Annotated in this window: 97 protein-coding genes and 5 pseudogenes (1 of these 102 running past the window's edge); 51 read left to right on the top strand and 51 right to left on the bottom strand. The window is 61.4% G+C overall.

The genetic code is table 11. From position 1 onward, the window contains the following. Positions 1-615: pseudogene (tcmP, locus tag DN824_RS03640) on the top strand (three-Cys-motif partner protein TcmP) (its annotated part extends 189 nt beyond the left edge of the window); the annotation flags it as partial. A 57-nt stretch (positions 616-672) separates the two neighbouring features. After that, on the top strand, positions 673-1305 hold the full coding sequence (locus tag DN824_RS03635) for an HAD family hydrolase (protein WP_003292660.1): 633 nt from the start codon (positions 673-675) through the stop codon (positions 1303-1305). A gap of 86 nt (positions 1306-1391) precedes the next feature. Here the strand turns inward: DN824_RS03635 and DN824_RS03630 are convergent, their stop codons facing one another. Beyond that, entirely contained in the window at positions 1392-2282 is an 891-nt protein-coding gene (locus DN824_RS03630) for a cation efflux transmembrane domain-containing protein (protein ID WP_003292661.1), read from the bottom strand. Between the two features lie 92 nt (positions 2283-2374). On the opposite strand from DN824_RS03630, the gene cadR reads away from it, so the two are divergent. Further along, positions 2375-2779: a Cd(II)/Pb(II)-responsive transcriptional regulator gene (cadR, locus tag DN824_RS03625; protein WP_003292662.1), complete on the top strand. Its 405-nt coding sequence runs from the start codon at positions 2375-2377 to the stop codon at positions 2777-2779. A gap of 122 nt (positions 2780-2901) precedes the next feature. Here cadR and DN824_RS03620 read toward each other — a convergent pair whose 3' ends face one another. The 3 genes from DN824_RS03620 to DN824_RS03610 form a co-directional block, all read right to left on the bottom strand. Beyond that, complete coding sequence (locus tag DN824_RS03620) at positions 2902-4275, bottom strand: heavy metal sensor histidine kinase (RefSeq protein WP_003292663.1); 1374 nt, start codon at positions 4273-4275, stop codon at positions 2902-2904. Next, positions 4272-4946, bottom strand: a complete 675-nt coding sequence (locus tag DN824_RS03615) for a heavy metal response regulator transcription factor (protein WP_008569962.1) — start codon at positions 4944-4946, stop codon at positions 4272-4274. Before DN824_RS03615 ends, DN824_RS03620 begins: the two co-directional genes overlap by 4 nt. A 320-nt stretch (positions 4947-5266) precedes the next feature. Continuing rightward, entirely contained in the window at positions 5267-6586 is a 1320-nt protein-coding gene (locus DN824_RS03610) for an OprD family porin (RefSeq protein WP_014822255.1), read from the bottom strand. Between the two features lie 839 nt (positions 6587-7425). Between DN824_RS03610 and DN824_RS03605 the strand changes: the two genes are divergently transcribed. Genes DN824_RS03605 through DN824_RS03595 form a run of 3 tightly spaced genes read left to right on the top strand, consistent with a single transcriptional unit; the run spans position 7426 to position 13276 of the window. After that, positions 7426-8733, top strand: a complete 1308-nt coding sequence (locus tag DN824_RS03605; protein WP_008569960.1) for a TolC family protein — start codon at positions 7426-7428, stop codon at positions 8731-8733. An 8-nt stretch (positions 8734-8741) separates the two neighbouring features. Beyond that, positions 8742-10088: an efflux RND transporter periplasmic adaptor subunit gene (locus tag DN824_RS03600; protein WP_015275575.1), complete on the top strand. Its 1347-nt coding sequence runs from the start codon at positions 8742-8744 to the stop codon at positions 10086-10088. A 17-nt stretch (positions 10089-10105) separates the two neighbouring features. Further along, positions 10106-13276 carry a CusA/CzcA family heavy metal efflux RND transporter gene (locus tag DN824_RS03595; RefSeq protein ID WP_015275576.1) on the top strand — a complete coding sequence of 1057 codons (3171 nt, stop codon included), beginning with the start codon at positions 10106-10108 and terminating at the stop codon, positions 13274-13276. Positions 13277-13914: 638 nt separating this feature from the next. On the opposite strand, the gene DN824_RS03585 is transcribed toward DN824_RS03595, so the two are convergent. Further along, positions 13915-14244: a hypothetical protein gene (locus tag DN824_RS03585; RefSeq protein ID WP_241666545.1), complete on the bottom strand. Its 330-nt coding sequence runs from the start codon at positions 14242-14244 to the stop codon at positions 13915-13917. A 377-nt stretch (positions 14245-14621) separates the two neighbouring features. On the opposite strand from DN824_RS03585, the gene DN824_RS03580 reads away from it, so the two are divergent. Continuing rightward, on the top strand, positions 14622-15542 hold the full coding sequence (locus DN824_RS03580; RefSeq protein WP_008569956.1) for a cation diffusion facilitator family transporter: 921 nt from the start codon (positions 14622-14624) through the stop codon (positions 15540-15542). Between the two features lie 214 nt (positions 15543-15756). On the opposite strand, the gene DN824_RS03575 is transcribed toward DN824_RS03580, so the two are convergent. The 3 genes from DN824_RS03575 to DN824_RS03565 are packed head-to-tail and all read right to left on the bottom strand — an operon-like array spanning position 15757 to position 17334. Further along, positions 15757-16218 (bottom strand): methyltransferase family protein, encoded by a 462-nt coding sequence (locus DN824_RS03575; RefSeq protein ID WP_003292672.1) that lies wholly within the window; start codon positions 16216-16218, stop codon positions 15757-15759. 4 nt (positions 16219-16222) lie between these two features. After that, a complete protein-coding gene (locus tag DN824_RS03570) occupies positions 16223-16903 on the bottom strand; it encodes a DsbA family protein (protein ID WP_008569955.1) in 681 nt (226 codons plus the stop codon). After that, entirely contained in the window at positions 16900-17334 is a 435-nt protein-coding gene (locus DN824_RS03565; RefSeq protein ID WP_003292674.1) for a disulfide bond formation protein B, read from the bottom strand. Before DN824_RS03565 ends, DN824_RS03570 begins: the two co-directional genes overlap by 4 nt. A 209-nt stretch (positions 17335-17543) precedes the next feature. On the opposite strand from DN824_RS03565, the gene DN824_RS03560 reads away from it, so the two are divergent. Then, entirely contained in the window at positions 17544-18503 is a 960-nt protein-coding gene (locus DN824_RS03560) for an arsenic resistance protein (protein WP_003292675.1), read from the top strand. A gap of 25 nt (positions 18504-18528) precedes the next feature. Here DN824_RS03560 and tnpC read toward each other — a convergent pair whose 3' ends face one another. After that, a complete protein-coding gene (gene tnpC / locus DN824_RS03555) occupies positions 18529-18891 on the bottom strand; it encodes a Tn3 family transposase post-transcriptional regulator TnpC (protein WP_003292676.1) in 363 nt (120 codons plus the stop codon). Between the two features lie 236 nt (positions 18892-19127). On the opposite strand from tnpC, the gene DN824_RS03550 reads away from it, so the two are divergent. From DN824_RS03550 to DN824_RS03525, 6 genes and pseudogenes are all read left to right on the top strand, one after another. Continuing rightward, a complete protein-coding gene (locus DN824_RS03550; RefSeq protein ID WP_101153433.1) occupies positions 19128-19376 on the top strand; it encodes a hypothetical protein in 249 nt (82 codons plus the stop codon). A 478-nt stretch (positions 19377-19854) separates the two neighbouring features. Then, on the top strand, positions 19855-21513 hold the full coding sequence (locus DN824_RS03545) for an ATP-dependent nuclease (RefSeq protein ID WP_015275579.1): 1659 nt from the start codon (positions 19855-19857) through the stop codon (positions 21511-21513). Further along, the gene (locus DN824_RS03540) at positions 21506-22690 is read left to right on the top strand and encodes a UvrD-helicase domain-containing protein (protein WP_003292679.1); all 1185 of its coding nucleotides are present in this window, start codon (positions 21506-21508) and stop codon (positions 22688-22690) included. Before DN824_RS03545 ends, DN824_RS03540 begins: the two co-directional genes overlap by 8 nt. 73 nt (positions 22691-22763) lie before the next feature. Next, positions 22764-23042 (top strand): BPSL0761 family protein, encoded by a 279-nt coding sequence (locus DN824_RS03535; protein ID WP_015275580.1) that lies wholly within the window; start codon positions 22764-22766, stop codon positions 23040-23042. A gap of 212 nt (positions 23043-23254) precedes the next feature. After that, complete coding sequence (gene hrpB, locus DN824_RS03530) at positions 23255-25780, top strand: ATP-dependent helicase HrpB (RefSeq protein ID WP_003292681.1); 2526 nt, start codon at positions 23255-23257, stop codon at positions 25778-25780. 224 nt (positions 25781-26004) lie between these two features. Beyond that, positions 26005-26208 (top strand): annotated as a pseudogene (locus tag DN824_RS03525) (PDC sensor domain-containing protein); the annotation flags it as partial. A gap of 78 nt (positions 26209-26286) precedes the next feature. Here DN824_RS03525 and DN824_RS03520 read toward each other — a convergent pair. From DN824_RS03520 to DN824_RS03505, 4 genes are read right to left on the bottom strand one after another with little or no spacing between them, the layout of a single operon-like run. After that, complete coding sequence (locus tag DN824_RS03520; RefSeq protein ID WP_063613243.1) at positions 26287-27756, bottom strand: tyrosine-type recombinase/integrase; 1470 nt, start codon at positions 27754-27756, stop codon at positions 26287-26289. Continuing rightward, a complete protein-coding gene (locus DN824_RS03515; protein ID WP_015275582.1) occupies positions 27753-28361 on the bottom strand; it encodes a hypothetical protein in 609 nt (202 codons plus the stop codon). The genes DN824_RS03520 and DN824_RS03515 overlap by 4 nt, the downstream gene beginning before the upstream one ends. Next, positions 28362-30458: a phage integrase gene (locus DN824_RS03510; protein WP_015275583.1), complete on the bottom strand. Its 2097-nt coding sequence runs from the start codon at positions 30456-30458 to the stop codon at positions 28362-28364. It abuts the gene before it with no gap. Beyond that, the gene (locus DN824_RS03505) at positions 30448-32409 is read right to left on the bottom strand and encodes a hypothetical protein (protein ID WP_138407004.1); all 1962 of its coding nucleotides are present in this window, start codon (positions 32407-32409) and stop codon (positions 30448-30450) included. Before DN824_RS03505 ends, DN824_RS03510 begins: the two co-directional genes overlap by 11 nt. A gap of 402 nt (positions 32410-32811) precedes the next feature. Here DN824_RS03505 and hrpB (DN824_RS03500) point away from each other — a divergent pair. Beyond that, positions 32812-34935: pseudogene (hrpB, locus tag DN824_RS03500) on the top strand (ATP-dependent helicase HrpB); the annotation flags it as partial. Between the two features lie 15 nt (positions 34936-34950). Here hrpB (DN824_RS03500) and DN824_RS03495 read toward each other — a convergent pair. The 3 genes from DN824_RS03495 to DN824_RS03485 all read right to left on the bottom strand — a co-directional run bounded on the left by DN824_RS03495 (position 34951) and on the right by DN824_RS03485 (position 37167). Further along, entirely contained in the window at positions 34951-35982 is a 1032-nt protein-coding gene (locus DN824_RS03495; protein WP_138407003.1) for an endonuclease/exonuclease/phosphatase family protein, read from the bottom strand. 72 nt (positions 35983-36054) lie between these two features. After that, positions 36055-36456 (bottom strand): VOC family protein, encoded by a 402-nt coding sequence (locus tag DN824_RS03490; RefSeq protein WP_138407002.1) that lies wholly within the window; start codon positions 36454-36456, stop codon positions 36055-36057. Positions 36457-36489: 33 nt separating this feature from the next. Continuing rightward, positions 36490-37167 carry a DUF7847 domain-containing protein gene (locus DN824_RS03485; RefSeq protein ID WP_138407001.1) on the bottom strand — a complete coding sequence of 226 codons (678 nt, stop codon included), beginning with the start codon at positions 37165-37167 and terminating at the stop codon, positions 36490-36492. A 152-nt stretch (positions 37168-37319) separates the two neighbouring features. Between DN824_RS03485 and DN824_RS03480 the strand changes: the two genes are divergently transcribed. The 4 genes from DN824_RS03480 to DN824_RS03465 all read left to right on the top strand — a co-directional run bounded on the left by DN824_RS03480 (position 37320) and on the right by DN824_RS03465 (position 40929). Continuing rightward, positions 37320-37793 (top strand): LabA-like NYN domain-containing protein, encoded by a 474-nt coding sequence (locus tag DN824_RS03480; RefSeq protein ID WP_138407000.1) that lies wholly within the window; start codon positions 37320-37322, stop codon positions 37791-37793. Positions 37794-37907: 114 nt separating this feature from the next. Further along, positions 37908-38807, top strand: coding sequence for a drug/metabolite exporter YedA (yedA, locus tag DN824_RS03475; RefSeq protein WP_138406999.1), 900 nt, complete (start codon positions 37908-37910; stop codon positions 38805-38807). Positions 38808-38869: 62 nt separating this feature from the next. After that, on the top strand, positions 38870-40195 hold the full coding sequence (locus DN824_RS03470; protein ID WP_138406998.1) for an RNA helicase RhlE1: 1326 nt from the start codon (positions 38870-38872) through the stop codon (positions 40193-40195). Positions 40196-40464: 269 nt separating this feature from the next. Further along, positions 40465-40929, top strand: a complete 465-nt coding sequence (locus DN824_RS03465) for a hypothetical protein (protein ID WP_138406997.1) — start codon at positions 40465-40467, stop codon at positions 40927-40929. 251 nt (positions 40930-41180) lie between these two features. Here DN824_RS03465 and DN824_RS03460 read toward each other — a convergent pair whose 3' ends face one another. Next, positions 41181-41672 carry an Lrp/AsnC family transcriptional regulator gene (locus DN824_RS03460; RefSeq protein WP_138406996.1) on the bottom strand — a complete coding sequence of 164 codons (492 nt, stop codon included), beginning with the start codon at positions 41670-41672 and terminating at the stop codon, positions 41181-41183. Positions 41673-41801: 129 nt separating this feature from the next. Here DN824_RS03460 and DN824_RS03455 point away from each other — a divergent pair, with 129 nt between their 5' ends. Continuing rightward, positions 41802-42428 (top strand): LysE family translocator, encoded by a 627-nt coding sequence (locus tag DN824_RS03455; RefSeq protein WP_138406995.1) that lies wholly within the window; start codon positions 41802-41804, stop codon positions 42426-42428. Positions 42429-42476: 48 nt separating this feature from the next. On the opposite strand, the pseudogene DN824_RS03450 reads toward DN824_RS03455, so the two are convergent. After that, positions 42477-43099 (bottom strand): annotated as a pseudogene (locus DN824_RS03450) (LysE family translocator). Positions 43100-43266: 167 nt separating this feature from the next. Here DN824_RS03450 and DN824_RS03445 point away from each other — a divergent pair. Further along, on the top strand, positions 43267-46167 hold the full coding sequence (locus DN824_RS03445; protein ID WP_138406994.1) for a PAS domain-containing hybrid sensor histidine kinase/response regulator: 2901 nt from the start codon (positions 43267-43269) through the stop codon (positions 46165-46167). Positions 46168-46203: 36 nt separating this feature from the next. On the opposite strand, the gene DN824_RS22665 is transcribed toward DN824_RS03445, so the two are convergent. Further along, the gene (locus DN824_RS22665) at positions 46204-46443 is read right to left on the bottom strand and encodes an Atu4866 domain-containing protein (protein ID WP_282096999.1); all 240 of its coding nucleotides are present in this window, start codon (positions 46441-46443) and stop codon (positions 46204-46206) included. Positions 46444-46731: 288 nt separating this feature from the next. Then, the gene (gene rlmE / locus DN824_RS03435) at positions 46732-47352 is read right to left on the bottom strand and encodes a 23S rRNA (uridine(2552)-2'-O)-methyltransferase RlmE (RefSeq protein WP_138406992.1); all 621 of its coding nucleotides are present in this window, start codon (positions 47350-47352) and stop codon (positions 46732-46734) included. A gap of 261 nt (positions 47353-47613) precedes the next feature. Here rlmE and DN824_RS03430 point away from each other — a divergent pair, with 261 nt between their 5' ends. The 8 genes from DN824_RS03430 to DN824_RS03395 all read left to right on the top strand — a co-directional run bounded on the left by DN824_RS03430 (position 47614) and on the right by DN824_RS03395 (position 58705). Continuing rightward, complete coding sequence (locus tag DN824_RS03430) at positions 47614-49251, top strand: NAD(P)/FAD-dependent oxidoreductase (RefSeq protein ID WP_138406991.1); 1638 nt, start codon at positions 47614-47616, stop codon at positions 49249-49251. A 9-nt stretch (positions 49252-49260) separates the two neighbouring features. Further along, positions 49261-49989 carry a TrmH family RNA methyltransferase gene (locus DN824_RS03425; protein ID WP_138406990.1) on the top strand — a complete coding sequence of 243 codons (729 nt, stop codon included), beginning with the start codon at positions 49261-49263 and terminating at the stop codon, positions 49987-49989. 202 nt (positions 49990-50191) lie between these two features. Next, complete coding sequence (locus tag DN824_RS03420) at positions 50192-51526, top strand: lysine N(6)-hydroxylase/L-ornithine N(5)-oxygenase family protein (protein ID WP_138406989.1); 1335 nt, start codon at positions 50192-50194, stop codon at positions 51524-51526. Further along, a complete protein-coding gene (locus tag DN824_RS03415; protein ID WP_138406988.1) occupies positions 51523-52719 on the top strand; it encodes an MFS transporter in 1197 nt (398 codons plus the stop codon). The genes DN824_RS03420 and DN824_RS03415 overlap by 4 nt, the downstream gene beginning before the upstream one ends. Beyond that, a complete protein-coding gene (locus DN824_RS03410) occupies positions 52712-53287 on the top strand; it encodes a GNAT family N-acetyltransferase (protein ID WP_138406987.1) in 576 nt (191 codons plus the stop codon). The genes DN824_RS03415 and DN824_RS03410 overlap by 8 nt, the downstream gene beginning before the upstream one ends. Continuing rightward, complete coding sequence (locus tag DN824_RS03405) at positions 53284-55143, top strand: IucA/IucC family protein (RefSeq protein ID WP_282096992.1); 1860 nt, start codon at positions 53284-53286, stop codon at positions 55141-55143. Before DN824_RS03410 ends, DN824_RS03405 begins: the two co-directional genes overlap by 4 nt. Before the next feature lie 105 nt (positions 55144-55248). Beyond that, positions 55249-56418, top strand: coding sequence for an aromatic ring-hydroxylating oxygenase subunit alpha (locus DN824_RS03400; RefSeq protein ID WP_138406986.1), 1170 nt, complete (start codon positions 55249-55251; stop codon positions 56416-56418). A gap of 97 nt (positions 56419-56515) precedes the next feature. Next, positions 56516-58705, top strand: coding sequence for a TonB-dependent siderophore receptor (locus DN824_RS03395; protein ID WP_138406985.1), 2190 nt, complete (start codon positions 56516-56518; stop codon positions 58703-58705). 56 nt (positions 58706-58761) lie between these two features. Here the strand turns inward: DN824_RS03395 and DN824_RS03390 are convergent, their stop codons facing one another. The 5 genes from DN824_RS03390 to DN824_RS03370 all read right to left on the bottom strand — a co-directional run bounded on the left by DN824_RS03390 (position 58762) and on the right by DN824_RS03370 (position 63800). Further along, complete coding sequence (locus tag DN824_RS03390; RefSeq protein ID WP_138406984.1) at positions 58762-59643, bottom strand: ABC transporter substrate-binding protein; 882 nt, start codon at positions 59641-59643, stop codon at positions 58762-58764. Beyond that, positions 59640-61637 (bottom strand): Fe(3+)-hydroxamate ABC transporter permease FhuB, encoded by a 1998-nt coding sequence (gene fhuB, locus DN824_RS03385; RefSeq protein WP_138406983.1) that lies wholly within the window; start codon positions 61635-61637, stop codon positions 59640-59642. The genes DN824_RS03390 and fhuB overlap by 4 nt, the downstream gene beginning before the upstream one ends. 37 nt (positions 61638-61674) lie before the next feature. Further along, the gene (locus tag DN824_RS03380; RefSeq protein ID WP_138406982.1) at positions 61675-62424 is read right to left on the bottom strand and encodes a siderophore ferric iron reductase; all 750 of its coding nucleotides are present in this window, start codon (positions 62422-62424) and stop codon (positions 61675-61677) included. 363 nt (positions 62425-62787) lie between these two features. Then, a complete protein-coding gene (locus DN824_RS03375; RefSeq protein ID WP_138406981.1) occupies positions 62788-63375 on the bottom strand; it encodes a glutathione S-transferase family protein in 588 nt (195 codons plus the stop codon). After that, positions 63372-63800 carry a VOC family protein gene (locus DN824_RS03370; protein ID WP_138406980.1) on the bottom strand — a complete coding sequence of 143 codons (429 nt, stop codon included), beginning with the start codon at positions 63798-63800 and terminating at the stop codon, positions 63372-63374. The genes DN824_RS03375 and DN824_RS03370 overlap by 4 nt, the downstream gene beginning before the upstream one ends. 112 nt (positions 63801-63912) lie before the next feature. Here DN824_RS03370 and DN824_RS03365 point away from each other — a divergent pair, with 112 nt between their 5' ends. Continuing rightward, entirely contained in the window at positions 63913-64812 is a 900-nt protein-coding gene (locus DN824_RS03365) for a LysR family transcriptional regulator (protein ID WP_138406979.1), read from the top strand. A gap of 195 nt (positions 64813-65007) precedes the next feature. Next, entirely contained in the window at positions 65008-65952 is a 945-nt protein-coding gene (locus DN824_RS03360; protein ID WP_138406978.1) for a DMT family transporter, read from the top strand. A 133-nt stretch (positions 65953-66085) separates the two neighbouring features. Here DN824_RS03360 and DN824_RS03355 read toward each other — a convergent pair whose 3' ends face one another. Both DN824_RS03355 and DN824_RS03350 read right to left on the bottom strand, forming a co-directional pair. Next, complete coding sequence (locus DN824_RS03355) at positions 66086-68194, bottom strand: TonB-dependent receptor (RefSeq protein WP_138406977.1); 2109 nt, start codon at positions 68192-68194, stop codon at positions 66086-66088. Between the two features lie 170 nt (positions 68195-68364). Then, positions 68365-69279, bottom strand: coding sequence for a LysR family transcriptional regulator (locus DN824_RS03350; RefSeq protein WP_138406976.1), 915 nt, complete (start codon positions 69277-69279; stop codon positions 68365-68367). Between the two features lie 189 nt (positions 69280-69468). Here DN824_RS03350 and ycaC point away from each other — a divergent pair, with 189 nt between their 5' ends. The 8 genes from ycaC (at position 69469) to DN824_RS03310 (ending at position 78245) form a co-directional block, all read left to right on the top strand. Next, positions 69469-70083, top strand: coding sequence for an isochorismate family cysteine hydrolase YcaC (gene ycaC / locus DN824_RS03345; protein WP_138406975.1), 615 nt, complete (start codon positions 69469-69471; stop codon positions 70081-70083). Positions 70084-70335: 252 nt separating this feature from the next. After that, complete coding sequence (locus DN824_RS03340) at positions 70336-71643, top strand: S-type pyocin domain-containing protein (RefSeq protein WP_138406974.1); 1308 nt, start codon at positions 70336-70338, stop codon at positions 71641-71643. After that, positions 71640-71894: a bacteriocin immunity protein gene (locus DN824_RS03335; RefSeq protein WP_138406973.1), complete on the top strand. Its 255-nt coding sequence runs from the start codon at positions 71640-71642 to the stop codon at positions 71892-71894. Before DN824_RS03340 ends, DN824_RS03335 begins: the two co-directional genes overlap by 4 nt. Positions 71895-72426: 532 nt before the next feature. Further along, positions 72427-73269 carry an ion transporter gene (locus DN824_RS03330; protein WP_138406972.1) on the top strand — a complete coding sequence of 281 codons (843 nt, stop codon included), beginning with the start codon at positions 72427-72429 and terminating at the stop codon, positions 73267-73269. A gap of 180 nt (positions 73270-73449) precedes the next feature. Then, a complete protein-coding gene (locus DN824_RS03325) occupies positions 73450-73962 on the top strand; it encodes a sigma-70 family RNA polymerase sigma factor (RefSeq protein ID WP_138406971.1) in 513 nt (170 codons plus the stop codon). Continuing rightward, entirely contained in the window at positions 73959-74882 is a 924-nt protein-coding gene (locus DN824_RS03320; RefSeq protein ID WP_138406970.1) for a DUF4880 domain-containing protein, read from the top strand. The genes DN824_RS03325 and DN824_RS03320 overlap by 4 nt, the downstream gene beginning before the upstream one ends. A 136-nt stretch (positions 74883-75018) precedes the next feature. Continuing rightward, positions 75019-77394, top strand: coding sequence for a TonB-dependent siderophore receptor (locus tag DN824_RS03315; RefSeq protein ID WP_241666531.1), 2376 nt, complete (start codon positions 75019-75021; stop codon positions 77392-77394). A 5-nt stretch (positions 77395-77399) separates the two neighbouring features. Continuing rightward, entirely contained in the window at positions 77400-78245 is an 846-nt protein-coding gene (locus DN824_RS03310) for an alpha/beta hydrolase (RefSeq protein ID WP_241666528.1), read from the top strand. A 121-nt stretch (positions 78246-78366) separates the two neighbouring features. On the opposite strand, the gene DN824_RS03305 is transcribed toward DN824_RS03310, so the two are convergent. Then, a complete protein-coding gene (locus DN824_RS03305) occupies positions 78367-79251 on the bottom strand; it encodes an AraC family transcriptional regulator (protein ID WP_138406968.1) in 885 nt (294 codons plus the stop codon). 129 nt (positions 79252-79380) lie between these two features. On the opposite strand from DN824_RS03305, the gene DN824_RS03300 reads away from it, so the two are divergent. Further along, a complete protein-coding gene (locus DN824_RS03300) occupies positions 79381-79797 on the top strand; it encodes a putative quinol monooxygenase (protein ID WP_206666159.1) in 417 nt (138 codons plus the stop codon). Positions 79798-80005: 208 nt separating this feature from the next. On the opposite strand, the gene DN824_RS03295 is transcribed toward DN824_RS03300, so the two are convergent. Next, positions 80006-80932 (bottom strand): LysR family transcriptional regulator, encoded by a 927-nt coding sequence (locus DN824_RS03295; RefSeq protein ID WP_138406967.1) that lies wholly within the window; start codon positions 80930-80932, stop codon positions 80006-80008. 141 nt (positions 80933-81073) lie between these two features. Between DN824_RS03295 and DN824_RS03290 the strand changes: the two genes are divergently transcribed. Further along, positions 81074-81469: a RidA family protein gene (locus DN824_RS03290; protein ID WP_138406966.1), complete on the top strand. Its 396-nt coding sequence runs from the start codon at positions 81074-81076 to the stop codon at positions 81467-81469. A 91-nt stretch (positions 81470-81560) separates the two neighbouring features. On the opposite strand, the gene DN824_RS03285 is transcribed toward DN824_RS03290, so the two are convergent. Both DN824_RS03285 and DN824_RS03280 read right to left on the bottom strand, forming a co-directional pair. Further along, complete coding sequence (locus DN824_RS03285; protein WP_138406965.1) at positions 81561-82913, bottom strand: GntT/GntP/DsdX family permease; 1353 nt, start codon at positions 82911-82913, stop codon at positions 81561-81563. Positions 82914-82984: 71 nt separating this feature from the next. Continuing rightward, positions 82985-84739: an IlvD/Edd family dehydratase gene (locus tag DN824_RS03280; protein ID WP_138406964.1), complete on the bottom strand. Its 1755-nt coding sequence runs from the start codon at positions 84737-84739 to the stop codon at positions 82985-82987. Positions 84740-84895: 156 nt separating this feature from the next. Between DN824_RS03280 and DN824_RS03275 the strand changes: the two genes are divergently transcribed. After that, on the top strand, positions 84896-85591 hold the full coding sequence (locus tag DN824_RS03275; protein WP_206666158.1) for a GntR family transcriptional regulator: 696 nt from the start codon (positions 84896-84898) through the stop codon (positions 85589-85591). Between the two features lie 29 nt (positions 85592-85620). Here DN824_RS03275 and DN824_RS03270 read toward each other — a convergent pair whose 3' ends face one another. After that, positions 85621-86394 carry an AraC family transcriptional regulator gene (locus tag DN824_RS03270; protein ID WP_138407061.1) on the bottom strand — a complete coding sequence of 258 codons (774 nt, stop codon included), beginning with the start codon at positions 86392-86394 and terminating at the stop codon, positions 85621-85623. Between the two features lie 182 nt (positions 86395-86576). On the opposite strand from DN824_RS03270, the gene DN824_RS03265 reads away from it, so the two are divergent. After that, complete coding sequence (locus tag DN824_RS03265) at positions 86577-87788, top strand: MFS transporter (protein WP_138406963.1); 1212 nt, start codon at positions 86577-86579, stop codon at positions 87786-87788. Positions 87789-87795: 7 nt separating this feature from the next. On the opposite strand, the gene DN824_RS03260 is transcribed toward DN824_RS03265, so the two are convergent. Together DN824_RS03260 and DN824_RS03255 are read right to left on the bottom strand one after the other, a co-directional pair. After that, positions 87796-89028 carry a TIGR03862 family flavoprotein gene (locus DN824_RS03260; RefSeq protein ID WP_194150422.1) on the bottom strand — a complete coding sequence of 411 codons (1233 nt, stop codon included), beginning with the start codon at positions 89026-89028 and terminating at the stop codon, positions 87796-87798. A 58-nt stretch (positions 89029-89086) separates the two neighbouring features. Continuing rightward, positions 89087-90007: a histone deacetylase family protein gene (locus DN824_RS03255; RefSeq protein ID WP_138406961.1), complete on the bottom strand. Its 921-nt coding sequence runs from the start codon at positions 90005-90007 to the stop codon at positions 89087-89089. 68 nt (positions 90008-90075) lie between these two features. On the opposite strand from DN824_RS03255, the gene DN824_RS03250 reads away from it, so the two are divergent. Genes DN824_RS03250 through DN824_RS03235 form a run of 4 tightly spaced genes read left to right on the top strand, consistent with a single transcriptional unit; the run spans position 90076 to position 93706 of the window. Further along, a complete protein-coding gene (locus DN824_RS03250) occupies positions 90076-90633 on the top strand; it encodes a GNAT family N-acetyltransferase (RefSeq protein WP_138406960.1) in 558 nt (185 codons plus the stop codon). Then, positions 90630-92213, top strand: a complete 1584-nt coding sequence (locus DN824_RS03245; protein ID WP_138406959.1) for a SagB/ThcOx family dehydrogenase — start codon at positions 90630-90632, stop codon at positions 92211-92213. The genes DN824_RS03250 and DN824_RS03245 overlap by 4 nt, the downstream gene beginning before the upstream one ends. A 30-nt stretch (positions 92214-92243) precedes the next feature. After that, positions 92244-93113 (top strand): acyl-CoA thioesterase II, encoded by an 870-nt coding sequence (tesB, locus tag DN824_RS03240; protein WP_138406958.1) that lies wholly within the window; start codon positions 92244-92246, stop codon positions 93111-93113. Continuing rightward, a complete protein-coding gene (locus DN824_RS03235; protein WP_138406957.1) occupies positions 93110-93706 on the top strand; it encodes an HAD family hydrolase in 597 nt (198 codons plus the stop codon). The genes tesB and DN824_RS03235 overlap by 4 nt, the downstream gene beginning before the upstream one ends. A 7-nt stretch (positions 93707-93713) precedes the next feature. On the opposite strand, the gene ypfJ is transcribed toward DN824_RS03235, so the two are convergent. The 7 genes from ypfJ to DN824_RS03200 form a co-directional block, all read right to left on the bottom strand. Further along, complete coding sequence (gene ypfJ / locus DN824_RS03230; protein ID WP_138406956.1) at positions 93714-94568, bottom strand: KPN_02809 family neutral zinc metallopeptidase; 855 nt, start codon at positions 94566-94568, stop codon at positions 93714-93716. A gap of 488 nt (positions 94569-95056) precedes the next feature. After that, complete coding sequence (gene arsJ, locus DN824_RS03225) at positions 95057-96280, bottom strand: organoarsenical effux MFS transporter ArsJ (RefSeq protein ID WP_138406955.1); 1224 nt, start codon at positions 96278-96280, stop codon at positions 95057-95059. An 18-nt stretch (positions 96281-96298) separates the two neighbouring features. Then, positions 96299-97303: an ArsJ-associated glyceraldehyde-3-phosphate dehydrogenase gene (locus tag DN824_RS03220; protein WP_138406954.1), complete on the bottom strand. Its 1005-nt coding sequence runs from the start codon at positions 97301-97303 to the stop codon at positions 96299-96301. Between the two features lie 23 nt (positions 97304-97326). Beyond that, complete coding sequence (locus DN824_RS03215) at positions 97327-97827, bottom strand: cyclin-dependent kinase inhibitor 3 family protein (protein ID WP_084341529.1); 501 nt, start codon at positions 97825-97827, stop codon at positions 97327-97329. Between the two features lie 19 nt (positions 97828-97846). Continuing rightward, entirely contained in the window at positions 97847-98557 is a 711-nt protein-coding gene (gene arsH / locus DN824_RS03210) for an arsenical resistance protein ArsH (protein WP_003118379.1), read from the bottom strand. Positions 98558-98575: 18 nt separating this feature from the next. Next, positions 98576-99046 carry an arsenate reductase ArsC gene (locus DN824_RS03205; protein WP_138407060.1) on the bottom strand — a complete coding sequence of 157 codons (471 nt, stop codon included), beginning with the start codon at positions 99044-99046 and terminating at the stop codon, positions 98576-98578. 22 nt (positions 99047-99068) lie between these two features. Beyond that, on the bottom strand, positions 99069-99851 hold the full coding sequence (locus tag DN824_RS03200; RefSeq protein ID WP_028238019.1) for a metalloregulator ArsR/SmtB family transcription factor: 783 nt from the start codon (positions 99849-99851) through the stop codon (positions 99069-99071). 109 nt (positions 99852-99960) lie between these two features. On the opposite strand from DN824_RS03200, the gene arsB reads away from it, so the two are divergent. Both arsB and arsA read left to right on the top strand, forming a co-directional pair. Continuing rightward, entirely contained in the window at positions 99961-101040 is a 1080-nt protein-coding gene (arsB, locus tag DN824_RS03195; protein ID WP_174236466.1) for an ACR3 family arsenite efflux transporter, read from the top strand. A gap of 9 nt (positions 101041-101049) precedes the next feature. After that, complete coding sequence (gene arsA / locus DN824_RS03190; protein ID WP_138406952.1) at positions 101050-102804, top strand: arsenical pump-driving ATPase; 1755 nt, start codon at positions 101050-101052, stop codon at positions 102802-102804. Positions 102805-102855: 51 nt separating this feature from the next. Here the strand turns inward: arsA and DN824_RS03185 are convergent, their stop codons facing one another. Next, positions 102856-103128 carry a hypothetical protein gene (locus DN824_RS03185; RefSeq protein ID WP_138406951.1) on the bottom strand — a complete coding sequence of 91 codons (273 nt, stop codon included), beginning with the start codon at positions 103126-103128 and terminating at the stop codon, positions 102856-102858. Between the two features lie 222 nt (positions 103129-103350). On the opposite strand from DN824_RS03185, the gene DN824_RS03180 reads away from it, so the two are divergent. After that, complete coding sequence (locus tag DN824_RS03180; protein ID WP_037042836.1) at positions 103351-103971, top strand: tyrosine-type recombinase/integrase; 621 nt, start codon at positions 103351-103353, stop codon at positions 103969-103971. A gap of 269 nt (positions 103972-104240) precedes the next feature. Then, positions 104241-104795: pseudogene (locus tag DN824_RS03175) on the top strand (DinB/UmuC family translesion DNA polymerase); the annotation flags it as partial. A gap of 163 nt (positions 104796-104958) precedes the next feature. Here DN824_RS03175 and DN824_RS03170 read toward each other — a convergent pair. The 9 genes from DN824_RS03170 to rfbD form a co-directional block, all read right to left on the bottom strand. Then, positions 104959-105921: an SdiA-regulated domain-containing protein gene (locus DN824_RS03170; RefSeq protein WP_037041051.1), complete on the bottom strand. Its 963-nt coding sequence runs from the start codon at positions 105919-105921 to the stop codon at positions 104959-104961. A gap of 38 nt (positions 105922-105959) precedes the next feature. Next, positions 105960-106313: a TraR/DksA family transcriptional regulator gene (locus DN824_RS03165; RefSeq protein ID WP_014597086.1), complete on the bottom strand. Its 354-nt coding sequence runs from the start codon at positions 106311-106313 to the stop codon at positions 105960-105962. A gap of 6 nt (positions 106314-106319) precedes the next feature. Continuing rightward, positions 106320-107171, bottom strand: a complete 852-nt coding sequence (locus tag DN824_RS03160; RefSeq protein ID WP_014597085.1) for a universal stress protein — start codon at positions 107169-107171, stop codon at positions 106320-106322. Between the two features lie 13 nt (positions 107172-107184). After that, positions 107185-108672: a SulP family inorganic anion transporter gene (locus tag DN824_RS03155; RefSeq protein WP_008567161.1), complete on the bottom strand. Its 1488-nt coding sequence runs from the start codon at positions 108670-108672 to the stop codon at positions 107185-107187. A gap of 346 nt (positions 108673-109018) precedes the next feature. Continuing rightward, positions 109019-110083, bottom strand: coding sequence for a hypothetical protein (locus DN824_RS03150; protein WP_014597084.1), 1065 nt, complete (start codon positions 110081-110083; stop codon positions 109019-109021). A gap of 3 nt (positions 110084-110086) precedes the next feature. Beyond that, positions 110087-110353 (bottom strand): acyl carrier protein, encoded by a 267-nt coding sequence (locus DN824_RS03145; protein WP_138407059.1) that lies wholly within the window; start codon positions 110351-110353, stop codon positions 110087-110089. Beyond that, a complete protein-coding gene (locus DN824_RS03140; protein ID WP_138406950.1) occupies positions 110331-112232 on the bottom strand; it encodes an HAD-IIIC family phosphatase in 1902 nt (633 codons plus the stop codon). The genes DN824_RS03145 and DN824_RS03140 overlap by 23 nt, the downstream gene beginning before the upstream one ends. A gap of 21 nt (positions 112233-112253) precedes the next feature. Next, the gene (locus DN824_RS03135; RefSeq protein ID WP_037041077.1) at positions 112254-113792 is read right to left on the bottom strand and encodes an MBOAT family O-acyltransferase; all 1539 of its coding nucleotides are present in this window, start codon (positions 113790-113792) and stop codon (positions 112254-112256) included. A gap of 581 nt (positions 113793-114373) precedes the next feature. After that, positions 114374-115285: a dTDP-4-dehydrorhamnose reductase gene (gene rfbD / locus DN824_RS03130; RefSeq protein WP_017244580.1), complete on the bottom strand. Its 912-nt coding sequence runs from the start codon at positions 115283-115285 to the stop codon at positions 114374-114376. Between the last annotated feature and the right edge of the window lie 58 nt (positions 115286-115343).

Here is a 115343-nt window from a genome sequence, read left to right as displayed (position 1 = left end):
CATCAGCCACGGAGCTGGCAATACCTGATCCAGCGCTATCTGTCCGAGGGGATCAAGCAGGAAAGCGGTGCCCAGTACATGACCGTCTTCTTCATTCGTCCGGCCGGCAGCAACCCGATGGCCTATTGGTTTATCCATCTGGCGAACAACTACCGCGCTAACGATGTGATGAAGAAGATCCACTGGAAATACGGCAACAACTTTTCCCATATGCTGTCGCCTTCCAGCTTTTTCAGCTACGACGCCAATCGGGATATCGCCGTGACAGGTCAGCACGATTTGCTGTTGGATGAGCATTATTTCGACGATGCTACCAATGACCGCATCCGAGGAGAACTTTCGGAGCTCTTGCCCAAACAGGTCTACGAGGTAGAACGGCAACCTTTTTTGGGCCTGATGAGCGGATTGACCAACTACACCATGGCTGACGAGCTTCGCGTAAAGCAGGCACTCGACATTGCTGTCGCGACCGGTGATCTGCTGGCGGTCGACAAGAACGGCAAAACAAGGCGTCGAAAAGGCACAAGCATCAAGTCGACAGATATCCTGATAGCGCCCCCGCAAAGACCCATCTTCTTCGTGCCACCTCTGAAGAAATCCAGTTCAGAAAACTGAGAGGGGCGGCATCGCTCTTCGGGTGGGCGGTTCGCCTCCAACGGTAGAGGTACCGGCATGATACAAGCAGTAGTTTTCGATGTGTTTGGCACGCTTCTCCAGATAGGTGAGCGCCGCCATCCTTTCCGCCAACTGATGCAGAACCTGCGGCTTCAGGGCAAAACACCAAGGCCGGATGACGCACGGACTCTGATGACTCGAAATCTGGGCTTGGCTGGAGCTGCCGATTATTTCGGTGCGCAGTTGAGCAACTCTGAGTTAGCTAGCCTTGAAAGCGACCTTTTCACCGAGCTGGCCAGCGTTCGCCTTTTCGATGATGCGTTGGAGTCGCTAAATCAGCTAAAGGACGCCGGCCTGAATCTCGCGTTGTGCTCCAATCTCGCAGCCCCATATGCGATTCCGGCCAAACTGTTACTGCCGTCGTTCGATGTTTACGGATGGAGCTTTGAGGTTGGGACAATAAAGCCTGAGCCCGCAATCTATCGTCAGATGATCGAACAGCTTGGCTGCGAAGCCTCCGCTATCGCAATGATCGGTGACACGTTGCAAGCCGATATGCTTGGTCCAATTGGGCAAGGCATGCGGGGCTACCACCTACAGCGTGAAGGAAAAGCCGATCAGTGCGGCTTCGTCTCGCTGATGGACTTTGCAGCCCACGTTCTGCAATACCCACCATCCGCCAACGGCTAAAGCGGCGTCGCCAGTTTTAGCTGACGCCGCTAGACCCGGATGGCTTACAGGCATGAAGACACCCTTTTTCTGTAACGGGAGCTCCTTCAACCCTTGAGCGCCAGAATACGCCGAGCGCCGTTGAGAACGATGAATCCCACGACGGTACCGATAATCAGGTCTGGGTAGTTGGACCCAGTCCAAGCGACGAGCGCTCCGGCGACTATGACGCCCATGTTGATGACCACATCATTGGCGGAGAATATCCAGCTCGCTTTCATGTGAGCACCACCTTCCCGGTGTTTGGAAATCAGCAGCAAACAACCCGTGTTGGCGAGCAATGCCAGGAACGCGACGGCCATCATTATCAGCGACTCGGGCTCGCTGCCGAATATAAAGCGTCTGATCACCTCTACGAGCACGCCGAGGGCCAAAATCAGCTGGAGCACACCAGCAAGGTGTGCAGCACGCACCTGCAGATTGACGCTGCGCCCAACCGCATAAAGGGCCAGGCCGTACACTGCCGCGTCAGCGAACATGTCGAGCGAATCGGCAATCAGACCCGCGGACCTGGCAATCAGGCCAGCAGTCATCTCTACCACGAACATGAAGGCGTTGATGCCTAACAGTAAACGTAGGGAGCGGGATTCCTGTGTAGAGTTCGCCGGATTCTCGGCGGCTTTGATCATCTCAGGGTCTGCCGCGACAGTTTTCTGAAGAGTGGCGCCTAGCCCTAACGTCGCCAGCTTTTTGGTTATGGGCTCAACGGCACTGTCATGCATGACATCTAACCGACGGTCCGACAGATCAAAAGTCAGCTTCCGAACTCCGTCCAAACCATTCAGCGCCAAGCGGATCATTCGCTCTTCTGATGGACAATCCATCTTGGGCACGGCGTAAACACTGACCCATTGCCCCGTCGTATCGGAAGGGTTTTGCATATCGGCATCAGCGGCTGGTGTCGCATCGCAGCCGCAGGGACCATCGGACTTGCTCATGATACGGCTCCACTTGAAATCGAAGATGGGATCATTAAAAGCCTTATAGCTACTATAAGGTCAATAACGCAGAGCCGATGAGGATTCACACGATGCGCATTGGTCAGTTAGCAAGGCTAATAGGGATTGATACACAGACGATCCGCTTCTATGAGCAGCAGGGCTTGTTGCCACCGCCTGATCGCCAGGCGAACGGCTATCGTGTCTACACCGAGAAGCATGGCGAGCGGCTAGCTTTCATCCGGCGCTGCCGAATCTTGAATCTGTCACTTCCAGAGATTCACGCACTCCAAAGCTACCAGGATGACCCTCGCCAGCCTTGTACGGCCGTCAATGCCTTACTCGATGATCACATTTCTCAAGTCAGATCCCAGATAACCGCTCTGCAATCACTCGAACGACAACTCGTTTCACTGCGGGCTAATTGCAACGATGGGCGGGAAGTTGAGGCTTGCGGCATTCTCGCCGGAATTAGCGAGGACGCATGCATTAAATGAACGGCGTTGGGGCTTGCGGGCCTGGTTACCCGGCCAACGCGCATGCCCTCGAAATGGTTGTTTGTCCCTGTGGTTTTTGCCCCTTCGTAGTGATGGCTGTCTCCGTGCGGTATCACTTTGAGTCAGGCCTGCCGAGGAAACGTGAGTTCAAACGTGGTCCGACCGTCTTTGCTGGCGACGGCCACGTGGCCTTTGTGGAGGTTCATCACTGAGCGGACAATCGCTAGCCCCAATCCTGCCCCGCGAGGTTGTATGCCGTTAACGCGGTAAAAGCGGTCGAACAGATGTGGGAGATGATCCGATTCGATAGTCGCGCCATGATTGGTGACAGCCAGCGAGACGATGTCTACGTCCTCCTCAAGGATCTTAAGTTCGACCGTACTGCCAGTATTTGAATGCCGCAGCGCGTTGGATAGCAGGTTGGAAATGGCCCGCTGGACCATAAGTCGATTTCCCAAAATCATGGCATCGCCCGTTACTGTCGTAGCGACTCCCGCTTCTTCGGCAAGGACTTCGAAGTATTCACATACGCGCCTCGCCTCGCTTCCTAAAGATAATTGTTCGAGCTTCAGTGCTGGGCTGGCGTGGCTGGCCTGGGCGAGAAACAGCATGTCTGACACGATTCGATCCATGCGTTCGAGTTCTTCAACCGACGACTCGATCACCTCCCGATAATGCTCCTTGCTTCGCTCACGCACCAAAGTCACCTGCGCCTTGCCTATCAGGTTGTTCAGCGGAGTTTTTAACTCATGAGCCACATCGTCCGAGAATTGTGACAGTTGCTGAACGCCGTCATCGAGTCGATGAAGCATTACGTTGAGGCTGTGCGCCAATGCCTGGAGCTCTTGCGGAAGCCGATCGGTGCGGATTCGAGGTGATAGATCCTGTGTAGATACCTTAGTCGCCAAGGCCCGGAACTTGCGAAGCGGCCGCAAGCCATTTTGGGCGATTAGCCATCCAGCCAATCCGATCAATATCAGTAGCATCGGCACGGTCACTAAGGCCGAGCGCAGGAATGCAGCCACCAGCCGTTGATCGGCACTGCGATCTTGCGAAAGTAAAAGCGTCATTGGAGCCAGTCCCGGGACTTGGATTTGCTTGCGCCCGGTTAGCATCTGCACGCCATCTTTCGTTGTCCAGCCAAGATAGTCGCCGTCCCTGCTCACGAGATCCAGCTGCTGCGGCGCATTGGCGAATCGGCCGATACTGAAAATGGGTGATTTCGCTGTATCGCCGATGACCGTAATCGAAAGGTTGTCATGGCCGAGTACGGTATCGCTCAATGCGTGTTGCCAGGAGCGGCCCATACGGGCTTTGGTGTCTTCGAGGAGTCCATGATCGATCTGAGAGAGCTTGGCCGTCACTTCCTCCTGGGCGCGCAGTTCCAGTTGGCGCACCAGTACCCAGTAGCTCAGTGCAATCAGCAGCGCGACCAAAGCGGCGCCGGTCAGTGTGATTTGAAGCGCGAGACGCGATGCGAGGCTGAGTGGCTTCAAGGCCGCGCCTCCAGCACGTAGCCCACACCCCGGATGGTGTGTATCAGGCGATCGCCGAAGGGTTCGTCCACTTTCATCCGCAGGCGACGAATCGCAACATCCACCACATTGGTATCGCAGTCGAAATTGATGTCCCACACCATGGCAGTTATTTCCGTACGCGTGAGGACTTCGCCAGTCCGGCGCATGAGCAGATGCAATAACGCAAATTCTTTGCTGGTGAGGTCGATACGCTGACCGCTCCGGTAAGCCCTATGCCGGGCCGGGTCCAGTTCGAGGTCGGCTACACGCAGGTTGCTCGGAAGTGTGACTGCCTCGCCTCGCCGCAACAGTGTCCGGATACGGGCAAGCAGCTCGGGGAACTGGAACGGCTTGACCAGATAGTCGTCGGCGCCCGATTCCAAGCCGCGGACTTTTTGCTCTAAGCGGCCATTGGCAGTCAGCATGATGACGCGTGTCTGCTTACGCCGCCTGATGAGTTCGAGAACCTCCCACCCATCCATGGTTGGCAGATTCACATCTAGCAGCACGATGTCATAGTCGTTCTGCAGTGCCAGGTGAAACCCATCGAGGCCATCACTTACGCAATCGACCAAGTAACCACATTCGATAAGACCCTGCTGCAAGTATTCCGCAGCTTTGATCTCGTCTTCGACAACCAGGATGCGCATGTTTTGAGGTAACTCGGCAAGGAGGTGCGCGGTAAGCGGAACCAAAAAAATCCATGTAGTAACTAGGTCAAGACGAAAGCGGCTTGGCTCTAGCGTGAAAGGCAGAGGCGAAAAGATCTGCCCAGGGAAGCGGGAAGCACTTTAACGCGGTAAAAGCCCTGTGAGGGCTATCTTGCGAATTTGTAATCTACCGGTCATTTGGTTGACCCGCAGCGCGAGCGGGTGCACCAAACGAAAAAAGGCGCCCTGATGGGCGCCTGAAACACATCTTCAAACCAAGGGAGCAAAACTAAAGAAGATGTGGTGTTGCTCATGGTGTTTCACAAGATCGAGAGAGGGTACTCGGCGATGAATCGGACCTCATCGAGGTCGGACTCGAAAGCAGTCGCCCGCGTGGTAGCCTGGCGCACCCGCAGAGACAAATCCTTGAGAGAGCCAGTCTGTACAACGTAGCGGGCTTCGACGTCGCGTTCCCAGCGGTTCTGTCCCGTCAGCGGCGCACCGTTATCGTCTTGGCGCATGTACACCTCGTTCGCGTTGCTGTAATCGGCGCCCCAACCGCGGGCGTAGCGGGTCATGAAAGTAAGCCCGGGTATGCCGTACTCCGCCATGTTCAGGTCGTAGCGCAGCATCCAGGACTGCTCTTTAGGTGAGTTGAAATCACTGTACTGAATGGAGTTGTTCAGGTAGATCGAGTCCGCCTGGCGCAAGTAGTCAAAGTCGTTGTTACCGTTGTTTCGCTGATACGACGCCGTGACGGTGTGCGCGCCGAAGGCGACACCCAGGCTGGAGCTCCAGATGTTGTTGTTGAACTCGCCCAGCAACTCACGGCCTTCGTCGGTTGCCTTGTAATAGTTGAAGCTGGCCAGCAGCGCGACGATATCGGAGAGCGGATAGGTGGCCGACGCACCGAAGTAATGCTGGTTCCAGGCATCTTTGAGGCGGCTGGTGTACAGGCTAAGACTGATATTTTCATTCACGCTGTAGTCACCGCCTGCGTAGCCGAGCCAAGGCGCGTCTACGCCCCCGCCGTAGAAGGTGACGAAGTCTTCGTTCATGTTACTGGTGTTGGGCTGGCTCATCGCGTGCAAGCGGCCTCCCTGAAGGGTGAGGTCGTCCAGCGAGTTGTTCACAACGGTGACACCCTTGAAAGACTCCGGCAGCAGCCGAGAGTCGCCGAAGTGCACGACAGGTGTAGTGGGAAATACATCGCCGGCCTTGATCTCGGTGTCCAGCAAGCGTGCTTTCACCGCGCCCCCCACCCGTGTGAAGTCATCCTCAGGATCGCCAGCGCTGTCGTGGGGAAGCAGGTCGATGCTGCCGCCCACACCGGAGCGCCCCGAACCGGAGTCGAGCTTGAGGCCGAGCATGGCGAAAGCGTCGAAGCCAATCCCTACCGAGCCTTGGGTATATCCGGACTCGAAGAAGGCCATCAATCCGTGGGCCCATTCCTCGGAGTAGCCATTGCCGGCGGCACTCTCACCGTCGCGAAAATCCCGATTGAAATAGAAGTTGCGATTTATCAGCGATAGCGTGCTGCCTTCGATGAAGCCCTCGGCTGTTTCCGATTGGGCAAAGACCGGGGCGCTGCCCAATGCCAGTGAAAGGGCTGTCAGCGAAAAAACGGCCTTTTTGCTCATGATGATGCTCCTTATGTACGGCAGGTCAGTGCTCGAATGACGCCTTTCGCCTTTTTGTTTTTAGCGCTTGGCCATGTTCTTCCCCTAGAGATGACGGCAGGATTAGCGGCAAATGACTATTTTGTAATCTGAGGAAGCCCAATCGCGCACTCCTTCGATTACAGATTTGTAATGTTGCGGTCACCAGGTCGTTATCCACACTTATTTAAAGTCACCACCCCATAGCCATCAGCTATCTCGCCGGCTTGGCAAGGCTGATAAAAACGCTTTCGTGTATTTGTCTACTAAATTCAGGGCGAATCACTATCGCAGTAGAGGCGCATGTGTTTCGCGTCTTGGCGGGGGTAGTTCTTATGATTGGATTCGACATCTAAACCAGGAAGTCATCGTTTTGCCTTGGATGAGAAAAATAGTTTTGCTGATGTTGCTAGCCTTGTTCCCATTGCAATCATCATGGGCAGTTGTTAGCACGAGCTGCAGTCATGAGGATGGTTCGGCAGCAAATCATCTTGGACATCACGAACATCCGCACGAGTCTCTGGGTACTGACGAGGAAGGATCGTCAAAAGCCGCAAAAAAAATCAGTCTGGATGGAGACTGTGTCTTTCATGGCGACCATATCAAGCCGCTTATAACGAAAGGGATCTGTCCTGGTTCGGTATTATCAATGAGCTTGAAACCGTTTCCTTCTGCTAGCTACGCATCGGCTGAAGCGGGGCGTCCTGAGAAACCTAATTGGCGCATCGGTGCAAAACCGGTGGGACGCCAAAGTAACCAGTAAGCGCCATTTATCTGTATCTGACGTCTCACCGAACCTTCCCTTTTTTTAGGAGATTTCGGTGCGAAAAGCTCTTTTCTCGCTGGGGTTGACGACGTTGTCGTGCAATCTCGCCTTTGCGCAACCCTTAGAGTTGCCGACCTTCACACAGACCTTACCTGTCGGTGTGTCAAATACATTCCCCGTTGAGTCTGTCGAATCCATAAGCTTTCTACGCGCCTTGGAACTCGCTAGCTCTGCAAGCCCTGAACTGGCTGTTGCAAGACGTGAGCTGGCTGCTTCTCGCGCATTAATTAGCCAAGCCGGAGCACGTCCGAATCCAATATTGTCCGCTAGCCAGGAGGGAATCCGGGGCGATGCCCCGGAGACCACGCTTGAACTGAGCCAAGAAATAGAGCTGGGTGGTAAACGTTCGGCTCGTATTGAGGCGGCGCAACGAGCCTTGGACGTAGCAGCTGCTGACCTACAGGACGCCCAAGCTCGACTGAGGGGGGCAGTGATGGGCGCGTACTACGATGTGCTTACTGCTCAAGAACGGCTGGACCTCGCTCAGGCTGCTTCAAAGCTTGCGAAGCAAGCAGTGAACGTGGCCAATCGACGTGTGAGGGCCGGCATGGTTTCTCCCGTAGAGGAAACCCGGGCGCGGGTTGCGGCTACTGGAGTGCAAGTAGAGCTTGCCCAGGCCACAGCTGAACTCGAAGCTGCGCGCACTCGGCTGGCGGCCAACTGGGGAAATCCACAGCCACGCTTTGAGCGAGTAAAAGAGCCGGCAGAGGCAGTGCCTCCTCTTCCCGAGCTAGCTGAGCTTTATAGCCGTTTGAACGATTCCGCCCAACTAACCCGCGCGCGTCGGGAGGCTGAAAGACGTCGGGCTGCGTTAAAGCTGGAAAGGACGAATCGCTTTTCTAACGTGACGGTTAGCGTAGGTGCCCAACGCTCAGATGAATATAACGGCACGCTGGGATTGGTGAGTATCTCGATGCCCCTGCCGTTGTTTGATCGAAACCAAGGCAACATCGGAGCAGCGCAGGAACGGGCCTACCAGGCGCAGGACGAGCTCAACGCCGTCCATATACGCCTGAAAAGCGAACTTTCCCAAGCGCACATGCGGCTGCGCACTGCTCGCCAGCAGTTTGAACTGTTGCGCAACGATATGCTCCCCAGTGCCCAAAGCGCTTATGAAGCTGCCAGCAAGGGGTTCGAACTTGGAAAATTCACGTTCCTTGACGTACTGGATGCTCAACGCACGCTTTTCCAAGCCCGATCTCAGTACCTGTCTGCGCTATCACAAGCTAACCAGGCGGCGGCAGAAATCTCGCGAATTGTCGGAGATGGGTCGGCCGTTATCACCTCGGCCACTCAGCCATAGGAATCCATATGAAAAGTAAATCGAATACATCTTCCTTGGCTGGTCACAAGAAGCAGATTTTTTGGATCGTCGTCATATTAAGCGTGGCACTTATGCTTGGCGGATTGCTTCTTCGCAGTAGTCCAGCTGTGCCCGATGCGGGCGACGCACATAGCGAGCATGGTGACGAATCGGAGCATGAGGATGAAGGGCATTCGGATGAGGATGCAGAAGCCGAAGGAGATCATGGCCATGATGAAGGAGGCGCCGATAGCGATCACGAGGTCGGTGCGGCAGAGAAAGATGAGCATGAAGATGAGCCCGAGGGAGCGGAGCATACTGAAACAGCAGAGGTAGAACTCTCAGAGACACAAATCCTAGCCGCCGGCATCTCACTGGCAACTGCTCAGCCCGCAAAGATAAAAAGCGCAATTGAGCTGCCTGGCGAAATTACATTCAACCAAGACCGCACAGCGCAAGTTGTGCCTCGTCTCTCAGGTGTCGTTGAAGCGGTCAAAGTCGATTTGGGCGAACAGGTGAAACAGGGGCAAGTACTTGCTGTGATCGCGAGTACAGACCTGTCGGAACGTAGAAGCGAGTTCTACGCGGCGCAAAAACGTCTTGCATTGGCTCAAAAAACCTATCGACGCGAAAAGGAGCTATGGGAAGAGCGTATTTCTGCGGAACAGGATTATTTACAGGCACAACAGGCTTTACGGGAAGCAGAGCTGACTGTTGCGAATGCAAACGCACAGCTACAAGCGCTTGGCAGTGATGCTGGCAAGCCAGACGCATTGAGCCGCTACGAACTCAGGGCGCCGTTCGATGGGATGATCGTTGAGAAGGACATCACGCTCGGTGAGTCAGTCAATACCGATGACCAGATATTCATCATTTCCGATCTCTCCACCGTGTGGGCAGATATCAGCGTTCCTGCCAATGCACTCAGCGCGGTACGAGTAGGCAGCAATGCCGTTATCGAGGCCACAGCATTCGAGTCCAGTGCCAATGGAACCGTTTCTTATGTCGGCTCACTTGTTGGTCAGCAAAGCCGCGCCGCTACCGCCCGGGTCACACTTCCCAACCCTGAAGGGGTTTGGCGCCCCGGCCTGTTCGTCAAAGTGCAGGTAGGCGCTGGCGAAGCATCCGTGCCAGTCGCAGTAAGTCCTGATGCGATCCACACATTGGAAGAAAAGCCGGTGGTGTTTGTACGGACCGACCATGGCTTTGCTGCTCAGCCAATCGTGAGTGGCCGCAGCGATAGTGACGCGGTCGAAATCAAGGAAGGCCTCCAGCCCGGAGCGCGCTATGCCTTGGATAACAGCTTCATCATCAAGTCCGAGCTTGGCAAAGCCAGCGCCTCGCATGCTCACTGATACGGAGTTATAGAATCGTGTTCGAACGTATCATTCGTTTTTCTATCGAGCATCGCTGGTTGGTTATGCTAGCCGTGCTTGGCATGGCAGCGTTAGGAGCTTACAGCTACCAAAAGCTGCCTATCGATGCTGTCCCGGATATCACCAACGTACAGGTGCAAATCAACACTGCGGCGCCAGGTTATTCCCCGCTGGAAGTGGAGCAGCGTATTACCTACCCGCTCGAGACGGTAATGGCTGGGCTGCCCAAGCTCGAGCAGACACGATCCTTGTCTCGATATGGACTTTCTCAGATCACAGTTATTTTTGAGGAAGGCACTGACATCTATTTTGCCCGCCAACTTGTGAACGAGCGCCTGGGAGGGGCCAAAGATCAGCTCCCAGATGGCGTCACTCCAACACTTGGCCCTATTTCCACTGGGCTTGGCGAAATCTATTTTTGGACGGTTGAAGCTGAGGAAGGTGCCACCAAATCGGACGGTACGCCGTATACCCCTGCTGACTTGCGTGAGATTCAAGATTGGATCATCAAACCGCAAGTCCGAAATGTACCTGGTGTTACTGAGATCAATACGATCGGAGGATATGCAAAGGAATATCAGATCGCCCCCAACCCAGACACTTTGCGGTCGTTTGGACTAACACTACAAGATTTGATCGAGGCGGTTGAGCAAAACAATAACAATCTAGGTGCCGGATATATTGAAAAGCGCGGCGAGCAGTATCTTGTTCGCGCTCCAGGACAAATGCAGTCTGTGGAGGACATCCGCGATACCCTTATTAGCAACGTTGACGGTACCCCAGTGCGTATCCGCGACGTTGCGACGGTCGAGGTTGGAAAGGAGCTCCGCACTGGCGCAGCCACCGAGAATGGCCGCGAAGTGGTACTAGGTACGGCCTTCATGCTTATCGGTGAAAATAGCCGAGTAGTTTCAAGGGCTGTCGACGACAAGATGAAAGAGATAAACCTTTCGCTTCCGGAAGGCGTAAAGGCAATTACTGTCTACGATCGAACTGTACTCGTAGACAAAGCTATATCCACCGTTAAGAAGAACCTCACTGAGGGTGCCATTCTTGTTGTGGTTATACTTTTTCTCTTCTTAGGCAATATCCGGGCGGCGATCCTAACCGCGCTTGTGATACCGCTTTCTATGCTCTTCACGTTCACCGGCATGGTAGCCAATCAGGTCAGCGCCAACCTGATGAGCCTAGGCGCATTGGATTTCGGCATCATTATCGATGGAGCCGTGGTGATTGTTGAGAACTGCGTGCGTCGACTTGCACACGCTCAGTCCCATCACGGACGGGCATTAACACTGTCCGAACGGCTTCATGAAGTATTCGCTGCGGCAAAGGAAGTGCGTCGGCCTCTATTGTATGGGCAGCTGATCATTATGATCGTGTATCTGCCGATATTCGCCCTTACAGGGGTAGAAGGTAAGATGTTCACGCCCATGGCGTTTACCGTAGTGACAGCGCTATTCGGGGCGATAATCCTTTCGGTGACGTTCGTCCCGGCGGCCGTTGCGCTCTTTATCGGTAAGCGGGTTACGGAAAAGGAAAACTTTCTAATCCGCAATGCTAAACGGGCCTACGCACCTGCGCTCGATGCGGTAATGGCCAACAAGCCAGCAGTGCTCACCTTTGCGGTAGTTGTAGTCATACTTTCTGGCCTCGTAGGGTCACGTATGGGCAGTGAATTCGTGCCTAGCCTCAACGAGGGAGACTTCGCTATCCAAGCCCTTCGTGTACCAGCTACCAGTCTTAGTCAGTCTGTAGAGATGCAGCAGCAGCTGGAGCGAAAGCTTATGGATGAGTTTCCGGAGATTGAACGCATATTTGCGCGAACTGGCACTGCGGAAGTGGCATCGGATGCTATGCCTCCAAATATCTCTGACGGGTACGTCATGCTGAAGCCACAAGAACAGTGGCCGGATCCAGGCAAGTCGCGTAATCAGCTCTTAAGCGAGGTGCAAGCATCCGCCGCTGAGTTGCCGGGCAATAACTACGAGTTTTCCCAGCCGATTCAGCTGCGTTTCAACGAGCTGATTTCCGGAGTTCGTGCCGCGGTAGCCGTGAAAATCTATGGTGATGACATGGACGTTCTTAACAGCACGGCGGCGGAAGTATCCGAGGTGCTAGGACAAGTACCAGGCGCTTCAGAGGTTACGGTCGAGCAGACGACTGGCCTTCCCATGCTCACGATTGATATCGATCGCGATCAGATCGCACGATACGGCCTGAGTCTAGATACCGTCCAGCAAGCGGTTGCAGTAGCTATCGGTGGCCGAGAGGCAGGCACCTTGTTTCAAGGAGATCGGCGTTTCGATATCGTGGTTCGTTTACCGGACGAGATACGCAGCGATCTCGCCGCAATTGAGCGGCTTCCAATTGCCCTTCCAAGGGAATTAAACAGCACCATAAGTTATATCCCCCTCGGCGAGGTGGCCACCCTGGATTTGGCCCCCGGTCCGAATCAGATCAGTAGAGAAGAAGGGAAACGGCGAATTGTCGTCAGTGCAAACGTCCGTGGTCGTGACATTGGATCATTCGTATCTGAGGCAGAACAGAAAATCCAGGCCCAGGTAGATATCCCGGCAGGTTATTGGATCGACTGGGGCGGTACCTTTGAGCAGCTTGAATCGGCAACGAAGCGGCTGCAGATTGTCGTCCCCGTGGCGCTGCTCCTGGTCTTCATTCTGCTTTTCATGATGTTCAACAATGTCAAAGACGGTTTGTTGGTCTTTACAGGGATTCCATTTGCGCTCACCGGAGGCATTGTTGCGCTGTGGCTCAGAGATATCCCATTGTCCATTTCAGCAGGTGTTGGCTTTATTGCTCTGTCAGGCGTCGCCGTTCTAAATGGCCTGGTAATGATCTCCTTCATCCGTAGCCTACGGGAGCAAGGTTTACCTCTGGACACTGCGATCCGCGAAGGTGCCCTTACCCGGCTACGACCGGTATTGATGACAGCCTTAGTGGCTTCACTCGGGTTCGTTCCAATGGCCTTGAATGTGGGTACCGGTGCAGAGGTACAACGTCCCCTTGCGACGGTGGTGATCGGGGGGATTCTCTCCTCAACGGTGCTAACGCTATTAGTTTTGCCGTTGCTCTACCAGATGGCTCATCGACGCGAAGACGAATTGGAGGAGCAAGAAATCGCGTTGGCCGCTGACAGAACAAGCTAGAGATTGGATGGCGGCACACAACGCCCCGTTCTTGCTAGCTAGCGAGAACGGGGCGCGTTAATTATCGGAGCGCAGTTTCATTAGCGGCGCAGCGGACAGCACAGCCTTTGTGGCGCAGTCTGATGCATCTAAGCGGTAAATAAAAAATTGCTCAGCGCTTAGTGCGTATGACTTTCGCTACATACGCGTCCTTGACCTGATGGCTTTCACCCACGGTGAGCTGACGAAGGATTATGCAAACAGCGACTGACCTGCCCCGGTCGGCAGCAAAGGGCGATAGCTACGACAAAGCCCTGGCTGGAACGATCAGCGGGCTGTGCAAGGCCGAGCTGACACCGTCAATCATGGGCGAACCGTGAGGCCTTTGAGATAGCGACCCAGACATGGGTGCGCTGTACGCCACAGCGTCTGTTCAGCTCACTCGGACATGATCCTTGCGAAGGCTAATAACAACAGATCAGGCAATGGCGGCCTGACTTAAACGAAACGGCTTATATAAATTCCGGGCGATTCGCTGGTAGCGATGTTGCGGGCAAGTTATGGAAACAAAAAAGCGCCCCGAAGGGCGCTTAGAGTGCAACTGCTTCCAAAGGAGATTGGAAGCTGCAGGAGGCGAATATCGTTCAGATATGAAGCGGTTAGTCAGCTTTGGTTTCTTTCTTGCTTTCCGTATTGTTCTGATCTTGGCGGGTATCCTTAATCTGTAATTCGTCTATTTTTCGTTTGGCGGATTCGGTTCCGTGAATTAGTTTTTGATCTGCTCGGAATTTTTCATTAAATTTAATTGAGCGGTCGTAACCATCTTCTGCATAAGACAATGCGGAGCCGCAGATTACCAAACCAACAACAATAGCTTTCAACAGATTCATAGGGCAGTCCTCGCTAAATTCAAAGGTGGCTTGCTGAGCTTTCTCGCTGAGCCCTGCAGGTTCGAATGAATTTTGCGTGATTGAAGTTAACAGCAGCATGAGCCAAGCATTACATTATTGAAATGTAATGCTTCCATTGCGCGGTGACATGAGCGCCTTGCTTCGTCATGTCAGCACCGAGGCGCACCAATCTGCAAGGGCCTATCCTACGAAAAGAATGATTGGAAGATTACAATTTTGTCATCTTCGGATTGACGCCGCATCATCTATCATTAGCGAGCAACGTCGTTTAACGTTTGAGAGGGATCGGCCAGTTATCGGCAAGTTTCAGACGATAATGCACGAACTCGCTTGAGAGTGGTCGCATTTCTGTCAGTGTGGTTTGGAAGGCCAGATGGTATTGGTGCTAGTATTATCTATTACTTTTTTGGGCTCCCTATCCTTGTCTTATGTTATTTAAGGACGGTTAAAAACCAATGGCTCACGAACATAACCATAACACCGAAGCCATAGGCGATAAGCGTTTAATCGCTGCCATTGGCGTTAATACTGTGCTAACTCTGGCACAAGTTGTTGGAGGAATACTTTCTGGCAGTTTATCGCTCATAGCTGACGCGCTACATAACTTGAGCGATGCCGCATCACTGGTTATTGCGCTCATCGCACGTAAAATCGGTCGCAAACCGCCAGATGCTTTTAAAACCTTCGGCTACCGACGCAGTGAAACCATAGCGGCTTTGATTAACTTGGTCACGCTGATTATCGTTGGTCTCTACCTCATCTACGAAGCTATAGGTCGGTTTTTTGCCCCACAGCCCATTGAAGGATGGACAGTGGTCGTGGTGGCGGGAATAGCCTTGATTGTAGATGTCGTCACGGCCTTGCTCACCTACACAATGTCTAAGAATAGCATGAATATAAAGGCGGCATTCTTGCACAATGTGTCGGATGCGCTGGCCTCCGTCGGTGTTATTATTGCCGGAACATTAATCCTTCTGTATGACTGGTATTGGACAGATACTGTACTGACGCTGATGATTGCTGGTTACGTGCTATGGCAGGGCTTTAGCATGCTACCTAAAACCATTCACTTGTTAATGGAGGGCGCACCAGAAGGAGTTTCCATCACTGATATAATCAATGTCATGGAGCAAGTGGACGACGTTGTGAGTGTTCACCACGTACATGTCTGGGAAATTGCCGAACATTCAACTGCATTGGAAGCTCACGTTGTCATCAAGAAGGCTAGCCTGCCCGAAATTGAACGAGTGAAGACTGATTTAAAACGTGTACTTCATGAGCGATTCAAAGTCAGCCACTCGACACTTGAAATGGAGCTAGACGGCAGTGTTTGTATCGACACCAGGCAGGCCGACAGTCATCGCAGCGAAGCATAAGCCTGCTTTGCGCTCACCGCTGTTGCTAGACAGTTATCTCGATATCAACGGAGTGAACTTGCGACATCACTCGTTGGCGCTATGTCTTCGACCAGAGACATGCTAGCGGCATGTGGCCAAAGCAGCTCGTCACGAGGAGATCAGGCTAGGTCGTGGCACCTTCGGCAGGCTGCCGCGACGAGCAAGCCCCGCCAGTCGCTACCGCCGCGGACGCTCAGAGCCAGCGGCGGACTCGTGCACGGTAGCGGGCAAATGATTCGCCGAACAATGTTTCCAGCGCCCACTCTTCGGCTGGGATCTGGAAACGGTTCATGTACAGCACGAAAGCAACTACGCCAAGCAGGGTTAGAGGCGAGGCCAAGACCAGCGCCCAAGCCGCCAGGATAATGGCAAAGCCTAAGTACATGGGGTTGCGGCTGTACCGGTAGATGCCAGCCTCCACTAATGCAGAAGCCTGCTGCGGCTGCAATGGATTAACCGTAGTACGCGCGCGGCGAAACGACAGGACGCCGGCGAGGCACACGCCGAGCCCCAGGAGCAGTATTGGCAAAGCGAAGGTCAGGCGCGCGGTCCATGCCAGTTCGAAACCCGGCAATTTGGTTCCCGACAAACCCATCAGCACAGCGATCAGGCCGGCCACGAGCAGCGGTGGCACGCGGTTTTCCAGCGCGCTCATAGTGTCATTCTCGTGCCTTGGCCACTTCGCTGTTCACCAACTGGCGCAGCGGCTCCGGGCCAAACTCGCTGAGCGCACGACCATTGACAAAAAAAGTCGGCGTGCCACGAACCCCAACGGCTTTAACGTCCTGCATGTCCGTTTCCAGCACGGCGTTGACGCCAGGCGTATGCATGTCCTGGCGGGCCTGTTCCAAGTTCAAACCGACGCGCTCTGCAGCAGCCCATGCCTGCGTTACCTTGGGGTCGTCGTGCCAACCGGGTTGGGCTTCCAGCACAGCCCCCAACACTTGTTCATGGAGATTTTGCTTACGCGCCGCCTCCAGCATTCGCGCCACCTCTTCGGAGCCTTGATGGAACAGTACATAGCGCAGCACCAAACGCACGTCTTCCGGGTTCTCGGCGAGGATCTGCTTCACATAGGGGTGGAAGGCGCGGCATGCCTCGCAGGAAGGGTCAAAGAATTCGACGATGGTCACTGGCGCTTGCGCCGGGCCGAACACTGGTGAGTGGAAGCGAACCAACTGGCCGCCGTTCTGTTTGGGTTGTGTCGCGGTCTCTTGGGCTGTCGAACCGGGAGCCTGGGCCTGTTGAGGCGATTGCGAGGGGGAATAGAAGAATGCGGCGGCAGCAAAGACGGCCAGGATCACGACACTGACGATCAGGACCACGGAACGGCGATTCATGGGGTGGTTCTCCGACGGATGATTATGAGCAGGATGGCGATAAGGATAAAAGCGAACAAGGCGAGTGCCGGCAGGGGCACCACGCCGAAGAGGGTCATTCCGGCGCCTGAGCAGGATGGACCAGTGGCCGTGCAGGGCTGGATCGGCTGTGGAATCAGCCCTGCATAGAGCAGCGTGTGAACAAATGCCAGTGCCGCACCGATAGCGGTCAGCGGCAGGGCATAGTGCCAGACGGTGAAATCCGAGCGGTAGCAGGCGATGGCCAGGATCACCGCCAGCGGAAACATGAAGGCACGCTGGAACCAGCACAACACGCAGGGTGCCTGGCCCATCACCTCACCAATGAACAGCGCGGACAGGGTCGATACCAGTGCGACCAGCCAGGTTAGCAGCAGCAGGTTCCAGGGCATGCCTGAAGGTTGAGGATTCATTGCGGTTAACTCCTGGCGATGGCGAGCACTTGCCTCAGACCCGCCATCCAGTTATTTCGAAACATCATGCATCCTCTTATCGGCAGGACTTGTTAGGACCGTTGCGGACTTCGCCCAACGGCAAAGCGAAAAGCAACCAGCCTCAACGCTGGGTTAAATCCGATGCCAGTGGGAGAATGTCGCCCTTGCGCAACAAGGGAAGATATCAGATGTCGCGGGACTGGCTGGAAGAACACCAGATAGCATTTTATTTCGCGGCGGTGGTGGCCGCTGCCATTGCAGGCCTGAGCTCTGCGCAATTCACCGGACTGACGGCCATGGCCATCACACCGGCGATTGCCGTGCTGATGTATGCCATGTTTCTGCAGATTCCTTTTTTGGAGCTGCGAGAAGCTTTTGCCAACCGCCGCTTCGTCGGTGCCTTGTTGCTGGCCAACTTCCTATTGGTGCCATTGATGGTGTGGCTGGTGACGTGGCCGCTCTCATCGAACAAGGCCTTGTTGGTCGGCGCGCTGCTTGTCCTGCTGACGCCTTGTATCGATTACGTGGTGGTCTTCACCCACCTGGGCAAAGGGGACTCTCGTCTGGTGCTCGCGGCGACGCCATTGCTGCTGTTGCTCCAGCTTCTGCTGCTGCCCCTCTACTTGCGGCTAATCCTTGGCCCCGAAGCCGGCACAGTGATCGAGCTGTGGCCCTTCGCAGAAGCCTTCCTGTTACTGATCGTCCTACCCTTGGTAGCGGCTGTGCTCACCGAATTTGGCGGACGCCGATCTCTGCTGCTTCGCGCATGGAGCGCAGGTTGGGCCTGGCTGCCAGTGCCTGCAATGGCCCTGGTTCTAATCGTGGTGGTGGGTTCGCAGATCGCGGCTGTCGTGTACCAACTCGACATCCTGGCGCCGTTGCTTCCGGTATACGGAGCGTTTCTACTACTCGCTCCGGCCCTCGGCGTACTCAGCTCCCGGCTATTTGGCTTGGAGGCTTCTGCCGCACGGGCAGTGGCCTTTAGCTCAGGCACTCGCAACTCGCTTGTAGTGCTTCCCCTGGCCCTAGCGCTCCCGGAGTCCATTCGCGCGCTGGCCGCGGCGGCTGTGATTACTCAGACACTCGTAGAACTGATTGGTGAATTGATCTACTTACGGGCGATTCCAGCCATGGTCAGAAACAGTTGAGCCTCGTCGAAATCGGCGAGAGCGCTCATGCCTCGTGCTGTGGAGCAAGATTGATCAGCGGCGCAATGATGAGCTGAGCGGAGCGCGCCCAAGAAACCAGTGCCTCAAGATCCATCTGTAGAGATTGGGCTTCTGTCCAGATACAAGCACTCTCGGCAGGCACCGTAAGAGCGATGCCCTCAACTATCGTCAGAGCCATCGCATGCAATCTCAGTAGCTCGTCGCGAATGGAGGTGATTCCACCCAGTTCCACCAAGCAGACGTCCAAGCGATCAACCAGCCGGAGCAGTTGAGAGGTGTCGAAGCTGTCGCGCAGGTTTTCCAACGCCACGGCGTCCACTTCGCCGTACGGTGTAAGGCGGAAGGATGCGGGAGGAATGTTGATCATGGCGTTTTCTCGGTATCTAGCTGGCTAGGTCTGATCACCCGCAGCGAGCCGGCAGCTTGTTGGAACACCGAGTCCTTGATCCAGGGCTCCGGTGGCCGGTTTAGCTTGAGGTTGAATTCGCCGAAGCGCTTGAGGTTGCTGGTCAGGTAGAGTGGTTGGGCCCCCTTCAGCATACATAGCGGAACTGGTGTAGACGACTAGCCCTGAGCTAGGCCTTGGGCTTTCAAGCAGCTCCAATGATCGGCACTGAAGTGCTAGGGAGCGGATTACTTCTAAAATTCTGGCTAACACGCTCACACTTAAAAACGCTTCTGGATATGCTGGAAAAAGGCAAGCCAAGCAGGCGAAAAATTGACACTAACTACTTTCAATACAATGGTTATTTCTTGGGATATAACTCTTCTAAAGATAATGCCGGTAAATACGGATTTGAAGAAAGCCCTGCTGAAATCAAGCAAAAAGTGAAAGAGCTTTTACTAATCTAGCTCGGTCGAACAAACTAGGTCTATTGCTCGTTGAGTGATCGTCTCTGAGCATTTTAACTGCTGCCGTTGCTGGCAGCCATGAGTCAAAAATTGCACTCAACGACAGGCAGCTTTTGGCCGACAGGTGCCTGTCGTCACCGGCTGCAATCGGCCGAGGCTGTGTAAAAACGTTTTCGAGCGCGACAGGTACTCAAAACCGGACTGGAAATCGCGCATCTGGGCGAAATCCACATCTGCTGAGGTGCCGAAAAATTTCAGATTTCACGTAGACGCGCGCACTTCAATTTTGACGAAGCGTTTTTACACACTCTGGGCCAAAAGCAGGCATTAGATGTGACCACGGCACTCGAGGTGATTCAAAACTGCTCTAGACGTTCGTCTTCAGCTGATAGCCATATGGACAGCACACACCACCCAAGGTACGGTTCATTTGCCATGGTAATACGCCATTATCAAGCGATGCCTAGAGGGATTTAGAGTGCACGTTAAAGCCATCAAGCTGATCAACTTCAAAAAATTTCGCGACGAACTTCTAGAATTCAACGACGACGTCAATATTTTCGTCGGCGACAACAATGCTGGTAAAAGCACAATCTTGGAAGCGTTAGAAATTGTGCTCAATTACAATCATCGTGGACGGCCCTTCAACGGCGAGTTCTCCCCTGATCTTTTCAATCAGGATGCCGTCACGCGGTTTCTCGCCTCTGACTTGAGCTCCAAGCACCTGCCCAGCCTTATCATCGAAGCCTACATTGACGGTGTGCCTGAGTACCGAGGCTCGAACAACAGCCTCAAGGCTGACGCCCAGGGCGTCTTGGTACAAGCCTGTTTCGACCCGTCGCTGGAGGCCGTATACGAGAGCCACCTGCTGACCAAGCCGAACATCACCAGCATTCCGATCGAATTCTATAAGGTGGAATGGCTCGATTTCGGTTGGAATCCGATAAAACCGATCGCTAAGAAGTTTAAGGCGCTGTACATCGACCCCACACGTATCCACCCAACCATGGGGAAGAACCAGTACATTTCGAGCATTCTCAACACCGCATTGGCGAAGGAAGAGCTCGTCAAGCTGACCCTCAATTATCGTGAAAACCTGCAGGTGTTTAACAACTCCGGGGAGGTCAGGACGGTCAATGCCAGCCTTGATGCGGGTCACCTTATCACCGATAGCAAGCTCACCATTGCAGCAAGTACGTTACCTGCGGGCTCCATCCAGACCGGCCTACAGCTTGAGGTCGATGATGTGCCTTTTCACCTCATCGGCAAGGGTGAACAGAGCAATGTGCAGATTAAACTGGCCATTCAGAACAAATCCCACGACATCGATCTGGTGATGATGGAAGAGCCCGAAAATCATCTATCTCACACCAATCTGAACAAGCTTGTGCACTACATCGAAACCCAGCGAGGAGACAAGCAGCTGTTCCTGACCACCCACAGCTCGTATGTGTTGAACAAGCTGAGTATCGACAAAATTTGCCTTGTGCAGTCAGGGTACAAAAGGCTGCACACGCTAGACGCTAAAGTGGTGAAGACCCTCAAGCGTCTTCCTGGCTACGACACCTTGCGGGTGGCACTGTCGGGCAAGGTCATCCTGGTCGAGGGGCCGTCGGACGAACTGGTGCTCAAGAAAATCTACCAACGAAAACACAACCGACTGCCTGAGCAGGACGGGATAGATATCATCGTGGTACGCGGTGTAGGTTTCAAGACGTTCATCGAAGTCGGTAAAGAGATCGGCACCAAGATCCATGTGCTCAGGGATAATGACGGCGACTATAACGGTAACGTTGTACAAGGACGTCTGGAATACGCTGCGTTTCCTAACATCAAGCTGTACTCGTCGATGAACGACGCCGAATTTTCGCTTGAGCCAGCGATGATTTATGCCAACGCAGTTGACATTAAAACCCTTGACGCTTTCGCAAAGGAAGTCTTGTCGACGGAAACCTTCAATATCTACAACGCAGAGGTCTCTCTGGAGGATCGAAGGGAAAATTTGATCCGTTGGTTCAAGAGCGTAAAGGGCAACGGTAAAGGCGCTCGCAAGGTCGACTCTGCGGTCAAACTGTTCGATGGCGCACTGGACTTCAAGTACCCAGCCTTTCTAGACGAGGTGCTCGATTTTGCCTAACGAACTCTGGGTCGCAGGCGCCGGATCAGGGAAAACGCACAAGATCATTACTGAAGCCATTGAGACCATCAAGGCTGGTGGACGTGTGCTTGTAGTCACCTATACAACCAATAATCAGGCAGAGTTGCGCTCTCGTTTTGTTGAGTTGTACGGTGCTAGCAGTGAGCACTTCGTCGTCAAGGGGCTGTTCTCTTTTTACCTGGAAGATATGGTGCGTCCCTATCAGAGCGAGGTATTTCCAGATCGGATCACGACTATCTCGTTCACTGAGAACAACCCTCACTTAATATCAGGTACAACCTACTACATTGAAGGCAGAGCTGAAAAATCGGAAGATGGCACGATCAATCCACTGCATTACCTGACGCCCTGCAAAACAAAGGCGTACTCCGGGTTTTTGGCAAAGCTTGCGACCCTCATTGCGAAACTATCCAAAAATGCCCCTGCCAAGCGGTTGAAGGAGATTTATCAAAGGGTCTATTTTGATGAAGTGCAGGATTTGGTCGGTTGGGACTACGACGTGATCAAATCACTCAACAAGGTCATGGTCGACTCGATCTGTTGTGTGGGCGACTTTCGACAGACAATCTACACAACGACGTTCGGCCATAAGGCTCCGCAGACGCCTCAACAGAAGGTCGATTACTTCGTCGGGAAAATGAAGTTCGAAAAGCATTCGATGCCGAAGAATCGCAGGTGCATACAAGAAATCTGCGACCTCTCCGACACGATCCACCTGGGGCTGTATGACAAGACGGTAACAGGTGTCGAGAAAGTGCCAGACGAAATATCGCATCACCATGGCACCTTCATAGTGAAACAATCTCAGGTGAGCGATTACTTGGCAGCGTTTCAGCCTCAAGTACTGCGCTGGTCGTCCACCACCGGCACTGGATACCTACCGGGTAACCTTATCTGTTATACGTTCGGTTCCTGCAAAGGCTTAGGCTTTGATCGAGTGCTTGTGATCCCGTCAGATAAACATCTGAAGTTCATTGGCGGAAATGCCAAAGTGTTCGACAAGGATAAGACGGAGGAGTCGCGAAACAAGCTATACGTCGCGATTACCCGCGCGCGCTATAGCCTGGCCTTCCTCGTCGAGGATAAGAAGGTGAAAGGGCTCCCTTACCCCATATGGGATGGCTCTGGCGCGCTCAATGCAGTGATCGAAAAGTGAGGCGGAGAGGCTGACGACTCATGTTGAGTGACGAGAAGCCGCCTCTCCCCGCGGACATTTCAGGAGCAATACCATGACGATGGCCCATGAGCGCACCCGTAGCGTTGTTCAAACACGGGACTTCCTACAGGAGCTGGCTAGGGACACGAGCCTTCCTGAAAACGTACGGTACCAAGCAAATAATCTACTTCGGCATTACCCGACAGCAGAAGCCGTCTGGTTGGCTGGTCGAGTGGAAGAGCGATCCAAGCAAGAGCTTTCCCTATTGGCCGACAAGCATGGACCTCTACATCCGGTGTTAGTCAGCTGGCTGTTAAATGATCCGATGTTTTCGGATCACGGAGCCAGCTGAGCCGGGGCGCAACACTGGCAAGAGGATCCCCCTCGTCAGGTGTTCAAGGGGCAGATGCTGGCTGTGGCCTTGATGTCCATCATGCCGTTTAAATAGGCCCCGTTTATCTCTGAGCGGCCCGAAGGGAGCCGTGCACTGGGCGTGATTGACATACCGCCGTGCCGTAACAGCTTCCCTCGTATCTATAATTGGTGGCTCAGCTAGGAGCCATCATGAGTTTGTTGCCGATTGAATCTGTTTTGCCCGCTTTAAGAGATGCCTTGTCTGCACGTAATGAAGTTGTACTTGAGGCAGCGCCGGGGGCAGGCAAAACAACGCGAGTACCAATAGCGCTGCTGGAAGAGCCTTGGCTGGCCGACCAGACTATTGTCATGCTCGAACCACGTCGACTAGCTGCCAGAGCCGCAGCTGAGCGACTGGCGAGCGAGCTGGGAGAAAGCGTTGGGCAAACAGTCGGCTATCGAATTCGCTTGGAGAGTAAGGTCGGACCACAGACTCGAATTGAAGTAGTGACTGAAGGCATTCTTACTCGTCGGCTTCAAGACGATCCTGCCCTAGATGGCGTTGGGCTGCTCATATTTGATGAGTATCATCTGCGTAGTCTCGATGCCGATCTGGCGTTGGCCTTGTGTCTCAACGGCCGTGAGTTGTTGCGCGACGAACCGCCGCTGAAGGTGCTGCTGATGTCCGCCACGCTGGAAGGCGAGCGCCTGTCGCGCCTGCTGGACGAGGCGCCTGTGGTACGCAGCGAAGGTCGCATGTATCCGGTGGAGCAGCGTTGGGGGCGGCCGAGTCAGATCGGCGAGGCGCTCGAACCCCGGGTGGTACAGACCATGCTCCAGGCCCTGGCCGATGAACCTGGCAGCCTGCTGGTGTTCCTCCCCGGCCAGGCGGAGATTCGCCGCGTCGCCGAGCAGTTGGCCGAGCGCCTCGCTGGCCGGTCAGAGATCCTGCTCTGCCCGCTCCACGGTGAACTGGACCTCGCTGCCCAGCGCGCGGCCATCGAGCCGGCACCGGCGGGCAAGCGCAAGGTGGTGCTGGCCACCAACATCGCCGAGACCAGCCTGACCATCGATGGCGTGCGCGTGGTGGTGGACGCGGGCCTGGAGCGTGTACCGCGCTTCGACCCGGCCAGTGGCATGACTCGCCTGGACACCCAGCGTATTTCCCGCTCCTCCGCGACCCAGCGTGCCGGCCGTGCCGGCCGTCTGCAGCCGGGTGCCTGCTACCGGCTCTGGTCTGAGGCCCAGCATGAGCAACTGGCCGCCCACGGGAGCGCGGAAATCCTCCAGGCCGACCTTGCCGGACTGGCGTTGCAACTGGCGCGCTGGGGGATTGGTGATCCCAATGAACTGGCCTGGCTCGATCCGCCGCCCACGGCTGCCTACGCCCAGGGCCGTGACCTGCTGCAACGCCTCGGCGCACTGGCCGACGATGGCAACTTGACCCGCCATGGCCAGGCCATGGCCGAACTGCCCGCCCATCCGCGCATTGCCCACCTGCTGTTACGTGGCCACGCCCTGGGACTCGGCGGCCTGGCCTGTGACCTCGCCGCCCTACTGGGCGAGCGCGACATCCTGCGTGGTGGCGGTGCCGACCTGCACAGCCGCCTCGCCTTGCTGGCCGGTAACGACAAGGCAGCGCGTGGCGCTCGTGGCGGCGTGCAGCGTGCTCGCCAGCTGGCGCGGCAGTTCCGTTCCTACCTGCGTGGCCCGGCCAGCGAGCCGGTGGCCGATCCGGATCACCCGCGCTGGCTCGGCTGCCTGCTGGCGTTCGCCTACCCGGACCGCATTGCCCAGCAACGTCGTGCCGGAGGGGCCGATTATCGGCTGGCCAATGGCCGTGCAGCCACCTTTGGCGAGCCGGATGCGCTGATGAAGGAGCCCTGGTTGGTGATCGCCGATCTCGGTAGCCGCCAGGGCCAGCGTGAAGAGCGCATCTATCTCGCGGCCGACCTTGATCCCGCACTGTTCGACGGCCCTCTGGCCGAACAGGTAAGGTGCCAGGACCTGCTCGACTGGGAAGAGCGCGAAGGTGTGCTGCGCGCCGAACGTCAGGTGAAAGTGGGTGAGTTGGTGCTGGCCCGCGAAGCCCTTGCCGAACTGGATGACGAGGCCCGCTCGCGTGCGCTGCTCGGTCTGGTGCGACGCAAGGGGCTGGAGCTGCTGCCGTGGAGTGCGGAGCTGCGCCAGTGGCAGGCGCGGGTGGCGCTGCTGCGCCGACTGGACCTGGCCGACACGGGCAGCAGCGAATGGCCAGACCTCTCCGACGCGGCGCTTCTGGCCAGCCTGGAGGAGTGGCTGCAGCCCTGGCTGGGCAAGGTCAGCCGCCTCAGCCATTTCGCCAACCTCGACCTCGCCGGCATCCTCCATGGCCTGCTGCCCTGGCCGCTGCCGCAACGCCTCGACGAGCTGGCGCCGCGTACGCTGGAAGTGCCCTCCGGCTCGCGCATCCGCCTCGACTACAGCGACGAGATGCCGGTTCTCGCGGTGCGCCTCCAAGAGCTGTTCGGCCTCGCCGACACTCCGCGCATCGCCGGTGGCCGTCAGGGCGTCAAGCTGCACCTGCTGTCCCCGGCCCAGCGCCCGGTGCAGGTCACCCAGGACCTGGCGAGTTTCTGGCGCAATACCTACGCGGAAGTGAAGAAAGATTTACGAGGTAGGTACCCTAAGCATTACTGGCCTGAGGACCCGCTTGTGGCCCAGGCTACAGCTAGAGCTAAGCCGCGAAAATCGTAGGCTGTTGCTCAATGCGGGCGTGTGAACCGGAACCCAGTGTTGCCTCGAGAGCAACGCAGGTTGGCTCTCTGTTGAGTGTGCCAGTCAACCGGCGTACTAGGGCCGTGCGAGTTTTACCGTATTGCCATTCGTAGAGTCGACGTGCCCGTTTTTTGCAGATTTCGGCCCTTTGTAAATGTGTGCTCCGGAACTTAAGCGACGGTTCACCCTTGACACCCTAGTGGAGGATCATAGATGTCGTGGACTTTGGCGGCATCGACCATGCATTCCTGGTTGATCACAACGGCCAAGTGATCTTCAGCCTTGACAAGGGTCAGGTGATGACGAACCTCAAGGACATCTATCCGGACAGAGCCCTACGGATTGAGTCGGGCATTCAGGATGCCACCTTGCACGGGCAGGAGCGGATTGTCTCTTTCGCCCCAGTGAACGACCGGTAAACGTCGTCGTCATTAGACACGCGCTTTATGGACGCTTCGGCAGTGAAGCGAGTTGTATCGCAACATTCAAAGGTGGTTATGCCAATGCTCCCAGCTTTTGACTGACTCCGTATTCTCTTCCTCTTCCTCTTCCTTTGTCTCTTTCTTGAGATCTTCTTGCCGAAGTTGCTTTAGCTTCTCCAGTTCACGCACGTACTCGTCAACTGGCATACCATTTTTTAATGCGTTCAGAAGTAGCTCCTCGGCCTGGTCATATATACGGTTAGTCCTGATTATATGGGCAGATGAAACGATGTCTTCGTATCCATCAAGTTTGGCGAATGCAAGATGAATATACCGTTCTACCGAGAGGGGATCTTTGTGGCCAGTCCACAGCATGACGTCGTAAAGAAACTTTTTGCTATTAAGCAGGGCGCTTCTGAAGTCGTCCTTTTGCTTGAACTTGTGTCTTTTGATTAGGAGTACGAAAAGATTGGTGATGAAAGCATGGCGGAACATGTGTGCACAGACTTTTTCTTCGATGCCGGCGTGACTTCTAAGTTGAATCATTTCATTCGTAATACTGCAGGCACCGAGCGGCTTACCAGTCTTTTCTTGAACAAAGAGTCTGTCGTGATCCGTGTCCTTGAAGTTGCGAAGAGATATTCTGCGGGCAAACTGAATATATTTCTTAGCTTCGCTTAGTACCACTCTTGAAATCGGGATAAAACGCTCGGAATAGGTTCCACGTTTCAAGGTTCGCAGACGTAGCAATGGGAACGACATGTTCATGGCATTACGTATGTCCGAAACGGTAATTTCAATTATCTCGCTGCGTCGAGCGCCCGTATGCTCAAGCAAGGAAATCACCAGATTCCGTCGAAGTTGAAGGTGTCTCGATGGGTGGATTTTGTTTGCTGAATCTCGCAAAAGCTTTATATGTTCGCTCGGGATCGGATCGCGCGTGTGGTAGCGCGTTCCAGATACATGAAGAGAGTGGTGATGCAGATAACTCCGCTTTATCGTTCTTCCTGAGCGCGTTGTGATAGTAAATGTTTTCATTACGGCGCGGATGGTTCCATTCTCTGATACAAATGCATCGTCGCCATAAAGACGTCCTACGAATTGCAAAAAATCTAGACAGATCCTACCAATTGCTAGGAGTGTAGTTTCGGTGCGCCTATTTACAGTGGGATCGTTGACAGATCGCTCCTTTCTTAATTCGTCAATGAAGTCTGAGAACTGTTGGTCAGACAGTCCTATAAAGTCAGTTCGGTATCTGAAGCAGTAGCGAACTAGTGGGCTTATTTTGGATGCATACTCCCCAATGCTTCCGCCTTTACCGCCGTGCCTTGATAGGCCTTTTCCACCTCGGCCAGGGCGGTCACGTAGTGCGAGCATGTAGAGATTTGCGACGTTATTGGGCGTGCCATCAGGCCAACAGCAAAACGGCAGGCCAGAACCATCTTTTGTTATAGTACTTCCATGCGCATGGTAGCTAAAGAGTGTTAGCTCTTTAAGTGGTTTAAATAGTTGTTGGCGAAGGTGGTTTGTCACTTGCGATACTCCTCCAGTCGCGTAACTCGCCCGTCTCCGGAAGAAGGGGAGGGGGGGGGTGGCTGTTCTGGAGGGAGGCTCAGTAGAGCAGTAAGTGCCTGAACGGCATCGCTTGCCCGCTTTTCAAGTAGAGCGGGATCTAGATTGCTACGTATATTTCTTAACTCGTTAATTGCCAGGCTTAATCCCTGGAGGAGGACCATGTTGGCGCAGCGCTGCTTATCAAGTCTCTCCTCTAGTTCAGTTACTAGTCGCGAAAGTCCGGACTTAGTGCGTTTTGTTGAAGTGGCCTCTTTGCTGCCATTGACCTTCTCAATGGCCCTCAATGCCGCTAGGCGGAGGGTATCAAGTTCCTTAAATCCTCCCTTGAACTGTAAGTTGGCGTGAGATTTTAAAGTGTTGATGCTCATTGGGGATTTTGACTTTATAGCCCCTGAGTCCTCGAAATTGAATTCGAGCTTGGCTAGCGCTCCTTGGCTTCTGAGAGCCTTTAGAATGTTCTCGTTTTTGGAAAAATAGTCAGGATTACGGTAGATTAGCTTTAAAAGTTCACTGGTTATTAATGTGGCGCTAGCATGTGGCTCTAGGTCGGAGATTTTTTTCATTTAGTCTGTGCTCTGAATTTTTACTACCACGCGCATATGTTGGCCGGTTTCGTCTGTGAAAAACTCTGGCTCAATCTGGACTTTCCCTGTCTTTATCATGTCGGTGATTGCGTCTTCAAGTTCAGCAGTGTCTACTAGAGCAAAATTATCTGTGTTGTAACGAATTTTTAGTATTTCGGCTAGATCTTCGTAAGCAGTGATATCGCCATTATGCAAGCTTTCTGCTATGAACTGAGCCTTAGCGCTACGCAAAACTGCACCATCAGTGGACTCAGTAATGTAATTCCAAACATGCTGCATGTCGGTGTGCCCGAGCATCCACTGCAGTGTCTCCAGTCCTCCAAAACTGCTCGAGTGGAAGAATACCATGGAGAAAAAGCGTCGAAGTTGATGTTGTCGGATATAGTACCTTTCTCCTTTTGAATTTAGTGGTAGTTCGAAATAATCGCACAACAAGTCTAGGTTTCTATTGTAGGCATACATTGTTTGCTGACTAAGCCCGGCATTTCCGAGGAGTCCGGGGGGGGCAAAGAGGCTAGTCATTTCAGTTATGAATCCGCTTTTTAAAAGTCTCTGCTGCATGGAAATTAAGTTTTTAATCATTTTTACGGCAATGGGTTCGATTGGGCGTGCTTGGCGTTGTCTTATGCCGAACAGGTTGGATGTGCTTTTTCTATTTAAGAAGATCAACCATCTTTCGCTTTTATCTAGGCAGTCAGTCGAGTGCAAATCGAGCATTTCTCCTATTCGGCGAGCCATGATTGTTCCAACTACCATCTGGACACATCCAATATAGATGCGTAAGCACTCAATCAGTCCCACATTATTTCTGAGTTCTATGAAGTAATTTGACTGCTTTCTCAGTGCGCCGTGCCTAATAGACACCGTTTGACATACAAGCCCAAGCTTCCTAATTCCCATGTCGATAAGCTCAGGGGGCATAATGTCTTGTAACTCTCCATTGGTAAGTTGCGTAGGGGCAATTCCATTGAGGTTGCAATGCTCTGCCATGCGGCAGAAACCTTCTATTAGAAGTTCTCCATACTTGAAATGGTACTCGATTGATTTTCTGAAGGCGTCTCTCACTATTGGGTACGGCAGCGTCCGAAACCGAGCAGCTTCAGAGAGTGATGGTTCATAATCAAGTATCTGCTTCAGCTCTGATACTTCGGGAGCTGGAAGCCCAATTTCATGAAGAATTCCAAGGTTGTATGTTAAAAATCTGTAGGCGCGAAATGGACCGGATGTCATTGCTTCATGGTCACCTGTCCTGACCGATGAACCGGGATACTCTCTCGATATTATTTCTCTCTCATTATCAGTATAGAATTCTAATGAGCTTAATGTTTTTAGTTTTAGATGCCCGCCTTTCAGTGTGTTGGCATAAAGCGATTTCGCTAGCTGCAAGGTGTTAGGGGTGCGGACTCCAGCAGTTGATCTTTTTTTATAATATCCATGCAAATGCAAGGCAGCTCTTGCATAAGGTATTAAATCAAAAGGTATTTCCAGGTGATGCTCATCTAGTTGTTCGTCAGTCACAATGCGCATTCGTGGATATTGATCTAGAATGCTATCGAGTTCGATAGAACTGGAAGTGTTTATTAAGCTTAAACAAAATTTGCTGATAGTCTTGGTCCACTCGTAAACCGACTCTTCCGAACCGTTGACGCTTGAGAAGACGTCTAGCATTCTCTTCATGTGATGGCTGTTGATTCCAGCCAATCCGAATCTGGATAGCTGATATTCTTTTGCATTCAGAAGAATGTAATCGGCAACGTGAATGGCCCTGTTAAACATCGTCATCTGTGCGGCTAGTGAACCTAATTCGATCGCCGATCCTCGAACAGAACGTGTAGATGTTGTTAAAAAATACTTTAGCCCGTCTAGTAATGGCTTGTTTTTTTGGGCAAGCAGAGAAGTTTCGTCGTCTAATGTAATGTCCCAGTTGATCGTGTTGGGGGTCGCAAAATTGAAATCATATTTCCATATGTGCAAGTCGAAATCACTCAGCAACCAACTTGATTTTTTGTATTCTGTCCTAGGGTCGGTGTAGAACGCTTTTAGGAAGTCTAGCTCTGCTGGTAATTCAACATTCATATATCAACTTCTCCATTCTGCGGGGGTTACACCTCTGCTCGGCGACATAAAGGTGGTCTTTCAGTAGTGCGTCATTATCCCTTCTGATCTCGGCAACAACGGCCTTCGTTAGATCTGCCCAGTATCGTGCTACTCCTGTCACTTCTTCGGGTCGTTCCGCTGTAGCCACTGCTTTCTCTAATGATACGAGGGCGGTCATTATCCCTGGATCCACTGAGATGTAGACCTCTGAGTACTGATTCGCTGAATAGGGTTCAGTTGTTTGAGTGTTCTCCGGGTTGACCAGGTGGTCAGGGATGTCTTTTAGTGCATGGTTCTTAAGAAATAGATTTAACTCTTCCATTGTCTCGAAGTCTGCGGCCTCTATGAGGAAGCTGCTATCTTTCATCGCGTCACAGATTAAGCCGCGCTGAAAAATTCTTATCCAGCGGGCTTGGAAGAAGGCTAGTATTGACTCCGGCAGGTAGTGAGAAAGTTGCAGGCAGTCGTGGTTTGCGTGGCCGAGCGCTTTGGACATGGCTTCGACGCTTTGGGTTTTTAAATATACCTCTACCCCACATGAGGCTCGAAGACTAGAAAGGGTGACTCGAGATAAGAAATTTTTTAGTTCAGTACCCCTCAAGGAAGTATGATTTGAAAATTGTTGTGCAAGTCGTTCAAAAATCCGTGTGTGTTTATCGAATAGCGCTTTGTTCCAAGTCGGAATTACAGCGCTCCGCGGGTGACCGAAACCCTTCCCGCAGGTCAGGAATAACTCCTTCCATCGGCTGTCGCCAATTCCCTTGAGATATTTTCTTAACGGTGCTGTGATCTTTATTACTTCGAAGATTCGCTTTGTTGAGTTCGCGTTTAGTTGTATTTTCTGCTCGCTTAGCTTTCCACCTCTTCTATCCTTGAAGCCGACCAACTGATACCCGGTGTCGGTTTTCACAAAGCCGGATCTTCTACCTTTGTCGTCATACAAACGAAAATTCTTAAGGAAAGATTCTGTGATCTCATTGTGCTCTGCTACCAGTAAGCATTGGTAGGGATAAAGAGTGCCAGCAGCCGGAAGTCCAAGTATATTTGCGACATCAGCAGATAATATGGTGTATCCGTATTGGTGTTCGAAGTCCATGCGCGAGGATGGAAAGCCGTTGCTTTGAAAAATCGCGCAAATTGATTCGTGATCGTAACTCCGACGCTGCCAGCCTTTTCGAGGTTTGATTTCCGAGGAGTTTATCCGTGTGGTTGCGAGTATACGAAGTTGGACTCTCGAGTAAAGTTCATTGGCTTGTTCTGTTGCCCAGGATTTTACGGTTTCGATGTCTTTGTGGATACTTTTGAATAATATTTCTATTGCCTCGTTATCAGTTATTTCGAGAGGGACTCTAGTGATAAGTTTTTCATGGATTTCCACCCCCTCATCAGACACGGACACTCTTGTTTGCGCTCTGTGTTGTTTGGGGCGGATGGGCCGTGGTAGTCCATCCCCAAAAGGGGTTGCCCAAACTCCTGATTGTATAAAGGCCTCTTCGCAGTTCGATATGAACCTGTTCCACGTTTTTATCTGGGTTGGTATATTTAGATTTTCTCTATATGCGGTTAAGAAGTGCTCCTTCATGAAGTGCAAAAAGAATGATTTTATATTTTCTGGGTTTTGGAAGGTTGTAGTTGGCCACTCCAAAGAGTTCTTCGATAAATAGCTGGCCAGCTTGTTGCACAATGTGGTGTTGCATCTTGCTTGCTTGGCCGAAAAAGTCTTCCATGTCCGGTAGTACTCTTCTGTAAACTCAGGGCCATGGGAGTGCCATAGTTCTCCCAGCGCGAGAAAACTTGGTACTCCTTTTAGGGAGTCGACTTGCCATCCGTTCCAATAGCGCAAGGCCAATGGGTTCAATTTTTTCTGCTGGGAATCCCAGAGTTCTTTCCCTTCTTCGAGGTCGGCCATCAAATAGTCGAAATTGGGCATGCCTGGAATTTCGTCGCGCAGACTTGTAAGTGTTTCTACGAAACGTCGAGCCCAGCGAATCCGAACAGGCTCTTTGCTATCGGCCAAAGTTCTTGATCGCAATGCACCGACAAAACCGATGATGATCGGCTCGCAGCTTCGACTCGACAGATGGACGTAGGAGAGTTCTGCCTCGATGAGTTGGAGGTAGCACTCGAGCAGCTTCAGCGGAACGTTAATCAACTCCGACGACGCGTGGGTTTGAAAGGCCTTGGCTAGGGGCTCCGAAATTTTTCGGAATGGATAGTTGGGTAAGAACAGGGTGCTGCTGATGATTGTCAACGAATTCTTGTCCTTGCTTTGGGGTGGAAGATCCCGTATTTGCTGGGTTTAGGTATCTAATGATAAATCCATGCGAATGGCAAAATGCGTGAGCGCAGCCTGGATGCCGACCTGGCCCTGGCGCTGACGCTCAACGCGCGCGAACTGCTGCGCGACGAGCCGCTGAAAGTGCTCCTGATGTCGGCCACTCTCGAAGGGGAGCGGCTGTCGACCCTGCTCGGCGACGCACCGGTCGTGCGCAGCGAGGGCCGGATGTTTCCCGTCGAGATGCGCTGGGGCCAGCCGTACCAGGCGGCCGAGCGCATCGAGCCGCGCGTCGTGCAGGCCGTGCTGCGCGCGCTGGATGACGAGGACGGCAGCCTGCTGGTGTTCCTGCCCGGACAGGTCGAGATCCGCCGTGTCGCCGAGGCGCTGGCCGAACCCCTTGCCGATCGGCCCGACATACTCCTGTGCCCGCTGCATGGCGAACTGGAGCTCGGCGCCCAGCGGGCGGCGATCGAGGCCCCGCCGCCGGGGCTGCGCAAGGTGGTGCTGGCGACCAACATCGCCGAGACGAGCCTGACCATCGACGGCGTGCGGGTCGTGGTCGATGCGGGCCTGGCGCGGGTGCCGCGCTTCGATCCGGGCAGCGGCATGACCCGCCTGGAGACCCGGCGCATTTCGCGCGCCTCGGCCACCCAGCGTGCAGGACGCGCCGGCCGCCTGCAGCCCGGTACCTGCTACCGCCTGTGGTCCGAGGCGCAGCACGCCCAGCTGGCCGCGTACGCCGAGCCCGAAATGCTCCAGGCGGATCTCGCCGGGCTGGCGCTGCAGCTCGAGCGCTGGGGCGTGACGCCCGACGAGCTGGCCTGGCTCGATCCGCCGCCGGCCGCCGCCTACGCCCAGGCGCGCGCCCTGCTGCTGGGGCTCGGCGCGCTCGCGCCGCAGGCGGGCGGGCTGCGGCTCACCGCCCACGGCCAGGCGATGGCCGAGCTGCCGACACACCCGCGTCTGGCCCACCTGCTGTTGCGTGGCCAGACTCTCGGGCTTGCCGGGCTCAGCGCCGATCTCGCCGCGTTGCTCAGCGAGCGGGATTTCCAGCGCGGCGGCGGGGCCGACCTGGCGAGTCGCCTTGCGCAGCTCGACGGCGGGCGCGGCGTCCTGCGCGTCCGCCAGTTGGCCCGGCAGTTTCGTGGCCTGCTGCGGGGGCGCGCCACCGACCCTGTGGCCGACCCTCATCACCCGCGCTGGCTGGGCGCGCTGCTGGCCTTCGCCTACCCCGACCGGATCGCCCGGCAGCGCCAGGAGGGCGGTGGCGCCTACCGCCTGGCCAATGGGCGGGCGGCACAGTTCGCCGAGCCGGATGGCCTGATGAAGGAACCCTGGCTGGTGGTCGCCGAGCTGGGCAGCCATCAGGGACAGCGCGAAGAGCGCATCTACCGCGCCGCCGCGCTGGACCCGGCGCTGTTCGAGACGGTGCTGGCCGAGCAGGTGCGGGTGCAGGACGAGCTGGAGTGGGACGATCGCGAGGGTGCCCTGCGTGCCGAGCGCCAGCGCCGGGTCGGAGAACTGGTGCTGGCGCGCGAACCCTTGCCGGGCCTGGACGAAGAGGCCCGCAGCGCGGCGCTGCTCGGGCTGGTGCGGCGCAGGGGGCTGGAGCTGCTGCCCTGGACGCCGGAGCTGCGCCAGTGGCAGGCGCGGGTGATGCTGCTGCGCGAGCTGCACGCCGGCGACGGCGCGTGGCCCGACGTCAGCGACGCGGCGCTGCTGGCCAGCCTCGAGCAGTGGCTGCAGCCCTACCTCGGCAAGGTCACCCGGCTTGCGCATTTTGCCGCGCTGGACCTGCCCGGCATGCTGGCCGGGCTGTTGCCGTGGCCGCTGCCGCAACGCCTCGATGAGCTGGCACCGACCCACGTCACGGTGCCCTCCGGGTCGCGCATCCGGCTCGATTACAGCGAGCAGCCGCCGGTACTCGCGGTCCGGCTGCAGGAGCTGTTCGGCCTGGCCGACACGCCGCGCATCGCCGGCGGGCGGCTCGGGGTGAAACTGCACCTGCTGTCGCCGGCGCGCCGGCCGGTACAGGTCACCCAGGACCTGGCGAGCTTCTGGCGCAACACCTATCTGGAGGTCAAGAAGGACCTCAAGGGGCGCTACCCGAAGCACTACTGGCCGGACGATCCGCTGGTGGCCGAACCCACCGCGCGAGCCAAGCCGCGCGGTCAGTGAAGCGGGCGGCGGCGATCAGTCGCCGGCGGGCAGCAGCAGGCGCACCATCAGGGGACGGTGGTTAGACAGCCCGGCGGTGCCCTGCTGGCGTACCGTCGCCTCGAGGCGCTTGAGGCTGTTGCCGTGGAACAGGTGGTCGAACACCTGCAGCTCCTCGCCGCGCTGGAAGGTGGCCCATTGGCGCTGCCCCGGCCCGGCGATTTCCCCTACGCGCGGTACCTGGCGAAAGGACGAGAGGTTCGGCGGCAGGACATGCGTGCGGCCGTCGGCCGTGTAGGGCAGGTTCCAGTCCCCGGCCACCAGCCAGTGCCTGCGTGCGATCTGCCAGTCGGCCATGAGGTGGCCCAGCTCGGTGGCCTGGCCGATCGCGTTGCCGCCTGCGGCACTGTCGAGCCGGGTGGTGGCGACGGTCAGGGCGGCGGCGCCGCGCATCGGCAGTTCGGCGACCAGCAGCGCCGGCCTGGCGGCGAAGGGCGCCGACAGCCAGTTGCCGGGCTCCGTCGGCAGCTGAACGCGTTCGGCGGCGTCGATGTGGAAGCGGCTGAGCAGCGCGAGCTTGATCCCGACCGGGCCGCTTTCCCGTGGGTCGGGCAGCCAGCGCGCCTTGCGGTAGAACGCCTCGCCACTGCACGGATAGAGCTCGCCGAGGGCCTGCTGCAGTTGTGCCAGCTGGTCCTGCCGGGCCGTGGCGCCGTCGCCGTCGTGCACGTCCTGCAGCAACAACAGGTCGGGATTTTCCTCGCGCACGATCCGTGCGGCCTCGGCCAGGTTGGCGGCGACCTCGGCGGCATCCACCCGCTCGGCGCGGCGCTCGCCACGGCTGGCATCGGGACGCTGCTCCTGGCTGCCGGTGAAGCCCTGCACGTTCCAGGTCATCACCTTCAACGCCTGCCCGGCGAGCAGGTGGGGCGCCTGAGCGGTGCAGCTGACCGTCGCCGGCTCGCGCTCGGCGGGTTTCCAGGCCAGCAGGTAGGGCAGGGCGGCCGCCGCCAGCAGCCCGGCGGCGAGGCCCAGAAGCGACAGCGGGACGAGGCGGGAGCGGGTCATGGGCAGCGCGGCAGGGACAACGGGAGTGCAAGCCTAGCAGCCTGGAGCGCCCAATGGGCGGCCCAGGTGGACTCAGCCTTCGGCCCAGTACGCCGCCTCGATCTTGTGGCCGTCCAGGTCGCGGACGAAGCAGCCGTAGTAGGGCTCGCCATAATGGGGCCTGGGCCCCGGGGCGCCTTCATCGGTCGCGCCGGCCGCCAGCGCCGCGGCATGGAAGGCATCGACCGCGGCCCTGTCGTTGGCGATGAAGCCGACATGGGTGCCATTGCCGCAGCTGGACGGGCGTCCGTCCAGCGGGCGTTGCAGCCAGAATTCCGGATAGTCGCGGCCCCAGGCGACCGCGCCGGGATGCTCGAGCACCCGGCGGCAGCCCAGGGGCGACAGGACCTTGTCATAGAAGGCTGCGGCTTCGTCGAAGCGGTTGGTACCCAGCGACACGTGGGACAGGATGCTGGGGTTGGAGTCGTCGGCCATGACAGTCGCCCGATCGGAAAGGGTTCGCTAAGCCTAGTCGGTTTCCGGCGATTGCTGGCGGGCGTCGAGCAGCATGTACAGGCGATACACGACGACGCTGGCGAACAGCTGAAGCATGCCGAGCGCGCTGTCGATCAGCACCGTCGGCAACAGGCCGAGGGGCGCGTCCGAACCGCGCTGGGCCGATACCCAGAAGCCGACCAGCCACAACGGCAACATCACCGTGAGCAGGCAACCGAAGAGCGGCAGGAAGTGCCCGCGGGTCATGGCGAAGCTCTGCTTGAGGGCGTCCAGCGGCGACAGGCCGCGTAGTACCAGCAGGTACTCGGCGAAGCAGATGCGCACCATGATCCAGATGCCCGGCAGCACGAACAGCGACGCACCGAGCATGATCAGCAGGGTGCCGAGCGCGGCGACCACCGCGAAGGCCGGCCACAGCTGCGCCGCGCGGGCCAGCAGATCCCGCGGCGCGGGAGCGTGGCCGTGGCTGCGGGCATCGAGAAACAGGATCAGCGCGCCGAGGTAGAGCGGGTAGAAGATCAGGCCCACCAGCAGGTCATAGGCGGCCGAGGGGCTGCCGGCGGTCCAGCTCGCCACCAGTTGCTGCACCAGGCTCTCGGCCAGGATCAGCGGCAGGCACAGCACCGCGATGGTGGTCAGGTGACGGCTGTAGAAGTACCAGGCGTCGCGGAGTATGGCGAAAGGATTCATCCGGCAGCGTCGTAGATCGGGGCGGGGCGCCACTTTAGCCCAAGCCTGGTGCCGGGCCAATCGCGCCGGGCATGGTCGCCTGGCCGACATCGCTGCCCCCTTCGCCACCTTTGCGCGCATACTGGCCCGCCTTTCACCGCGAGGTTGCCTGCTTGAACCGCATCGCCCTGTTCGCCGACGTGCAGAACCTCTACTACACCGTGCGCCAGGCCCATGGCCGGCACTTCAACTACGCCGCGCTCTGGGCCGAGCTCAGCGCGCGCGGCAGCATCGTCGAGGCCTATGCCTATGCCATCGACCGGGGCGACGCCAAGCAGCAGCAGTTCCAGCAGATCCTGCGCAACCTGGGTTTCGAGGTGAAGCTCAAGCCCTACATCCAGCGCAGCGACGGCTCGGCCAAGGGCGACTGGGACGTGGGCATCACCATCGACGTGCTCGACGCCGCCGCGCGGGTCGACGAGGTGGTGCTGGCCTCCGGCGACGGCGATTTCGACATGCTGCTCGACAAGGTGCGCCAGGCCCATGGCGTGCGCACCTGCGTCTATGGCGTGCCCGGGCTGACGGCGCAATCGCTGATTCGCGCGGCCGACCGCTATCAGCCGGTCGAGGGCAGCCTCCTGCTCTAGGCGCCCCCGGCTTGGCGGCCGCGTTGCTGTGCCGGCCTTTAAAGGCTGATCTGTGCTTATTCTTGCGTGTGCGCCTTACCTAGAATGAGCACCCATCTCTTTCGAGCTGCCGCCATGCGTTCGTCCCGTTTCCCGTTGCTGCTTGTGGGCGCCTTCCTGGCGCTTTATCTGATCTGGGGTTCGACCTATCTGGTCATTCGCATCGGGGTGGAATCCTGGCCGCCGATGCTGCTCGCCGGCTTGCGCTTCGTCATCGCCGGCAGCCTGATGTTCGCCTGGCTGCGCTGGCGCGGCGCGCCGGCGCCGAGCCGGCGCGAGTGGATCAGTTCCGGCATCGTCGGGATTCTCCTGCTCAGCTTCGGCAACGGTGGCGTGACCGTGGCCGAACACCTGGGCGTCGCCTCCGGTGTCGCGGCGCTGGCGATCGCCACGGTGCCGCTGTTCGCGCTTCTGTTCGGCCTGTTCTGGGGGCAGCGCACCACCGCGCTGGAGTGGGGCGGCATCCTGCTCGGGCTGGTCGGCATCGGGCTGCTCAACCTCGGCCACAACATGCAGGCGAGCCCGCTCGGGGCGGTGCTGGTGCTGTTCGCCGCGGCGAGCTGGGCGTTCGGTTCGATGTGGAGCCGGCACCTCACGCTGCCCAGCGGGCCGATGGCCAGCGCCGCGCAGATGCTGGTCGGTGGCGGTGTGCTGTTGCTCGGCAGCGTGGCCAGTGGCGAACGCCTGGAGCAGATGCCGACGGCGGCTGGGTGGGGTGCGCTGGCCTACCTGATTTTCCTCGGGTCGATCGTGGCGTTCAGCGCCTATCTCTACCTGCTCAAGCACGTGCGTCCGGCGGCGGCCACCAGCTACGCCTACGTCAACCCGGTGGTGGCGGTGCTGCTCGGCATCGCCTTCGCCGGCGAGCGCATCGGGCCGGAAGAATGGCTGGCGATGACGGTGATCGTCAGCGCCGTGCTGCTGATCGGCCTGCCCCAGTGGCGTCGGCCGAAGGCGGCCTCACCGGCGAGCTGAAGGCTCGCGGCGCGGTCGTGAGGTAAACTGGCGGACCTTCGCGTCCTACCGGTTCTGCTGCCATGACTTTCGCCGCCCTCGGCCTCTTCGATCCCCTGCTGCGCACCCTCGATTCCCTCGGCTACGACGCCCCGACGCCGATCCAGGCCGAGGCGATCCCCGCGGTGCTCAAGGGACGCGACCTGATGGGCGCCGCGCAGACCGGCACCGGCAAGACCGCCGGCTTCGCCTTGCCGTTGCTGCAACGGCTGGCCACCGCCGGGCCGAACGTCGCCAGCAACGGCGTCCGCGCCCTGGTGCTGGTGCCGACCCGCGAGCTGGCCGAGCAGGTCCACGAGAGCTTCCGCCGTTACGGCGAGGCCTTGCCGCTGCGCACCTACGCCGTATACGGCGGCGTCAGCCTGAACCCGCAGATGATGGCGCTGCGCAAGGGCGTCGACGTGCTGGTCGCGACCCCGGGGCGCCTGCTGGACCTCTACCGGCAGAACGCGGTGCGCTTCGAGCAGCTGCAGGCGCTGGTGCTGGACGAAGCCGACCGCATGCTCGACCTGGGCTTTGCCCGCGAACTGGACGAGCTGTTCGCCGCGCTGCCGAAGAAGCGCCAGACGCTGCTGTTCTCCGCCACCTTCTCCGATGCCATCCGCCAGCTGGCGGGCGAGCTGCTGCGCGATCCTCTGTCGATCTCGGTCAGCCCGCGCAACGCCGCCGCCAAGACCGTCGAGCAGTGGCTGGTGCCGGTGGACAAGAAGCGCAAGGCCGAGCTGTTCCTGCACCTGCTCGCCGAGAACCGCTGGGGCCAGGCGCTGGTCTTCGTCAAGACCCGCAAGGGCGTCGACCAGCTCGTCGAGGAGCTGCAGGCGCAGGGCGTCTCCAGCGACTCGATCCACGGCGACAAGCCCCAGCCTTCGCGCCTGCGCGCACTGGAGCGCTTCAAGGCCGGCGAGGTGCAGATCCTCGTCGCCACCGACGTCGCCGCGCGCGGCCTGGACATCCATGACCTGCCGCTGGTGGTGAACTTCGATTTGCCCATCGTCGCCGAGGACTACGTGCACCGCATCGGCCGCACCGGGCGCGCCGGCTGCAGCGGCAAGGCCCTGTCGCTGGTCGCGGCCGACGAGGTCGACCAGCTGGCCGCCATCGAAACGCTGATCGGCCAGGTCCTGCGCCGCCGCGACGAGCCCGGCTTCATCCCCGACCACCGGGTACCCACCACGGTGCTCGGCGGGCAGATCATCAAGAAACCGAAAAAGCCCAAGAAGAAGGACGCCGCACCCGGCAAAGGCAAGATTCACCTGGGCAACTGGTTCGATGAAAGCGAAAAGCCCAACGCCAGACCGGTCCGCAAGGTGCCGAGCCTGGGGGGCGGCAAAGCGGGCAAGAAGCGCTAGCGCTGTTCGCGCCCCCGTACGTCGGGAATGAATGCCGTGGCGCGGTCTGGGATGTCTGGTCTTGACCGCGAATGGCGCCGCCGGACTCCGTTGTGCGCATCAAAAGCTCGCGGTCAAGACCGCGAGCCCGAGCCGTGAAGCGATGCGAGACCTTGTGAATTGATGTGAAGCGCTTCGCAGCCGCTGTTTGCACCGTGCTAGCGTCAAGCCGGTCATCATCATTTGCGGTTGTTGCGATGCGTCATTAATCCATTGAGGGAGCAGGGCCGATGTCTTCTACCGTATCACCCACTGGCGGGGACTTTGTCCCTGCGCCGTCGTCCGGTTCGATCTTCGACAGCAAGCTGGATATCGCCAGGTCGAGCCAGCTCATCGCCGATTACATGCGACAGCACGGCAAGTCTGCGATTACCGGCAAGGAACTCGCTCAGCTTGCCGGCGATACCGCGGGCAAGGTTCCTGCCGACGTGAAGCAGGCCGCCCAGTACATGCAGCGACACCCCAACGTATTCACGGCGATCGAAACCCATGACGTCGCGGGTGCGGACGATCTCTCCGGCGTCTGGAATTTCGACTGGGCGGCCAAAGGCGGCCTGAACGGTACGCCGACCGAAGCGCTCGCGAAGATGCAGGACGTCTTCGACTTCGCCATCGAGAAATCCGCGAAGATCACCGAAATCACCACCCGGCAAAAAGCCGAGCTGGACTCGACCAAGCAGCGTCCGAGCAACTGACGTCGCCTTGCCACGCGGCGGTCCCGGTTCGCCCCGGGCGAGCCGTCGATGATCTGTGGTTTCGCCCGCAGTCCGGCGGCCGGGTGCGTGTCGACTCCGAGGTCGTGGGTGCGGTCGGGGAGGCCTGGTCTTGACGCGAATGGCGCCGCGAGGCGCCCCTGGATTCACTTGGCGCATCCAAAGCACAGGGCATGACCGCACGCGCGGGTGCTGCCGCCGCCGGGCCCAGCGGCCTGCTCCAATGGTCGGGTTCAGGCGGGCAGATGTCCCAGCGGCAGCGGGCCCTGGGCCTTCACCGTCTGGATCGCGAAATTGCTGCGGATGTCGCGCACCCCGGGCAGCTTCAGCAGCACCTCGGTCAGGAAGCGCTCGTAGTCGCGCAGGTCCTGAACGACGACATGGAGCAGGAAATCCGATTCCCCGGACACCAGGTAGGCGGACAGCACCTCCGGCAACGCCGACACGGCCTGGCGGAAGCGTTCCGCCTCCTCCTCATGATGCCGTTCGACCTTGATCCCGACAAACACCGTCAGCCCCAGGCCTATGGCGTCCGGGTCGAGGGTCGCCTGGTAGCCCGAGATCACCCCCGTGTCTTCGAGCATCTTCACCCGGCGCAGGCAGGGCGACGCCGAGAGGCCGATACGGTCGGCGAGATCGACGTTGGACAGTCGCCCGTCCCGTTGCAGTGCCGCAAGGATGCGACGGTCATAGGAGTCGAGGCTGGCTTTCGGATTTCTTGGCATGAATGACCTGTTTATTCGCTGATATCTGGCATTAAAAACCAATAATGTGCCTTTCGGTAGCGTATTACGCAAGCACCTGTCCCGTCCTCCCGCCGTAGCATTTGAGGTGTCTGCGGAGGGGGCTGGAAGATGGAAAACCTGGGGATGTTCGTGCTGGCGCTGGCGGTGGTGCTGTTGCTGCCGGGGCCCGACATGCTGCTCCTGCTGCAGACCGGCGCACGCGCGGGACGCAGCAGGGCGCTGTCCACGGCGGCCGGTCTGGCGGTCGCGCGCAGCGGCCATGTGGCCTTCGCGGCGATGGGGCTGGCATCGCTGTTCAGGGCGGTGCCCTGGACGTTCGATGCGGTACGCCTGCTGGGGGCGGGCTACCTGCTCTGGCTGGGGCTGGGCATGTTCCGCGCCGAGGCGCGGGCGCTTTCGGTCGACGGGGCCGGGGGCGCGTCGCTGTCGCTCGGCGCCGCGTTTCGCCAGGGCGTGCTGACCAACCTGCTCAACCCCAAGGCGCTGCTGTTCTGCTCGCTGCTGCTGCCGCAATTCATCGATGCCGGCGCCGGGCCGGTCGCCAGCCAGTTCGCCGTGCTGGGCGTCACCCTGGTGCTGGTGGGGTTGCTGTTCGACACCAGCTACGCGCTGGCGGGTGCCTTGATCGGGCGCTGGCTCGAACAGAGCCCGGCGCTCCAGCGCGCGCAGCAACGCCTGTTCGGCGCGCTGCTGATCGGCTTCGCCCTGCGCCTCGCGCTGGTCTCGCAGGTATGAGCCCGCGCGGTTGTATGGAGCGATCCAGCGATGTCTGCGCCTCGCCTTTCAGCGCCCGGTCGACACCGCAAGCCGGAATCCAAACGCGACGAGAACGCCTCCCGTCACGCGATCCAGCGTTTTCATCAGGGAAGGGCGGCGCATGGCTTTGCCCAGGAGAATCGTGGCGGCGATCAGGATGGCGAACCAGGCCAGGGTCAGCCCGACGTGGATGCAGGCGAGGGCGAAGCAATAGCCGGCCACGCTGGCGGCCGGCGGTATGAACTGGGGGAGGAAGGTGACTAGAACACGCCGACCTTGGGGTTGAGCGCGTTGGTCAGGAAGCCACGCCAGAACGCATCGCCGCACGGTGACGAAGGCGCCTTGCCCGCCTCGGACTCGAACGCCGCGCGCGGCTTGAACAGCAGGGGCGAGCCCAGCCAGATCAGGTAGGCCGCCCCTGCGAGCTTGACCAGGGTATAGGCCGTCTCGGAGGCGAGCAGCAGCGCGCCGAGCCCGAGGGATACCGCTGCGCCCCAGATCAGACAGCCCGACGCGATGCCCAGCGTTGCCATGAGCGCCTGGCGGCGCCCGCTCACCGTCGCCCGGAACACGATGGCGGTATCCACACCAGGCGTGACCGCCAGAAGGGCCGCGGCGGCAATGAACGAGAGGGTCAGCGGGATGTCCATCGTGACGGGTTCTCCAAAGGGTTTGGTGGCGAGCGAAAGGCGTCGTGCTTGACGGACGTACCGGCGCCAGCGCCGATGGCTCGAGTGCAAAGCCCGGCCGTTTCTGATCTGATTGTGCGCGCGAAAAAATTGCGTCTCCCCCACTCCGCCCTCGATACAAGGTAGCCATGGCTCTGGAAAATCTGACTCGACAGGAGCTTGAGGCCGAGGTGGTGCGCCTGCGAACGGCGCTGGAAGAGACCGAGCGAAGGGCCAGCCAGACGGCATTGGCCGGCGCGGCACGCCAATCTTCGATAGTCGATGGCACCGTCGAGCTGGCCATCATCTCGATCACTCCGGCCGGCGGCGTCTCCGGCTGGAGCGCGGGTGCGCAGCGCATGTTCGGCTGGTCCGCCGAGCAGATGAGAGGGCAGCGCGCCGCACTGATCCTCACGCCCGAAGACCAGGCCGGTCGCCTGCTCGACGAGCAGATGCAGACAGCCCGGGAGCACGGGCGCGCTTCGGACGAGCGCTGGTACCTGCGCCAGGATGGCCAGCAGGTCTGGGCGTCGGGCGATATCGCTCCGCTCCACGATGACCAGGGCGCGCACCTCGGCTACCTGTGGGTACTGCGCGATCGCACCAACGAGCACCTGGCGAGCCGGGCGATCGAGGAGACCCAGCAGCGCTATCGGCTGGCGACCAAAGCCACCAACGACGCGGTCTGGGATTGGGACCTCGCGACCAACCAGGTGCTGTGGAACGATGCGCTCAAGGACGCGTACGGCTACTCCCTGACCGATATCGACACCTCGGGCGACTGGTGGATCGCGCACATCCACGCCGACGACCGGGCGCGCATCGACGCCTCGATCCACGCGGTCATCGATGGAGGCGGCACCACCTGGACCGATGAGTACCGGTTCCTGCGCCTGGACGGCTCTTACGCCGATGTGCTGGACCGCGGGCAGGTGATTCGCGATGCCGAGGGCCGGGCGGTGCGGATGATCGGCGCGATGCTCGATCTGACCCGCATGCGCGCGGCCGAAGCGGCACTGCACCAGAGCGAGGAGCGCTTCAGGACCATCCTGGAAACGATCGAGGCGGGGTTCGCGATCGTTCAGGTCAAGTTCGACGAGAGCGATAAGCCGGTGGACTATCGATTCGTCGAGGCGAACCCTGCCTTCGAGCGTCAGGCCGGGGTGGATCTGCGTGGCCAGTGGGTGACTGAGTTCGCGCCCGAACTGGAGCAGTTCTGGTTCGACACCTACGGACACGTCGCCAAGACCGGGGAGCCGGCCTACTTCGAGAGCTACGCCCAAGCCTTCAATCGCTGGTTCGAGGTCCGGGCGGTCCGGGTCGGAGATCCGGCCGAACGGCAGATCGCGATTCTGTTCAGTGACGTCACCCAGCGACGGATTGCCGAAGAGCGCCTGAAGGTCAGCGAGTCGATCGCACGCGAAAACGTGGAGCGTGTCCAGCTGGCCCTTGCCGCCGGGGCCATCATCGGCACCTGGAACTGGGACCTGCCCTCCGACCGGTTCGCTGTCGACGAAGGCTTCGCCCGGGCCTTCGGCCTGGACCCGGCGCTTGGCCGCCAGAGGCTCAGCCTCGAGCAAGTAATCGCCACGGTACACCCGGAGGACCGCGAGGGGCTGATCGCGGCGATCGACGAGGCGATCAACCGCGGGGGCGCCTATGCCCACCAGTACCGGGTCCGGCGCGCCGATGGAAAGTACTACTGGATCGAGGCGAACGGCCGTGTGGACCATGGCAAGGACGGCACGCCCCTCAACTTTCCCGGCGTGCTGATCGACGTCGAGGATCGGCGTTCCATCGAGGCCGAACGCGACCGCGCGACCGCCGCGCTGCGGGCGCTGAACGAAACGCTGGAACAGCGCGTGGCCGAACGGACCGCGGAGTTGCTCCAGGCCGAGGACAAGCTGCGCCAGTCCCAGAAGATGGAAGCGGTCGGCCAGCTGACGGGGGGACTGGCCCATGATTTCAATAATCTCCTGGCAGGCATCACGGGCGCGTTGGAGCTGACGAGCTTGCGAATCGCCCAAGGACGCACGAGCGATGTCGACAAGTACATGGTCGTGGCCCAGGACGCGGCGAAGCGTGCCGCTGCCTTGACGCACCGGCTCCTGGCCTTCTCCCGGCGCCAGACGCTGGATCCGAGACCGGTCGACGTGAATGCGCTGGTCGACGGTATGATCGAGCTGATCCAGCGGACCGTCGGCCCCGGCATCCAGGTGGAGACTGCCTGCGCCGAGGCGCTGTGGCCGGCGTTCGTGGACGCGAGCCAGCTCGAAAATGCGGTCCTCAATCTCTGCATCAATTCGCGCGATGCGATGCCGGACGGCGGGCGCATCATCATCGAAACGGCCAACCATCGGCTGGTCGGTGACGAGGCCGGCGCCCTCGATCTTCCCGAGGGGCAGTACCTGTCGGTGCGTGTGACGGACACCGGTACGGGCATGTCGCCGGAGCTCATCGCCAAGGCGTTCGACCCGTTCTTCACCACCAAGCCCATCGGCCAGGGCACCGGGCTCGGGCTGTCGATGATCTACGGCTTCGCCAAGCAGTCCGGCGGCCAGGTGCGCGTCGATTCCGAGGTCGGGAGGGGCACCTCGATGCGCATCTATCTGCCTCGTTTCCAAGGCAGCGCGGGCCAGGGCGCGGTCGAGCCGGCCGGCGGGTCCGCCGCACTCGCGCAGGGCTGCGGCACGATACTGATCGTGGATGACGAGCCGACGGTACGCCTGCTGTTGAAGGACGCGCTGGGCGATCTTGGCTATACGCTCCTCGAGGCGTCCGACAGCGTCGCCGGGCTGAAGGTGCTGAGGTCCGATGTGAGCATCGACCTGCTGATCACCGACGTGGGGCTGCCGGGAGGCATGAATGGCCGGCAGATGGCCGATGCCGGCCGGGAAGTCCGGCCCGACCTGAAGACGCTGTTCATCACCGGCTATGCGGAAAACGCAGCACTTGGAAACGGTTCCCTCGGAGAGGGGATGCAGGTGCTGACGAAGCCCTTCGCTATAGAAACGCTGGTGGCCGGGGTGCTGAAACTGATGAACGCCTAGGCGTCCGGCCGCCGCCTCCACAGCAGCCGCCCCGCCTCACTGGCGGCGGAAGATCATCCCGCCATGGTGCAGCGTGTTCCGGTCGACGAACTCGCCATCGGCGGTGAAGCCGGTGTCGTCCCAGTAGTCGATGTGGTTGCCTCTGACTTCGTAGCGCCCCTGGTAGGCGCTCTCCCGGGTACCACGTGCCTCGTCGTAGCGGCCGTTGGGCTGGAGTAGGTGACGAATCTGGCCATCCTCGGTGACCCACATGCCGACATAGGGATGCTGTGCGATGGTGTGCTCCGTCGATTGCGGGGCGTCGCCGGGGGGGTCAGCAGATGAAGGGCGCCGAGTACCAGGCCGCCGATGAAGGCGGATCGATGAACCATGTCGTTCTCCCATGCTCGCGGGTTCGGCTGAAAAGCCGGAAGCTGTGGGAACGAGTCTGCCCGTCGGTGAGCGCCTGCCCGTAGTCGGATCGTCCGGCGTACTTGCTCGATCATCCCGGGCAGGCGCAGGCGCAGGCTCCGGAGGAGGGGATGGCCGTGCCGCGCGGCCTTGCTCCGCGCGCCGGGGCCCGCCTTATCCCTTGAACCCCTTCGCCACCAGGTAGACCTCGCGCGACCGCGGCCGCGAGGCCTCCGGTTTGCGGATCACCACCTTCTCGAACGAGGTGCGGACGTCCTTCAGGAACTCGTCGGAGCCTTCGCCCTGGAACACCTTGGCCACGAAGTTGCCGTTGGGCTTGAGCACCTGCCGGACCATGTCCAGGACCAGTTCGACCAGGTACATCGAGGAGGCCTGGTCGGCGGCCGCGACGCCGCTGATGTTGGGGGCGATGTCGGAGATGATCAGGTCGGGCTGGTTGCCGTCGAGCTTGTCGAGGATCTGCTGGAACACCGCATCCTCGGTGAAGTCGCCCTGGATGAAGTCGACGTTGTCCAGCGGGTCCATCGGCAGGATGTCGCTGGCCAGGACCCGTCCCTTCTCACCCACCAGGCCGCCGGCTACCTGCGACCAGCCGCCGGGGGCGGAGCCCAGGTCCATGACCAGCATGCCGGGGCGGATCAGCTTGTCCTTCTCGTTCAGCTCGATCAGCTTGTAGCTGGCACGCGAGCGCAGGCCATCCTTCTGGGCCCGTTTGACGTAAGGGTCGTTGACGTGTTCATCCAGCCAGCGGCGGCTGCTTTTGGATCGTTTCATGAGGGGGCCAGGCATGGAAAATCAATGGAAGACGCGGACCCGCGCACGGGACAAGGGGCAACGTGCTGGGCGCAGAGTGCGGCAATTATAAGCCGATAACGCCAGGCGCAGGGCAGGGCGCCCGGCGCCGAACCGCACCGTGTCTTGCGCCGGACCCCCAGGCCAGGCCTGACAGGGGTGGGCGGTGGCGGGTACAATTCGCGGCCTACCCGCCTCTTTCTGTAGCTTCCTTTGCCGGAGTCACCGGCCAGGACCATCGCCATGATTCGCATCAACGAACTGTCCCTGCCCCTCGATCATTCCGCCGAGGCGCTGCGTAGCGCCATCGTCGAACGCCTCGGCATCCGCGACGCCGACCTGCTGAACTTCACCGTGTTCAAGCGCAGCTACGACGCCCGCAAGAAGAACAGCGTCATCCTGTTCATCTACATCATCGACCTGGAGGTCCGTGACGAGGCGGCCGTCCTGGCGCGGCTGGCCGATGACCGCCACGTCATCCCGGCGCCGGATACCCGCTACTATCCGGTCGGCCAGGCGCCGGCCGGGCTCGGCGAGCGTCCGCTGGTGGTGGGGTTCGGCCCCTGCGGGCTGTTCGCGGCGCTGACCCTGGCGCAGATGGGCTTCAAGCCCATCGTGCTCGAGCGCGGCAAGGACGTGCGCCGCCGCACCAAGGACACCTGGGCACTGTGGCGCAAGAAGACCCTGACGCCCGAGTCCAACGTGCAGTTCGGCGAGGGCGGGGCGGGCCTGTTCTCCGACGGCAAGCTCTACAGCCAGATCAAGGACCCGAAGTTCTACGCCCGCAAGGTGATGCACGAGTTCGTCCGTGCCGGCGCGCCGGACGAGATCCTGTACGTGAGCAAGCCGCACATCGGCACCTTCCGCCTCACCGGCGTGGTCGCCGCCATGCGCGAGGAGATCATCGCCCTGGGCGGCGAGGTGCGCTTCGAAAGCAAGGTGACCGACCTGCTGATCGACGATGGCCAGCTCGAGGGCGTGGTACTGGACAGCGGCGAAACCCTGCGCAGCCGCCATGTCGTGCTGGCGCTGGGGCATAGCTCGCGCGACACCTTCCGCATGCTGCACCGCCAGGGCGTGTTCATCGAGGCCAAGCCCTTCGCCGTGGGATTTCGTATCGAACACCCGCAGGGCATGATCGATCAGGCGCGCCTGGGCAAGTACGCAGGGCACCCGGAGCTCGGCGCGGCCGACTACAAGCTGGTCTATCACGCCAAGAACGGCCGCGCCGTCTACAGCTTCTGCATGTGCCCGGGCGGCACCGTGGTGGCGGCCACCTCCGAGCCGGAGCGCGTCGTGACCAATGGCATGAGCCAGTACTCGCGCAACGAGCGCAATGCCAATGCCGGCATCGTCGTGGGCATCAACCCGGAGCAGGATTTTCCCGGCGGCCCGCTGGCCGGCGTGGAGTTGCAGGAGCGCCTGGAGTCGCGTGCCTATGAACTGGGCGGCCGCGACTACTGCGCGCCCGCGCAGCTGGTGGGCGATTTCATCCGCGGCGTGCCGTCCTCCGAATTCGGCGAGGTGGAACCTTCCTACAAGCCCGGCGTGCGCCTGGGCGATCTGGCGCCCTCGCTGCCCGATTACGCGATCGAGGCCATCCGCGAGGCGCTTCCGGCCTTCGGCAAGCAGATCCGTGGATTCGACCGCGACGATGCGGTGCTCACCGGCATCGAGACCCGCACGTCCTCGCCGGTGCGCATCACCCGCGATCCCGAGACCCTGCAAAGCCTCAACCTGCGAGGGCTGTACCCGGCAGGGGAAGGCGCGGGCTACGCCGGCGGCATCCTCTCGGCGGGCGTGGACGGCATCAAGGTCGCCGAGGCCCTGGCCAAGTCGATGTTGTCCGAAACGCACACCACCGACGTGCAGGCCAACTGAGCCGGACCGATGAAACTCGACGACATCAAGAAACTTCACCAGAAAAAGTACCGTACCGAATTCGGGCATTTTCTGGTCGAGGGCGAACACCTGCTGCTGGAGCTGCAGAAGGCGGCGCTGAAGAACCCGCAGCTGCAGAGCAGCCGGCTGTACGTGACCGGCGCCTACGCGCACTGGCAGAGCCCCTTCGACACCCAGGTGATCAGCGACCGCCAGATGGCGCAGATCGCCGACACCAAGACTCCGCAAGGGATCATCGCCCTGGTGCCGATGCCGACGACAGCCACGCCGGCCGCACCCGTCGGCGGCGAGCGCGCCATCTACCTGCACGAGATCCAGGACCCGGGCAATCTGGGTACCATCCTGCGCACCCTGGCGTGGTTCGGCGATTTTCGCTGCCTGCTCAGCCCCGGCAGTGTCGACCCGTACAACCCCAAGGTCGTGCGCGCCAGCATGGGCGCCATCTTCCATGCGCCGCTGGAGCTGGATGTGGAACTGGATTCGCTGCGCACCCGTTTCGAACGTATCGCCTGCCTGGACATGAACGGCGAGCCCGTGCAATCGGCCAGCTTCAAGACCTTCGAGTGCTACCTCTTCGGCAACGAAGCGCGCGGCGTACCCCGCGAGCAACTGGCCGCCCTCGAGGCCCAGCCCTTCACGATTCCCGGTGCTGGCGCCATCGAATCGCTGAACCTGGCCGCGACGGTCAACATGTGCGCGTATGAATTGAACAGGTAGCGTTCGGCGGGACAGCCTAGAAAGGCATAAGCCACGAAGGGCGCAGTTGCTCGCCCGTCAGCACGGGCCAATAGCGCCGTCCGCCTTCGGCTAGCACAGCTTTCGTGAAACAAGCGAAAGACAATAATCATTGCTGTTTGACAATGATTATCATTCGAACTAGCTTCCACTGACCCTGATGGTGCAGCGGAGAGGCTAGCGGATGAACGAATCGCCCTACGATTTCATCGCCATTGGCGTTGGCCCTTGCAACCTTGGTCTCGCCTGCCTGACGGCACCCTTGCCCGGTGTGCGCAGTCTATTCCTCGACCGCAAGCCGGCGTTCAGCTGGCATCCGGGCATGCTGCTCGACGGCACCACGCTGCAGAATCCCTTCCTCGCCGATCTGGTCTCGATGGCGGATCCCACCAGCCCGTTCAGCTACCTCAACTACTGCAAGCACCAGGGCCGGCTGTACACCTACTACATCCGCGAGAACTGGTACCTCGATCGCCAGGAGTTCGACCGCTACTGCCGCTGGGCCGCGTCGCGGCTGGACAACCTGCGCTGCGGACGTGACGTACGGGCTATCAGTCACGATGCGGCGACCGGCCTCTATCGGATATCAGGGCAAACCGAGGCCGGCACGGCGTTCGCCTACCAGGCCCGCAAACTGGTCATCGGCATCGGCGGCGTGCCGCGCCTGCCGGATTGCTGCGCCGCTGGGGACCATGCGCACCTGGTGCACAGCAGCGGCTACCTCGCCGAGCGCGCGCGTCTGCAGGCCGGGCGCAGCATCACGGTGATCGGCAGCGGGCAGAGCGGGGCGGAGGTCTACCACGATCTGTTGCAGGACTCGGAGCGCCACGGCTACCGGCTCAACTGGGTCACCCGCGCGCCGCGCTTCTTCCAGATGGAGGACGCCAAGCTCACGCTCGAACTCATCACCCCTGAATATGGCGACTACTTCCATGGTCTCGATCCGGCCATCAAAGCCGAGGTGCTGGAGGACCAGCGCAGCATCTACAACGGCATCAACCAGTCGCTGATCGAACGCATCTACGCGCTGCTCGACGAGCGCCGCCACCGCGACGCGCCGCCGACGCGCCTGCTGACCTGCATGGCGCTCGACGCCTGCCGTCGCGCCCCCGACGGCCGCGGCTGGGAGTTGGATTTCCGCCATACCCAACTCGGCCGGCGCTACCGCCACCGCACCGATGCCGTGGTCTTCGCCACCGGCTATCGCTACCAGGTGCCGGCCTTCGTCGAAGGCATCCGCGCACGCATCCGCTGGAACGCCGAGGGCGGCTACTCGCCGTCCAAACGCTGGGCCGTGGATCACCACAACCGGGAGATCTACGTGCAGAACGTCGGTCTGCAGAGTCATGGCCTGACCAACCCCGACCTGGGCCTGGCGTGCTTTCGCAACAGCCGGTTGTTGGCCGAGCTGACCGGCCACGACCACTACCCGAGCGAGCCGCGCACGGCGTTCCAGGACTTCGTGCCCGGCGAGGACAGCGGCTTCATCGCGCTGGAGCGGGAGGCCGTCGGCTCGTGACGCTGCGTACCACCATCCTGATCATGTCCGCCTTCGGCGTGATCAGCGACTCGATCCTCATCGCCTTCTACCCGCAGTTCTTCGAGCTGCGCTATGGCCTGACCAGCTCGGTGCACGTGGGCGCCTACATCGCCGCCATCTCCATCGCGGTGATGTGCATGCTGCCGGTCTGGGCCCGCGTTGCGCGGCGTGTCGAGACCATGCATCTGCTGGCCTGGACGCAACTGGCCGCCACCAGTTTCTGCCTGCTGGCGATCTGGGCGCCGACAGTCGAGGCGTACTGGCTGCTGACCATGCTGATGTTCATGACCAAGGCCAGCTACCTGCTGATGTTTCCCTACCTGATGCGCCTGGAACCGGCCGAGCGGCACAGTGTGACCATCGGGCTGCTCTCGGTGGTGGTGCACATCGGCGCCATTTTCGGTGCCGCGGTTGGCGGCCTGGCGCTGCAGGAATTCGGCCCGCGCTTCTGCGTGGCGCTGATGGCGGCGGGCGATCTCGTGCAGTTCGCCCTGTGCACCTACCTGATCCGCAGCGGACGGGTGGTGCGGGTGCTGTCGGAGGATGCGGCCGAGCGCGCCGCACCCGCCCCGCGGCGCACGCCGGAGGCGCTGTCTGCCCTGCTCAAGCTGAGCCTGCTGATGTTCCTGTTCGACTTCAGCGCCTACCTGGTGCGGCCGTTCTTCACGGTGTACTGGGAGGCGCGCACCGGCCTCGCCGAGCAGATGCTCACCGGCGTGGTGTTCGCCATTCCCGGCATCGTCGCGCTGGTCGCCCTGGCGCTGCGCCATCGCATGGCGAGCCAGCCGCGCTGGGTGGATCACACCCTGCTCAACCTGCTGCTCGGCGCGGCGGGGCTGGCGCTGCAGGCGAGCGATTCGGCGTGGCTGATCGTGCTGGGGCGCTGCCTGTACGGCTGGGCGTTGTATCAGGTGATCGTCAAGCTCGAAGTCACGCTGTTCAAGGTCAGCACACCGCCAATGTATGCGCGCGATTTCGGCGTGACCAATTTCTTCCAGAACCTCGGTGTGCTGCTCTCGTCGTTCAGTGCCGGCTACCTGGTCGACTGGGTCGGCGTGCCCGCCAGCTTCGCCATCGCCGCGGCCGGCATGTTGCTGACCGCCGCCATCGACCGCGGCTGGTTCGGCGTCGACAGCCGCCACCGCGCACCCGCGGAGGCCTGCCATGCCTGAACTGATCATGCCGGCGGACAACCGCGCCGCGCTGAACCCGGCCTTCGGCCTGCGTCCGCTGCGTCTGGAGCAGGACGCAGCGATCATCCAGCCCTGGTACCAGATGGACTACGCGCATTTCTGGAACATGCAGAACATGAGCGTCGAGGCGACCGCCGAGTTCTACCGCGACGCCGCGGCCCACGGCCTGCAGGCCTACCTCGGGTTCCATGAGGGCCGCCCGGCGTTCGTCATGGAGTGCTACGACCCGGGCCGCGACCCGCTCGGCGACTGCTACCCGGTCCAGCCCGGCGACATCGGCATGCACTTCTTCGTCGGCCCGGCCGAGCGGCCGATCCGCCATTACACCCGCGACGTGCTGCGCACCGTCATGGCCTTCCTCTTCGATGCGCTCGGCGCGCAGCGGGTGGTGGTCGAGCCGGATGCGCGCAACGAACGGGTACACCGCCTCAACCGGCTGGTCGGCTTCGTCGACGCCGGCACCGTCCAGCTGCCGGGCAAGACCGCCCGGCTGGCGTTCTGCTCGCCCCATGATTTCGCTCACTCACTGGAGGAACAGGCCCCATGACGATGTCCCCGAGCCTCGATCGCCCCGCTTCAGCGGTCACGCATCTGCACCCCGACGTCTGGCGCAAGGTCAACCGGCTGCTGGTGCGCAAGGCCATCGCCGAGTTCGCCCACGAGCAGGTCTTCACGCCGGCGTGCCTGGACGAGGCGGCCGGGGCCTGGAGCCGGTACGAGCTGGTCGGTGACACGCCCGGTTGCCGCTACCGCTTCAAGGCCCGGCGCATGGCGTTGCGTCACTGGCATGTGGATGCCGCCAGCATCGAACGGGAACTGGACGGCCAGCTGCAGCCGCTCGATGCGCTGACCTTCGTCATCGACTTCAAGCGCACCCTGGGTATCCCTGCTGACAAGCTGCCGGTGTACCTCGACGAGATCAGCAGCACGCTGTTCGGCGCCGCCTACAAGCATTCGCGCCCCGCCTTGAGCAGCGCCGAGCTGGCCGATGCCGACTACCAGACGCTCGAGGCGGCGATGATCGAAGGCCACCCGGGGTTCGTCGCCAACAACGGGCGGCTGGGCTTCGATGCGCTCGACTACCACGCCTACGCGCCTGAGACCGGCGGCCGTTTCGCCATCGTCTGGCTGGCGGTGCATCGGGACAACGCACATTTCGCCGCCGTGCCCGGGCTCGACCACGAGACGCTGCTGCGCCAGGAGCTGGGCGAGCGGCAGCCCATCGCGTTCCGCCAGCAGCTGGCCGGCGAGGGCCTGGACCCGGCCGACTACCTGTTCATGCCGGCTCATCCCTGGCAGTGGTTCAACAAGCTGTCGATCATGTTCGCCGCCGATATCGCCGAGCGCCGCATCGTGCCGCTCGGGCTCGGCGAGGATCGCTACTGCGCGCAGCAGTCGGTGCGTACCTACTTCAACGTCTCCGTGCCCGAACGCTGCTACGTGAAGACCTCGCTGTCGGTGCTCAACATGGGCTTCATGCGCGGGCTGTCGCCGTACTACATGGCCGGCACGCCGGCGATCAATGCCTACCTCGACGGGCTGATCAGCGCCGACCCGGTGCTGCAGGCGTACGGCTTCGGCATCCTGCGCGAGGTGGCCTCGGTCGGCTATCGCAACCGCTATTACGAGGCGGCGTTACAGACCGACAGCCCCTACAAGAAGATGCTCTCGGCGCTCTGGCGGGAAAGCCCCATCCCGCGGCTGCAACCGGGCGAGCGGCTGATGACCATGGCCGCGCTGCTGCACGTCGATCCGCAGGGCGCGCCCTTGCTGCCGGAACTGATCCGCCGCTCCGGGCTCACCGCGACGGCCTGGTTGCGGCGCTACCTGGAGGCCTTCCTGATTCCGGTGGTGCACTGTTTCTATGCCCATCACCTGGTCTTCATGCCGCACGGCGAAAACCTCATCCTGGTCCTCGAAGGCCATGTGCCGACCCGGGTGTTCATGAAAGACATCGCCGAGGAGTCGGCCATCCTCGACAAGGACGCGCCGATGCCCGAAGGACTCGAGCGCCTGGCGGTCGACGTGCCGGAGGACTTCAAGATCCTCGGCATCTTCATCGATATCTTTGACGGCGTGTTCCGCCACATGGGCCAGCTGCTGGACGACAGCGGCACGCTGGAGGAGGTGCGGTTCTGGCGCACCGTGGCCGAGTCGGTGCTCGACTACCAGCGTGCGCACCCGGAGCTGGCCGAGCGCTTCGCGCGCTACGACTTCTTCGCGCCGACCTTCCTGCACTCGTGCCTCAACCGGCTGCAGCTGAAGAACAACCTGCAGATGGTGGACCTGGCCAACCCGGCCGGCAGCCTGATCATGGCCGATCCGCTGGATAACCCGGTGGCGCCCTACGGGCCGGCCCGGCAGCGCCGCGAAACCAGCGGTGAATCCGCGCTGACGGTGTAGTCCCGCGACCGGCCCCTGGCCGGTGAACTCGAGAAGCCCATGCCGCCTCGCCGCCCGTGTTCGACCGAACGCGGTGCGCCGGGTGTCGGTATCAAGGAGCCTTGCATGTTCAACCCGAACCGACTGACCGAACCCCCGCTGCGCCTGGCCGACGACCTGCCGCAACTGACCGTGCGTGACTATTGCGACCCGGCCGTCTACGAGCGCGAGCAGGCGCTGATCTTCCGCCGCAGCGCGCGCTATGTCGGGCACGAAAAGATGGTCCCGAGCCCCGGCGACTGGTACGCGCTGCCGCAGGACGCGCACAGTCGCATCCTCGTGCGCAACGAGAACGGCGTGGAGCTGATCTCCAACGTCTGCCGGCACCGCCAGGCGCTGATGCTCGGCGACCACAGCCTCGACAGCGACCCTTGCGCCATCCGCCGCGGCAACCTGCGCGCCACCGGCGGGCGCATCCTCTGCCCGTTGCACGCCTGGACCTACGACAGCCACGGCCTGATCGTCGGCGCCCCGAAATTCCCCGAGCGGCCCTGCCGCAACCTGCCGCGTTACCCGCTGTTCAACGTCGGCGGCTTTCTCTTCGAGGGTGAGCGCGACCCCGCCGCCGACATCGGCCGGCTGTTCGACCGCGCGGAAATGGACTTCGCCGGCTACGAGCTCGATCACGTCGAGGCGCATCCCTGCCAGTGCAACTGGAAGACGTTCATCGAGATCTACAACGACGACTACCACATCGCCTCCTTCCATCCCGGCCTGCGACGCTACGTGCACAGCGGCGGGCTGAGCTGGGAGTACGGCGACTGGTACAGCCTGCAGCGCATCGCGGTGGCGCCCAACCTCGCGCGCGCCGGCACCGAGGCCTACCGCGCCTGGCATGAGGGGCTGATGGCGCATTTCAGTGGCCGCTCGCCGGACTTCGGCGCGATCTGGGCCAGCTACTACCCGACCCACATGATCGAGGTGTTCCCGCACGCGCTGGTGCTCTCGACGCTGTACCCGCAGGGCGTGCACGAGACGCTCAACGTCATCGAGTTCTACTACCCCGCCGAACTGCGCCAGACCAACCGCGCGCTGTGCGAGGCGCATCGCGCCGCCTACCTGGAGACCGCCCTGGAGGACGACGAGATCGCCGAGCGCACCGATGCCGGCCGCCGAGCGCTCTACCGCCGTGGCGAGGACGACCGCGGCCCCTACCAGGTGCCCCTGGAAGAAGGCATGCAGCACTTCCACGGCTGGTATCGCGCGGTCATGCGGACCCAGACGACCCCGGCATGACGCCACCCTTTTACCCATACAGGAACGGATTCCATGAGCTGACTCGACGCCTTTCCCGCAAGCACCCGAACGTCAATCGACATGAAACGAAGACACCATGACCGAAGTGATCCCCTACCTGTCGGCACGTGCCGGCATCCGCGTCTCGCGTCCGTCCGCTCTAACGTTGGCCTGCCGGCTGGCGCCGATCACGCTCCTGCTCGCCTCGCCGCTGGCGCTCGCCCAGGAAACCGAAGACCCGCTGCAGCTCGAGCCGGTGAACGTCACCGCCGAACGCGAGCCGGCACCGAGCGTGACCGAACGCAGCGACTCCTACACCATCGGCGCGATCAGCACCGCGACGCGCCTGGATCTGGCTCCGCGTGAAACGCCGCAGACCACCATCACCCTGACCCGTGAGCAGCTCGACGATTTCGACCTGACCAACGCCACCGGCGCGCTGCAGGCGGCCGGCGTCAACGTGCAGCGGGTCGAGACCGACCGCACCTACTACTCGGTGCGCGGTTTCGACGTGTCGAACTTCCAGGTCGACGGCCTCGGCCTGCCGTTCAGCTCCGAAGAGCAGATGGGCGACATCGACACCTTCCTCTATGACCACATAGACGTGCTCAAGGGCGCCAACGGCCTGACCGCCAACCCGGGCAACCCGGCGGCGACCGTTAACTTCGTACGCAAGCGCCCGACACGCGATTTTCAGGCCGAGGCGTCGCTGAGCTATGGCTCCTGGGACACCGCGCGCGGCGAACTGGACGTCTCCGGCCCGCTGGACGAGGCCGGCCGGATACGTGGCCGCGTGCTCGCCGTGCAGCAGGACGGCAACTCCTACCTGGACCGTTATTCGCTCGAAAAGACCGTCTTCTCCGCCATGCTCGAGGCGGACCTGAACGACCGCAACACGGCGCTGTTCGGCTATTCGGAACAGCGCAACCGGCCCAACGGCATCATGTGGGGCGCGCTGTCGGTGTACGACAGCGAAGGCAATCCGATCGACTACAGCCGCTCGAAGAGCTATTCGCCGGACTGGACCTATTGGGACACGAAGGACAAGCAGGCCTTCGCCGAGCTGACCACGCAATGGGGCGGCGGCTGGCATTCGCGCCTCTCGCTGAACTACCGCGAGATCAGCGCCGATGCCGAGCAGTTCCTCGCCAGCGGCGTGCCGGATGCGGATACCGGGGAGGGCCTGTTCACCTACGCCTCCAAGTACGACCGCATCGAGCGGCAACTGCTGGGCGACGCCTATGTGAAGGGACCGTTCACGCTGTTCGGCCGCACGCACGAGGCGGTGATCGGGGCCAACTGGTCGCGCTCGACTGCACGCTGGTCCTCTTATGACGACGCCTTCAGCATCCCGCTGCCGCCCGGTTTCGACGGCGACTACCCGCGTCCCGGCTTCGACAACGGCCTGACCAGCGGCGCGGACTACACCACCTATCGCCGCAGCGTCTATAGCGCCGGGCACTTCAGCGTGACCGACCGCCTCAAGCTGATCCTCGGCGCCAACCACACCCGGCTCGCCAGCAACGGTTACCAGGTCGGCGACACGCACGAGTATGCCGAGTCGAAAACGACGCCCTACGCTGGCGCCACCTACGACTTCGGCGAGCACTATTCGGCCTACGCCAGCTACACCAAGATCTTCAGCCCGCAGCACTTGCTGGGCGCGAACCTGACGCGGCTCGACCCGATCGAGGGTCACAGCGCCGAGGGCGGGGTCAAGGGCGAGTGGCTCGGTGGCCGGCTGAACGCCAGCGCCGGAGTCTTCCGCACCAAGCAGCAGAACACGCCCGAATACGGCGGCTTCGACGCCGATGCCGGGGTGTCCTACTACAACACCGTCGATGCCCTCTCGAAGGGTTACGAGCTGGCCCTGGCCGGACAACTGACCGACAACTGGGAAGCCAGCGCAGGCTTCACCCATCTGTTCTCGCTTGAGGACGAGGAGGGTCGCACGGTGCGCACCTACGTGCCGCGCAACTACCTGTACCTGGCGACCACCTATAAGGTCCCGGTGGTGCAGGGGCTGAAGGTCGGCGGCAGCGTCACCTGGCAGGACGACATTTCCCGCGAGCAGGGCACCACGGCCGCCGGCGACACTATCGTCACCCGCCAGGACGACTATGCGGTGGTCAATGCCATGGCCAGCTACGACATCGACGAGCACTTCAAGGTGGCGCTGAACGTCAACAACCTGTTCGACGAGAAGTACTACACCAGCCTGTACTGGGAGCAGACCTACTACGCGGCGCCGCGCAACGCGATGGTGACGCTGACGTGGGAGTACTAAGAGCAGCTTGAAGCTGGAAGCTGGAAGCTTATGGCTTATGGCTTATGGCTTATGGCTTATGGCTCTACAGCCGTAGTCGGAATCTTTTGCAGCGCCTCGGTGATCGCTTCAGCGAGGAACTGCACGCAGAACACGCCGCCGTGGGTCCAGGCCGGGCGCATGCCGGCAAAGCGCCCGCCGCGCACCACCGGCATACCCTTCCACAGCTGGCTGTTGAACAATCGCTCGCCAGCGGGGAAGGGTTCGATGTGCAGCACCACGCCTTCGTCGATCCCGCTGAGCACCGTCACCGGCAACTGCAAATTGCCCCAGCGGCTGGCCGGCGTGTCGTAGGCGCTGCCCAGTCCCAGCAGGTCCAGCGCATGCCAGGGCATGGAGTTCGGCCCGTAGACCAGCACCGCAGTCGGCGTCGAGAAGCGCACCACCGTCACGTTCGGCAGGCGTTCGCCGAAGTGTGCGTGCAGCTGGGCGCGCAGGTCGTCCAGGCGGGCGTCCATCGCCTCCAGCGTCTCACGAGCCCGGTCGAGCCGGCCGATGCGTGCGGCGAGCGCAAGGTAGTTCTCCCGTTGCATCTGATGGTTGTCGCGTGCCTGGGTGAAGTCACCGTAAGCGACCACCGGTGCGATGCGTTCGAGCTTGTGACGCAGGTCTTCCAGCAGCGGGGTGATGACGATCAGGTCGAGGTCGAGTTGGGCGAGCAGCTCCAGGTTCGGCTCGGTACGGGTGCTGACATCGATTACCGAGTCGGGAAGTGTCGGGCGCACCACCCAGGCGCGGTAGTCGGCGCTGTCGGCGACCGCCACGGGCGTGACGCCAAGCATCAACAGATGCTCGATCGGTTCCCAGCTCAGTGCGGCGATGCGCGGCGGATCGTCAGCACGCACCGGTGCGCCGATAAGGATCAGCAAAAGGAAGGAGAGGGTGAGCCAAGCCTTCATGCGATGCGCTGCCGGATGAGCAGATAGAGGAAGTAAAGCCCGCAGAGGATCGAGGCGACCAGCCCGACCGGCACCTCCAGCGGGTAGAGCGCCGAGCGGCCGAGCCAGTCGGAGACCAGCATCAGCCAGCCGCCGAGCAGGGCGGCGAGCCAGAGTTGCGGCAGCACCCGCCGGGCGCCGAGCAGCGCCGCCATGTGCGGCGCCAGCAGGCCGAGAAAGGCCACCGGCCCGAGCATGCTGGTGACCACGGCGCAGAGCAGCGACACCAGGAGCAGCAACGCCAGCCGCGCGCGGGCTACGTGCAGCCCGCGGCTCAGTGCCACGCCGTCACTGATTGAGACCAGGGTCAGCGCGCGATGGAAGATCAGGCTGAGCGCTACCAGGGCGGTGACCGCCAGACTCAGCATCACCGCCTCGCCCGCTTCGATCCGGTAGGTCGAGCCGGCCAGCCAGCCGAGCAGTGCCAGGGCGTCCGCTTCGCCTCGCGTCAGGCCGATTTGCAGCGCAGTGTTCAGCAGGGCCGCCAGCGACACGCCAACCAGCACCATGATCCCCGGCGAATAGTGGTGGCGGCGGCCGAACAGCAAAAGCAGGCCGAGCACCAGCAGGCTGCCGCCGAAGGCGGCGATGGGCGCGACCAGCTGCATCATGCCGGCACCGAACAGCGTCACCGCGGCGACCACGGCCAGGGTCGCGCCGGCCGTCAGGCCAAGGATGTCCGGGCTCGCCAGCGGGTTGCGCAGCAGACGCTGCAGCATCATGCCGGCGACCCCCAATCCGCAGCCCGCCGCAACGGCCGCCAGCAGGCGTGGCCAGCGCAGCGACCAGAGCACCGCCGAGGGCCAGCCCAGCTGCCAGCCGCCCGGGCCGCGCTGCAGTAACAGGGTGAGCGCCACCACCGCGCCACCGGCGAGGAGCAGCCATGCCAGGCGCCGGACGTTCAGCGATGGCGCGCCCGGCGGCAGCGTCAGGCCCTGGCGATCCTGCGCACCAAGCTGGCGGTGTAAAAGCCAAAGCAGTGCCGGTGCGCCGATCAAGGCGGCCGCCGCGCCGCTCGGGATCAGCTCGGAAAACCAGCGGTTCAGCGCCAGGGTGATGGCATCGGCGCCGAGCAGCAGCAGCGCGCCGAGCAGGGCGCTGAACAGCAGTTCGTCCCGCGCGGTACGGGCGCCGCCGAGCCGTGCCAGGTTCGGCGTGATCAGGCCGATGAAGCCGATCAGCCCGACCGCGGTAATCGCCACCGAAGTCAGCCACAGGCAAGCCAGGAACAACGCCAGCATCACCGGCAACAGCGACAGCCCCCGTGCCCGCGCACCGGCAGTGCCGAGCTGCAGCAACGTCAGTGGGCGCGGCGCCAGGACGATCAGTGCCAGGCCGACCAGCAGCTTCGGCCCCAGCCATTGCACCCAGTGCCAGTCGATCTGCGCCAGGTCGCCCGCGCCCCAGAGGAACAGGCCGCGATTCTGCTTGGTATGAACCAACAGGATGGCGGTGGCGATGGCGCCGAGCAGCAGGTTCAGCGCCATGCCGGCAAGGATCACCGGCAACCCCGAAGCGCCGTTGCGACCGGCGATCAGCAAGGCCAGGCCGACCGCGCCCAGAGCACCGCCAAGCGCCGCCCAGTGACCCTGCGTGGCTGCCAGGGACGGGGCGAACAGGGCGGTAGCCGTCAGCCCGAGCCAGGCGCCGGCGGCGGCCCCCAGCGTCATCGGCGAAGCCAGGCGGTTCTGCGTCAGCTGTTGCAGCACGCTGCCGGACAGCCCCAGCGCGGCGCCGACGAGCAGCGCCATGACCAGCCGGGGCAACGCCGACAGGCCGAACTCCAGGGCATCGAAACTGCCGTCCGCCGGCGGGCTCAGCGACCATTGCGCGGGCGTCCAGTGCGTCATGCCCAGGTTCAGGTGCAGCGGTGTGAGCAGAGCGATGGCCGCGAGGGCGAGCAGGTAGCGCAGCGGCACGGGCGCGGGCCGCGAAAGCCGGGTGGACAGGGGCATCGCCTGCACTAGTTCACCACGGCGATGCCGTGCAGGCTCAGCATGCCAGGGCCCGCAAGCGTTGCAGCCGCGCGTCTCGGTCGAGTTTCGGGCAGCTGTCGCAGAGCTCCCCATCGGCGCGTCGAAAGTGCTGGCAGCACGCCTTGCGCCCCATGCCGAGGCAGGTGCGACCGTCGTCCAGATCCACCACGGTCAGCGCGCCGCCACCGGGCAGGGCCAATGCCGCGAGCCAGTCGCGCTCGGCTTCGAGCAGGACTTCATCGGCGATCGGTTCGTTGCGTTGCGCGAGGAGCAGGGCTGCCCGCACGCAGTCGGCGACCAGCAGGCGCGCCATCTTTGGGTAGATCGAGGCGACCGCGTGGAATTCCGCGAGTTGGCCCTCGACGAAGGCCGTCAACTGCTCGCTGGCACAACCTATCAGGGCCGTGCGGTCACCCCGATAAGGGCAGTGGGCGGGCAGGCGAAAGCCGTGCACTGAGCCTTCGTTCATCGACTGGCCCATCTCTGCCAGGCAGGGCGCGTTGCGGCATAGATAGACAGCGAGCACGCTGAGGTATATCGGCTGCCAGATCAGCAATGACCAGCTGCGCGCCGACCAGTAATGCGGTCCTGCCTCGGGATGGGCCCGCTGCCAATGCGCATGCAGCGCGGCGACCTGCGCAATGTTGCCCGGCCGGCCACACGTGAGCTGGTGCCTTTCGGCCGGACCGACTTCACCGTTCAGCCCAGGCAATGCCTGGGCCGCAATACGCAGCAACTCGGGGAGATCGCGGCAATGCTGGGGCATGGGCAATGAACGAGTCGTGGTTAGTTGAGACGAGTCTATGCATGATATTGAGAATTATTCAACTTAAGCAAAAGGCTTGTCTTCGGTTGTCCGATGCATCTGGCAGGGCGTACGCATCGGACGGACAGGCCGCTGCCCGGAAGTCGCCGGCGCGCCTCTGCGGCTCAGAGCGCTGTTCACGGTCTGCCACGGTGAGCCGAAAATGCCGCGCGGGGCGTCACACGTCCCGCACGGCCACCACGGCTGAATGCGGGCGTAAGGCCACGTCTTTCGGCCGATTCCAGCAGGCTGGCGCTGTCGGGCTTCCAGCGTGCCTCGGTGGCGGTTGCAGAGAATATCGCTAGGACTGCCCGCCCGAGGCCCTCAAGGCTTGGGCAAATAACCGGGCAGCTCTTCCATCCGTTTCATCCAGCGCGCGACGTGCCCGTAGGGTTCGAGGTCCACGCTGCCTTCCGGGGCCAGCGCGACGTAGGGGTAGACCGCGCAATCGGCGATCGTGGGGCGGCCCATCGCCAGCCAGTCATGGCGCTCCAGATGCCTGTCGAGGATCGAGAGCACGGCCGGCGACTTCGCCAGCGCCGCGTCCTTGTCCAGCGCGTAGCCGAACTTCTCCACCAGCCGCGCCGCGCAGAGGCTGTGCTGGACCTCGTTGGTGGCGAACGACAGCCACTGGACGATCTCCGCCTGCCCCAGCGGGTGCGCCGGCCACCATGCCAGCCCGCCGTACTTGCCCGCGAGGTACACCAGGATCGCCTGGGAGTCCCACACGACATGGGCGCCGTCTTGCAGAATCGGCAGCTGCCCCAGCGGATTGAGGTCCGCCAGCGGGGGGCGCTTGTGCTCGCCGCCCGGGATATCCACCGGGATGCGTTCGAGTTCGATACGGGCCAGCGCCGCGAAGAGCCTGACCTTGTAGCAGTTGCCGGACGCATCCAGATCGTAGAGTTTCATTGGGCATCTCCTTCGACGAGTTGATTGAATTCCAGGACGTTGCCGTCCGGGTCGCGGATGAACAGCGCGACCCTTCGGGGGCCGATGGGGTGTGGCCCCTCGGTGATGACGATGCCCCGTTCGCCCAGCCAGCTTTGAAGCACCTCCAGGTCATCGACGATGAAGGCCGGGTGGGTCATGCCCGGCAGCTTCACCGGCGCATCCAGCAGCACGTTGCGGGCATCCGGTACGCGGGTACCGTTGAAGATCAGGTTGATACGCACCCCATCGGCGCTGAGCATCTCGTTGGCCTCGAACAGCGGAAAGCTCGCGGTCTCCATGAACCCGAGCGCCTGGTAGAAGGCCATCGCCCGGGGCTTGTCGCTGACACGGATGCCGATGTGGTCGTAGGAAAGAATGCGCGCAGGGCTGGGTCGTTCGGTCATGGCAGTCGCTCCGGTAAAGATCGATAGCCGAAGTGTCTGCCGATCTACCCGTTTCACCTATGGCCCGAACCTGACAATACTTGTGCACCGAACGCACAGATCGAAGGTGGCAATGGACAGGCTCAAGGCAATGGCCAATTTCGTCCGGATCGTCGAAAACGGCAGCCTGAGCTCGGCGGCCGAGGCGACGGGTCAATCCGTGGCGTCGCTCGTCCGCTCGCTGGCGGCGCTGGAGCGCCATCTCGGGGTTCGACTGCTGAACCGCAGCACCCGGCGCATGGCTCTGACCGACGAGGGCCAGGAGTACCTGGCCTGGAGCCGCCGCATGCTCGCGGACTTCGACGACATGGAGCAGCGCCTGGCGGCGCGCGACGGCGTCGTTCGCGGCCTGCTCCGCCTGACCGCACCGGTCGAGTTCGGCCAGCGCTACGTCGCGCCCATGGTGAACGCCTTTCTAAAGGAGCATCCCGAGCTGCGCATCGAGCTGAGCCTGAACGACCAGATGTTGCCGCTGCTCGATGAGCGCCTGGACCTCGCCCTGCGCATTGGCCACCTTCCCGACTCGGCCATGGTGGCGCGTCAGGTCGGCGCCACCCGACTGGTGACCTGCGCCAGCCCCGACTACCTGCGCAGCGTCCCGTCCATCGACAGCCCGGCGGCGCTGCGCGACCACGCCTGCATCACGCTCGCCTCCCAGGGCCGGCACTGGTACTACCGCCACGGCGGCAAGGAAGTCGCCGAACCCATCGCGCCACGGCTGGTATGCAACCAGATCCGCACCGCCAGCCTCGCCTGCGTGCAGGGCCTGGGCATCACGCGCCTGATGCACTACCAGGTGGCGGACGAGCTGGCAGACGGGCGCCTGGTCCGGATACTCAGGGCGTTCGAGCCGGTGGACCTGCCGATCCAGCTGGTCTATCCGCACTCGTTGCAGCTTTCGCCGCGGGTGAGGGCGTTCGTGGAGTGGGCGGGGCCGCGGTTGGAGAGCGGGACTCCGGGGCCTGACGATTAGTGTCTGTTTCGGCCGATTGCAGACGGTGACGCCTGCGGTCAAAGGGCCTTTCTCCGGCCGAGTGGGCAACTGATAGGAGTAAGCTGCGATACACCTCGGTCGATCGGCCATCTGCATCCGTTCGAACGTGGAGCCTGCGTTGGCAGTCCGATGCGGAACTGGCTGACAACAACAAGCTGATCAAGGGAGCACCTGATGTTGGCGGCACGGGAAGATGAAGTCCTCGAGGAGCAGTTGGAGCCGAAGCGCAGCCCGTTGGTGACAGCGGTGGCATTCATGCTGGCGGCGGCGATTCTGATTCCGCTACTGAATGCGGAAGTTAAGTACCTCGGCCTGTTCTACCCGGTCATTCAGTTGCTCTGGTGCCGCTACTTCGGCCATGTGGTGTTCATGCTTGTGGTATTCGCGCCGCGCAAAGGGACGGCGCTGTTTCGCTCTCGGCGCCCCTGGTTGCAAATCGTGCGGTCGTTGCTGTTCTGCCTCACCTCCTTCCTGATGTTCTGTGCGCTGCAGTACGTGCCGGTGGGGACCGCGGCGGCGGTGAGTTTCACGGCGCCTATGGTGGTCCTGGCGCTGTCACCCTTCATGCTGGGCGAGACGGTAGGCCTGCTGAAGACAGTCGCGGCAATCAGTGGCTTCGCTGGGGCGCTGTTCGTCATCCAGCCGGGCGGCGATGCCTTTCATCCTGCCGTGCTACTGGTGCTCCTGAGCGCTTGTACCTCGGCGCTTACGCAGATCCTGTCGCGCAAGCTCGCCAGTCACGACACGCCGGAAACGTCCAACACCTACATGGCCGCCGCCGGGTTCGTGTTGACCAGCCTGATGCTTCCATTCTTCTGGCAGTCGCCGGAAAGCCTGATGCATGTCGGGTTGCTGGTCAGCATGGGCATCCTCGGTGGTTGCGGGCACTACTGCCTGGTGCGTGCCTTCGAGGTGGCCCCTGCACCCTTCGTCGCTCCGTTCACTTACCTGCAAATCGTCGGCGCGAGCCTGCTGGGGTACCTGCTTTTTTCCGAGCTGCCGAATCTGTGGAGCTGCATCGGCACCTTCATCATCGTGCTGAGCGGGTTGGTGGTCTTGCTAGGCGAGCAATACCTGGTGTCGCGGCGTCCAAGGACGTCGGCCAGAGCGTCGGACTGAGACGTCTGGGCGCTCAAGGCTGCTGGTCCCAGCTTGAACCATGGCACCCGTTCGCCGCGCCGTCAGCAAAAAGGGGACAGTCAGTCTGTCCCCTTTGGTCGTTCACTTTTGCTCCAGTCGAGAACGCTAACCGTCAGAAGAAATACCTGACCGATGCGCCCAGGGTGGTGGATGGCTGCGGCACGATGACCAGCCCGCTGTTCGTGCCGTAGGCCACTTCGCTGCCGTAGCGGTGGGGCTGGAAGGTGCTGTAGACGCTGAACTGATAGGCGCTGTAATCGTAAGTGGCGCGCAGGTCGTAACGGGTGTAGGGCGGCATTTCCTTTTTCTCTGTGCCCACGTAGTAGGGGATGCCCCCCAGGTGATAGGCATCGGCGTTGAGCGTCAGCTGGCCACCCATGAATGCGTCGCGGTACTGAACACCAGCCTTGTAGGTGTGCTCGGGCACGACCAGCCGCGCGCCCGTGCCCGGTGCCGGGTTGTCGATCACCGCATCGATGATCCGCCCGTAGCTGGCGTAGGTGCTGACGGTGGACGTGGCCTGGTAGTTGAAGCTTGTTTCCACGCCCTTTCGGGTGGTGTCGCTGACTTGCTCGTAGACGCCCGGCGAGGTCTGGATCGTCTCGCTGTCGTTCTGGATGTAATAGAACTCGGTGGTGTTGGAGAGGCGATCGGTCGGCCGTACGGTGAAGCCAACGTCGTAGGACTTGACCTTGCTCGGGCGAACGTTGCCGTTGATCTGTCCGCCGGTCTCGCTCGGCGGCAGTGCGCTGCCGCTGCCGGCGCTGATGTACTCCGCCGCGGGCGAGCGGAAGCCCTGGGCGACGTTGGTGAACAACTCCAGCTGCGTTATCGGCGTCCACACCAGGCCGAACTTCGGCGTGGTGACCGAGCTGTGGTAGCCGGTGTCGGCATTGCGGAACTTGAGGTTCTCGATGTCGTAATCGAAGCGATCGTAGCGGACACCGCCCAGTAGCTTCAGCGAGTCGAACGGCTTGTACTGGCCCTGGGCGAACACGCCGTAGGTGATCAGGTCCATGTCGAAGTCGTAGTAGAAGTTCGGCGTCGGCTCGAAGTTGCGATATTGCTGGCGGTAGGCATCGCCCTTGTCACGCCGTACATCGGCACCGACCATCAGCGCCGCTGTGTCTTCGTGCACGAAGTTGTAGGCCAGGCGGCCGCCGTAGATGTCCCGATCATCCTTTCCGTAGTTGTGGGTGTCGGCGCCATTGGCGATGCCGCGTACACGTCTGAAGTTCTCGTAGTAGGCGGTGTAGTACAGGCCGGCTTCGCCATCGGCCGGTGAGCGGTTGATGACGTAGGTGTTGCGGTTGGCATTGCCGAAACCGTACAGGTTGTCGGTGTCGCGGCGGCTGATCGTGCCGGCCCTGAGGGCGGGCAGGTTCAGGTAGCCATCGTTCTTGAAGTCCGACGCGTAGTGGCTGAACCGGGCCGAATACCTGGCGTCGTCGATGACCTTGGAGAGCTTCCAGAAGTAGTTGTCGCGATTGGTCTCGGCGGCCTTGCGATAGCCGTTGGTCTTGTAGAGGTCCGCTACGAACAGCGATTCGAACCCTTCATGTTCGCCGGCCAGCACCAGATCGGCGCGGCGGCCGTCGAAGCTGGCGATATCCAGGCCGATGCTCGAGGCCACGTCGCCGCCATCGAGGGTTTCGATATTCACCGAGCCTGCCCGGTTCTGGTCGCCGTACAGCGCCGATACCGGGCCTTTGATGACGTCCACGCGCTTGATCATCTGCGGCGTCAGCCACTCCATGAACACCGGGCCGTGTCCGGCACCGCCCTGGCTCGACGGAATGTTCTGGGGCACACCATCGACGTACACCGCCACGTCGGCACCGTGGGTGCCGTTGGTTGCGAAGCCACGCATGCGAAAGCCGTTGCCCGTGTCGCCCTGATCGATGTTGTTGGCCACCACGCCCGGCACCCGGCGGTAGATGTTGGAGATGTCGCGGCCGACGTTGAGCGTGCCGATCTCTTCAGCGCTGATGGTGGACACTGCAGCCGGCAGGCTTTCCGGAGCGGTGCTGACCTTGGTGCGAGCCAGCGGTTCGATACGTTCCGCATTCGTCCTTTGGCCTACTACTTCGATTGTCTCCAGCTCTGTTACATCGACCCTCTCCGGCTCCGCGGCCAAAGCGGTTGCACACGAGACGATACCGCTCGTGAGTGCTGCGCTACCAAGAAGCCAAATCCTGCCGCAACGTGCAAATCCGTACATGACGCTCTCTCTATAGTATTTGTTATAACATAACAATTATATGAGGGTGAGACATGGACTGGGGCAGATATTTTCCCTGCTCACGCTGTGCGGTAATGGCGTCGCTGGAGCCGGCGTCGCCCGCGGCAGTCACGCTGGCTGGTGACGAACGACCCCATTTCGCCCAGATGTCAGTGCTGTTCCCAGGGCGGCTCGAACAGGCGTTGTTGCAGGAAGTCGCACAGGGCCGCGACCTTGCGTGAGGCTCGGCTGGAGCGCGGGTACATGGCGTAGATGGAGTAGGGCTTGGGGCGTGCGTGGGGCAGGACTTCGATCAGCGAGCCGGCCTTGAGATGGTGGTGGACGAGAAAGCTGGGTAGCAGTGCCAGGCCCAGGCCAGCCAGCACCACCTCGCGCATCACTTCGCCGTTGTTGCTGGAGAAGCGCCCCCGTGGCGCGATGTTTGCCAGTTCGCCCCGCTCGTCGGTGCTCTCGAATGACCAGAATTGTCGGGAAGAAACGTTGCTGTAGCCGATGCACTCGTGTCCGCGCAGCGCCTCGACTGTCTCAGGGGCTCCATGCCGTTGTAGATAGTCGGGGCTGGCGCAGAGTATCCGTGCACTGCTCGCCAGCTTGCGGGCGATGAGGGCGCTATCGCCAATGCGTGAAATACGCACGCAGAGGTCATAACCCTCGCGTTCGAAGTCGCTGATCCGGTCTTCCAGGTGCAGGCTGATTTCCAGTTGGGAGTGCTGGTGCATGAACTCGGCGATCAATGGCGCCAGCCACAACGTACCGAAACTCATCGGCGCCAGCACGTGGAGGCGTCCGCGCAGGCCGCTGTCGTTGAAGGCCGCGGCTTCTGCCGCTTCGCCCAGGTTGAAGAGCGCTTCCTTGGCCTGAGTGTAAAAGGCCATGCCGCTGTCGGTTGGCGCGACCCTGCGTGTCGAACGGTGCAACAGCTTGGCGCCCAGGCGTTGCTCGAGATCGCTCAGGCGCTTGCTCACCACGGATTTCGACAAGGCCAGGTCTTCTGCCGCCCGGCTGACCCCGCCCAGCTCCACCACGCGCAGATAGGTTTCGATTTCCTGCAGATCGAGCTTCATGTCTGGCTTCCTGATTCGACGCCATGAGGGTAATGCCTGGACGGATGAGCGGTTGTTCGATTCTGTCGAAAAGCTATTTTCCCACCGCGTGGTCGATTGCCCGTGCCGTTGCTCACTACGATCAGGACTCCATCGGGGTGAAGCGGATTCCCGTGCCCCAAGGTCCTCACTCGAACAGGAGTTTTTTGCATGGCATTCACTTACACGCGTCTGGACAAGAATGATGCCGTCGTTTTGTTGATCGACCACCAGGCGGGGCTTCTTTCGCTGGTGCGCGATTACTCGCCGGACGAGTTCAAGAACAACGTGCTGGCACTCGCGGATATCGCCAGGTTCTTCAAGCTGCCTACCATTCTCACCACCAGCTTCGAGGAGGGCCCCAATGGTCCGATGGTGCCGGAGCTCAAGGCGATGTTCCCCGATGCCCCCTATATCGCCCGTCCGGGGCAGATCAATGCCTGGGATAACGAGGACTTCGTCAACGCGATCAAGGCCACCGGGCGCAAGCAGCTGATCATCGCCGGGGTGGTGACCGACGTCTGCGTGGCGTTCCCGACGCTCTCGGCGTTGGAGGCGGGTTATGACGTCTTCGTGGTGACGGATGCCTCCGGCACCTTCAACACCGCCGTGCGCGACGCGGCGCTGGCGCGCATGGCTCATGCCGGTGCGCAACTGGTCAACTGGTTCAGTGTCGGTGGTGAGTTGCATCGTGACTGGCGCAACGATGTCGAGGGCTTCGGCGGCATCCTGGGCGGCCACTTGCCGGCCTATGCCAACCTGATCCAGAGCTTCAGCCAGAAGTAAGACGGGACAGGTAGAGGCCGCATGCCGCTCATCGAGCGGCATGCGGGTCGTGGTTGGACTGGCTTCAGGATGACTGGCGTCACCGTTGGGTTGGTAGTTGGCCAGGCCTGCTGCCCGAAGAGTATTTCTGGCAAAGCGCCTAGCCAGCAGGGATGCCTCCAGTGTTCACGATTCGTTATGTGGACTCTGGCATATGGCGAAACTCATCGTGTACGTAGCATTGCCGCTCGACCTACATCGAAGGAATGATGCGTGAGCGGATACGTAGCTAATGACAGGGGCAGGCGCCCCGTTCCGCAGAGCAAACCCTACAACGGTGACTTCGACAAACAGCCCCCGCGCCCTTTGATCGTCGAGACGCAAAAAGAAGCGCCGGCAGAGAAGCCGCCGCGCATGGGCTGTGTGTTTGCCAAGTCCTGCAACCTGCCAAACGGCGTCATCGACTACTCGAGCCCATCCGGCTTCGTTCCGGTGGACAGCCTGAGCCAGTATGGCGACTGGGCCATTCTGGGCGGACGCGACTCAGACAGCTCGGGGACCGTTGGTCTTGGCTGGATCGCCGGCGCAGCCAGAGCATCCACCCTTACCAGCTACTTCGGCGGCGGCTCGCTATCCCTCACCGGTGCGTTAGCTACTCCAGGGGCGGTAGCCGGGGGCTCTGCAACTGCAGGATTCGTTACCACGGGTGTGGCAGCGGGAACGCTGATGGGGCTCGTGGCCTTGCTTATTCCACGGGCGACTGCCGACGACGATGTGTTCTACACGGACGAGCAGATCAGGACCATGAGCGCGGGCCGTACCCGGGTGCGAATCAACGTGAAGCAGCTCCCGGATGGATCTGTCAGCGCCTATGGAATGTACACGGGAAAAAATCCAGCCTGGGAGATGGTCCCTGTAATCCAGGCAAAGCCCCGCGGCGAATCGTACGTCGCCGACCTTGGCAATGGTCTGGGGCTCATCTGGACACCGGCTGCCGACCCAGCGGGCACCCTGGGCATCCCAGCCTTAGAAAGCGCTCCGCAAGTGGCTACCGTGTGGGTCCATCCGCCAAGCGAAAAAGCGGACGGAATCCTCGGTTATCCCGAGCTCCCGCCTGAATTCAAAGACGCAATCATCTGGTTCCCGGTCGCGGACGTTAAGCCGATCTACATAGTTTTGAGTGTCAGGAATGACCCAGGGGTGGTAACTGGCATTGGCGAGACTATAGGAGATAAATGGCTCGAAAACGCTGGTGTTGGACGAGGAGCCCCCGTTCCATCACAGATCGCAGAAGTGCTGAGGGGAAAATCCTTTAGCAGCTTTGATCAATTCAGAAGAGCATTCTGGCTTGCGGTGAGCCAAGACGCTGATCTCAGTGGGCGATTTAACGGCGGTAACAAGGCAAGGATGGCGCAGGGCTTAGCACCGCGAGCCCAGTTCGCCGAAACTATTGGCGAGCGCCGGTCATTCGAGTTGCATCACGAAACACCCGTCGCGCAGCAGGGCGAGATCTACAATGTCGATAACATTCGCGCAATGACACCCAAACATCATATAGACACGCATCGGGGCAACAAATGAGTCCTTTCAAAAGCCTGCCGGAATACACTGAGGCTGAGTTTCTACATCTTATTACTGAGATATTCGACGCGAAAGGTAGTGAAGAGCGTCAAGATGAGTTGCTTGAGCATTTTATCGTAGTGACTGGGCATCCGGATGGCTCTGATTTGATTTACTACCCCAACAGCGGCGCCGACGACAGCCCTGAGGGCGTCTTGCAAGCTGTCAAACAGTGGCGCGCTAACCAAGGCCTGCCGGGCTTCAAGTCCTAAAGATAAGGGGGCAGGCTTTATTCGAGCCTGTCCCTTTTCTGCTTGGCTGTTTTACCCGGAAGCTCGCGGACGATTACCAGAGGGGGCTATTAAAGAGTGGTGCCGTGCTAACGGGCAACCTGCCTTTGCCGATACCAACCCGGTTTAGGCCGTACGAAAACGTATTGCCGTAGGATCTCAGGGAAGCAAAAGGAGCAGATTTGTCTTAAGAACAGATCTGCCCCTTTTTTTTGTGAGTCAAATTACTTCCGGCCCACTGCACCACCCGCTTCGAAAGCGCCGGCCTGGCTAGCTGGCCATGAGCCCGACGAGCCTGCCGCCCGGGCTGTCCGGGGCCGTTGTTACTCCACTCAGAGCGTACATCTCATCCTTCGCCAGGCACTGTTAAGGCTCATGGCAGACGCTCTGACCACCAAATGCCATCTCTTCCCCCGTCCGCCCCGCAACGCCATACTCGCGCCCGCGAGAATTCGGTGCGCGGGCGCAAGCCGTGCGGCGCCGGGGCAACGTCAGTCAGAAACGGGTAGGCACCATGCAGGTAGTAAAGCCAGACACGGGTACGCGCAGTCGCCTGGGACAGTTCATCGAGCGCCTGGCCGTTCAGCGGACCATTTTGCTGTTGATCGTGATCAACGCGGTCATCCTCGGCATGCAGACCTCCGCTTCGGTGGTCGATCGCTGGGGCGGGATGCTTCATCTGCTCGATACGATCATCCTGGCGGTCTTCGTGGCCGAAATCACGGCGCGCATCTACGTGCATCGCGCGGGTTTCTTCCGCGATCCCTGGAGTCTGTTCGACTTCGCGGTCGTCGCCATCGCCCTGGTGCCTGCCAGTGGCCAGCTCAGCATCCTGCGGGCGCTGCGTGTGCTGCGGGTGATGCGAATGGTGACCATGGTGCCGTCGATGCGTCGCGTGGTCAGCGCGCTGTTGTCCGCGATTCCCGGCCTGGGCTCGATCGCGATGGTCCTGGGGCTGGTGTTCTACGTGTCGGCGGTGATCGCGACCGGGCTGTTCTCGGCCGAGTTCCCCGAGTGGTTCGGCACCCTCGGTCGTTCGGTGTACACGCTGTTCCAGGTGATGACGCTGGAAAGCTGGTCGATGGGTATCGTGCGCCCGGTGATGGAGGTCTTCCCCTATGCCTGGGTGTTCTTCATCCCGTTCATCCTGATCGCCACCTTCACCATGCTGAACCTCTTCATCGCGATCATCGTCAATGCCATGCAGACGGTGACCGAGGCGGACCGCGAAGCCACGCAGTCGAGCATCGACGCCGCGCGGGATCACATCGAAACCGACCTGCACGACGAGGTCCGCTCGCTGCGCGGCGAAATCGCCGAACTGAAGGAGATGCTGCGTCAGGAATCTCGCCGCTAGGCGCTCCGTGCGGGGCGGAGCACCGGGCGCGCTTGCCGCACGCCGGCCGGGCGACCTCTTGGTACGGCGCTCGCGACCTGTATGGCCGGAAGGCTTGTAATGGGAATGATTCGCGATTAAGGTGCGCGCGGTCGCCGTGCTCATCCATGGCGTTTTCGCACTCTGGGTCCGGAGCGAGCCATGTCGCTACATGAACGGGATTCGGTCGTTTCTCTCGATGAACTGTACGGCATGCACCACGGCTGGCTGCAGGGCTGGCTGCGGCGTTCGGTCGGCTGTTCGCAGCAGGCGGCGGATCTGACCCAGGACACCTTTCTGCGTTTGCTGGTGCGTGGCAAGCCGATCAGCGACCGCGCGCCTCGTGCCTTGCTAGCGCGAATCGCCCGCGGTCTGGTGATCGACCACTGGCGACGTGATGCGCTGGAGCGTGCCTACCTCGAGGCGCTGGCGCAGTTGCCCGAATCCAGTTATCCCTCGCCGGATGTTCGCGATGAGGCGCTGCGGTGTCTGGAGCGCATCGCGCAGCTGCTCGATGGCCTCAAGCCGGCCGTGCGCGAAGCCTTCCTCCTGTATCAGCTCGGCGGCCTGACCCATGTCCAGATCGCGCTGGAGCTGGGCGTTTCCAGCCGCACCGTCGAGCGCCATGTGGCCGCCGCCCTGTTGCACTGCTATCGCGTTTGTTACGAGCAATGAGCACGGTCGAGCGTCTGCCCGAGTCCATTGTGCGTACGGCGATCGAGTGGCAGATGCGCCTGCGTGGCAATGCCGGGGATGCCGAGCTGCATCGGCAGTTCGAGAAGTGGCTGCGTGACGACGCGCGACATCAAGTGGCCTGGCAACGTTTGCAGCAGATGGGCGGGGTGTTCCAGGCCAGCCCGCTGCCCGACGCCGCGCACACCATCCCCCTGTTGCAACGCGCCGAGGCCGATCTGAGTCGCCGGCGTACGCTGAAGCTGCTTGGCCTTGGCCTGGTGGCGGGAAGCGCGACGCTGTTGGCGACCCATGCACCGCCAGCCTGGCATTCCGACTTTGCCACCACCACCGGTGAACGTCGTCGCGTAGGCCTGGGAGATGACACGCAGGTGTTGCTCAACACCGCGAGCGCCGTGGATGTACAAGGCCGGGACTTGCTGCTGCGTACCGGCGAGGTGCTGGTCGATGGAGCCAAGTGGCGCGTGCGCTGCCGATTCGCCGACTGCGAGGGGCATCAGGCGCGGGTGCTGCTGCGTGAGCGTGACGACTACAGCGAGATCCGTGTCGAGCGCGGCGAAGCGCTGGTTTCCTCCAGGCTCGGACAACACTGGTTGCGTGCCGGTGAAGGGCTGGGTGTTTCGGCGGTGGCCATGACGCTGCTAGGCAAGCCTTCGATCGACCCATTTGCCTGGGCGCGCGGCCTGCTGGTGGTCCACGACATCCGCCTCGCCGACTTCCTGGCCGAGGCGGGGCGCTATCGCCAGGGCTGGCTGGGATGCGACCCGGCGGTGGCTGACCTGCGTCTTTCCGGCGTATTCCGTCTGGACGAGCCCGCGGCGATGTTGCAGAACATCACGCACCTGCTGCCCGTCCGGGTCGTCGAGCGCTCGCGCTGGTGGGTACGCATCGTTCCAGCCTGAAACAACGACCACGCGAAAGGCACTGCGGCGGGCGGCGCTTGGGGGCGGTCAGCCGAGTGGCAGCTCATGCTGCTTTTTTTGTCGGACTTTCGGGGCTCATCCGGTTAGGGAAGATCAGTCCCCAATGGATACCGTCATGCGTTCTGCCAGCTTCCTGCCGTTTCAACTACAACCCCGCACCTTGCCAGGCGCCATCTGCCTGGCTCTGGCCTTGATCGGCGGCGCGGCGAGCCTGACGGCGCAGGCTGCGTCCCCGGCCGCTGCGGTTGCCGCCCCGAGCATCCCGGCCGGCCCGATGGAGCAGGCGCTCAGCCTGTTCGCCGAACGCGCCGGCATCACGCTGTCGTATTCTCCACAGGCGGTGCGCGGCTTGAGCAGCCCGGGCCTGGTGGGCGGCGGTTCGCTTGAGGACGGGTTGACGTCGCTGTTGGCCGGCAGCGGTCTGGTTGCCGACAAGACGCCATCGGGCTATGTGGTGCGGCCCGGCGCGACCGAAACCCGCTATGAGCTGGAACCCACCATCATCGAAGCGCCGATGTTACAGAGCGCCTTCGCGCCGGTTCCGGGTTACTTCGCCGGCAACGCCAGCACGGCCACCAAGAGCGACCGGCCGATTCTCGAAACCGCACAGAGCGTCAGCGTGGTGACCGCTGAACAGATCGCCGATCGCAAGGTGAACAAGGTCGAGGATGCCGTCGCCTACAGCGCCGGCGTGCGGGTTGGCAGCTCGGGGCTGGACCCGCGTTTCGACATGATCCAGGTGCGGGGTTTCGACACCACCATGTCTGCCGACTTCCTGGATGGGCTGCGCCAGCCCTACAGCGGCATGCTGGCGCTTTACTCCACCGAGGCCTACAACCTGGAACGCATCGAGGTGCTCAAGGGGCCGGCATCGGTGCTCTACGGGCAGATCAGCCCGGGCGGGATGGTCAACCGCGTGAGCAAGCGTCCCAGCCTGCTGGCGAAGAACGAGGTGCAGGTGCAGGCCGGTAACCACGATCACCGCCAGGCGCAGTTCGACCTGGGCGGCCAGCTGGATGAAGACGGCGACGTGCTGGTGCGCGCGGTCGGCCTGTTCCGCGATGCGGAGCATTCGATCGAGCAGATGAACAACGACTCCCGCCTGCTGGCGCCCTCGCTGACCTGGCAGATCGACCCCGATACCCGTCTGACGCTGCTGGCCCAGTACCAGGAGCGCGAGACGGCCGCCTCGCCCATGCTGTATCACGACGGCAATCGCCTGACCGACTTCTGGCAGGGCGACGAATACTTCGACAAGCTCGAGCAACGTCAATGGACGCTTGGCTACGAGTTCGAACATGTCCTCAACGAGACCTTCACCCTCCAGCAGAACCTGCGCTACGGCCAGGTAGATACCACCAACCAGTACCTGCAACCCACCACGCTCACCAATGGCCGCACGCTCGAGCGCTACGCGGTGGGGCTCTACGAAGACCTGGAGTCGTTGACTACCGACACGCGACTGGTCAGCCGCTTCGACACGGGCGACCTGCGCCACACCCTGGTCACGGGTTTCGATTACGCCTGGATCGATACCGCCCTGCTGTACGCCACCGGTCCCGGTCCCTCCATCGATCTCTACGCCCCGGATTATCACCAGCCCGTCGCCCGTCCAGGCACCCCGTTGATGGACCGGGACGGCCTGGAGCATCGCAGCGGCGTCTATCTGCAGGACCAGATCGAGCTCGACCGCTGGCGGCTGTCCGCCGGGCTGCGCCGCGACTGGGTACACGTACGTTTTGACGACAACCTCGGCGGCAATGCAGGCAACACCAAGGACAGCGAATCGGCGACCACCGGCCAGATCGGTGCGCTCTATCTGTTCGACAATGGCCTGGCGCCCTATGCCAGCTACGCGACCTCGTTCCTGCCGGAGAGCGGTACCGACGCGAGTGGCAGCCCGTTCAAACCCTCAGAAGGCGAGCAGTACGAAGTCGGCCTGAAGTATCAGCCGCCGGGGAGCAGCACCCTGTTGACCGCCTCGCTCTACCACCTGACGCAAACCAATGTGCAGACTCGCGACCGGAGCAATCTCGGCTTCAGCGTGCAGACCGGCGAGCAGGTTTCCCGCGGGATGGAACTGGAGGCCGTGTCCGATCTGAGCGATCGCCTGCGGATGGTGGCCAGCTACAGCTTCAACGATGCCGAGGTCACCAAGGACAGCGACTTCAAGGGCAAGGCACCGAAGAACGTCCCGCGCCATCTGGCCTCGCTGTGGCTGGACTACCGCCTGCCCCTGGGGCTCGGCGTATCCGGCGGCGCGCGCTATACCGGCAGCACCTATGGCGACGGCGCCAATGCGGTGAAGAACGAGGGCTATACCCTGGTCGACGCCGGTGTGCACTACGACTTCGGCGGCGCAATGGACGGCGTCCGCCTGGCGCTCAACGCGCGCAATCTCACCGACAAGCGCTACATCAACTGCCAGGACGGCTACTGCTATCGCGGTGAGGCGCGCAGCGTGATCACCAGCCTGAGCTACCGCTGGTGATCGGCGTGAGCTGGCTGCGCGCGGCAGCGACGGTACTGGGCTTCGGTCTGCTCGGCGGCCTGTCGGTTGCCCAGGCCGAACCGGTGACGCTGGACGGTACCGAGCAATGGATGATGACGAGTGCGCAAGGGCGCGAGTACCGCATCATGATCAGCCTGCCGGAAGGCGACGTGCCGTATACCGGCGGCTATCCGGTGATCTACATCGTCGATGGCAATGCCTTCTTTCCGGCCTTTCACGCCGCCAAGCGGGCGCAGGACCGCTTCAGGAAGTCGATCATGGTCGCCATCGGCTACCCGAGCGACACGCCATACGACTACGACCGCCGCGCCTTCGACCTCTCGCCACCGCAGCTGCCGGAGCGCAACGACCCGCCGCAGGGTGGGCAGGACCTGTTCCTCGACTTCATCGAGAAACGCCTGATGCCCGAGGTCAACGAGCGCTTCAAGGTCGACCAGGACCAGCGCAGCCTGGTCGGCTGGTCCTTCGGAGGCATGTTCGGCGTCTACGCGCTGTTCACCCGACCGGCGCTGTTCCAGCACGTGGTCGCGATCAGCCCGAGCCTGTGGTGGCGTGACCGCTATCTGCTGGAACACGAACGCACGTTCACCCGACAGGCCCATGCCGGAGCGCTGAATCTGACCCACAGCAGCCTGACGATGCTGGTCGGCGACCGCGAAATGCCCCAGGAAATCCAGGATGTGCGCGCCCTGCAGATACGCCTGCAAAACCTCTCGCAGTACGGCCTGCGCAGCGACTTCCAGGTCGAAGCGGGTGAGGATCACATGTCGATACCGTTCCGGGTGCCCGGGCGGGTGCTGGAGGAGTTGCTCACTACCCGGCGTTTCTGACGCCTGGACGCGCAGCGATCCGATCTCGAATGTCCGTTCCTGGCCGATAGCTGACTGTCACGGCTATCGGCAAGAGCGGCAGATGGCGGGGCATCCTTCCCGCATCTAGCGACAATTGGCGTTATTTCTGGCGACGCGGTCTGCTGGTTTCTAGCCGATCCTTGCCAGGCAATATGCCAAACATGCGTAGGTAGTCTCTTGCAAAGTGTGAAGCGCCTTCATAACCAACCTCGAACGCTGCGCTACTGGATGACCTGCCTTCAGACACGATCAAGCGCCGTGCCTCGATCAATCGTAATTGCTTCTGGAATTGCAACGGTGTGAGTGAAGTGACTGCCCTGAAATGTTGGTGAAACGAAGAGCGGCTCATACCCGCCACGGCAGCCAGCCGTTCGGCCGGCAGCGCGTTGGCGTACTCGGCTCGCAGTACCGCAACGGAGCGGGCTATGCGATGAACATGACTGTCAGGCGTGCCGAGTTGGCGTATCGCTGCGCCGTGCATACCCGTGAGTAGCCAGTAGTGGATTTCGCGCAGCAATTGCTGATGTAGCAGGGCCAATGCGGCCGGACGGTCAAGCAGCTGCATCAAGCGCAACGCGGTGTCGGCGACTTGCTCGGATGTTGAAGTATGTTCATGAGGTTTGACGCTTAACGCCTGCGCCTGCATTTCCAGCACCAGATCGGCGATTATGCAAAGGTCCAGATCAAGTGCGAGCGACAGATAAGGCGTGCTCGCACTCGCCTGCATGATCTGGCTGACCATTGGCTGGTTGGCTGTGATCAGCATGGAGTCGCCAGCAGCGTAATCCAGCTGCTGGTTACCAATGGAAACGCGCTTGCTGCCCTGCAGCACCAGGCACAACAGCGGCCGTGGCAGCGTATGCTCCAATGAAGTAGTCGCGGTTTTGCGAATAGCAATAAGCCCGCAAGCGGTAGATGCAACACCGTCACGTGCACACGCGCCTTCGGTATGGCGGCGAACAATTTCAAGTAGCGTCTCGGCCATACCTGATCCTGCCATACGGACTGAGCGACGTGAGTTGATTCTGGATGATCAGGCTAGAAAACGGATGAATCCAGCGCTCCGCCCAGCCATGCCGATTCTATATTTGAAGCCTCTCGACAGGAGGTGATCATGACTGACAACACAACCCTACCAGGCCCTGTTCTATTCCCGGCTCCGTCCACACCAGTACTGCCCCATCACGGCGTCCAGGTTAATGGCGAACAGGGCGATGAGGGTCGCAAAGCCTTCTACATTCACATTGAGGCAATCCCTGGCAGCGAGGATCAGGTCGTGCAGATGCTAAGGGACATTCTCGCCTGTGTTGAACAGGAGCCGGCAACCGGACCTTGGTATGGCGTGCGGTACTCGCAGACGACTTTCGGCGTATTCGAAGCGTTCCCGAATCTGGCAGGAAGGCAGGCCCATGTGGAAGGTGGAGGTGGAAAAATATTCAGAGACATCACGCGAATGAATTCGATACTCGCCTATCCGGCTCATGTCTATCGATTAGACATACTCATGAGCAAAGAGGTGTTCGCGCGCTGAGAGTGCTCTGCGATTGCGGGAACGCCCGTAAAGCACTCCGCATCGCGCCACGACACCTAGCATGCTGGAAATCGCACTTCCTATAGATGGCTTGAGTAGAGTTGGCCGATCCTTCAAAAATCCGTCCGCTCCTGGCCCGTTTGCCGCCGGGCCGCTGGTCACCAGCCGAAGCGATTCGCAGCGTCAGGCCCTGCCGCATCCGCCCCGCTCACGAACCCCGCCGATCGAGCACGGGCCCGTGCTCGCCCATCAGCTCGACGATCCAGTCGATGAACACCCGCAGCTTGGCGCTCACGTGCCGGTTCGGCGGGTAGGCCACGTACATGGGCATCGGGTCCAGTTGCCAGTCTTCGAACAGCGGCGCGAGCTCGCCCCGGGCCAGATGCTCGCGGGCCATGTAGTCCGGTAGCCAGAGGATGCCGAGGCCGGCCAGGCCCGCGGCGAGGTAGGCGTTGCCGTCGTCGACGGCGAGCACGTAGCGGCCGAGCACCTCGACGCGTTCGCCCTGGCCATGCATGGCGTAGGGGAAGACCTTGCCGGAGCGCGCCCAGAGAAAGCCGACGATGCGGTGGTGGGTGTCTTCCAGTTCCCCCGGATGCAGGGGCCTGCCGGCGCGCTCCAGGTAGCTCGGCGCGGCGTAGACGCCCAGGCGCAGGTCGCCGACGTGGCGGGCCACCAGCGACTGGTCGGTGATTTCCCCGCCGCGTACCACGCAGTCGACGTTCTCGCCGATCAGGTCGACCCGGCGGTCGCTCACGCCCATGTCGAACTGGATGTCGGGATAGCGCGCGTGGAAGGCCGGCAGCGCCGGTACCAGGATCATGCGCGCGAACGGGCTGGGCACGTCCACCCGCAGCCGGCCCCTGGGCGCGGTCGAGGCGCTGGACAGGCTGGTCTCGGCGTCGTCCATGTCGGCCAGCAGGCGCACCACGCGTTCGTAGTAGGCGGCGCCGTCGGCGGTCACGTTGACCTTGCGCGTGGTGCGGTTGAGCAGGCGGACGCGCAGGCGTGCTTCCAACTGCTGGATCAGCTGGGTGACGCTGGTCTTGCTCATGTGCAGGGTCTCGGCCGCCTTGGTGAAGCCGCCGGTTTCCACCACGCGGGCGAAGGCCTGCATCGCGTCGAAACGGTCCATCGAGACTCCTGACGGGATGATTGTTTGGAGTTTGCAAACAGTGTTGGGTGAGCTTGCGAGTTTATCCAGTGGCGCAGCGGGCCTACAGTCCTTCCATCGTCAACTCACGGGCCGGCATGGTCCTACATCGGAGTAATTCTCATGGCCACACGAGACGTCGTTTTCCCAGCCGGGCGCCACGCGCTGTATGAGCGCCATCGCTATTCGCCGGCGGTCCGCTCCAACGGTTTGCTGTTCGTGTCCGGGCAGGTAGGCAGCCGCGAGGACGGCTCGCCCGAGCCGGAATTGGAGGCGCAGGTTCGTCTCGCGTTCGAGAACCTGAATGCAGTGCTGAAAGCGGCGGGTTGTACCTTCGACGACGTGGTCGATGTGACCCTCTTCATGGTCGATCCCGAGGCGATCTTCGAACGGGTCTGGAATCTGGTGATGTCCGAGTTCTGGGGCGAGGCGCCGCACCCGACGGTGACCGCCGTCGGCGTGACCTGGCTCTACGGCTTCCAGTTCGAGATCAAGGTGATCGCCAAGCTGCCGGAGTGATCGGGGCTCGACGCGATGGGCGCGAGCGCAGGCACGTGAAAACGAAAAGAGGCGCCGCAAGGGCGCCTCTTTTTGTCGCGTCAGCGGTGCATCACTGGATGAACAGGCTGATCACCAGGCAGATCGCCAGGCCCGTCAGCCCCACGAGGGTCTTCATCACCGTCCAGGACTTGAGCGTATCGGACACGCTCATGCCGAAGTAGCGGTTGGCCATCCAGAAGCCCGAGTCGTTGACGTGGGAGAAGGCGGCGCCGCCGCAGGCGATCGCGATGGTGCACAGGGCGAGCATCTGCGGGCTGGCGCCCAGCAGCTGGGCCACCGGGGCGGTCAGGCTCGCGCCGGTGATCATCGCCACCGTGCCCGAGCCCTGGGAGATGCGCATGATGGCGGCCGTCGCGAAGCCGAACAGGACCAGCGGCATGTTCATGTCCTGCATCGCGTCGGCGAGGATCTTGCCGACCCCGGACTCGACCAGCACCTTGCCGAACACGCCGCCGGCACCGGTGATCAGGATGATGATGCCCGCCGGCTCCAGCGCCTTGGTGGCGATCTTCTGCAGCTGATCGGCGGTGAAGCCGCGGTTGTGGCCGAACACCCAGAAGGTCAGCAGCGTGGTCAGCAGCAGGGCGATGATGGGGTTGCCGATGAACATCAGCACGTCACGCAGCAGGTTGCCTTCGGCCAGCAGCATTTCCGCCGAGGTATTGCCGAGGATCAGCACCAGCGGCAGCAGCAGGGTGAGGACCACGCCGCGGAAGGCCGGCAGCTTGCTCGGGTCATCGAACTTGCTTTCGCCCTGCACCATGTACTCGGGCACCGGCACGAAGATGCGGTTGGAGATGAACTTGCCGAACAGCGGCCCGCCGACCGCCATCGCCGGCAGCCCGGCGATCACGCCCCAGATGATCACCCAGCCCAGGTCCGCGCCGAGGATGCTGGCGGTCGCGATGGGGCCGGGGGTGGGCGGCAGGAAGGTGTGGGTCACGCTCAGGCCCGCGCACAGCGGGATGCCGTAATAGAGCAGCGACTTGCCCGTGCGCCGGGCGATGCCATAGATCAGCGGCACCAGGATGACGATGGCGACGTCGATGAACACCGCGATCGATACCAGGAAGCCCACCAGCCCCAGGGCCCAGGGCACGCTGCGGTCGCCGCACTTGTGGATCAGCGTCAGCGCCAGCCGCTCGGAGCCGCCGGAGACGCGCAGCATCTCGCCGAACATCGAGCCGAGGCCGATGATCAGGGCGACGAAACCGAGGGTTCCGCCCATGGATTTGACGACGAAATCCAGCAGGTCCTGCGGCGCCATGCCGATGGCCAGGCCCGCGCCCAGGCTGACCAGGATCAGGGCGAGGAAGGGTTGGAACTTGAGTTTCACGATCAGGAACAGGAGCGCGACGATCGATGACGCGGTGACCGTCAAGATGAGGGCATTACTTTCCATGCGGACTCCGATTGTTATTGTTGGGAGCGTGCAGATGCGCCGGTTGCCCGGCGCACATCAGGGTGTGGGTGTCAGTCGTTGCGGGTGGGGATCCGTCCCTGCATGGTCGGCGGGCGCAGGAAGTCGAAATCGCAGCCCTTGTCCGCCTGGGTGATCTGCTCGAAGAACAGCTTGCGGTAGCCGCGCTCGGCGTTCTTCGGAGTCGGCAGCACCAGGGCGGCGCGGCGGCGCTCCAGTTCGTCCTCGGCCACCAGCAGGTCGATGCTGCGCTCCGACACGCTCAGGCGGATGCGGTCGCCGCTCTGCACCAGCGCCAGCGGACCGCCCAGGGCGGCTTCGGGCGTCACGTGCAGGACGATGGTGCCGGCGGCGGTACCACTCATGCGGCCGTCGGAGATCCGCACCATGTCCTTCACGCCGGCACGGGCGAGCTTCTTCGGGATCGGCAGGTAACCGGCTTCCGGCATCCCGGGGGCGCCGATGGGGCCGATGTTCTTGAGCACCAGGATGTCGTCGGCGTTCACGTCCAGGTCCGGGTCGTCCAGGCGGCGGGCCAGGTCTTCGGAGTTCTCGAAGACGACGGCGCGACCTTCGTGTTCCATGAGCGTGGCATCGGCCGCCGACTGCTTGATGATCGCGCCCTCGGGGGCGAGGCTGCCGCGCAGGAAGGCGATGCCGCCGTACGGGTAGATCGGGTCCTTCACGCTGCGCACCACGTCCTGGGTGAAGGCCGGCACGTCATCGAGCTCTTCGCCGAGGGTGCGGCCGGTGACGGTGAGCGCGTCGAGGTGCAGCAGCGGGCGCAGTTCGCGCAGCACCGTCTGCAGGCCACCGGCGCGGTGCAGGTCTTCCATGTAGTGCTGGCCGGACGGCTTGAGGTCGACCAGCACCGGCGTTTCGCGGCTCATGCGGTCGAAGGCTTCCAGGTCGATGTCGTAGCCCATGCGCCCGGCGATGGCGGTCAGGTGCACGATGCCGTTGGTGGAACCGCCGATGGCGAGCAGCACGCGCAGGGCATTCTCGAAGGCCTTGGGGGTGAGGATCTTGTCCGGGGTGAGCCCGGTGCGCGCCATCTCGACGGCCTGCTTGCCGGTGAGTTCGGCGATGCGCATGCGGTCGGAGGTGACGGCCGGCGGCGTCGCGCCGCCGGGCATGACGATGCCCAGCGCCTCGCCGATGCAGGCCATGGTGCTGGCGGTGCCCATCACCGAGCAGGTGCCGACGCTGGCGACCAGCTTGGAGTTGACCTCGACGATTTCCGCCTCGTCGATTTCCTGGCCGCGGTACTGGCCCCAATAGCGACGGCAGTCGGTGCAGGCGCCGACGCGTACGCCACGATGGCCGCCGGTGAGCATGGAGCCGGTGATCAATTGCACGGTCGGGATGTTCGCCGAGGCGGCGCCCATCAGCTGGGCCGGCACGGTCTTGTCGCATCCGCCGATGAGCACCACGGCGTCCATGGGCTGCGCGCGGATCATCTCCTCGGTGTCCATCGACATCAGGTTGCGCAGGTACATGCTGGTCGGCGTGGAGAAACTTTCGCCGATGGAGATGGTGGGGAAGTCTATGGCAAGGCCGCCGGCGAGCATGACGCCACGCTTGACCGCCTCGATCAGCTGCGGGGCGTTACCATGGCAGGGGTTGTAGCCGCTGCCGGTATTGATGATGCCGACGATGGTGCGGTCCAGCGCGTCATCGGTGTAGCCGGCGCCCTTGATGAACGCCTTGCGTAGGAAGAGCGAGAAGCCGGTGTCGCCATAGTTGGTCAGGCCCTTGCGCAGGCCTGTGGGCACGACCACGGCGTCGTCCGTTTTCTTGTCCGTCATCAGATCCACCTTTTGTCGATATTATTATCAATAATCTTGTGGATGCATTTAGCCATGAGATGACGGCGCTGGCAACCCGGCCTTTGGGCTGGTTTGAGGCGGCCGGAAAACCTCTTTATAGTCCTGCAGGTTCGCTGGGCTGGAGCTTGGAACGACTTGAACGAATCGCAGAGAGAGCCGGTGCAGGGGTCCCATAGCCCTGCGTCGGTGATCGAGACCCTGGAAGAAGAGATCGTGCTCGGCATGCTGCATCCGCGCGAGCGGCTGGTCGAAGACGACCTCATGGCGCGCTTTGGCCTGAAGCGCCACGTGGTGCGCAACGTCCTCGCCGAACTCGAGCAGATGGGCCTGGTCGAGCGAAAGCGCAACATCGGCGCGCTGGTCAAGGCGTACACGGTCGAGGAGGTCGAGCACCTGTACGAGGTACGCGAACTGCTCGAGACCCATTGCGTCCGGCAGATCCCGCTCCCGGTGGCCGAGGAGCGGCTACAGGCGCTGTTGGCGATCCAGTACGCCCACGACGAAGCCGTGGCGCAGGGCGATCTGCGGCGGGTGTTTCGCCTGAACGTGCGCTTTCACCGCGAGCTGTTCGGCCTGGCCGACAACCCCGTGCTGGTCGAGGCGATCAGCAACCATGCCCAGCGGGCCCACTCGATACGCTCATCGACCATTGCCATGCCGGCCCAGCTCGAACGCTCGCGGCAGGAGCACTGGCAACTGATCGAAACCCTCAGGGGCGGCGACGTGGAAACCCTCGTCGAGCTCTGCCGCGCCCACCTCCTGCCATCCCGGGATGCCTACATCCAGGCGCAGCGCTTGCGCGCAGGGCCGGCGAGTTCCGTGGCCACGTGAGCCGATAGCGCCCCAAGCCGTTCTGAGCGTCACTTGAAGAAGTGGCTCGGTGTCTTCCCGAACTGTTTCTTGAACATGGTCGTGAACGCGCTTGGGCTGTCGTACCCCAGCGCACCCGCGACGTCGATGATCTTCTCGCCGACTGCAATACGCTCCAAGGCCAGCAGCAATCGGGCCTGCTGCCGCCAACGACCGAACGTCATGCCCGTTTCCTTGTGAAAGAGCCGCTGAATCGTCTTCTCGTCGAGGTTCAGCCGGTCGCTCCAGTCCGAGAGCGACGAACGATCACCCGGATCCGATTGCAGGGCCGAACAGATCGTTCTGATTCGTTGGTCGACCGGCTGAGGCAGGCGCAGGGGCAAGGTCGGCAGGAGGGTGAGTTCGTCCAGGATCAAACGCATGATCCTGGCCTCGCGCGAGTTCGGCTCGTAGGACGCCTTTATCGAGACAGAGGCCTTGATCAGCTCGCTCAGCAACGCAGAGATGCTCACGGCTCTGATCTCGTTCGGCAGTTCGGGAGATTCGTCTGCGCGCACGAAAACGCTGCGCATCTTCACCGAGCCTACGCAGCGAATCGAGTGCACGTGGCCGCTGGGCATCCATATCCCCCGGCTGGGTGGGACGGTCCACTGGCTCGAGGCGGAGTGCACCACCATCACGCCTTCGATGGCGTAGATCAGTTGATGCTTTGCGTGGCAATGGGGCTCGATGAGCCAGCCTTCCGGGTAATCGGTGGCGCTGCTGATGACGGCCCAAGGCACTTCGTCCACTTCAGCCAGCAATTCATCCAACGGCCTGAGCATGATTCCCTTTTCGCGAGAGTGTTCGCCCATATCGAGCAAGACAGGCAATTTCATGGGTATCTAGGATAGCGCCGGAGCCCGGTTGGCGCCCCTGGAAGGGAATGGCAGCCATGAGCTTTCCAATATCGCGAGGTCTTGTCGGTACTCGCGCTTCCCTCTTTTTTCTGCCCTGGACGACCTGCATGACCAGCGTTGCGACCCCCTCGACGACCGCTTCGGTCGCCAGCCAAGCCAGCCCCTTGGTCATGCGCGTGATCGGCGCCTGCGCGCTGGCGCATCTGATCAATGACCTGATCCAGGCCGTGCTCCCGGCCATCTATCCGATGCTCAAGGCCAACTACGGCCTGACCTTCACCCAGGTGGGGCTGATCACCCTGACGTTCCAGCTCACCGCATCGTTGCTGCAGCCCTGGGTGGGCTACCACACCGACCGCCATCCCAAGCCCTGGCTGCTGCCGGCCGGCATGGTCTGCACGCTGGTGGGCATCCTGATGCTGGCGTTCGTCGGAAGCTTCCCGGCGATTCTCCTGGCCTCGGCGCTGGTCGGGATCGGCTCGTCGACCTTCCACCCGGAAACCTCGCGGGTGGCGCGGCTCGCCTCGGGCGGGCGCTATGGTCTGGCGCAGTCGACCTTCCAGGTCGGCGGCAACGCCGGCAGCGCCTTCGGCCCGCTGCTGGCAGCGGCCATCGTGGTGCCCTATGGCCAGGGCAGCGTCGCCTGGTTCGGGCTGTTCGCGGTGTTCGCGATCCTGGTGCTCTACGGCCTGAGCCGCTGGTATCGCAACCACCTCAACCTGTTCAAGCTCAAGCAGGGCGGGCAGGCGACCCACGGGCTGTCCAGACGGCGGGTGAGCTTCGCGCTGGGTGTGCTGGCGCTCTTGGTGTTCTCCAAGTACTTCTACATGGCGAGCTTCACCAGTTACTTCACCTTCTACCTGATCGAGAAGTTCGGCCTGTCGGTGGCCAATTCGCAGCTTTATCTTTTCCTGTTCCTCGGGGCCGTCGCGGCGGGCACCTTCTTCGGCGGCCCGGTCGGCGACCGGATCGGCCGCAAGACGGTGATCTGGTTTTCCATCCTCGGGGTTGCGCCCTTCACGCTGGCGCTGCCCTATGTCGATCTGTTCTGGACGGGCGTGCTGGCGATGATCATCGGCTTCATCCTCGCCTCGGCGTTCTCCGCCATCGTGGTGTTCGCCCAGGAGCTGGTGCCGGGCAACGTCGGGATGATCGCGGGCGTGTTCTTCGGGCTGATGTTCGGCTTCGGCGGCATCGGCGCCGCGCTGCTCGGCCACCTGGCGGACATCCATGGCATCGAGTACGTGTACCGGCTCTGTTCCTACCTGCCGCTGCTGGGAATCATGACGATCCTGCTGCCTTCCACCAAAGGCGTGTGAGCGGCCTTCAGGCCCGCGAGCTCTTCAACCAGCGCAGGATGCCCTCTGCCGACGCCCGTCCGCTGGCGAAGCAGGCGGTGAGCAGGTAGCCGCCGGTGGGGGCTTCCCAGTCGAGCATTTCGCCCGCGCAGAACACGCCGGGCAGCTGGCGCAGCATCAGGTTCGCGTCCAGGGCTTCGAAGGGTACGCCGCCTGCGCTGCTGATGGCTTCGTCCAGCGGGCGTGGGCGAACGAGGCGGATCGGCAGCGCCTTGATCGCCCTGGCCAGGGCCTGTGGGTCGGCGAAGCAGGCCGCGTCGGTCAGTTCGCGCAGCAGGGCGGCCTTGGCGCCCTCCAGGCGCAGCTGGCGGTGCAGGTGCTTGGCCATCGACTGCGAGCCGCGGGGTTTGGCCAATGCGGCGGCTATCTGTGCCTGGGAGCGGTCGGGGAGGAGGTCGAGTTCGACGATGGCCTGGCCGTCGCGGTTGATCGCATCGCGAATCCCGGCCGACAGCGCATAGACCAGGCTTCCCTCGATGCCGGTGGCGGTGAGGACGAACTCACCGCGGCGGGGCGGTTGGCCGGGCAGGGCGAGCGAGACGGTCTTGAGCGGCGCGCCAGCGAACTTCTCGCGCAGGTGATCGCTCCAGGCGTCGACCTCGAAGCCGCAATTGGCCGGCTGCAGTTCGGCGATGGCGATGCCGCACGCTTCGAGCAACGGCACCCAGGCACCGTCCGAGCCCAGGCGTGCCCAGCTGCCGCCGCCCAGGGCGAGCAACGTGGCGTCGGCAGCGCGTTCGATCTCGCCGGCGGGCGTCTGCAGGCGCAGGGCGCCGGTGTCGGTCCAACCGAGCCAGCGGTGCCGGGTGTGCAGCTGGATGCCCGCTTCGCGCAGTCGCTTGAGCCAGGCACGCAGCAGCGGCGCGGCCTTCATGTCGGTGGGGAACACGCGCCCGGATGTGCCGACGAAGGTGTCGATGCCGAGCCCGTGAATCCACTCGCGCAGCGCCTCGGGGTCGAATGCCTGGAGCAGCGGGCGCAGCTCGGTGGCGCGCTCGCGGTAGCGCGCGACGAAGGGCTCGAAGGCTTCGGAATGGGTGATGTTCATGCCGCCGACGCCGGCCAGCAGGAACTTGCGGCCCACCGAGGGCATGGCGTCGTAAAGGTCGACCGCCGCGCCGGCCTGGCTCAGCACCTCGGCGGCCATCAGCCCGGCGGGGCCGCCGCCGACGATGGCGACGCGAAAAGGGGCAGGGGACATGGTGCGGACCATCGGTTGCGGGGCGGGCATTGTAGCGGTTGGCCGTGCGACCGGCAGCCTAGCGCAGGCCGTGCCGGCGCCAGGCCTCGGCCGCGCTGAAGTGCAGGGAGGCGTGGCGGCGCGCGACGGCGGCGCGGTCCTTGTCGTAGCCGCCGCCGATCAGGCCGACCACCGGGATGTCGCGCCCCAGGCAATGTTCGATCACCGCGCTGTCGCGGGCTCTGAGGCCGGCATCGGTGAGGTCGAGCAGGCCCAGGGCATCGTCGCGGTGCACGTCCACGCCGGCGTCGTAGAGCACCAGGTCCGGCTGATAGAGCGGCAGCAGATAATTCAGCGTCTGGTCGACCACGGCGAGGTAGTCCGCATCGCCCAGGCCCGGCGCCAGCCCGATGTCCCAGTCGCTGCGCGCCTTGCGGGCGGGGAAGTTCTTTTCGCAGTGCAGCGAGACCGTCACCGCGTCCGGTACGTTTTCCAGGATGCGCGCGGTGCCATCGCCCTGGTGCACGTCGCAGTCGAAGATCAGCACCCGCCCGACCCGCCCGCTTTCGAGCAGCGACAGGGCGATGATGGCCAGGTCGTTGAAGATGCAGAACCCCGAGGCGTGGTCGCGGTGCGCATGGTGGGTGCCGCCTGCCAGGTGGCAGGCCAGGCCGTGTTCCAGCGCCCGGTCGGCGGCCAGCAGCGAGCCGCCGACGGCGCGCACGGTGCGTTGCGCCAGCGCTTCGCTCCAGGGCAGGCCAAGGCGGCGCAGCTCCTCGCGGCTCATGGCGCCGGTGCAATAGCGCTCGACATAGCCGGCGTCGTGGGCAAGGGTGAGCAGCTCGGTCGGGCACAGCTCGGGGCGCAACAGGGTCTCGTCCGTGGTCAAACCGCTGGCTACCAGGTGGTCGCGCAGCAACCGGAATTTCTCCATCGGGAAACGATGCCCGGGCGGCAGCGGCGGGCTGTAGTCGTCGTGAAAGACCAGCGGTAGCGGCATGAATGACCTGCTCGACGGGATAGACCCGCAGTATGCGGCCGGCCCGGCGAGCCCCTCAAGGAGAGCCGATGAGCGAACCCATCGAACTGGAAACCCCGCGCCTGTGGCTGCGCACCTGGCGCGACGAGGATCTGGACCCCCTGGCGAAGATGAGCGCCGACCCCGAGGTGATGCGCTATTTTCCGTCGCCCATCACCCGTGAGGAGAGCGCGGCGATCATCCGACGCTGCCGCGCGCACTTCGCCGAGCACGGCTTCGGGCTGTGGGCGCTGGAGCGCAAGGACAACGGCCGCTTCATCGGCTTCACCGGGCTCGGCTGGACCGGTTTCGACGCGCACTTCACCCCGGCGATCGAGATCGGTTGGCGCCTGGCCCCGGACCAGTGGGGCGAAGGCTTCGCCCATGAAGCCGCCGAGGCGTCGCTGGCATGCGCTTTCGGGCGTCTCGGCATCGACGAGGTGATCGCCTACACCGCGGTGATCAACGAACCCTCGCGGCGCGTGATGGAGGCCGTCGGAATGACCCACGATCCGCGCGACGATTTCGAGCACCCGGACCTGCCCGAAGGTCATCGCCTGCGGCCGCATGTGCTTTACCGCGCGCGTCGCGGGGGCTGGACGCCATGAGCGAACGGGTGCGGGCCTACCATCGGCTGAGCATGCACCGCCCGGACGGCTTCGCGCCGGGCCCGGGCGCGCTCGACTGGGCGACGCAGCCGGCGCCGTTTCGCCAGTACCGCGGCGCGCGGACGATCGAACTCTGGCATCGCCCGCTGGAAGCGTCGCCCGGCTACGACGAGGCGTTCGCCGGTCCGGTCGGCGAGCCCGCGCCGCTCGACCTGGCGAGTATCTCCCAGCTGCTCTACGACAGCCTCGGGCTCTCGGCCTGGAAGGAGTCGGGCGGAAGCCGCTGGGCGCTGCGGGTCAATCCGTCGAGCGGCAACCTGCACCCGACCGAGGCCTATCTGGTGGTGCCGCCGGGCATCCTCCAGGCCGAAGGGCTGCTGCTGCATTACCGGCCCGACCTGCACGCCGCCGAGGTGCGCGCCGAACTCGATCCGGCGGCCCTGCGGACTCTGCCCGGAGACGGTTGCCTGCTGGCGCTGAGCAGCATCCCCTGGCGCGAGGCCTGGAAGTACGGCGAGCGCGCCTACCGCTATTGCCAGCATGACCTGGGCCACGCGCTGGCGTGCCTCGCCATCGCGGCCAGCGCCCTGGGCTGGCAGGTGCGGCTGATGCGCCAGCTGGCCGAGCCTGAGCTGGACCGGCTGATGGGGCTGGGCGGAGAGGCTTTTGCCGAAGCCGAACATGTCGATGCGCTGCTCTGGATCGGCTCACCTCGGTCGGGCGAACCGACGCTGGACCAGGCGCTGCGCGACGCCATGGCTAACGCGACGCACCATGGCCAGCCGAACAGGCTGTCGGACCGCTATCGCGACTGGCCGGCCCTGGCCGAGGTGCACCGGCAATGCCGCGCGCCGGCGCTGCCCGTCCATGACTGGCGCGCTGCACCCGGCATGAGCGAACCCGCCAATCCGGGGCTCGCCCTGCGTCCGCTGTTGCACCGTCGACGCAGCGCGCAGACGATGGACGGGCGCGCCGGCATCACCGCCGAGTTGCTGCGGGCCTGGCTCGCGCGGCTGATGCCGGCCGACTCGCCGGTGCCGTTCGCGGTCAGCGGCGAGCCGGCGCAGGTCGACCTCCTGCTGTTCGTCCACCGGGTGCAGGGCCTTTCGCCCGGGCTCTACTGGCTGGCGCGCAGCGGCGACGGCGCTCCGGTGGCCGGCCTGCGCGAATTCGCCTGGCGCCGGGTGGACGAGAGGCTGCCGCTGTACCTGCTCGAGGAAGGCGATGCCCGGCAGCTGGCCGGGTTGCTCTCGTGCGGGCAGGACATCGCCAGCGACGGCTGCCTGGCCGTGGCGATGCTGGCGCGTTTCGACGAGGCGCTGCAGGACGGGGACTGGCGCTATCCTCGGCTCTACTGGGAATGCGGCCAGATCGGCCAGCTGCTCTACCTGGAGGCCGAGGCCGCGGGGCTGTCAGGCACCGGCATCGGCTGTTATTTCGATCCGCTGGTGCACGAGCTGCTCGGGCTTGCCGACAGCCGTTGGCAAAGCCTCTACCATTTCACGCTGGGCCGCGCGGTGTGGGACGAGCGGTTATCATCGCAACCCGCCTACGTGCAGACGCGACGGCCAGCGCCGTAACGTCGCCATTCGATGAACAAGGAATGATGAATGAGCCAGATACTCCAGGCCCTGGTCGACCTGCTGACGCTGGAACCGATCGAAGAAAACCTGTTTCGCGGCAATAGCCAGGACCTGGGCTTTCGCCAGCTGTTCGGCGGGCAGGTGCTCGGCCAGGCGCTGTCGGCGGCGAGCCAGACGCTCGAGCCCGAACGCCAGGTGCATTCGCTGCACGGCTACTTCCTGCGCCCCGGCGATGCGGGCCTGCCGGTCGTCTATCTGGTGGACCGGGTGCGCGACGGCGGCAGTTTCAGCACCCGCCGGGTGACGGCGGTGCAGAAGGGCAAGACCATCTTCACCTGCAGCGCCTCGTTCCAGACCTTCGAGGAAGGCTTCGAGCACCAGCTGCAGATGCCCGACGTGGTCGGACCGGAGGACCTGCCGAGCGAACTGGAGCTTGCCGGCCAGCTGTCGCACCTGCTGCCCGAGCCGATGCGCGAAAAGATCCTGCTGCCCAAGCCGGTCGAGATCCGCCCGGTGACCTTCCAGAACCCGCTCGATCCCAAACCGATGGAGCCCGTCCGGCATGCCTGGTTCCGGGCCGACGGCATGCTGCCGGACGACCCGGCGCTGCACAAATACCTGCTGGCCTACGCCTCGGACTTCGGCTTCATCGGCACCGCCATGCTGCCCCACGGGGTCAGCGTCTGGCAGCGCTCCATGCAGCTGGCGAGCCTGGACCACGCGATCTGGTTCCACCGCGAGGTGCGCATGGACGAATGGCTGCTCTACAGCATGGACTCGCCCTGGGCCGGCAACGGCCGTGGTTTCGCCCGCGGCAGCATTTTCAACCAGGCCGGGCAGCTGGTGGCCTCGGTGGCCCAGGAAGGGCTGATGCGCAAGCGCGACGACTGGGCATGAGGTTCGCCGAGGCGCGTCACTGGGTGTTCGACATGGACGGCACCCTGACCATCGCGGTGCACGACTTCCAGGCCATTCGCCGGGCGCTGGATATCCCCGAGAGCGACGACATCCTGCATCACCTGGCCGCGCTGCCGGCCGACGAGGCCGCCGCCAAGCACGCCTGGCTGCTCGAGCACGAGCGCGAGCTGGCCTATGCGGCCAGGCCCGCGGTCGGTGCGCGCGAGCTGCTGCACACGCTGCGCGATCGCGGCTGCCGCCTCGGCGTGCTGACCCGCAATGCGCAGGAACTCGCCCGGGTGACGCTGGAGGCGGTGGGCATGGGGGACTGTTTCGACGCCGAGGACATCCTCGGTCGCGACGAGGCGCCACCCAAGCCCGATCCGGGCGGGCTGTTGCTGTTGGCGGAGCGCTGGGGCGTTCGGCCCGGCGAACTGGTGATGGTCGGTGACTACCGCTTCGACCTCGAATGCGCCCGCGCCGCCGGCGCGCGAGGCGTGCTGGTCAACACCCCGGAGAATCCCTGGCCGGAGCTGGCCGACCTCCATATGTCCGACTGCGCGGCGCTGCTGCGTCACCTCGCGGGCGGTTAGGCCGCCCTCACAGCCGCTGGGCGTTGAAGGTATCGCAGCGGTTCACGTCGCCGCCTTCGAAGCCGGTCTTGAACCAGCGCACGCGCTGCGCCGAGGTGCCGTGGGTGAAGGCATCGGGCACCACGCGCCCCTGGGATTGCTGCTGCAGACGATCGTCGCCAATGGCGCTGGCGGCGTTGAGCGCTTCTTCCAGGTCGCCTTCCTCGAGCCAGTCGTGGCGCTGCTGGGCGTGATAGGCCCAGACGCCGGCGAGGCAATCGGCCTGCAGTTCCTGGCGCACCAGCAGGCCGTTGTCGCCTTCCATCCGGGCGCCGCGCTGGCGTGCGGCCTGCATCTGCTGGGTGACGCCGAGCAGGGTCTGCACGTGGTGACCGACCTCGTGGGCGATCACGTAGGCCTGGGCGAAGTCGCCGGCGGCGGAGAAGCGCCTGGCCATTTCCTCGAAGAATTGCAGGTCCAGGTACACCTGCTGGTCGCCCGGGCAATAGAAGGGCCCGACCGCCGAACTGGCGAAGCCGCAGGCCGACTGGACGCCGCCCCTGAAGAGCACCAGCGTCGGGTCCTGGTATTGCCGTCCGGCGCCCTGGAACAGCTCGCGCCAAGTGTCCTCGGTGTCGCCAAGCACCGCGCGGACGAAATCGACCTGCGGGTCTTCGCTGCCGGCCGGCACGGCGCTGCGCGAGTCGACGCGGGTGGCCTGTCCGCCGCCCAGCTGGTCGAGCACGGTCAGCGGGTCTTCGCCCATCACCAGGCTCAGCACGACCACCACCAGAATCCCGCCGATGCCCAGCCCGCCGACCATGCCGCCGCGGCCACGCGCGTCCACCACGTTGTCGCTGCGTCGTCCCCGATTCCAGCGCATGACCAGTCCCCTGCATCGAATGCCTGCCAAGGGAGAGGCGGCAGGCCTGATCAATCAGAATCCGTCGCGGGCGGGCAAGTTCCGGAGCGCTGCAGATGAAAAAGGCCGCTCGACGCTCTTTATAGCAAATACTGTGTAATTGAGTGAATGAGTGAACAAAAGCCCCGCAACAGCGGGGCTTTGCCTTTCTGGTGGAAATTACACACTGTGTAATTCAGTGTGTAATCTGACATTGGCGACAGAGCCGCGCCGCCAGGGCCGCTGGATCGTGGGATTCCCGTCGATTGCGGTTCCTCGGACGACTCCCGAGGCCTGCGCCCGTTTTATATCCATGGGCGACATGCGAAAGGAGTAAGGCCAAGCAACGCCAGGCTTTTAGCCTATCCAGATTCGGCAGCTATCGGCCATTAGCGGACATCAACGATCAGGCTCTGCGGTGCAGTTATAAGCTCAATCTTGCTCGCCGAGGGATCAGCTAGCCTGTTGGCTTAGGTTGTCGGTTGTTGGTGTCTGGGCAGGCCGATGGATATCAGTGCAGCTAGCACGACAAATCCGCTGGAGACCCACAGGCAGGTTTCCAGACCGTATTGCTGGAAGACCCAGCCAGACAGCAGTGTCCCGACCAGCCGGCCAAGCGCGTTGGACATGTAGTAGAAGCCGACATCCAGCGACACGCCGTCTTCCTTGGCGTAGCTGACGATCAGGTAGCTGTGCAGCGACGAGTTGATGGCAAACACGCCGCCGAAGATCAGCAGTCCGCCCACGAGCACCGCTTGCTTAGGCCAGTCGCTATCTAGGCCGAGGGCAATGACAACCGGAATGCCGGCCAGCAGCGCCGCCCAGATAAACGCAGCGCGACCATCGGGCACATGCCCGCTGCGCTTGCCGGTGAGGGCTGGCGCGAAGGACTGCACGATGCCGTAGCCAATGATCCAGGTCGCCAGAAAACCGCCGACCATCCAGAAGTCCCAGCCGAAAACCGTGCTCAGGTACACCGGCAGGGCGACTACGAACCAGACGTCGCGGGCGCCAAATAGGAACAGGCGGGCGGCAGAGAGGATGTTGATCGCCCGGCTCTTGGAAAGGATGTCCCTGAACTTGGGTTTGGCTTTGGCCTTGCCTAGATCTTTCTTCAACAAGAACAGGCTAGCGATCCAGATCAACGCCAGCACGCCGGCCATGGTCAATACCGCGCCGGCAAAACCCAGCACGGCCAGCAGGGCGCCGCCGAGGAAGAAGCCCACGCCCTTGAGCGCATTCTTCGAGCCGGTGAGGATTGCCACCCACTTGTACAGCGTGCCCTGCTGGGCATCGGGCACCAGGAGCTTGATGGAGCTCTTTGCTGACATCTTGTTGAGGTCTTTGGCGATCCCCGACAGCGCCTGTGCGCCCATAACCCAGGGCACGGTCAGCCAGGCGGCGGGCACGGTGAGCATCAGCAGTGCGACCACCTGCATGGCCAGGCCAATGTTCATTGTGCGATTGAGGCCCAGCCGGGCACCGAGGTAGCCGCCGACCAGGTTGGTGAGCACGCCAAAAATCTCGTAGAAAAGGAACAGCGCGGCAATCTGCAAGGGGCTGTAGCCCAGGCTATGGAAGTGCAACACCACCAACATGCGCAGGGCGCCATCGGTGAGGGTGAATGCCCAGTAATTGCCGGTCACCAGCAGGTACTGTTTGACCTCCGGGGCCAGAGCTGACAACGCCTTCATGCTTGCATCCCTACTCGGTTAAACGGCCAGGCCGACCAGCTTGGCCAGCTCCACGGTGCGGTTGGCATAGCCCCACTCGTTGTCGTACCAGGCATAGAGCTTCACCTGAGTGCCATTAACGACCATGGTCGACAGCGCATCGATGATCGAGGAGCGCGGGTCGGTGCGGTAATCGATGGAGACCAGCGGGCGTTCCTCGTAGCCGAGGATGCCTTTCAGCTGGCTGTCGGCAGCAGCCTTCAGCAGTTGGTTGACTTCCTCCACCGTGGTGGCCCGTTCGACTTCGAACACGCAGTCGGTCAGCGAGGCGTTGGCCAGCGGCACGCGCACGGCATGGCCGTTCAGCTTGCCGCGCAGCTCGGGGAAAATCTCGGCGATGGCGGTGGCCGAACCGGTGCTGGTCGGGATCAGGCTCATGCCGCTAGCGCGTGCACGGCGCAGATCCTTGTGCGGGGTGTCGAGGATGCTCTGGGTGTTGGTCAGGTCATGAATGGTAGTGATCGAGCCATGGCGGATGCCGAGGTTCTCGTGAATCACCTTGACCACCGGAGCCAGGCAATTGGTGGTACAGGAGGCAGCGGTGACGATGCGGTGCTCGGCTGAATTGAACAGCTGCTGGTTGACACCCATCACCACGTTCAGTGCGCCTTTCTCCTTCACGGGCGCGCAGACCACGACCCGCTTCACGCCCTGATCCAGGTAAGCCTGCAATACCGCCACGGTCTTCATCTTGCCGCTGGCCTCGATCACCAGATCGCAGTCCGACCAGTCGGTGTCGGCAATCGCCTTGTTGGCGGTGACCTGGATGCGCTTGCCGCCGATCACCACGCAATCGCCTTCGCTGCCGGCTTCGTGGTGCCAGCGACCGTGCACCGAGTCGAAGTTGATCAGGTGCGCATGGGTGGCGGCATCGCCTGCCGGATCATTGATGCGGACAAATTCGAACTCGGGCCAGTCCCAGGAGGCGCGCAGCGCCAAACGACCGATGCGACCGAAACCGTTGATACCAATTTTGATAGCCATGTTTTTCGACTCATCTACTGGAGTTAGTGGGCAGCATCGAACTGGGTGATCCAGTTGATGTGGGCAGGGTGTTGAATAGCCTTGGGACGCAGGGCTTGCACCAGGGCAATGGCATCGGCGCGGGGAATGCCGGCCTCGATCATGATCCGCGCCGCAATCAGCCCGGTGCGTCCCGAGCCGCCCTTGCAGTGGATGGCGATGTCCTGGCCCGCATTGAGCCGCTCAAGGATGCTCTGTTTGCAGGCTTTCCAGCCCTGGCCGAAATCTTCGAGCGGTACTTGCTCATCCGCCACCGGCAGGTGGAACCAGGCCATGTCCTGCGCCTGGCATTGCTTGCCGATGTCCTCGGCCCCGTTGGAGGCCAGTTCGCTTGCCGGCATCAGGCTGATCACGGCAGAGGCACCGGCCTGTTTCAGCGTGGCCAGCGAGTCGACAAGGCTGCTGTCTTTGGTGCCGGGACAGGGCGTGAAGATGAGTTTGCCTTGGATGCCGGGAATGCTGAGCAGGTCGTAGGGGTGATTCATTGAGAGGGTTTCCTGGCAGTCAGATGGCGCGCTGGTTGACGCGCTTGGAGAGTTCTTCAGCGGACTCTTTACGTTCCGAGTAACGGTCGACCAAATAGTCGCTGTGGCCGCGCAGCAGCAGGGTGAACTTGACCAGTTCCTCCATGACGTCCACTACGCGGTCGTAATAGCTGGAAGGTTTCATGCGCCCGGCCTCGTCGAATTCGAGGTAGGCCTTGGGCACTGAAGACTGGTTGGGGATGGTGAACATGCGCATCCAGCGCCCCAGCACACGCATTTGGTTAACCGCATTGAAGGATTGCGAGCCGCCACAGACCTGCATCACGGCCAGGGTCTTGCCCTGACTGGGGCGGATGGCACCCATGGTCAGCGGTATCCAGTCGATCTGCGACTTGAATACGCCGGTCATGGCGCCATGGCGCTCGGGTGAACACCACACCTGACCTTCAGACCAGAGCACCAGGTCGATGAGTTCCTTGACCTTGGGATGGCTGCTGTCGGCATCGTCCGGCATGGGCAGGCCGGAAGGATCGAATATTCGGGTTTCCGCGCCGAAGGCTTCCAGCAAGCGCGCCGCTTCCTGGGTCAGCAGACGGCTGTAGGAGCGCTCACGATTGGAGCCATACAGCAGCAGAATGCGCGGCTTGTGCTCGCCTTCGGCGAGGCCCAGGTTTGTCGGGATAGAGCGGGCAAAAAGCTCCTCGGCGACGTTGGGCAGGTTGTCGATCATGGGTTCTTACCTCTTGGGCTACAACGAGCCGATCCTGTTCAGCTCGGCCTTGAGCGCATCACTGTCGAGTTGAGCAAAGGGCAGCGCGATAAATGCGCTCACTCGCTTCTGGATCTGCTGGATGGTGGCTGCAAACGCGGCGTTTATTTCTGCCTCAGATCCGTTAACTTCGGATGGGTCACTCAGTCCCCAGTGACAACGAGTCGCCGGGCCAAAGAAAACCGGGCAGGCCTCTCCGGCTGCCTTGTCGCAGACGGTAATGACGATGTCAGGGGCGAGAGCCTGATGGGCATCGGTTGATTTGCTGTAAAGGCCTTCAACATCGAATCCAGCATCAATCAGTGCCTGCAAAGCCAGCGGATTGACCTCCCCCTTGGGGTAGCTGCCTGCGCTAAAGGCCCGCATGCCCTTGGGAGCCATCGCATTGAAGATAGCCTCCGACAGGATGCTGCGGCAGCTATTGGCGGTGCAGAGAAATAAAACGTTCATGGTCATCCCCAATGCCTGGTATTCAATCGCAGGCCGGCTTGCGCCCAGGGCGATCACGCATTTGCCAGAGGCGTTGCACATCCTGGCGCAACCACTCGGCATTGTTGTCCAGGGTCTGTTTGAGGATATCGGTCACCCATTCCGGCAACTGCGGGTGCAGGCGGTAGTACACCCACTGACCATTGCGTCGATCCTCCAGCAGGCCACAGCCACGCAGCAGGGCTAGGTGCCGGGAGATCTTGGGTTGCGCCTCTTCCAGTGCCGAGGTCAGTTCGCAGACACAGAGTTCCTGTTCCAAGGTCACCAGCAAGGCGATTCGCGCCCGCGTTTCCTCGGCCAGGCATTTGAAGACCTCGGTTGGCGACATGGCATGCAGGGTGGAAGCTTCATTCGCCGGTTTACTTTTGATCAGCACGAACATCTTTATCCGTTCATGTATCTCATGCAGGGTCTTGCGATAGGCATCTTTCTGCGAGCTGGTCGCCGGGTCTTCGAAGTTCCAGGCGATGTACTCACCGGCCCCTGGCAGTGCCTGGCACTCCAGGGCGGACTTGTCACACAGGGTGATCACATAGTCGAAAGGCTCGCCAGCGACCTGTTCGATGGACTTGCTGTAAAGCCCATCAGTGGGGACACCAAGCTGCTCCAATGCGTTGCGGGCTCGGGTGTCGACTTCAGTGGGGGCGGAGCCTGCGCTGTAGACTTCAAAATGTTCTGAGTCGGTGTGGCGCAGCAGGGCTTCGGCCATCTGCGAGCGTGAGGAGTTCGCGACGCAGAGGAACAGGACGCGCTTTTTCTGGCTCATGTTGATCCCTATCAAAGATGCACATGAGCAAATATATTATTTTTCGAATATGCAGTAAACTGAATATGCGGCGCGTTGCGCGCCAAGTGAATGAGGATAGGCAGCAAAGATGACAAATGCGTGTGAAGTCGCAATGAAGCAGGCCTCTGGGGCTCCACTGGGAGTTTTTGAGCGCTACCTGACCCTGTGGGTGTTCCTGTGCATCGTGGTAGGCACCGTGCTTGGCTTGGTTGTGCCGCAAGCGGCTCAGGCCGTCGGCGCCCTGGAGGTGGCGAAGGTCAATATCCCGGTTGGCCTGCTGATCTGGGTGATGATCATTCCGATGCTGATGAAGATCGACTTCAGCGCCATTAGCGAAGTGCGCCAGCAGAAGAACGGCATGTTCGTCACGCTGTTCGTTAACTGGGCGGTCAAGCCGTTTTCCATGGCGCTGATTGGCTGGTTCTTTATCAAGCAGGTGTTTGCGCCCTGGCTGCCCGCCGAAGAGCTGGATAGCTACATGGCCGGCTTGATCCTGCTCGGTGCGGCGCCCTGCACGGCGATGGTGTTTGTCTGGAGCAACCTGTGTAAGGGTAATGCCAACTTCACTCTGACCCAGGTGGCACTGAACGATCTGGTCATGGTGTTTGCCTTTGCGCCTATCGTGGCGCTGTTGCTGGGCGTTTCTTCGATCCCGGTGCCTTGGGACACCCTGCTGCTTTCCGTGGTGATGTACATCGTCATCCCGCTGGCCATCGCCCAGTTTCTGCGGGCCCGACTGATGAAGCGCGGCGAAGCCTATTTCGAGAATGTGCTGGCGAAGATTTCGCCATTTTCCATCATCGCTCTGCTGGCCACTCTGGTTCTGTTGTTCTCCTTCCAGGGTGAGTCCATCGTCGAGCAACCCCTGATCATCGGCATCATCGCGATTCCTCTGTTGGTGCAGACACTGTTCATCGCGGCACTGGGTTACTGGCTCTGCCATACACTGAAAGTGCGCCACGACATAGCGGGCCCGGCCACCATGATCGGCGCCTCCAACTTCTTCGAGCTGGCCGTAGCCGTGGCCATTGTCTTGTACGGATTCAACTCGGGTGCCGCCCTGGCAACCGTGGTCGGCGTACTGATCGAAGTGCCCGTGATGCTATGGCTGGTACGCATGGTCAACAGCACACGCAACTGGTACGAGAGCAGCCTCAACAATCGCTAGGGGGTCAGCATGCGCTTTATCGACAATGCACCACGCTTCCTGTTCTTCACCGGTAAGGGCGGGGTCGGAAAGACCTCCATTGCCTGCGCGACAGCCCTGGAACTGACCCGTCAGGGCAAGCGCGTGCTGCTGGTCAGTACCGATCCGGCCTCCAATGTCGGGCAGGTATTCGGTCTGGAGATCGGCAATCAGATCACCGCTGTACCCGCCGTGGAAAACCTGGCGGCCCTGGAGATCGACCCACAGGGCGCAGCTCAAGCCTATCGGGATCGGATTGTGGGCCCGGCGAGGGGTGTCATGCCTGCTGATGTGGTCAAAGGCATGGAGGAGCAATTATCGGGAGCCTGCACGACCGAGATCGCAGCCTTCGACGAATTCACGTCACTGCTGGTCAACGATGAACTGAAGGCCCGCTTCGATCACATCATTTTCGATACCGCCCCGACCGGGCACACGATTCGACTGCTGCAACTGCCGGGTGCCTGGAGTGGATTTCTGGAGGCGGGGCAAGGTGATGCATCGTGTCTTGGCCCGCTGGCCGGTTTGGACAAACAACGTGATCAGTATCGCGAGGCGGTAGAGGCACTCTCTGATCCAGCCAAGACCCGTCTGGTTCTGGTTGCCAGGGCGCAGGCCGCCACCCTGCGCGAGGCTGCCCGCACACGCGAGGAGTTGGCAGCCATCGGGCTGCAAGAGCAGTACCTGGTGATCAACGGCGTGCTGCCGGCGAGTGAGGCGCAGAAGGATGTACTGGCCGCCGCCGTCTATAAACGTGAACAGGCCGCAGTCGCTGCCATGCCGCCAGCGCTGCGAACACTGCCGCTCGACCTGTTGCCGTTGAAAGCATTCAACCTGGTGGGATTGGATGCCCTGCGACAACTTTTGGTTGAGGGTTCTGCTGACAGCACGCAGGCACCGGCCAGTGCGCCGATTGAATTGAACGCTCCACGACTCAAGTCCCTGATCGACGAGATCGCCGCCGATGGTCATGGCCTGATCATGGTGATGGGCAAAGGTGGTGTCGGTAAAACGACTTTGGCCGCAGCGGTTGCCGTCGAATTGGCTCGACGTGGGCTGCCCGTGCACCTGACTACTTCTGATCCTGCCGCGCACCTTGCCGAGACACTGGATGGCACGCTTGAGCACCTGACGCTGAGCCGCATTGACCCGCATGCCGAGACACAGCGCTATCGTGATCACGTCATGCAAACCAAGGGCGCGGGCCTGGATGAGCAGGCTCGGGCGCTGCTGGCCGAGGATCTGCGTTCACCCTGTACCGAGGAGATCGCTGTATTCCAGGCCTTCTCGCGAATCATCCGTGAAGCCGGCAAAAAGTTCGTGGTGATGGATACGGCCCCGACCGGCCATACCTTGCTGTTACTGGATGCCACCGGGGCTTATCACCGCGACATTGCTCGGCAGATGTCGGGCAGCAACATGCGTTTTTCCACGCCGATGATGCAACTCCAGGATCCTAAGCAAACCAAAGTGCTGCTGGTGACCCTGGCTGAAACCACTCCCGTGCTGGAGGCCGCGAGCCTGCAAGCTGATCTGCGTCGTGCCGGCATTGAGCCTTGGGCATGGGTGATCAACAATAGCGTGGCAGCCGCAAGTACAGAATCACCGCTATTACATAAGCGGGCGGTCAATGAGCTGAAGGATATTGAGCATGTCGCGACCGAGCACGCGCAACGCTATGCGGTCATCCCGCTCATGGCGGAGGAGCCGGTTGGGGTTGAGCGTTTACTCGCTCTCAGCAAGTAATCTGCACCAATGAAAAGGCCCGCATTCTGCGGGCCTTCTGCTTGAAAGCGCTTACTTCTTGATGACCTCAAGGTAATCCTTGAGGGTTTTCTCGTCAGCCGCTTTGACCGTCATGCCATTCGGGCCGGAACCGATATCGGTGATCTGCTTGGCTGGCTCGCCAGTGGCTTTGAAGTCCTTCAGTTCCTGAGAGTCTTCGCGGAAAACCCAGAGACGACCATCCTCAACCTCGGTAACAAAACCAGGCTTATCGAATTCGCTGGCCATAACGGAGCCGGTGAACAGAGAAGAGAGGAGCAGTGCTGAGAGGGTGAGGTTCTTCATGGCGCTACCTATTGAGTGGTGGGAGCCACCAATCTACTAGGGAGATCATTTCAGAAAAGTTACAATATGCGTTAATTCGAATGTGCGCATGTAACCATTCATTTCAGGTCTCAAAGAGCACCGCCGAGCTGTAAAGAAACCAAGGCAATGGCTGCTCCTGGCCGGTTAGCGACCACTGCTCTGGCTAGCCATCCTTGTCCTCCCACACGTGGAGGACTTGCCATGAACGCCATCGCTACCTGCAGCCGTCAGCCCTGGAACAAAGGAAAACTGGTCGGGCAGAAAACCCCGCTCCGACTTAGAGATATCTGGGCCATCCGAGTCAGGCTGCAAATTGCGGAAAAAACACGGGATCTGGCTCTCTTCGATCTGGCCATCGACAGCAAGCTTCGAGCCTGCGACTTAACCAAACTTCGTGTGCGCGACGTTGCTCATGGTGAGCACGTGTCATCACGAGCCATGGTTATGCAGCAGAAAACGCAGCGGCCGGTGCAGTTCGAGATCACTGAGCAAACACGGTCTGCTCTCGCGGCCTGGATACATCAAGCCCAGCTCCGCAGCGAGGATTGCCTTTTTCCGAGCCGGCTGCATATCTCAGACCATCTATCCACTCGTCAATACGCTCGTATCGTCAAAGGTTGGGTGAAAGCCATTGGCCTTGATCCAGCTCTGTATGGCACTCACACAATGAGACGTACGAAGGCATCGCTGATCTATCGCAGGACGAAGAACTTGCGGGCAGTTCAACTGTTGCTCGGCCATACGAAGCTGGAGAGCACCGTTCGATATCTGGGGATTGAGGTCGATGATGCCCTAGAGATGGCGGAACAGACCGAGGTTTGACCATGCATAGCGACGGTCGAAGCCAGGCCGTCGCTAACCGGCCAATAGCGGACGCTAGTGATAAGTCGAATCTACGCCAAAAAGCGGGCAGCGCCTGGCGGCTGGGTAATCCACCATTTCCATTGGCTGCCACCTGGAAATTCTCCCAGACATAAGAGTTCGGCATGGTCCACGTAGTGGTGTGGCGAGACCTTGCGGAGCGATACAGGCCAGCCTTAATGGGTTCGAAGCTGCTCCAGGTCAAAGGCAAGCTGGAGAATCAGTCCGGGGTCGCGTCACCCAAACAAGAAATCTGCTGCTCGCGGATGTTCGGCAAGCGCTTGCGCGAGCTGGAGCCGATCAAGGAGGCAGTGGCGGCGTACGCCGCCCGGGCCAGCGAGAAGCTGAGGGCACAGCAGTCACTGTGCAAGCGTGTCCGAATCAGCATCCGTACCGGCATGTTCAATCCCGACGAGCCCAAGTTCGCAAAAGGCGTGGTGTGTGAGCTGCCGTATCCCACCGACGACACCCGATACATCACCCGGGCGGCGATCGCCGGTTTGGAGCACATCTATCGCGAGGGCTTTTCGTTCAGCAAGGCCGAGGTCCTGCTAATGGATCTGTGCCAGCGTGGCGAGTACACCGACGATCTATTCGCTCAAACCCAGTCCGCTGCGTCGGAGCGGGTTATGGGCGTGCTCGATGCAATCAACGCCAAGTGGGGCCGCAACACCCTCCGGCCCGGCCGCGTAACCACCGCGCCGGACTGGAGCACGCGACGGGAGATGATGAGCCAAAGTTTCACGACCAAGCTGGATCAGTTGTGGGTGGTGCGGTGCAACTAGGCGAGTGGCTGATACGAGTTTTTGCAATGGATGATATCGGCCAAAGCGAAGGTCAGATCAAATCCCACCAAACGGTAGATTTGCCTTCCATTGTAAATCATAGAATCTGTCAGCTTGTAAGAGCGTTGAGAAACGCCCAGCGATGAGGAGTTACTCCTATAAGTCAATCTTGCGCCCGTGTGAATCGGTAAAACAGATTTGGTTCGCTGACGATGTATAAATAGCCGTCCGTGTCGGTCGTTACACCCTCTGCCTGGGGAATACCTTTCTGCAACCCAGCAAAACCGGTGGCCAAGGAGCGAAAACTCACGACTTTCCCCACATCCGTCATTTCAATCAGCAGCTTCGACTCGTCGCTGAGTAGGAGTAGATGACCGCTTCGTTGATCGAACACGACCGAAGATAAGTCAGTCGCGAAAATCTTGCTATTTACCAAGTCCGACATGTCGCGCACATGAAGGGAAAGGCCGCCTTCAAGACTTGCACGTAGTCCGCTCACCTCCAGCAGCTGGCGGGGGTCACGCTCCCGCGTGAGAAATAAACGGTCTCGTTTCAGATCGTACGCAAGCCCCTCAAGACTTTTGTTGTCCTGGTTGCCCAGCGCCAAGGTGAGAGCTGGATACTTCTCGCGGCTTATCGAGCGATTTGAAGAAAGCTCGCCATTATCTTCCAAGGGCACATCCACGATGACCAGACTCTGACGACGCTCCTCAGCGATTGCCAGCTGGCCGTTACCAACGTAGGACACCGCCTCTACATCATGGAACCCGTCCAGGCTGTAGCGTCTCAGCAAATCGCCTTCGCGACTTAGAGTCAGCAGTTCATTAGGTCCGTTGGTAACTGCCCACAACAGATTCTGGTCAGGGTCGAAGGTCAGTCCGGAAAGGTTGTTCTCTACACCAGGAACCGGCTTAGCATCCAGCTCGACCTGATAAGCCGGCAGCCATACTGAGCTCTCATTCCAGTCGTCGGTGTGCCAGTAGGTCTTTACCCAAAAATACAACCGGTCATCAAGATGCTTGGTACGGATTTGAAATATGGCGAAAATTACTAGGAACAGCACCACCCACAGCCAGACGTGGGTTCTTCGCGTTTTAGTGGATCCTTTTTTCTTGCCTATCGACATTCAAATTCTCAATTAATGGGAGTGACGAATCGGAGATTTCAACCTGACTCACCGAGACTGGCACAACTAATACATAGGGATGCAGCCGGGTCGAACTCCAGGCGGCCCGGAGCAATAGGCTCACCGCACTGAGCGCACCAGCCATACTCACCCTCATGCCAGCGTTTTAGCGCCAGTTGCAGCCGCACCCGTTCCTGCTTCGTGCGGCTGCGGATGGCATCGTTCATCGCTTGCTGTTGGAGTGCATCCATTCTCGAAATACGACCTACTTTGCTCTGATCAAGCTCCACCGATTGCGACCGTGCTTCGGCACCTTCCAACAGGCGCTCCAGCTCGGCCGCCTTTCGATCCAGCAGCGCTTTGAAATAGGCGAGATCCAGCGGTTTATCCATAACCAATCAGCGCAGCAGGAGCAGCGGACTTGTGGTGGAACGCAACATACTTGTTGTGGTGCTACCGACCAGGAACTGGCGAATACGGGAATGACCGTAGGCGCCCATCACAAGTAGGTCGATGGCATGCTCGTTCTGATAGGCATGCAGGGTGGGCTCAACTTCACCGCTACGGATCGCGGTATGAACGGTGAACCCTGAGTCGAGCAGGGCTTTTTGTGCCCAGCCAAGCTGCGATACCGATTCTTCGTTTTCCGATCCGACCATAACAATGTGGACTGGCAGCCCCCTGAACAGAGGGCTGGACGCCAGCATCTCCACGCCTTTTCGCGTGGTAGCGCTGCCATCGAAGGCCACCAACGCGCTTTTGGGCTCCTTGAATGCTGTCGGAGTAACGAGAACTGGCCGATGCATGATTCGAATCACGCTTTCCAGCTGGCTTCCGACGTGCTGACTCAGACTACCGCTGGATTCGCCCTGACGGCCGATGACCAGCAACCGTATCTCGTCTTCCAATGCCTGGAGGCTTTCCAACAACTCGCCGTGGCGCTGCTTGGATTCCGGTGAGGTAACACCGTTTCCAATCGCGCGCTCTTTGGCGTTCGCTAGCATGATTCGCCCTTGTTCAAGCGCCAATTTGCTGCGCTGTTCATCCAGAGAGGCAAGTTCATCGAGGAGATGCTCGCGGCTGCCGAGTCCGATATTGCCGCTCAGGTTCGCTGCAACCGGATATTGTTGTTGATCTAATACGTGCAGAAAGGTCAGCGGAGCTTGCAAACTCCGACTGGCCCAGGCTGCATAGTCGCAAACCGCTGGAGCCGAAGCGGAACCGTCGATGCAGGCGATTACATTGGTCATTGTTGTTCTCCTTTTAGTGGCCCATTAGTTGATCAATGGCGTCCGGCTTATCGTGCACGCCAAAGCGGTCAACGATAGTGGCGCTCGCTTCGTTGAGTCCCAGCACCTCAACCTCGGTCCCCTCACGGCGGAACTTGATGACTACCTTGTCCAGCGCGGCAACTGCGGTGATATCCCAGAAGTGAGCACGGCTCAGATCAATGGTTACCTTGTCTACTGCTTCCTTGAAATCGAATGCAGCGATGAACTTGTCAGCGGAGCTGAAGAACACCTGCCCGATGACGGTATAGCTTCGATGTTCACCTGCCTCGTCCAAAGACGAAGCGATATCCATGTAATGGCCAACCTTGTTGGCGAAGAACATCGCGGCTAGCAATACGCCGGCGAGTACGCCGTAGGCCAGGTTGTGGGTTGCGACCACGACCACCACGGTTACGACCATGACAATGTTGGTCGACAATGGGTGTTTCTTCAGATTGCGTAACGAGTCCCAGCTGAAGGTACCGATCGAGACCATGATCATCACTGCCACGAGCGCGGCCATTGGAATTTGCTTCAGCCAATCACCGAGGAAGACCACCATCAGCAAAAGGAAAACGCCCGCAGCCAAGGAGGAAAGGCGAGTACGTCCACCGGACTTAACATTGATGATGGACTGACCAATCATCGCGCAACCAGCCATACCGCCGATCAGACCGGACGCGATGTTAGCCACACCTTGACCCTTGCACTCACGGTTCTTATTGCTGGGTGTGTCGGTCAAGTCGTCCACAATGGTCGCGGTCATCATCGACTCTAGTAGTCCAACGACGGCCAGGGCTGCCGAGTACGGGAAGATGATTACCAGCGTCTCGAACGTCAGCGGCACGTCTGGCCAGAGAAAGACTGGCAGCGTATCGGGCAATTGCCCCATATCACCTACAGTCCGAATATCCAATCCAACTGCAATGGCAACAGCCGTCAGCACGATGATGCATACCAGGGGCGATGGGATGAGCTTTCCAATCTTCGGGAGATACGGAAAGAGATAGATGATCCCTAGGCCTGCGGCTGTCATTGCATAGACGTGCCAGGTGACGTTCGTCAGTTCGGGCAGCTGCGCCATGAAGATCAGGATTGCCAGAGCATTGACGAAGCCTGTAACCACTGAGCGTGAGACGAATCGCATCAGCGAGCCGAGTTTCAGGTAGCCAGCAAAGATCTGCAGCACGCCACACAGCAAGGTGGCAGCAAGGAGATATTCGAGGCCGTGGTTCTTCACCAGTGTGACCATCAGCAGGGCCATAGCGCCTGTGGCGGCCGAAATCATACCCGGGCGCCCCCCTACGAAAGCGATAACCACAGCGATGCAGAAAGAGGCGTAGAGGCCAACCTTAGGATCAACTCCGGCGATGATCGAAAAGGCGATGGCCTCCGGGATCAGAGCCAGTGCCACGACGAGGCCGGCGAGAATGTCGCCACGTATATTGGTCAGCCAGTTTTGCTTGATTGTTTGCAGCATCAGTAAATCCAAGGCAATGGACGCAACGGCACCGTGCCGCAGTGGCGTGCCGAGTGTGTCGAGTCGAGTTGTAGGTATCGAGTGACGATTCTTTCGAATGGTCGGATTGCTGCAGGCGCAGCAAGACGAATCAGCTATCAGTAGGCTGATTCAAGGGAGGGGGCGTTGCGCTATGGCGGCGTAGGCAGCCAGATAGAGATTGTCAAAACGTTCATTCTGTCAGTGATTTTCAACAGTCAGAGCTGAATAAGGCGGCAGACCATACCATAGAGCGCATGATGATGCGACTCGGTGGGCAAGGCCGAACCTCATGTATAGGGTCTCGCTTATCCAGCATTACCGAGAATCATGGCTCGCCGTAGGCATCGTTGCCGGCGAGCACGGAATTCTGGAGTCTGGCCTGATCCCACGCTCGCAGTTGCTCGGCCAGCGCCACGGAAAAGCCCTGCACGGCTGACCAGCGCAGGTGGATGGCATCTACGAAGGCCGCTGGTGGAGCGACCCATTCGCGATCGGCGTTCCAATACTGAGCCCCGTCATGCCCGGCGATGGCGGCGTTCAGCTTGGCGTCGAAACGGGTGAGGAAGCTGCCGTCGGCATCGATCTTGGCTTTCCACTGCGGGTGCAGGGGCGTGGAAACCACCAGCAGCTGGCGTTGCTCGTTCTTCAGGCGTTTCGACAGTTCGCCCAGGGCGACAAAGCAGCTGTCATCCAGCGCGTCCGGTTTGTCGTAGAACAGGCCGCGATCACCCTGCGGCTCCAGCGGCCCGTCGCCATGGCGGGTGAATACCAGCGGGTCCCATTCGATCTCGTTGGCCCGTTGCGCCTTGACCGTCTGCGCGTTGCGCAGCAGCGAACGCGGCGAGAAGTAGCGCATGTAGTAGCCCCAGCGCGAGGCCTGCTGATAGACGTACTGGTCGGCGTGAGTGCGGTCGAACACCGCATCCGGCACTTTCCAGCAGCCGGCGAAGTCCAGCGGATCGACGATCATCACCACTTGGCGGACGCTCGGTTCACGATCCAGCAGCCAGTTGGCGACATAGGTCGACTGGTTGGCGTGCAGGCCGCAGAACGCACCGTTGAGCGGACGCAAGCCTGGCGTCTGCTCGATCAGCACGTCACCATCGACATGGCGCCAGGCGACCGAGGAACCAACGATCAGCAGGTTCGGATCGGCGATGGGGTTGTGCCGCAGAAAGTGTAGCTTTTCGTCCACACACAGGCTGTTGGAGAAGGCCGGTGGCGGCAGGTTGTCGGTGTGATTGAGCCAGGCGAGCAGGGCGGCAAAGCCGCCGAGCATCCCGAACAGCCCGGCGAACATTCCCAGCAGGTAGCCGGCACGTATCCGCCGCTGGTCTGCTTCGGCTCCGGCGGCAACGCCGTCCGGGCATGTATCGACGGATCTGGCCATGACTCAACGCCCTCCGAGTTTGGTCTGGATCAGTTGCGCGAAGTGGCCAACGTTCTTCAGCGATTCCAGTTCTGCGGTGCGGAACTTGATGCCGAAGCGTTGCTCTGCGGCCACGATCAGCAGCACATGGGTCTGGCTGTCCCAGCCATCGATGTCGTCGGCGGTGGTTTCGGAGGTGAGGACGATATCGTCATCGTCGAACACGTCGTGGAAGACCTGGCTCAGCGCCTGGAGAATTTCCTTTCGTTCATGCTTGCACCTGGATGTGATGGTTGATGGGAGCGCGCGAGGCCAGCTCGTAGCGCCAGAAACTTGCATCGGTAGCGGCGTTGGCAGGGGCGGGGCGCTGCTCGAAGCCCAGCCGCGGATAGTGTTCGGCAACCATGCCGTTGCGTTCGGTGGGGCGGTATTCGCCGACCAGTGCGCCCCAGCCGGTGGCCGCTGCCGCATCGGCCAGCACCTCCAGCACGGCCATCTCGACTTCACGCCCCAGCACGCGGCAGCTCATCAGCCAGCTGTCGATCAGCAGTTCGTCAGCCTCGATAGCTGTATCCGGTCGCGCCAGCACCACGCTGATCAGGCCGTTATCGCCGAACTTGTCCTCCAGCCGCAGGGCCAACGCGATAGTTTGCGGATCGCTGGCCATGCGCTCGACTTCGGCTTCGGTATAGCGGCGGGTGGTGAGGTTGAACTGATTGGTCTTGTTGATCAGCTGGGTGGCGCGGGCCAGCTCGGCGGTGCCGATGCGGCTGACGCGCAGCACCATCTGCAGCCCGCGCAGGTAGCCGTCCATGTCCGTGGCCTGGTTCAGCGCGGCCTTGCGTTCGGCATTCAGCGCATAGCTGCGGCCACGTTCGGCGTCGTCCGAGGTAAAGGATACGGCCTCGAAATAGCCCGCCGCGGCGATGCGCGCGGGGTAGTCGGCGACATCCTCGGGCAGTTCCGGTACGGCGACTTCCGGCAGCTCGCGGCGCACGATGTCGCGCTCGGCGGGGTTGTCGTCGACGAACACCAAGCTATCCAGACCGATGTCGAGCATGCTCGCGATGCGCCGCAGGTTGCCGGCCTTGTCTTCCCAGTTGGCGACGAAGGCCGCGATATCGCTGCGCTTGAGGGCCATCTCGGTATGTTCAAAGGCTGCTTCGGCAACGTGCAGGTCGTTCTTGCTGCACACCGCAAGGATCACCCCGCGGCGCGCCAATTGCGCGGCATAACGCTGAAAGGCGAGAAACGCCTCGCCGCTGGGGCTGCCCTGGCCGAGCTGGATACCGTCGATGCCGTCATCACCGATCACACCGCCCCATAGGGTGTTGTCCAGATCCAGCACCAGGCATTTGCGCGACAGCCCGGCAGTGGCCGCTGCGATACGCGCAAAGTGCTCGCCATATAGCGGTGCCAGGGTCGGGCTGATCAGCTGCTTGGCCTGGTGCCAGCGCACCGGCTCGGCCAGGCCGTCGCCATAGGCAGCCGACTGCCAGGCCAGATCGAGCAGCAGCACGCCTTCCTCTCGGGCAGCGGCTCGGATGGCGCCATTCAACCGTTCAATGACTGCCCGCGGCGAAGCCGGCACCAGTGCTTCGTAAGAACCGAACAATGGCGGCGCCGCTGGCACCAGGGTTTGCTGCACCACCTGCGCGGCATATCGCTCGCGGGCGCTGCGCCAGAGCAAGCGCAGCTCCTCGACGCGCTCCGCCACGGCGGCATCCACCTCCGCCTGGCTTGCCTGCAGGGGCAGTTGCAGCGGCGCGTCATGGGCGTCCAGCGCCAGCAGCACCAGTTGCGGGGCGAAGGCGTTCAGCGCCGGGTCATCGGCCAGCAGCGCCTGGCGATACATGCCGTAGGGCGCAACATGCAGCGACAGCGCCAGGCGCCGCTGCAGCCCAGCCACGCGGATGGCCGGCAGCAGGTGATCGACCGTATGTGAGGACAGCAGTGCCACCCGCAGTGGAGTCAGGCGTGCCGCCGCGGCGTGCTGCTCGATGCCGGCGGCAGCCAGCTTGTCCAGTCGTGCGGTCAGGGTGAAATCCCGTTGATGAGCGGCCAGCTTGACGGCTTCATGCAGCCGCTGCAGCGGATCTTCGATGCGTTTGGCTTGGCCGATGGCACCGGATAGGTCCGGGTGTGTCGGCAGCCAGGAGAGCTGTTGCATACCTGAGACTCCTTGTCGTGGTCAGAACTGGAAGTAGAGGAACTCCGTCGGTGCCATGGAGAAGGCGATCGCCAGGGCGAAGAAACCGAGCACGCCTACTGCCATGCCGTGGATCGCCGTCGGCCGCCAGGCGCTGACCGGCAGCAGCCGTTCGGTCCAGTGCGGCTGGGGCTGGAAGTTGAGCGCGGTGCGGAAATGGCCCATCCACTGCTGCACGTTGGGCATGCCCCAGACGAAGACCAGCAACGCGGCGATATAGACGAAGTCGGAGCGATCCATCGCCGTGCTGGTCGGGCTCAGGCCGAGCATGCCGGCGAGGACCGCCATGGCGGTCGGCACGTCGCTGGCGCGGAAGAACACCATCGCCACGACCACGCAGCCAAAGGTCAGCGCGACGGCCGCAGCCTTGTGCCACCAGATGTCGCTGTCCAGCTTCCAGCCCTGACGCGCCTTCCAGGCACGCCAGCCGTGGGCGACCACCAGGTAGAAACCGTGCAGCAGGCCGAAGGCGACGAAGTGCCAGCCGGCGCCGTGCCAGATTCCGGAGATGAACATGGTGAAGACGGTGGGGTAGGCGACCAGCGCAAAGAAAGTGCCGGCGGTCATCTTGCCCCGCCGCGGCTGCGGCTTGCCGGCCGCCATGCGCGCGCGGGTCACGCGCAGCACGATGGGGTTGTAGATGTAGGCGGTGAGAAAACGCGTCAGTGTCATGTGCCAGCGCGACCAGTAGTCGATGACGTTGCGCGCCTTGAACGGGCTGTTGAAGTTGGCCGGTAGGCTGATGCCGAATAGCAGCGCCAGCCCGATGGCCATGTCGCTGTAGCCGGAGAAGTCGAAATAGATCTGCAGCGTGTAGGTCAGCGCGCCGGTCCAGGCATCGTAGAACGCCGGGATGGTGCCGTCGGCGGCCAGGCTGAAGACCGGCGTGGCTTTCAGCGCGAGGGTGTCGGCGATCACCACCTTCTTGAACAGACCGAGCAGGAACACCGTGGCGCCCAGCGACAGGTTGTCGATGCGCGCGCGGAAGCTGTCGCGGTCGTTGAACTGCGCAAGCATTTCACCGTGGTGGGTGATCGGTCCGGCGATCAGCTGCGGAAAGAAACTGATGAACAGGCAGTAGTTGGCGAGGTCGTGTTCTTCCACCACGCCGTCATGAGCATCGACCAGGTAGGCGATCTGCTGGAAGGTGAAGAAGGAGATCGCCAGCGGCAGGATGATGTCTTCCACCCGCCAACCTAGATCCAGCGCCGCATCCAGCGTGCCGAGCAGGAAGCCGGTGTATTTGTAGTAGACCAGCAGCAACACGTTGGCTGCGACCGCCAGCCCGAGCACCAGACGTGAGGGGTGCCGGCGCAGGTAGCCACCGAGCAGATAGTTGACCAGCATGCTGCCGACCAGCAGCGGTACGTAGACCGGGTTCCACCAGCCGTAGAACACCAACGAGACGACGGTCAGCCAGATCACCGCGAGCCGCTGTCGGCCCGATCCGGTCAGCACGAAGAATCCAATCAGCACCACCGGAAGAAAGCCGGCGATGAATTCCACCGAATTGAAAAGCATCTTCCCTATTCCCTGCTCAGCGTTCGTGCATTGCTGCTCAGGCCGCCGTTTGGCGGGGCGAGTCATCCATTCAGTCCTGGCGTCACGCGACCGACGATCCATCCTAGTCGGCGTTGCGACATCCTCGGTCCATCAGTGGCTGCTCGCTCGGGTTTCGGCCACCTTGGCCGGCTTCCCCTGAGCTCCTATGGCTCGGACGTGACGGTGTAAAAAAAAGTTTCAGTGTTTGTTGAACCACTGAGCGCTTTATTGTCGCAGGTGAAAAAAAGCCCGCGACGGGCGTGGCCTGCAGCCCATTTCCGTCGGTCGGGAACGTTCCCGGCATTTTTCAAGGCTCGGAAAATTTGAGCGCGAACGAGTTACTGGCGTGTTCGGGCGACCGTTCAGCGCCGGTCAAATTCCGACGAAGGGAGCGGCTCAGGCCGCGCGTATAAAGTACGAAGAAGAGTCGAGTCGCGCCCTAGTATTCGCGGAGGTTGTAACGCAAGGACGGCGGCGCCGTCGACGAGCCGCTGCTCAACATCGACAGCGGCTTACGGCAGGTGATGCTTGGCGCCCGTGCCTCTCGATAGCGATTGCCGTTAACAGCGAACCGATGAGATGTGCAGCCGATCAGAATCCGCTTTTAACGATTGGAGAGTCGCCTGAAGATCGGCACGCCAAGGCGTCGGCGATATCCCAAATGTGCTCTCAAAAAGGCGACAGTCCAGCACGGACCAGGCAGGGCGCTTGGCTGGCGTTGGATATTCTTCTGTTGTGATAGGCGTCAATCGCGGAGAGCGTCCAATAATTCCTGCTCTGGATACATGATCGAATATGGCTTGAGCAAACTCGAACCAGGAGCAATGTGACTGACCGCTGAAGTGATAGAGCCCCCATGGCAGCTTTCCGTCTGATTGATAACGCTGAGCGAGTTCAAGCAGGACCGAAGCGATACGCTCGCTACTGGTTGGGCACCCTACCTGGTCATCGACGATACGCAGCTCCTTTTCGCCTGTCAGACGCAGCATCGTGTTCAGGAAGTTGCTTCCATATGCCCCATAGACCCAGCTGGTCCTTAAGATCAGGTGCTTCTCCACCTGCTGCACCTGAGCCTCTCCATCACGTTTACTCGCACCATAGACGCTGAGGGGGGCTGTTTTGTCGTGCTCCACATAAGGGCGGCTGTGCTTCCCGTCGAAAACGTAGTCGGTGGAAAGATGGAAAATTGGAATACCGTGGCTGTCAGCGTGTCGCGCCAAGTTTCCTGCACCGTCTCGGTTAACTCGATAGGCAGCTTCCACACTCGTCTCAGCAGCGTCGACGCCGGTAAACGCGGCGGCATTGACGATAAGGTCTGGCTTCAGTAGCTCGATCTTCTCCAAGACAGACTGGCCGTTGCCAACATCAAGCTCGGCTTTAGACATGCCGATAATGCTCCACCCATACTCGGTGCCTTGTTCGACTAGATTGCGTCCTACCTGACCGTTGCAACCGGTGACTAATATCTTCACTTTCAGGGCTCTTGAGAAATAAAGAACGTTCTTTATGAGATGAAATAATCGATGGTTC

Source organism: Stutzerimonas nosocomialis, from assembly GCF_005876855.1.
Taxonomy (GTDB): Bacteria; Pseudomonadota; Gammaproteobacteria; order Pseudomonadales; family Pseudomonadaceae; genus Stutzerimonas; species Stutzerimonas nosocomialis.
This window is presented reverse-complemented; position numbering and strand designations above follow the sequence as displayed.

Excerpts from the sequence above, each read along its gene's own strand:
- DN824_RS03635 (WP_003292660.1), top strand. The coding sequence starts at position 673 with ATGATACAAGCAGTAGTTTTCGATGTGTTTGGCACGCTTCTCCAGATA.
- DN824_RS03630 (WP_003292661.1), bottom strand. The coding sequence starts at position 2,282 with ATGAGCAAGTCCGATGGTCCCTGCGGCTGCGATGCGACACCAGCCGCT.
- cadR (WP_003292662.1), top strand. The coding sequence starts at position 2,375 with ATGCGCATTGGTCAGTTAGCAAGGCTAATAGGGATTGATACACAGACG.
- DN824_RS03615 (WP_008569962.1), bottom strand. The coding sequence starts at position 4,946 with ATGCGCATCCTGGTTGTCGAAGACGAGATCAAAGCTGCGGAATACTTG.
- DN824_RS03610 (WP_014822255.1), bottom strand. The coding sequence starts at position 6,586 with ATGAGCAAAAAGGCCGTTTTTTCGCTGACAGCCCTTTCACTGGCATTG.
- DN824_RS03600 (WP_015275575.1), top strand. The coding sequence starts at position 8,742 with ATGAAAAGTAAATCGAATACATCTTCCTTGGCTGGTCACAAGAAGCAG.
- DN824_RS03585 (WP_241666545.1), bottom strand. The coding sequence starts at position 14,244 with ATGCTGCTGTTAACTTCAATCACGCAAAATTCATTCGAACCTGCAGGG.
- DN824_RS03580 (WP_008569956.1), top strand. The coding sequence starts at position 14,622 with ATGGCTCACGAACATAACCATAACACCGAAGCCATAGGCGATAAGCGT.
- DN824_RS03575 (WP_003292672.1), bottom strand. The coding sequence starts at position 16,218 with ATGAGCGCGCTGGAAAACCGCGTGCCACCGCTGCTCGTGGCCGGCCTG.
- DN824_RS03570 (WP_008569955.1), bottom strand. The coding sequence starts at position 16,903 with ATGAATCGCCGTTCCGTGGTCCTGATCGTCAGTGTCGTGATCCTGGCC.
- DN824_RS03565 (WP_003292674.1), bottom strand. The coding sequence starts at position 17,334 with ATGAATCCTCAACCTTCAGGCATGCCCTGGAACCTGCTGCTGCTAACC.
- DN824_RS03560 (WP_003292675.1), top strand. The coding sequence starts at position 17,544 with ATGTCGCGGGACTGGCTGGAAGAACACCAGATAGCATTTTATTTCGCG.
- tnpC (WP_003292676.1), bottom strand. The coding sequence starts at position 18,891 with ATGATCAACATTCCTCCCGCATCCTTCCGCCTTACACCGTACGGCGAA.
- DN824_RS03550 (WP_101153433.1), top strand. The coding sequence starts at position 19,128 with ATGATCGGCACTGAAGTGCTAGGGAGCGGATTACTTCTAAAATTCTGG.
- DN824_RS03535 (WP_015275580.1), top strand. The coding sequence starts at position 22,764 with ATGACGATGGCCCATGAGCGCACCCGTAGCGTTGTTCAAACACGGGAC.
- hrpB (WP_003292681.1), top strand. The coding sequence starts at position 23,255 with ATGAGTTTGTTGCCGATTGAATCTGTTTTGCCCGCTTTAAGAGATGCC.
- DN824_RS03515 (WP_015275582.1), bottom strand. The coding sequence starts at position 28,361 with ATGAAAAAAATCTCCGACCTAGAGCCACATGCTAGCGCCACATTAATA.
- DN824_RS03510 (WP_015275583.1), bottom strand. The coding sequence starts at position 30,458 with ATGAATGTTGAATTACCAGCAGAGCTAGACTTCCTAAAAGCGTTCTAC.
- DN824_RS03505 (WP_138407004.1), bottom strand. The coding sequence starts at position 32,409 with ATGCCCAATTTCGACTATTTGATGGCCGACCTCGAAGAAGGGAAAGAA.
- DN824_RS03495 (WP_138407003.1), bottom strand. The coding sequence starts at position 35,982 with ATGACCCGCTCCCGCCTCGTCCCGCTGTCGCTTCTGGGCCTCGCCGCC.
- DN824_RS03490 (WP_138407002.1), bottom strand. The coding sequence starts at position 36,456 with ATGGCCGACGACTCCAACCCCAGCATCCTGTCCCACGTGTCGCTGGGT.
- DN824_RS03485 (WP_138407001.1), bottom strand. The coding sequence starts at position 37,167 with ATGAATCCTTTCGCCATACTCCGCGACGCCTGGTACTTCTACAGCCGT.
- yedA (WP_138406999.1), top strand. The coding sequence starts at position 37,908 with ATGCGTTCGTCCCGTTTCCCGTTGCTGCTTGTGGGCGCCTTCCTGGCG.
- DN824_RS03470 (WP_138406998.1), top strand. The coding sequence starts at position 38,870 with ATGACTTTCGCCGCCCTCGGCCTCTTCGATCCCCTGCTGCGCACCCTC.
- DN824_RS03465 (WP_138406997.1), top strand. The coding sequence starts at position 40,465 with ATGTCTTCTACCGTATCACCCACTGGCGGGGACTTTGTCCCTGCGCCG.
- DN824_RS03460 (WP_138406996.1), bottom strand. The coding sequence starts at position 41,672 with ATGCCAAGAAATCCGAAAGCCAGCCTCGACTCCTATGACCGTCGCATC.
- DN824_RS03455 (WP_138406995.1), top strand. The coding sequence starts at position 41,802 with ATGGAAAACCTGGGGATGTTCGTGCTGGCGCTGGCGGTGGTGCTGTTG.
- DN824_RS03445 (WP_138406994.1), top strand. The coding sequence starts at position 43,267 with ATGGCTCTGGAAAATCTGACTCGACAGGAGCTTGAGGCCGAGGTGGTG.
- rlmE (WP_138406992.1), bottom strand. The coding sequence starts at position 47,352 with ATGAAACGATCCAAAAGCAGCCGCCGCTGGCTGGATGAACACGTCAAC.
- DN824_RS03430 (WP_138406991.1), top strand. The coding sequence starts at position 47,614 with ATGATTCGCATCAACGAACTGTCCCTGCCCCTCGATCATTCCGCCGAG.
- DN824_RS03425 (WP_138406990.1), top strand. The coding sequence starts at position 49,261 with ATGAAACTCGACGACATCAAGAAACTTCACCAGAAAAAGTACCGTACC.
- DN824_RS03420 (WP_138406989.1), top strand. The coding sequence starts at position 50,192 with ATGAACGAATCGCCCTACGATTTCATCGCCATTGGCGTTGGCCCTTGC.
- DN824_RS03410 (WP_138406987.1), top strand. The coding sequence starts at position 52,712 with ATGCCTGAACTGATCATGCCGGCGGACAACCGCGCCGCGCTGAACCCG.
- DN824_RS03405 (WP_282096992.1), top strand. The coding sequence starts at position 53,284 with ATGACGATGTCCCCGAGCCTCGATCGCCCCGCTTCAGCGGTCACGCAT.
- DN824_RS03400 (WP_138406986.1), top strand. The coding sequence starts at position 55,249 with ATGTTCAACCCGAACCGACTGACCGAACCCCCGCTGCGCCTGGCCGAC.
- DN824_RS03395 (WP_138406985.1), top strand. The coding sequence starts at position 56,516 with ATGACCGAAGTGATCCCCTACCTGTCGGCACGTGCCGGCATCCGCGTC.
- DN824_RS03390 (WP_138406984.1), bottom strand. The coding sequence starts at position 59,643 with ATGAAGGCTTGGCTCACCCTCTCCTTCCTTTTGCTGATCCTTATCGGC.
- fhuB (WP_138406983.1), bottom strand. The coding sequence starts at position 61,637 with ATGCCCCTGTCCACCCGGCTTTCGCGGCCCGCGCCCGTGCCGCTGCGC.
- DN824_RS03380 (WP_138406982.1), bottom strand. The coding sequence starts at position 62,424 with ATGCCCCAGCATTGCCGCGATCTCCCCGAGTTGCTGCGTATTGCGGCC.
- DN824_RS03375 (WP_138406981.1), bottom strand. The coding sequence starts at position 63,375 with ATGAAACTCTACGATCTGGATGCGTCCGGCAACTGCTACAAGGTCAGG.
- DN824_RS03370 (WP_138406980.1), bottom strand. The coding sequence starts at position 63,800 with ATGACCGAACGACCCAGCCCTGCGCGCATTCTTTCCTACGACCACATC.
- DN824_RS03365 (WP_138406979.1), top strand. The coding sequence starts at position 63,913 with ATGGACAGGCTCAAGGCAATGGCCAATTTCGTCCGGATCGTCGAAAAC.
- DN824_RS03360 (WP_138406978.1), top strand. The coding sequence starts at position 65,008 with ATGTTGGCGGCACGGGAAGATGAAGTCCTCGAGGAGCAGTTGGAGCCG.
- DN824_RS03355 (WP_138406977.1), bottom strand. The coding sequence starts at position 68,194 with ATGTACGGATTTGCACGTTGCGGCAGGATTTGGCTTCTTGGTAGCGCA.
- DN824_RS03350 (WP_138406976.1), bottom strand. The coding sequence starts at position 69,279 with ATGAAGCTCGATCTGCAGGAAATCGAAACCTATCTGCGCGTGGTGGAG.
- ycaC (WP_138406975.1), top strand. The coding sequence starts at position 69,469 with ATGGCATTCACTTACACGCGTCTGGACAAGAATGATGCCGTCGTTTTG.
- DN824_RS03335 (WP_138406973.1), top strand. The coding sequence starts at position 71,640 with ATGAGTCCTTTCAAAAGCCTGCCGGAATACACTGAGGCTGAGTTTCTA.
- DN824_RS03330 (WP_138406972.1), top strand. The coding sequence starts at position 72,427 with ATGCAGGTAGTAAAGCCAGACACGGGTACGCGCAGTCGCCTGGGACAG.
- DN824_RS03325 (WP_138406971.1), top strand. The coding sequence starts at position 73,450 with ATGTCGCTACATGAACGGGATTCGGTCGTTTCTCTCGATGAACTGTAC.
- DN824_RS03320 (WP_138406970.1), top strand. The coding sequence starts at position 73,959 with ATGAGCACGGTCGAGCGTCTGCCCGAGTCCATTGTGCGTACGGCGATC.
- DN824_RS03315 (WP_241666531.1), top strand. The coding sequence starts at position 75,019 with ATGCGTTCTGCCAGCTTCCTGCCGTTTCAACTACAACCCCGCACCTTG.
- DN824_RS03305 (WP_138406968.1), bottom strand. The coding sequence starts at position 79,251 with ATGGCCGAGACGCTACTTGAAATTGTTCGCCGCCATACCGAAGGCGCG.
- DN824_RS03300 (WP_206666159.1), top strand. The coding sequence starts at position 79,381 with ATGACTGACAACACAACCCTACCAGGCCCTGTTCTATTCCCGGCTCCG.
- DN824_RS03295 (WP_138406967.1), bottom strand. The coding sequence starts at position 80,932 with ATGGACCGTTTCGACGCGATGCAGGCCTTCGCCCGCGTGGTGGAAACC.
- DN824_RS03290 (WP_138406966.1), top strand. The coding sequence starts at position 81,074 with ATGGCCACACGAGACGTCGTTTTCCCAGCCGGGCGCCACGCGCTGTAT.
- DN824_RS03285 (WP_138406965.1), bottom strand. The coding sequence starts at position 82,913 with ATGGAAAGTAATGCCCTCATCTTGACGGTCACCGCGTCATCGATCGTC.
- DN824_RS03280 (WP_138406964.1), bottom strand. The coding sequence starts at position 84,739 with ATGACGGACAAGAAAACGGACGACGCCGTGGTCGTGCCCACAGGCCTG.
- DN824_RS03270 (WP_138407061.1), bottom strand. The coding sequence starts at position 86,394 with ATGCTCAGGCCGTTGGATGAATTGCTGGCTGAAGTGGACGAAGTGCCT.
- DN824_RS03265 (WP_138406963.1), top strand. The coding sequence starts at position 86,577 with ATGACCAGCGTTGCGACCCCCTCGACGACCGCTTCGGTCGCCAGCCAA.
- DN824_RS03260 (WP_194150422.1), bottom strand. The coding sequence starts at position 89,028 with ATGTCCCCTGCCCCTTTTCGCGTCGCCATCGTCGGCGGCGGCCCCGCC.
- DN824_RS03255 (WP_138406961.1), bottom strand. The coding sequence starts at position 90,007 with ATGCCGCTACCGCTGGTCTTTCACGACGACTACAGCCCGCCGCTGCCG.
- DN824_RS03250 (WP_138406960.1), top strand. The coding sequence starts at position 90,076 with ATGAGCGAACCCATCGAACTGGAAACCCCGCGCCTGTGGCTGCGCACC.
- DN824_RS03245 (WP_138406959.1), top strand. The coding sequence starts at position 90,630 with ATGAGCGAACGGGTGCGGGCCTACCATCGGCTGAGCATGCACCGCCCG.
- tesB (WP_138406958.1), top strand. The coding sequence starts at position 92,244 with ATGAGCCAGATACTCCAGGCCCTGGTCGACCTGCTGACGCTGGAACCG.
- DN824_RS03235 (WP_138406957.1), top strand. The coding sequence starts at position 93,110 with ATGAGGTTCGCCGAGGCGCGTCACTGGGTGTTCGACATGGACGGCACC.
- ypfJ (WP_138406956.1), bottom strand. The coding sequence starts at position 94,568 with ATGCGCTGGAATCGGGGACGACGCAGCGACAACGTGGTGGACGCGCGT.
- arsJ (WP_138406955.1), bottom strand. The coding sequence starts at position 96,280 with ATGAAGGCGTTGTCAGCTCTGGCCCCGGAGGTCAAACAGTACCTGCTG.
- DN824_RS03220 (WP_138406954.1), bottom strand. The coding sequence starts at position 97,303 with ATGGCTATCAAAATTGGTATCAACGGTTTCGGTCGCATCGGTCGTTTG.
- DN824_RS03215 (WP_084341529.1), bottom strand. The coding sequence starts at position 97,827 with ATGAATCACCCCTACGACCTGCTCAGCATTCCCGGCATCCAAGGCAAA.
- arsH (WP_003118379.1), bottom strand. The coding sequence starts at position 98,557 with ATGATCGACAACCTGCCCAACGTCGCCGAGGAGCTTTTTGCCCGCTCT.
- DN824_RS03205 (WP_138407060.1), bottom strand. The coding sequence starts at position 99,046 with ATGAACGTTTTATTTCTCTGCACCGCCAATAGCTGCCGCAGCATCCTG.
- DN824_RS03200 (WP_028238019.1), bottom strand. The coding sequence starts at position 99,851 with ATGAGCCAGAAAAAGCGCGTCCTGTTCCTCTGCGTCGCGAACTCCTCA.
- arsB (WP_174236466.1), top strand. The coding sequence starts at position 99,961 with ATGACAAATGCGTGTGAAGTCGCAATGAAGCAGGCCTCTGGGGCTCCA.
- arsA (WP_138406952.1), top strand. The coding sequence starts at position 101,050 with ATGCGCTTTATCGACAATGCACCACGCTTCCTGTTCTTCACCGGTAAG.
- DN824_RS03185 (WP_138406951.1), bottom strand. The coding sequence starts at position 103,128 with ATGAAGAACCTCACCCTCTCAGCACTGCTCCTCTCTTCTCTGTTCACC.
- DN824_RS03180 (WP_037042836.1), top strand. The coding sequence starts at position 103,351 with ATGAACGCCATCGCTACCTGCAGCCGTCAGCCCTGGAACAAAGGAAAA.
- DN824_RS03170 (WP_037041051.1), bottom strand. The coding sequence starts at position 105,921 with ATGTCGATAGGCAAGAAAAAAGGATCCACTAAAACGCGAAGAACCCAC.
- DN824_RS03165 (WP_014597086.1), bottom strand. The coding sequence starts at position 106,313 with ATGGATAAACCGCTGGATCTCGCCTATTTCAAAGCGCTGCTGGATCGA.
- DN824_RS03160 (WP_014597085.1), bottom strand. The coding sequence starts at position 107,171 with ATGACCAATGTAATCGCCTGCATCGACGGTTCCGCTTCGGCTCCAGCG.
- DN824_RS03155 (WP_008567161.1), bottom strand. The coding sequence starts at position 108,672 with ATGCTGCAAACAATCAAGCAAAACTGGCTGACCAATATACGTGGCGAC.
- DN824_RS03150 (WP_014597084.1), bottom strand. The coding sequence starts at position 110,083 with ATGGCCAGATCCGTCGATACATGCCCGGACGGCGTTGCCGCCGGAGCC.
- DN824_RS03140 (WP_138406950.1), bottom strand. The coding sequence starts at position 112,232 with ATGCAACAGCTCTCCTGGCTGCCGACACACCCGGACCTATCCGGTGCC.
- DN824_RS03135 (WP_037041077.1), bottom strand. The coding sequence starts at position 113,792 with ATGCTTTTCAATTCGGTGGAATTCATCGCCGGCTTTCTTCCGGTGGTG.